Source organism: Isoptericola haloaureus (assembly GCF_036689775.1).
In the GTDB taxonomy this organism is placed as follows: Bacteria; Actinomycetota; Actinomycetes; order Actinomycetales; family Cellulomonadaceae; genus Isoptericola; species Isoptericola haloaureus.
Genome location: NZ_JBAGLP010000118.1, coordinates 965697 through 1079599, shown reverse-complemented (window position 1 = coordinate 1079599; position 113903 = coordinate 965697). Strand labels below are relative to the sequence as shown.

Sequence of the window (113903 nt, the reverse complement as noted above, 5' to 3'; positions counted from 1 at the left end):
TCGTGCAGGAGTTCATAGTGCCCGCGGCTGCCGCTGTCACCCTCGAAGCCAGGCTGAAGATCGTGACCGGCATTGAGCGTGGTGGACGCGAGAACGGTGGATCGAACGTTGGTGTGATCGGCTGGGAAGGACCTGATGGCGAACTTCTTCGGTCGATCAGCCCAGAGGTCGTCAGTGACGGCGAAAGCACGTGGAAGCTCTTCGTCCAGGCTGCGCCGGACATGATGATCGACCTTGACATCCACGCCGTGGGGGTGCGCAGTTGACCCGGATTGCCCTTCCCTACCTGACGCCCGACCCCCAACTGATCGAGGCTTCGGACTGGCTGCTGACACTTCAGGGCGAAGAGGTCCCACTCCCGGAGCACCTGGACGTGTGGGACTACAACCTCGACCTGTGCGTTCGACGCCTCGTCACCGTCGACGCGGACGCGGTGCGCAAGCAGTGTGCCCTCCCGCCTGACGCGCCGCTTGCGATGAGCGTGGTCTGGCACGCCCGTGGATCGGGACTTCGTGCTCGAGCCGCGCTCGTCGAGGTTGGCGAGGCGAAGCCGGAGCTGGAGCTCGCCCTGACGATCCCGGGGTCGAGAGTCAGCGGAACGCTCGCAATCGACACACTCCTGATCCTGCCCCGAGCCGTTGCGCACCTGGACCCGATCGCCCCTCGTCGGGCGGGGTCGGTGCTCTGGAGGAGTCGGTCAACACTCCGATTGCAGGGCGACGGGTCGCAGTTCCCGATCGCCCTCGCGGACTTCACTCAGTCATCTCTACCAAGCGCTGCTGGATGGCACCTCGAGATCGACGGTCCGCTGGACGCCGCGGCGATGGGTTCGATCCTCTTGCTCGTGAACAGCCGGCACAAGGTTGTTGCGAGGGCGTTCGCGAGCGCTGGAAAGCCCCGACCGACTGACAAGCTAGTTCTGTCCGCTGTGTACAGCGACGTGGCCCGCACTCTCGTCGAGCACGCGCTCACCCGAGACGACTTCGTCGACGAAACCGAGTTCGCCGATGAGTCCCTTGGGGCCCTGCTTCGGGACGTGTTCGCTCAGATGTTCAGCGGACGTTCGATCCGTGACGTTCGACTGCGGGCCAAGGACAGCCCGACGTTCGTCGCCACCGAGGTTCAGGCTTCCGCAGGGATCTTCGGAGGAGTGGCGTGAACTACCTCTACCCACGCCTGCTCACGAGCCGCGCGCGCAGGCTTTTCGCGGAACTCCAGTCCGAGAGTGCTTCAGACACGCTCGCCCGGCGCAGCAGCACCAGTGACGAGGGCGCTGTGTACCTTGCCACTGGTGGCGCCCGGGTGCCCAGCGAGCATCTCGTCGCGGTCCAGGCCGCCGTGCGCCAGATCGCAGTCACGCACGGCTTTCCTGACGATCCCAGCGCCGCGCAGAAGACCGCGTTTGACGCCGCCGTCGCTGCGTACCTGCACTCAGCGGCGGGGCTCTCCCCCGCTGAAGCAGGAAGTCGTGAGGTCTGGGCGTTCTTCGCCCTCGTGTTGCTACCTGACATCGCCGCGTGGAGGTTCGACGTAGCGCAGGAGGACCGCTTCGTCGCAACTGACATCACGCGCCATGTGTTCGGGCGTCTCTGGTGGCGTGCCGAGCTGTTGCTCGACAGCAACAGCGTCCAGCCCTATGCCGCGATCAGCGTGCTCGGTGAGGCCGACTTCGACCAGATCTTTGCGAGACGTGAGGTACTCGGGCAGAACCCTGCGACCGTCAGGCAGCTCGTCCTGGTCCTCGCTGAGCTTCGTGAGGATGCAGCCGAAAGTGGCGTCCCCTCTCGCACATTCATCCGTGAGACGCTCAAGGAGCTCATCAAGCTATCCCCCTTCCTTTCGCTTCAGTCACTTGATGAGGTGGAGTTGGGTGCCGAGATTCGCGAGACTGCAAGGGCGGCGATCGAGGTAGCGCGGACGCGACCGGACGCGGGCGACGGAGCTCGTTAGCCGCGCTGCCTACGACGAACGAATGACGGTTGTCGGCCCTCATCCCGGGGCGTCGCGTGCCGCAGTGAATCGATGGATGAGCGCTGCCCGCAGGCGCCACACGAAGTCTGAGCTTGACGTGCGTCAGCGTCTGTACGCGCAGGGAATGCGGTATAGCGTTCAGCTCCCAGTACCCGGGCTAGCCGGGCGAACGGGACTGCTGCACGGATGGAGTCTGACCCGCTTCTCCGGACAGTTTCGGTTGGTTGATCATGCCGTGCCTTGAGCGGCGGTGTGGAGGTGCTCGAACTCGATCGGACTGTTGTAGCCGAGGCCGGAGTGACGGCGGAAGGGTTTTAGAAGCCTTCGATCCACTCGAAGATCGCCGCGGCGAGCTCGGCGCACGTGTGCCATTGCTGGCAGTCGAGGAGCTCGCGCTGCATCGAGGACCAGAACGACTCGATCATCGAGTTATCCACGCTGGATGCCACGCGACCCATCGATCCCAGGAGGCCGGTGGCGCGGAGCCGGTGGCCGAAGATCCAGGACTTGTATTGACTTCCTCGGTCCGCATGCACGATGGTGCCAGGCGCGGGACGGCGACGCCACCGTGCCATCTCCAGGGCGTCCACGACCAGCTCGGAGCGCATGTCGTCCGCGACGGACCAGCCCACGACCTGGCGCGTGAACACGTCCAGCACCGCGCAGCAGTACACGCGACCGTCGCCGGTCGGATGCTCGGTGATGTCCGTGCACCACAGCAGGGCCGGGCCCGCGGCGGTGAAGTCGCGGCGCACCAGGTCCTCGTGCGGTGCCGGCGCCGGGCGGTGGCCGCTACGCTTGCGCCGGTGACACACCCCGACCAGGCCCGCATGCCGCATCAATCGGGCGACTCGCTTGCGTCCGCACCGGAGCCGCAGCACGTACCCCCGCATCCCGGGGCCTCGTCGAGTCAGGTCAGCCTGCGTATGAGCAGGGCGAAGCGCAAGGACACTGCCCCTGAGGTCGCGCTGCGTCGGCTGCTGCACGCTCGGGGGCTGCGCTACCGGGTTGCGTGGCCCGTGCCGGGGCAGAGGCGTCGGACGATCGACATCGCTTTCACCCGTGCCAGGGTCGCAGTCTTCGTCGATGGGTGCTTCTGGCATGGCTGCCCTGACCACGGCACCGAGCCGTCCGCGAACAGCGAGTGGTGGGCAAGCAAGCTCGCGGCCAACCGCACCCGGGACCTAGATACCAACGCGGTGTTGGATGCCGCTGGCTGGGCGGTCATCCGTGTGTGGGAGCACGAGAGTCCTCGAGAGGCGGCGGACCGGGTCGCCGCTACGGTCGCAGAGCGGAGCCACGAGCCCTCCGCACGAAGCTCTAGGGCCCAAGTTGAGAGAGACCGCGCTGCGCGTCGGTCCTAGATCACGACGTCCACCACGACTCGAGGCGGCGCTCGGCCGCCATACCTGGTGGGGGCTGCGCCATCGCCGATCCGAGGGGTGCGTCAAAGATCTATCGTTCGACTCCGTGCGCAATGGCGCCAACGACGACGGGGAGCGCTGGGGCGAGTAGGCGGCTACTGCCGCACAGCGCGCCGCCGCAGCTCGCCGATCAGCCACGGGTACGGATCCACCAATGCCGGCCGTTCTGCCCGGATCTGCCGCCCCAGCTCCTGTAGCTCGCCTGCAGCCGTGTAGTACCGCCCTCGCGTCTGACCGTGCGCCTCGAGGAGCCCGGCACGGACGAGCGCACGCAGGTCGCGGCTCGCCGTCTGCTCCTCGATGCCAGCCTGCTTGACGTAGGTCGGCCGCACGACGCGCAGACCGCGCACAGCATCGAACAGCGCGTCGCCCGTCCGTTCATGGAGGCCGTGCTGGGCGATGAGCTCGTCGAGCTCGACCCAGGTCCGGTCGGCCTCGTCGAATCGGCGGCGCAGCGTCTGCGCCTGCATGTGGTGGGCGCGCAGACTGAACTTGATCCACAGCCCCGCGTCGTTCTCGGGGTGCCAGGAGCCCTCGCCGGTGACCGCGAGGACGCGGTAGTAGTCGTCCGTGTTGTTGCCGAGCCATTCCTCGATGCTGGAGAACGTGGGTTCCAGCACGCGGTCCTGGGCGAGCACGAGGGTCTGCAGAGCGCGGGCCATCCGACCGTTGCCGTCCTTGAACGGATGGATCATCACCAGGTTCAAGTGCGCCATCGCGGCGTCGACCAGCGTATCGGTTCCGTCGGTGCGCAGGGAGCGGACCAGTTCGTCGATCAGCCCGGGGACGTCGTCCGCCGACGGTCCTTCATAGACGGTGGCGTCGGCGGCCTCGTCGCGGACGTAGATCGGGCCGGGGCGAAACCGCCCCGGGTCCACGGAGAGATCGTGCTCGAGCAGCATGAAGTGCAGCGACCGCAACGTCTGTGAGTCCACGGTGAACCCGTCGTCGGGCGCCATGCGCAGGATGTACGTCATCATGCGCCGGTAGCCGAGGATCTCGGACCAGGTGCGCTGATCGGCGCTCATCGGGGGTTCGTCGTCCACGGCAGCGAGCGCGTCCTGGTCCGAGACGGTGTAACCCTCGATAGTGTTCGATCCCTGGATGGCGCGTGCCTGCGTCGTTCTCCGCATGCCGCTGGTCCAGCGCCGCGGCGTCCGCAGCATCATGGCGAGCGAGTCCCGTAGGTCGCGGATCTCGGCGACCACACCCGAGTCCTCGAGATCGGTCTCGGGAGTGCGATAGATCGTCGGCACGCGCGTCTCCTCCCGATGACACTATGACTCAATTATTGTGTCATCGACGCCTCCTGTGACGCAATCATTGAGTCATCGCGTCATCCGACCGACCCCGCGCAAGAACTCACGCACCCGTAACACGCCCTCCCTCCAGCGGAAACGCGCCGTCTTTAGCGTCGACTTAACGCGCGCCGTCCGCGGCGCAACCGCCCGAGGACGAAGGGACCAGCGATGAGCGACGCGACGACCACCACGGAACCAGCAGCTCCGCCCGGCAAGCACCCGGTGGACGAGATCCCTCGCCTCGCACGGCTCTTCCCGCTCGGGCTGCAGCACGTGCTCGCCATGTATGCGGGAGCCGTGGCTGTCCCGCTCATCGTGGGCGGCGCCCTGGGCTACTCGGCCGAGGACCTGGCGTTCCTCATCAGCGCGGACCTGTTCGTCGCGGGCATCGCCTCGATCATCCAGTCCGTCGGTTTCTGGCGGTTCGGTGTCCGGCTGCCGCTGATGCAGGGCGTCACGTTCGCCGCCGTCGGCCCGATGATCAGCATCGGCACCACCTACGACATCACCGCGGTCTTCGGCGCCACCATCGCCTGCGGGTTGTTCATGATCCTCGTCGCGCCGTTCTTCTCGGCGCTGCTCCGGTTCTTCCCGCCGCTGGTCACCGGCACGGTCATCCTCATCATCGGCGTCTCGCTCATGGACGTCGCCGCCGGCTGGATCACGAACCAGAACGAGTCCGCCGCGCCGTCGGACCTGGGCCTCGCCGCTGGCACGTTGCTGTTCATCGTGCTGATCGAGCGGTTCGCGCCGCCCGCCATCGCCCGGGTCTCGGTGCTGATCGGCCTCGTGCTAGGCACCCTCGCCGCGCTGCCGATGGGCAAGGTCGACTGGTCGGGCGTGGGCGAGGCCGGCTGGTTCGCCGTCGTCACCCCGCTGCACTTCGGCGTCCCGACCTTCCCGCCGGCCGCCGTGCTCTCGATGCTGGTCGTGGGCCTCGTCATCATGGTCGAGACCACCGGCGACATGATCGCCGTCGGCGAGATCGTCGACAAGAAGGTCACGAAGAAGCGCCTCGCCGACGGCCTGCGCGCCGACGGCCTGTCCACCGTCCTCGGCGGCTTCTTCAACACCTTCCCCTACACGGCGTTCGCCCAGAACGTCGGCCTGGTCAGCCTCACGGGCGTCGCCTCGCGGTTCGTCGCGACGATGGCCGGCCTCATCCTCATCGTCCTCGGTCTGGTGCCGAAGGTGAGCGCCGTCGTCGAGGGCGTGCCCACCGCCGTGCTCGGCGGCGCCGGGATCGCGCTGTTCGGCATGGTCGCGGCCTCGGGCATCCGGTCGCTGACGCGGGTCCGCTTCAACAACAAGAACATCCTGGTGGTGGCCGTCTCCCTCGGCGTCGCGATGCTCCCGACGGTCACGCCCGAGATCTACGCCGAGTTCCCCACCTGGTTCCAGCTCATCTTCGACTCCGGCATCAGCGCCGGGGCGATCACCGCGATCCTGCTCAACCTGCTCCTCAACGGTGACCAGCTCACCGAGCAGGACAGGCAGGACATGGCGCCGCACGACGCCGTCCGCGGCGTGCAGCCCGCCGTGCTGGGCCACGTCTCGCCCCCGGACCCGGCGCCTGCCGAGTCCGACGGCGAGCCGGAGACCGCCGGCGAGACGAGCGAGCGCTCCTGACCGGACCTCTCGTGCCCGACGGCGGAGACGCCGTCGGGCACGAGAGATCGGCCGCGCCCGGCCGAATCGGGCGCTGTTCAGTAGTCTCATCGTGACTAGGCTCATCGCACCAGGGTTAGCGCGAGCCGCCGCCGTCCTCGGCCAGAACCTCCCCGACCCCGCGCTCCACGAGCGACCCGATCGGCGGGTTCGTCCGCTCCTCCCACAGCGCCACGGCCAGCGCCAGCACCACGATCCCGGCCCCGACCAGCGGCACCGACCGCACGTCGACGAGTGCCACGAGCAGCGCCCCGAGCCCGGACCCGCCGGCGATCCCGAGGTTGAACAGCGACGACGAGATCGCCTGGCCCATGTTCGTCCCGCGCGGCGAGATCAGCAGCACCCGGTGCGACAGCACAGGGGGCACGGTGGAGAACGAGAACCCGAACAGCGCGAGGAACGCCACCGCGGCGACGGGCCACGACCCGAGGGTCCACAGTCCGACGAGCGCCACGACCAGCACGATCATGCCCACCAGGAGCGCGCCCACCGGCCGTCGGTCCAGGAACCGCCCGACCGTCACGGCCCCGACGACACCCGCGCCGCCCTGCAGCAGCAGGAGCACGGGCAGGTCGGACTGGGAGAACCCGGCGACGTCGATGAGGAACTGGGTGACGAACGTGATCATGCCGAACGACCCCGTCACGGCGAGCACGGTGACGACCATGAGCGAGACGTACCGCCTCATCGAGGGGAACGGCGCTTCGCTCGCCCCGCCGGACCGCGGCGACACCGCCGGGAACAGCACGATGACGACGACCATGATGACCGCGGACACGGCGGCGACGGCGGCGAACGACCACCGCCACGACGTCGCCTCGCCGAGCCACGTACCGGCCGGCACGCCGAGCACGGGGCCGAGCGAGTTGCCGATCGCCAGCCGGGCCATCGCCCGGCCGCGGACGCCGGGCGGGAACAGCCCGGCGGTCGCCGGGACGACGGCGACCCAGAACAGCGCCTGCGCCATGGCGGTCACCACGCGCGCCGCCATGAGCTGCTCGTACGACGGCGTCAGCGCGGCCCACAGGGTCGCCACCGCGGCGACGCCCGCACAGGCGGCGAGCACCCAGCGGCGCTGCAGGTGCCGGGTCAGGTGCGCCAGCGGCACCGAGGTCACCAGGACGACGAGCGCGTAGACGGTCACGAGCAGCCCGATGGCGGCCGTGGTGCGGTCGAGGTCGGGCGCCATGAGCGTGAGCAGGCCTGCGGGGAGCTGTTCGACGGTGACGAACAGGAACGTCGACGAGGCCATCGCCAGCAGGATGACGGTGGCGCGGCGGGGGTCGACGGTGGGCCCGGCAGTACTCATCGAATCGATTCTACGAGTCGTCGCGTCACGTCGCTCCGACGAGCCCTCAAGGCACGGTCGGCGAGGAGAGAGGGAGGGTCAGGGGCGCTTCCAGTCGCTGTCGAGCATCCCGTAGACCAGGGTGTCGGTCCACTCGCCCTTGGACCACCAGTCCGCGCGCAGGTAGCCCTCGCGCTGCATCCCGACGCGCTCGCAGAGCTTCGCCGACGCCGTGTTGCGGGCGTCGAGCTGGGCCACCACGCGGTGCATCCGGTACCGGTCGAACGCGATCGCCAGCAGCGACCGCAGCGCCTCGGTCGCGTACCCCTTGCCGGTGTGCTGCGGGTGGAACGCCCAGCCGACCTCGCCGCGCGAGGACGTGTCCCCGGTCGTCCACAGGGCGATGTCGCCGACGACGACCCCCTCGTGCTCCACGACCAGCGCCAGCGCCGACCCCGGCTCGTGGATCCCGTCGCGCAGCATCCGCCGCGCGACGTTGACCTCGGCCTCCTCGCGCGTCCACGGCTCCTCGAGCAGGAACCGGGCGACCTCCGGGTCGCTGTAGTACGCGAGCATCGGCTCGACGTCGCCCTCCCGATAGGTGCGCAGCACCAGGCGGCTCGTCCGCACAGGCAGGACGGCGCGCAGGGGAGCGGTCGGTTCGGTCACGGTTCGGAACCCTAACCCGCCGCGGCGACGCTCACCCGCCACGGGACCCGCCGTCGGAGGCGAAATTCCGTGGCGCCCGCGCCATGCTCCGGTCATCGTGGAGTCATGTCGTGGCACATCGTCGAGGCCCCGCACGCGGACGGCCCCGACCACCCGGACGCGTGGGCCTACCGCGGGATCGCGGAGGTCGAGCGCGCGGTCTCCCTCGCCGACCGCGGCCTCGCCGACGGCGCCCCCACGGCGCGGGAGATCGCGGTCGCCATGGCCGACCAGACCTACCGCCGCCGCCACCGCCTCGTCGCGGTGGACGACGGCGCCACACCGGCCGACGGCGGCACCCCGGCGGGTGGGCCGCGCGTCCTGGGCCACGGGGTCGTCGGCTGCGACCTGCTCGACAACGTCGACGTCGCCGACGTGCATGTCGCCGTCCACCCGGGCCACCGGGGCCGGGGGATCGGTGCGGCGCTGGCGGACGCCGTCGTCGACCGGGCTCGTGCCGAGGGCCGGTCCCGTCTCCTGGCCGAGGTCGAGTTCGCCGCCGAACCGGCCGCCGACGCGCCGGACGCCGTCGTCGCCCCCACCGGCAACGGCCGGATCTCGGCCGGCCTGCCCGGGCTCCGGCTCGCCCGCGCGGCCGGCCTGGACCTGAAGATGATCGCCCGCCGCTCCGTCCTCGACCTGCCCGCCGACGCCGACGTCGTCGCCCGCCTCGAGCAGGAGGCGCGCGCCGCCGCGGGCCCGGACTACCGGCTGCACGTGTGGGAGGACGACCTCCCCGACCGGTGGCTCGACGGGTACGCCGCCCTCGTCGAGCGGCTGACCATCGACGAGCCCAACCCGGGTCTCGACCTCGAGCCCGAGCACTGGGACGCCGCCCGGTTGCGCTACGAGATCGAGCAGGCCCGCGCCGTGGGGAGCCGGTTCGTCACCACCTGCGCCGAGCACGTGCCCACCGGCGAGCTCGTCGCGGCGACGCTGCTCGACCACGACCCGCAGCACCCGTCCTACTCCGACCAGCAGACCACCGTCGTCCTGCCCGAGCACCGGGGCCACCGGCTCGGGATGCTGGTCAAGTGCGCCAACCTGCGCGAGCACGCCCGGCGATGGCCCGCCGTCCAGCGCATCTGGACGTGGAACAACGAGGACAACCCGCACATGCTCGCGATCAACGTCGCGATGGGGTTCCGGCCGGCGGGCGGCTCGGCGGTCCTCGACGCCGCCCTCGCCGACGTGCGCCCGCTGTCACGTTGAGGCGACGGGTCGGAACGGCATCACATCGGCAGTTCGTGGCCGGATCGGCAGTTCAAAGTGCCGACCCGGCCACGAACTGCCGATCCGATGCCGACCTGACGCCGACAAGACGCCCCGTCAGCGCAGAACGGCCCCCACCGTCAGAGCCGGAACTCGGCCACGACGCCTGCGTGGTCCGAGAGCCAGAAGGGCGGCGCCCCCTGGAACGGCTGGTCCCCGACGAGCTCGGCCCGGCTCCCGTCCGACCGCGCGGCCCCTCGGGAGAGGACGAGGTCGATCCGATGGTCCAGCGTCGACACCGGGTTGTTGAGCGCCCCGGGGGCCAGCGGCGGCGTGTTCGACCGCTGGCAGCAGGTGAAGCCCGCGCCCAGCACGTCCTCGTCCCAGGCGTCGCGGAGCTTGCCCGGTGCGGTGAGCTGCGCGTAGCTCGTCGTCGTCGACCCGTCGGCAGCGGAGTTGACGTCGCCCACCACGATGACCGTGCCGCCGCGCGCCGGGCCGGCCAGGAGCTCGGCCGCCTGGGCCTGCTGGATCTCCGGGAAGGCTGCGATCTCGAGGTGGGTCGTGACGAAGCGGAACGGCTGTCCGTCCAGGGTCGCGTCGATGCTGGCCCACCCCCGGTCGAAGGAGATATCACCGGCCGGGGTGTCGAAGGCCCCCTGCGCCGCGTACCGACCGCTGCGGGGGTCGTCCCAGCGCAGACCGGGCGTGTCGTCGTTGACGAGGATGACGTCCCGGTCGTCCAGCTGCACCGTGCACGTGACGAAGGGAGGCGTGGGGACCAGGCAGCCGGGGAGCGCCAACGGGACCGGTCCGATCGAGGCGTTCTCCGACACCGCGGCGACCGAGTAGTCCAGACCGCGCGCGTCGAGCGAGGCCTGGAGGATCGCCAGGAAGTCGTAGCCCGCCGGGGCGCCGGGGCCCGTGGTGGTCCAGCGGGCGACCTCCTGGAGGCCGATCAGGTCCGGGCCGTGCGCCTCGATCTCGTCGGCGACGGCCTCGGCACGGGCCGGGAAGTCGGTGTACTGGACCGTAGCGTACATCTGGGCCACGGCCGTGACGAGCTGGTCCGGCGTCGTCGCCGCCAGGGCGGGGTCCAGGCTGGTCCCCACGTAGAGGTTCTGGGTCATGACCACCAGGTCGTCCCCGCCTGCCGGCGTGGCCTGGGCGGGCGCCGTGGGGACGGCCGCGAGCAGGGCCACGGCCAGGGCGGCCAGCAGCGTGCGGACACGGGTGGGCTGTCGAGTCGGGATGCTCCGTCGCATCACGGCCGCCTTTCGACGAGACCGGCTCCCTGCCGGAGTGGCGGGGGCTCGGCGAGACTCATTCTGCTCCGGCGCTGCCGCGCTCGCAGCGGATCCGCGCAGAGCCCTCGACACCACGCGTTCGGCACGGGCGCGTAGCGTGGGGGGCATGGCCGACCGACTCCGCTCCGCCACGTCCCCCTACCTGAGGCAGCACGCCGACAACCCGGTCGACTGGTGGCCGTGGAGCGAGGCCGCCTTCGCCGAGGCCCGCCGTCGCGACGTGCCCGTCCTGCTCTCCGTCGGCTACGCCGCCTGCCACTGGTGCCACGTCATGGCGCACGAGTCCTTCGAGGACGACGAGGTCGCCGCGGTGATCAACGAGCACTTCGTGCCGATCAAGGTCGACCGTGAGGAGCGCCCCGACGTCGACGCCGTCTACATGGCCGCCACCACGGCCATGACCGGGCAGGGCGGCTGGCCGATGACGGCGTTCCTCACGCCGGACGCCGAGGCCTTCCACTGCGGCACCTACTTCCCGCGCGAGCAGTTCCTCGAGGTGCTCGGCGCCGTCCGGGACGCCTGGGCCGACGCCCGCGACGCCGTCACCCAGCGCGCCGGCGCCGTCACCGAGGCCGTCGCGCAGACCACGGCGGGCATGCCGGCCGCACCCCTGGACGACGCCGAGCTCGCCGCCGCCGTGCAGACCCTGCGCGGCGAGGCGGACACCACGCACGGCGGGTTCGGCGGTGCCCCCAAGTTCCCGCCGTCGATGACCCTCGACCACCTGCTGCGCCACCATGCCCGCACCGGCGACCCCGAGGCGCTGGAGATCGTCGAGCGCACCTGCACCGCGATGGCCCGCGGCGGCATCTACGACCAGCTCGGCGGCGGGTTCGCCCGCTACGCCGTCGACGCCGCCTGGGTCGTGCCGCACTTCGAGAAGATGCTGGCCGACAACGCCCAGCTCCTCGGCGTCTACGCCCGCTGGTGGCGCGCCACGGGCTCGCCGCTCGCCGAGCGCGTCGCCCAGGAGACCGCGAGCTTCATCCTGCGCGACCTGGCGACCTCCACGCGCGGCTTCGCCTCGTCCCTCGACGCCGACACGGTGGTCGACGGTCGCGGCGTCGAGGGCCTCACCTACGTCTGGACGCCCGCCCAGCTGCGCGAGGTCCTCGGGGACGACGACGGCGACCGCGCCGCGCAGGTCCTCGGCGTCACCGAGCAGGGCACCTTCGAGCACGGCACCTCCACGCTGCAGATGCCGACCGACCCCGACCCGGAGTGGTGGGCCGACGTCCGGGCCCGGCTGCGCATCGCCCGCCTGGAGCGCCCGCAGCCGCACCGGGACGACAAGGTCGTCACCGCCTGGAACGGCATCGCGATCGCGACCCTCGCCGACGCCGGCGCCATGATGGACCAGCCGCTGTGGGTGGCCGCCGCCCGCCACTGCGCCTCGTTCCTGCTCGCCGAGCACGTCGTCGAGGGGCGGCTGCGGCGGGCGTCCCGCGGCGGCCTCGTCGGGGACGCGCTGGCTGTCGCCACCGACTACGGCGACCTGGCGCGCGGGCTGCTGTGCCTGCACCAGGCCACCGGCGAGGCGCAGTGGCTCGACTCCGCGGTGCACCTGCTGGACAGCGCGATCGAGCTGTTCGCGGGGGAGAACGGCAGCTTCTACGACGTCGGCTCCGACGCCGAGCGCCTCGTCGTGCGCCCCCGCGACCCCAGCGACGGCCCCGAGCCGTCGGGCCAGTCGGCGATGGCCGAGGCGCTGTTCACCGCCGCCGCGCTCACCGGGTCCGAGCGGTACCGCCGGCTCGCCGAGGACGCCGTGCGGGCCTCCGGCACCCTCGCCCGGCGCGCCCCCCGGTTCGCCGGCGGGGTCCTCGCCGCCGCCGAGGCGCTCGCGGACGGGCCGCGGCAGGTCGCCGTGGTCGGGGCGCGGGCCGGCGGCGACGGCGGTGTGCTCCTGGACGCGAGCCGCGCCGGGATCGGGGTACGCCACGTGGACGACGACGTCGGGTCCGGCCGGGCGGCCGAGCTGCTGCACGCCGCACGTCGTGCGCACACCGCGGGCGCCGTCGTCGTCCCCGGGATGCCGGACATGTCCGGGGTGCCGCTGCTCGCCGACCGGCAGCTCGTGGACGGCGAACCCGCCGCCTACGTGTGCCGCGGGTTCGTGTGCGACCGGCCGGTGACCACCCCCGAGGAGCTCACCGCGGTCCTCGAACGCTGACCCGCGACCGGTCGACAGAGCCGGCGGCCCAGGTCTCGGGACGGCCCGGTCAGGGCAGCGTGAGGGCGTCCAGGTCGCCGAGCGAGCCGTCGAAGACGTTCATGTCGATGTGCTCCTCCTCGCCGACGTACCCGTCCAGGTGGTCCCGGTCGGAGTACTGCCAGAACTCCCAGCGCTCGCGCGGCAGGTCCGGGGTGAGCGCGACCGACCGGATCCACAGGGGGTACCGGTCGTAGTCGTCGCCGAGGTAGGAGCTGCGCAGCTCCTGGGTCGTGTAGATGATCGGCGGCGCGCCGTAGTGCGCCTCGAGGTCGGCCAGCAGGGGGTCGAGGATGCCGCGCAGCTCGTCCCGGCTCGGCGGGTCGGTGAGGAACTCGCCGTAGTACTCCACGTCCACCACGGGCGGCAGCGTGCCGGCGTCGGCCGGCACCTGGGAGACGACGTGCGCCGCCTGGCGCTCCCCGGGGCTCTCGAAGCTGAGGAAGTGGTAGGCGCCGACCACCAGGTCCGTGCTCCGTGCACCGTCCCAGTTGGCCGCGAACCGCTCGTCGACGTGGCTGGAGCCCTCGGTGGCCTTGAGGAACGCGAAGTCGAGGTCCTGGGCGGCCAGCACCGGCCAGTCGATCTCGCCCTGGTAGCTCGAGACGTCGACGCCGCGCACCTCGTAGCCGCCGACCAGGAACCGGTTCGGCCACACCACGCCGTTCCACACCAGCACCGCCAGCACGCCCGTCACCAGCGCGAGCGCGCCGAGCCCCGCCGTCCACCGCAGCCACCGCCGTCGTCCGGCCCTCCGCACGCCCATGCGTCGATCCTCGCAGGTCGTGGCGGCACTCCGGTCCGGGCGGACAGACGACGCCGGGGTCGGCTGCAGAGTGTCCGATAGAGTGGCTGCAAAATGTAGCCTGGAGTGTCTGCAGAATGTCGCGCATCGCGATGCGCCCGATGTCGCTCGCCGAGTCGGGCGAGTCGACGGCGTCGACCTCCCTCGCCGCTCTGCTCGACGGTGAAGCCGTCCCCCCGGGCTCCTCTCAGATCGCCGTCGCGGACCTCGCCCAGCTGATCGTTCGTGGAGGGTGGCCCCTGCACCTGGGGATGGCCGACGACGCGGCGGCGCAGGCCGCCGTGGACTATCTGGCCTCGATCGCGCAGGACGACCTGTCCCGGCTCGACTCCGCACGCCGGGACCCGTCACGAGCCAGCCGGGTGCTGCATGCGCTCGCTCGCCACACCGCCGGTGAGCTCGTCGTGGAAAGGCTGACCCGGGAGATCGACGGCCCCGACGGGCCGCTGGCGCGGACGACCGTCTACGACTACCTGCGCGACCTGCGTCGACTTCTCGTCCTGGAGGATCAGCCGGCGTGGGCTCCGCACCTGCGTTCCCGCGCCCGCTTGCGTTCGAGGTCGCGCGTCCACCTCGTCGACCCGTCGCTGGCCGCTGCCGCGCTCGGTGCTGATGCCGACGGACTCCGCTCCGACCTCAGATCTCTCGGACTGCTCTTCGAGTCCCTGGTGGTCCGCGACCTGCGGTGCTACGCCGACAGCATCGACGCGACCGTGTCGCACTACCGGGACTCCGACGATCTTGAGGTGGATGCCGTCGTGCAGCGCCGCGACGGCGCCTTCGCCGCGTTCGAGGTGAAGCTCGGGCAGAGCCAGGTCGAGGAGGCGGCGACGAACCTCCTGCGTCTGGCGAGGAAACTCGACGTCGAGCGGACCGGACGTCCTGCTGCCCTGGTCGTCGTGACCGGCGCCGGGTACGCCTACCAACGCCCGGACGGTGTGGCCGTCGTGCCGATCGGCACCCTCGGGCCGTGAGGCGCGGCGCCCGGTGTGCGTCGATCCTCGCAGGTCGTGGGGCAGGTCACGGAACCCGCCGTCGCGGCCGTTCGTTGGCCCGGACGACCCCGCCCGTCCACCCCGAAGGACCTCTCACATGCCTGCGCCCGCCACCGCCGTCCCGCCGCTGACCGGCCTCGGCCGCCTCTTCGCCGTCGTCGCCTGGGTCGAGGCCTTCACCTGGGCCGGGCTGCTCGTGGGCATGTACCTCGAGCACGTCGCGGGCGTCACCGACCTCGGCGTCTGGCTGTTCGGGCGGCTGCACGGCGGGGCGTTCGTCGCGTACGGCGTCGTCGCGCTGGTCGTCGCCGTGCGGTACCGGTGGGGGCTGTGGCGCACCCTCGCGGCGCTCGCCGCCGCGGTCCCGCCGCTGACGACGATCCTCGCCGAGGTGTGGCTGCGCCGTACCGGCCACCTGGTCGCCCCGGAGGCGCGCGTCGAGCCGCGTCGGGCGGTCAGGGCACTGTGATCTCCTCGCCGACGGCGGGCCGCACCGTGCGGGTCACGCCCTCGCGCTGCAGCGAGGTCAGCACGCGGTCGGCGATCGACAGGCCCGTGTCGTTGAGCAGCCCGTCGTGCACGCCGACGACGGTGTGCGGCGCGATCTCGCGGACGTACCGGACGAGGTCCACGGCCCGCAACCACGGGGCGTCGACCGGGGTGACCAGCACGGGGACCGGCCCGTCCCAGGGTGTGTGCCGGTCGCCGGTGACGAGGACCGTCCCGGCGACGAAGTAGGAGAGGTTCTCCGGCCCGGCCGTCTCGGGGTGCATCGCGGCGTGCTCCCCGCCTCCGACGACGACGTCGAGCCCGGCGACGGACACCTCGTCGCCGGGGGAGAGGACCTGCCACCGCGCGGCGGTCTCCGCGTCGAGCGCGGCGCGCACCGAGGCCGGTCCGAGGACCGGGATCCCGCGCCCCAGCGCCTCGGTCAGGACCTTGGGATCGGCGTGGTCGGGGTGCTCGTGCGTGACCAGCACGGCGTCGACCCGGTCGAGGTCGGGTGCGGGCCAGAATTCCCCCGGGTCGATCAGGACCCGGCCGCCGTCGGCCACGATCTCGAGGCAGGCGTGGTGGTGCGTGACGATCCGCAACGCTGGCTCGGTCATGCCTCCCGACCCTAGCGCCGGCGCGCTCCGACGCGCGCTCCGATGGCCCTCGGGTTAGCGTGCCAAGAGCAACTGCTGCTCGGGGCGCGCAGGTCAGGCGCTGCGGGCGTCGCCGACGGAGTGGGAGCTGTCATGACGCGTGCTGCTCGGGAGATCCGCCGCCCCGCCCGTCGTGCCACGGCACGCCTGGGAGCCCTGGCCGTCGCTGCGGGGCTCGTGGGCGCCGTGTCCGTCAGCCCGGCCCAGGCCGTCGTCGAGCGGTACGACCCCTTCGCGGTGAACCAGGGCTTCTCCGCCGTGGCCACCGGCGACGCCCGGCTGAACAACGGCGAGTTCGAGGGGTCGGTCGCCGCGTTCGGCAGCCTGTCGACGACCAGCCAGAACTACCCGTTCATCCACCAGGCCGCGGGCAGCCCGGACTACACCGTGCCGAGCGTCGACGGCGACCCGGTGCGGGTGCTCGCGGACCGGTTCACCGGCACCGGGACCGTCGTGGTGACCAACCGCGACGACTCGGGCACGATCGCCCCGGACTCGCCCGAGGCCACCGCGACCGCGAAGCTCGTGGACCTCGCCGGCGTCTCGGCGGCCGAGCGGGGCTCGGGGTACACGCGGCTGACCAACGCCGCCGGCGGTCTCCTCGACCTGGAGTCGCTCCCCTACGACGCGGCCACCTGGCAGGACGCGGTGGCGACCGAGCGCGGGAGCGTCGCCGACTACTTCGGTGACCTGGACGCCCAGGTGGCGCAGACGAACCAGTGCCTGGCCGCCCTGTACCTCGACCCCGAGCTGGGCCACGAGGTCACGGTCACCGGCGACGCGAACCTGACCTACCTCTCCGACGTCAGCGACAGCGTGCCGAACTGGCTCGACTACGAGGACGTCGCCGGCACCGTCGTCAAGCTCGACCAGGTCGGCGGATGGCGCCCGACGGCGCAGGCGCCGCTGGTCGTCCGCGTCTCGGACCCGACCACGACGATCGGCCCGCTGAACATCGAGGGCTGGAACGACCAGGAGCTCTCGCGCTACATCCTGCTCGACCTGTCCGAGGTCACGGGCCCGGTCACGATCGACGGGCTCGAGTACGGCGCGGTGTGGGCCCCGGGGGTGGACGTCGTCTACACCTCGTCCCGGACGACCAACGGGCAGTGGTTCGTCGACGACTTCACCACCGGCGGTGAGAACGGCGGAGGCGGTGGCGAGATGCACCATCTCGCGTTCGCCGGTGAGCTGCTCTGCGACGTCGACGACCCCGCGATCACCTCGCAGGCCGCGGTCGCGGACTCCGCGGACGGCCTGCTCCCCGCGGACGGCGGCACCGTGGTCGACACGGTCTCGTACACGGGCCTGGAGCCCGGCACGGAGTACACCGTGACCGCCACGGTCTGGACGGCCGACGGCACGGACACCGGGATCACCGCGACCACGACGTTCACGCCTGCTGCCCCCAGCGGCAGCGTCGACGTCGAGATCCCGGTGACCGCCGAGCAGGCCGCGCCGTTCGCGGGCCAGGACCTGGTGATCTTCCAGACCGTGACCCTGGGTGGCGACGAGGTGGCGAGCCACGAGGACCTGGACGACCCGGACCAGACGGTCACCGTGGCACCGATCCCCGCGACGGGCGGGTTCGACGTCGTCAAGCTGCTCGCCGGCGACGCGGCCTCGCTGGTGGACCCGTCGGTGACGTTCCTCGTCGCGTGGAGCGTGACCGCGGGACCCTCGATCGGTCGCTCCGGGACGCTCGAGGTGCCGGCCGACGGCACCGTCGTCGCAGGGCCCGACGACCTGCACGCCGGGGACGTGGTGACCTTCGCCGAGCCCGTCGCTCCGGACATCGCGGGGACCGTGCAGACCTCCGCCGTCATCTCCCCCGCGACCCTGACGATCGACGTGTCCGGCCCGACGACGCCGGTCGTGCGGCTGACCAACACCTACGACATGGCCGACGCCACCTTCACGATCCGCAAGGAGGTCACCGGGGACGCCGCCGACCTGGTGCCGCCGGGCACGACCTTCGACGTCGACTGGGAGGTCACCGCCGGTCCGGACGCGGGGGAGTCCGGCACGCTGACCGTGCCCGCGGACGGCACGGTGGTGGACGGACCGACGCTCTCGCACGGGGACTCGGTGACCTTCTCCGAGCCCGACCTGCCGACGGTCGACGGCGTCGTGTGGGGCACGCCGACCGTCGACCCCGACCCGCTGGTGCTGTCCGCGGCAGGTGCCGTCGACGTCACCGTCACGAACGAGGCCGTCCCCGAGCAGGTCGAGGGCGGCTCGATCGAGGTCGCCAAGGAGCTGACCGGTGACGGGGCCGTCGTCGTCTACCCGGACGTCGACTGCGTCCCCGACGGCAACCAGGGCGGCGGCAACGACGGCGAGTGCGAGGACCCGCCCACGTACGAGATCACCTGGACGGTCACCGAGGGGCCCTCGGCCGGCCGCACCGGCACGGTCGCCGTGCCGGGGGACGGCAGCCCGGTGGAGCTCCCCGGCGCGGGCGAGGACCCGTTCGTCGTGGGCGACGTCGTCGAGCTCGGCGAGGTCGTCGGCCCGGACACCGCGGGCGCGGAGCTCACCGGCGTGACCTTCGACCCCAGCACCGTGGTGATCGTGCCCGGTCCGGGCGACACGGCGACGGTCGACGTGACCAACAGCTACGCGCTCGCCGAGGTGCTGTTCCGCGCCCACAAGGTGGTCGACGGCCCGGGGGCGGACCTGGTCCCGGACGACGCGACCTTCCCCCTGCACTTCGAGGTCGTCGACGGCCCCTCGACCGGTGTGAGCGGCACGGTCGCGCTCCCCGGCGACGGCACGGTCGTGGACGGGCCGACCCTGCGGCACGGCGACGTCGTCGAGGTCCGGGAGGGGTCGCTGCCGGTCGTCGACGGGGTGGTCTGGGGCGAGGTGACGGTGGACCCGACCGAGCTCACCCTCGACGCCGCCACCGAGGTCGTCGACGTCACGGTCACCAACACCGCCGACGTCGTGCCGACCCTGTCCTCCGAGGTCTCCGTGACCGACCCGGCGCCGGGGGCCCGCCTCGCGTACTCCGGCGGCTCCGTCGTCGACACCGTCCGCTACACGGGTCTGGAGCCCGGCGTCGAGCACACGGCGGCGGGGCTCCTGGTGACACCGGACGGCACGTCCACGGGGATCACGGCGGGTCCGGTGACCTTCGTGCCGGACGCGGCCGACGGCACCGTCGACATCACCTTCGCGCTCACCCCGCAGCAGGTCGACGAGTACGCGGACCAGCAGCTCGTCGCGCTGCAGGCCGTGCGGCGCGACGGCGAGGTCGTCGCGGTGCACGCCGACCCGACCGACGCGGCGCAGACCTTCGTCGTCGCCCCGGCACCGACCCTCTCCTCGCAGGTGGCCGTGGTCGGTGCGGAGTCCGCGACCCTCGGGCCCGACGGCGGCACGGTGGTCGACACCATCGGCTTCACCGGGCTCACCCCCGGGCTCGAGTACACCGTGGCCGGAGCTCTCGTCACCGAGGACCTGGTCTCCACCGGCGTCGTGGGCGCGACGACCTTCGTGCCCGACACCCCGGACGGGACCGTCGAGGTCGTCTTCGAGGTCACCTCGGCGCAGGCAGCCGCGCTGGCCGGGAGCCCTGTGGTCGCGTTCCAGGGCGTGTTCCTCGACGGCGAGCTCGTCGTGGCCCACACGGACCCGGACGACGCCGCACAGACCCTCGAGGTCGCGAGCCCGACCCCCACGCCCAGCCCGACCCCCACGCCTGGCCCGACCATTACTCCCCAGCCGCCCAGCCCGCAGCCGTTCCCCCTGCCCAGCCCCGACCCGACCACCCCGGCACCGGTGCCCACCGCGCCCGACGGCGGCGGCGACCTCCCGGTCACCGGGCCCGGGGCGGTGGGCGCCCTCCTGGCGGTCGCGGTGCTCAGCCTGCTGGCCGGGCTGGGCCTGCTGCGGTGGCGCCGTCGGACCCTGGGCTGACCTGACCCGGCGGCCCGGGGCTCAGCGCCCGTCGAGCATCGCCGCGAGTACCTGGACGACGCCGTGGTCGGCGTTGCCCGGGGCCGTGTGCGCGGCGCGGGCCAGCACGTCCGGGTGGGCGCCGGCCATCGCGTACGACCAGTCGGCGGCGTCGAGCATCTCGAGGTCGTTGAGGTAGTCCCCGAACGCCACCGTCTGCGCCGGGGTGACCCCGAGCGTCGCCTGCAGCCGACGCAGCGCGACCCCCTTGTTCACGCCCGGGTTCATCACGTCGACCCAGTGCGGGCTCGACACGACCACCTGCAGCGTGCCGGCGAGGTGCTCCAGGGAGGGGTAGGTGCCGGTCGCGGAGTCGACGTCGTCGTACACCGCCACCTTGAGCACCTGGTCGTCGATCGCGAGGAGGTCGTCGACCACCGTGAGGTCGGTGTAGTAGGTGCTCACGTGGTCGACGAACCCCGGGTCGGCCCGCTCGACGTAGGCCGAGCGGCGTCCGGCGACGACGGCGCCGCCGCGGACGGGGTCGATGCCGCGCACGGCACGGACGATCGCGCCGACCGCCTCGGGGGCCAGGTCGTCGGTCGCGACGGCCGCCCCGCCGCGGGTCACGTAGGTGCCGTTCTCCGCGATGATCACGAGCTCCTCGTGCCCGGGGGTCCGCTCGGGCGGGAACGCGGCGGCGATGGTGGCGTGCTGTCGTCCCGAGGCCGGCACGAGGGTGATGCCCGCGTCGTGCATCCGGGCCAGCAGCGGCCACAGGCCGTCGGGCACCCGGCCGTCGGGGTCGAGCAGCGTGCCGTCCATGTCGGTGACGACGAGGCGCACGTCGGCCGGGCGGGGAACCGGGGGGAGAGGCATGGGACCAGGATCCCCGATCTCCGGTGCGCCGTCGTCGTCGACCGCCCCGTGGACATTTACCGACCGAGTGGTAGATATTCGTGCTACCGTCGTCGACGGACACACTGCGAAGGGATACCCATGGCTGTCGACACCACCGCGACGACGCGTCTCGCCGTCGCCGACGTCCCCCGGCTCGTCGCCGAGCTGACCCTGGAGGAGAAGGCCTCCCTCTGCTCCGGGCAGGACTTCTGGAACACCCAGGCGGTCGAGCGCCTCGGGATTCCGGCCGTGATGGTCACGGACGGACCGCACGGGCTGCGCAAGCAGGCCGGCGTCGCCGACCACGTCGGGCTGAACGACTCGGTCCCCGCCACCTGCTTCCCGCCCGCCGTCGGGCTCGCCTCCACCTGGGACCGCTCCGTGGTCCGCCGCGTGGGCGAGGCGCTCGGCGTCGAGACCCGCGCGAACGACGTCGGCGTGCTGCTCGGGCCCGGCGTCAACATGAAGCGCAGCCCCCTGTGCGGCCGCAACTTCGAGTACTTCAGCGAGGACCCGCACCTCGCCGGCGAGCTCGCCGCCGACCTCGTGGACGGCATCCAGTCCCAGGGCGTCGGCACCTCGCTCAAGCACTTCGCGGCGAACAACCAGGAGACCGACCGCATGCGCGTCTCCGCCGAGGTCGACGAGCGCACCCTGCGCGAGATCTACCTGCCCGCGTTCGAGACCGTCGTCACCCGCTCCCAGCCCTGGACGGTGATGTGCGCCTACAACAAGATCAACGGCGTCTACGCCTCCCAGGACCCCTGGCTGCTCACCGAGGTCCTGCGTGACGAGTGGGGCTTCGAGGGCCTCGTCGTCTCCGACTGGGGCGCGGTCGACGACCGCGTCGAGGGCGTCGCCGCCGGTCTCGACCTCGAGATGCCGTCCTCCGCCGGGATCAACGACGCCCGCATCGTCGCCGCCGTGCGCGCCGGCGAGCTCGACGAGGCCGTCGTGGACCAGGCCGCCGCCCGGGTCCTGACGATGGTCGCCCGTGCGCTGGAGGCTGCGGCCGACCCGGGCACGTTCGACGCCGCCACCCATCACGCCCTCGCGCACGAGGTCGCCACCCGCACGGCCGTGCTGCTCAAGAACGACGGCGACGTGCTGCCGCTCGACCCGTCCGCGGCCGCCGACCTCGTCGTCGTCGGCGAGATGGCGCGCACCCCGCGCTACCAGGGCGCCGGGTCCTCGCAGGTCAACCCCACCCGCCTGGTCAGCGCCCTCGACGCGTTCGCCGAGCGCGGCTTCGACGTGCCGTTCCACCCCGGCTACGTGCTGGCCGAGGCCGCCGGGAAGCCGGGGCAGGACCGCACCGACGCCGAGCTCCGGGCCGAGGCCGTCGCGGCCGCGGACGGGCGCACCGCCGTCGTCTTCGCCGGGCTGCCGGGGGTCGACGAGTCCGAGGGCTACGACCGCGAGCACATGGACCTCCCCGCCGCGCACCTCGCCCTGGTCCGCGAGGTCGCCACCGTCGCCGCGCGCACGGTCGTCGTGCTCTCCAACGGCTCGGCCGTGACGGTCTCCGGCTGGGAGGACGCCGCCGACGCGATCCTGGAGACGTGGCTCGGCGGCCAGGCCTCCGGGTCGGCGACCGTCGCGCTGCTGCTCGGCGAGGCCTCGCCGTCCGGCCGCCTGGCCGAGTCCATCCCCGTCGCGCTCACCGACGTGCCCGCCCAGCTCAACTTCCCGGGCGAGAACGGTGCCGTCCGGTACGGCGAGGGGCTGTTCATCGGCTACCGCGGGCTCGACGCCACCGGGGCCGACGTCTCCTACCCGTTCGGCCACGGCCTGACCTACACCTCGTTCGGGTACGGCGACCTGACGGTCGACGCCGACGCGGTGACCCCGGCGACGGCTCCGGACGACGTCGTCGCGCGCGTCGCGTTCAGCGTCACCAACACCGGGTCCCGCGAGGGTGTCGCCGTGCCGCAGCTGTACGTGGGCCGTCCCGGCTCCGCCGTCGCACGCGCCCCGCGCGAGCTGCGGGGCTTCCGGACCGTCGCGCTGCAGCCGGGCGAGACGCAGCGGGTCGAGCTGGCGCTGACCCGCCGCGACCTGTCCCACTGGGACACCGCCACCCACGGCTGGGTCGTCGAGCCCGGCGCGGTCGAGGTGGCCGTCGGCGCCTCGTCCCGCGACCTGCCGCTGACGGCCACGGTCGACCTCGTCGCGCCGACGGCGGAGGTGCCGCTGCGCGCCGACTCCACCATCGACGAGTGGCGGCGCCACCCGGAGGCGTGGGCGGCCCTGTCGGCGGCCATGGGCGACGCCGCGCAGATGTTCGACACCGAGTCCGACCCCGCGATGGCGGCCATGCTGTCCGCGATCCCCGCGGTCAAGGTCACCACGATGGGCTTCGCCGAGGGACTCACCCCCGAGAAGTTCTCGGAGCTGCTCGCGCAGCACGGCCGGGCCTGACCCGGAACCGGGAGCGCCGGCCGGACCGTCAGGGTCCGGCCGGCGCGCCCGGTGCGTCACGCGCTCGCGACGGTGGAGCGTCGCACGACCAGCTCCGGCTGGTAGACGGTCTGGCGCGGGATCGTGTCGGGGTCCTCCGACTCCTCGAGGAGGATCCGCAGCGCCGTGGCGCCGATCGTCGTGCTGGGCTGGCGCATCGAGGACAGCGGCACGGCGGCGGCCGCGGCGAACGAGATGTCGTCGAACCCCATGATCGCGACGTCCTCGGGGACCCGGAGACGGCCGTCGCCCACGATGGCCTGCAGCAGCCCGAGCGCCACCAGGTCGTTCGCCGCGAAGACGGCGTCGGGCCGGTCGGCGGGCTCCCTCGCGAGGAGACGCTCGCCGGCTCCCACGCCGGCGGCGACGCTCGTGGTCCCGGTCGCGACGACCTCGACCGACACGGGCAGGCCGGACTCGTCCGCCGCGACCCGCGCCCCGGCGAGCCGGTCGGTCACCTGACGCAGGGTCAGCGGCCCGCCGACGAAGGCGATCCGACGCCGGCCGGTCGCCAGCAGGTGCTCGACGGCCATGCGCCCGCCGGCCACGTTGTCCACCGAGACCGACGAGACCGGTTCCTCCCCGCTGAACCGGTCGACCAGGACCGTCCGGATCCCGCGTTCCCGCAGCTGGTGGAGGCGTCGGCTCACGTCGCCGACCGGAGCGATGAGCAGCCCGCGGACGCGGTGCTCCTCGAACAGGTCGAGGTACATGCGCTCGCGGGCGGGGTCCTCGGCCGAGCTGCCGTAGAGGAGGGCGATGCCGCGGTCGGCCGCCTCGTCGGCCGCACCGCGTCCGACGTCCTGGAAGAACGGCACCTGGCTGTCGACGACGATCAGCCCGATGCTGGCCGTGACGCCGGACCGGAGGTTCCGCGCGGCCTCGTTGCGCACGTAGCCGAGCTCGCCGATGGAGGCGCGGACGCGTGCCAGCGCGTCCGGGGAGACGCTGTCCGGTCGGTTCAGCGCGTTGGACACCGTGCCGACGGACACGCCGGCGTGCCGCGCGACGTCCCGGACACTCACTTGGCCCACGTTGTCTCCTCCTCAGACATCAAGCAGATCACGATCGAGCGTCGGCCTTGACCACCGTCGGTCGGGTCCGTAGATTAAACCTGAACGACCTTGAAACGTTTCATCGTTCGTTCAGTGACCTCAGGATAGTCCGCCTCGACGAGGAGGTATCGGTGCAGTCGGACACCACGTCGGCGACGCCAGCGTTGGAGCTGTCGCGCGTCGTCAAGTCGTTCGGTGCCGTGGTGGCGCTGCGATCCGGGAGCCTCCGGCTCCACGACGGATCGATCCATGCGCTCATCGGCGAGAACGGGGCCGGGAAGTCGACCCTGGTCAAGATCATCGCGGGGCTCTACCGGCGCGACGGCGGTGAGTTCCGGCTGCGCGGCGAGGAGGTCGACTTCCACAGCACCGCCCAGTCGAAGGCCAACGGCATCGCCGTCATCTACCAGGAGCCCACCCTCTTCCCGGACCTGTCCGTGGTGGAGAACATCTTCATGGGGCGCCAGCCCACCGGCCGGCTCGGCCGGATCGACCGGGCGGCCATGCGCGCCGAGGCGACCGAGATCTTCGACCGCCTGGGCGTGTCGATCGATCCCGACCGTCCCACCGACGGGCTCTCGATCGCGGACCAGCAGATCATCGAGATCGCCAAGGCGATCTCCCTGGACGCGAGCGTCCTGGTGATGGACGAGCCGACGGCGGCGCTGAGCGGCGTCGAGGTCGACCGGCTGTTCTCGGTCGCCCGCAGCCTGCGTGACGAGGGCCGTGCGCTGGTCTTCATCTCGCACCGCTTCGACGAGGTCTTCGACCTGTGCGACACCGTCACGGTGATGCGCGACGGCGCCCACGTGGACACGATGCCGATCGCGGAGACGACCGTCGACGACATGGTGCGCATGATGGTCGGCCGCGACGTGACCGAGATGTTCCCCAAGCTCCCCGCGGAGATCGGCGAGGAGGTGCTCGCCGTCGACGGGCTCACCCAGCCCGGCGTGTTCCACGACGTCTCCTTCACCGTGCACGCCGGCGAGATCGTCGGCCTGGCCGGCCTCGTCGGCGCCGGTCGCAGCGAGGTCGCCCGTGCCGTCTTCGGCGTCGACCCCTACCGCGAGGGCACCGTGCACGTCGGCGGCGCACCCCTGCCCAAGGGGCGTCCGCGGGCCGCGATGGCCCGTGGCCTGGCCCTCGTGCCCGAGGACCGCCGGCGCCAGGGACTGGTGCTCGACCTCCCGGTGACCCGCAACATCACGCTCGCGGTCCGCGACCGGCTCGCCCGGTTCGGGCTCATCTGGGGGAGCCGCGAGAACGAGTCCGCCCGCGTCTGGGCCAGCCGCCTCGAGGTCAAGACGGCGGCGCTCGACACCGAGTCCGGCACCCTCAGCGGCGGCAACCAGCAGAAGGTCGTCCTCGGCAAGTGGCTCGCCACCGACCCGAAGGTCCTCATCGTCGACGAGCCCACCCGCGGCATCGACGTCGGGACCAAGGCCGAGGTCCACCGGCTGCTGTCGCAGCTCGCCCAGCAGGGCATCGCCATCCTGATGATCTCCTCCGAGCTGCCCGAGGTGCTCGGCATGGCCGACCGGGTCCTCGTCATGCGCGAGGGCCGGCTGACCGGCGAGTTCAAGCGGGAGCAGGCGACCCCCGAGGCCGTCATGCTCGCCGCCACCGCAGACGAGGAGCCCGCCCGATGACCACCACGGCCACCACTCCGACGCATCCCGTCCTGGCGGGCCTCGGCCGCCTGATCCGCGCCCGCGAGACCGGGATCGCGATCGCCATCGTCGCCGTCGTCACGCTCGCGACGGTCCTCAACCCGAGCTTCCTGTTCTCGAACGACGGCTTCCGGGACCTCTTGCTGACGCCGTCGCTGCTCATGGTCGTCGCGATCGGGCAGGCGATCGTCATCATCACGCGGAACGTCGACCTGTCGGTCGGTTCCGTCGTGGGCCTGACGGCGTACCTGACCGGCACCCTGTTCGTGCAGGTGCCCGGGCTCCCGATCGTCGTCGTCTTCGTCGCGGGCATCGCGCTCGGCGCCGTGCTCGGCCTGATCAACGGTGCCCTCGTCGCCTTCGCCAAGGTGCCCGCGCTGGTGATCACCCTCGGCACGATGTACATCTACCGCGGCATCAACGTGGCCTGGACCGGGTCCGACCGGATCAACGCATCCGACATGCCGGCGGCCTTCCGGGGGCTCGGCACGGACACGGTGCTCGGGCTGCCCGTCCTGACCCTGCTCGCCGTGGTGGTCCTCGTGTACGCCGCCTGGCACCTGCGCAACCTGCGCAGCGGCCGCGAGCTCTACGCGATCGGGTCCGACCCGGCCGCCGCCCAGCTCTACGGGCTCCGCGTGACCCGTCGCATCCTGGCGGCCTTCGTGGTCAGCGGGTCGGCGGCCGGACTGGCGGGCGTCCTCTACGCCGCCCGGTACGGCACCGTCAGCTCGAACGCCGGGTTCGGCTGGGAGCTCGAGGCCATCGGCGCGGCCGTCATCGGCGGCGTGGCGATCTTCGGCGGTGTCGGCACCGTCTGGGGAGCGGCGCTCGGCGCGTTCCTGCTCCTGACCATCAACCGTGCCCTGCCGATCATCGGCGTGGACGACTTCTGGCAGCGCGCCGTCGTGGGCGTGCTCATCATCGGCGCCATCGTGCTCGACCGCATCGCCGCGCAGCGCCAGCACCGACGACTCGTCGCACAGAGGGAGGAGACCCGATGACCGCCACCACGGAGGCAGCGGCGCCCCGCACGTACGCCGCCCACGCCCAGCCGCTCTGGCGCCGCGTCCTCGTCACGCGGGAGGCGTCCATCATCGGTCTCCTGCTCGCGGTGATCGCCGTCGCGATGGCGACGGTCCCGAACTTCGACAGCCCGCTGACGGTGACCTACCTGCTGCGCGAGACCGCGCCGATCCTGCTCATCGCGCTGCCGATGACCCTGATCATCATCACCGCCGAGATCGACCTCTCGGTGGCCAGCGTGCTCGGGCTGGCCAGCGTCGTCACCGGGCTCGGGGTCCAGGCCGGCTGGCCGCTCCCCGTGGCCATGGTGGTCGCCGTCCTGGTCGGTGCGACGGCGGGGGCGATCAACGGTGCGCTGGTGACCGTCGTCGGGCTGCCGTCCCTCGCGGTGACCATCGGCACGCTCGCGCTGTTCCGCGGCATCGCCGTCGGACTCCTGGGGACGACCGCCATCAGCGACTTCCCCGAGACGTGGACCGACCTGGCCCGCACCAACATCCCCGGGACGCCCGTCCCGGTCGTCATCATCGCGTTCGCCGTGCTGGCGCTCGGGTTCGCGGTGCTGCTGCACTTCACCCCGTTCGGCCGGTCGCTCTACGCGATCGGGCTCAACAAGGAGGCCGCGGCCTTCTCCGGCATCGACGTCGGCCGGTCGAAGTTCTGGCTCTTCGTGATGAGCGGGACGGTGGCCGGGTTCGCCGGCGTCTACTTCACCCTGCTGTACAACAACGCCCGCGGTGACAACGCCATCGGCATGGAGCTGCAGATCATCGCCGCCGTCCTGCTCGGCGGGGTGTCCATCTTCGGCGGCCGCGGCGCCCTGCACGGCGTCATCGCCGGTGTCCTGCTCATCGGGACGCTCGGCAGCGCACTGCGCCTGGCCGGCGTGACCAGCGACATCATCAACGTCCTGACCGGCCTGCTGCTCGTGCTGTCGGTCGTCTCCGCCAGTGCCCTGAGCTGGGTCCACCAGCGACGGGTCGCCGCCCTGGGCCGACGGCGCGGCCGATCGCCCGGGACCTCGTCCTGACCCCGACCCGACACTGACCGCAATCCCCGTACCTGACGAAAGGAACGACGATGTTCTCCTTCCAGCACCGTGCACGCCGCGGTCTCGCGCTGACGGCCTTCGCCGCCGGCACCGCGCTCGCCCTGTCCGCCTGCTCCGGCGGTGACGACGCCGGGTCCGACGGCGGTGACGCCGGCGGCGGCGGCAGCGAGGAGGCCGCCTCGATCACCTTCCTGCCGAAGAGCCTGGGCAACCCGTACTTCGACACGTCGAACGCCGGGGGCGCCGACGCCGTCGAGGAGCTGGGCGGCACCTTCGAAGAGGTCGGTCCCTCCGAGGCGAGCCCGACCTCGCAGGTCAGCTTCATCGAGACCGCCGCCCAGCAGGGAGTCGACGCGCTCGTGGTGTCGGCCAACGACCCGGAGGCGATCTGCGACGCCCTGAACGAGGCGCGGGACGTCGGCGTCGCCGTCGTCACCTTCGACTCCGACACCAACCCGGAGTGCCGCGACCTGTTCGTCAACCAGGCCACGGCCGAGGGCATCGCCCAGGCCCAGGTGGACCTCATCACCGAGCAGATCGACGACTCGGGCCAGATCGCGATCCTGTCGGCCTCGGCGAACGCGACGAACCAGAACGCGTGGATCGAGCTCATGGAGGCCGAGCTCGACGCCAACCACCCGGACGTCGAGCTGGTCGAGGTCGCTTACGGCGACGACGACGACCAGACCTCGTTCGACAAGACGGCCGCGCTGCTGCAGACGTACCCGGAGCTCGAGGGCATCGTCTCGCCGACCACGGTCGGCATCGCGGCCGCCGCGCGCTACCTGTCCACGTCGGAGTACCAGGGCGAGGTCGCGCTGACCGGCCTGGGTACGCCGAACCAGATGCGCGAGTACGTCGAGGACGGCACCGTCGAGGCCTTCGCGCTCTGGAACCCCGCGGACCTCGGCTACCTGTCGGCCTACGCCGCCAACGCCCTGGCGACGGGTGAGATCTCGGGCGAGGCCGGCGACACGTTCGAGGCGGGCGAGCTCGGGTCCTACGAGGTCGACGAGGAGGGCACCGTGCTGCTCGGCGACCCGTTCGTGTTCGACGCCGACAACATCGGAGACTTCGACTTCTGAGAAGTCGAATGGAAGCCGGTGCCCGGGAGATCACCGGGAAGTGAACCGGGCACCGGCTTCGTCAGCACGGCCGTCAGCACGGCCGTCCCGGCCCCCGCTCCACGGAAGGAGGGGTACTTCGATCTTAGGACGCTCGACGACGACGTCGGAAGCGTCCACCCCCGACGGGCTGCGGCCCGTCGCCCCGGCTGATCATCGCCGCTCAACGACGAGTCATGATCTCGAGGAATCGGAGTGTGTTCACCATGATGTCCAGGACCGCGACCGCGACGGACCGTGCCTGCCACGGTGCCCTCGTCGCCCCCACGGGGGTGGCCCTGCCATGAACCGCATCGCACGAACCACCATCGTCACCGCCGCCGCCGCGGCGCTCACCCTGCCCCTCGCCACGGTGCCGGCGTCCGCCGGTCCGGGCGACCACCCCGTGTCCGTCTCCGGACTGAGCGTCGACGGACGCGACGACACCCCGCTCGACGTCGACAGCGACCGTCCGCTGCTCGGCTGGACGATGACGAGCGAGGACACCCCCGGGAACCCCTGCTACGACGCGTCGGCCGCGGGGACCTGCGCGATCGACGAGCAGACGGCCTACGAGATCGAGGCCGCGTCCTCGGTCGCCGACCTGGAGGCCGGCGACCTGCTCTGGGACTCGGGCAAGATCTCCTCCGACCGGCAGGCCAACATCGCCTACGGCGGGGACGACCCGCTGGAGTCCCGCGACAGCGTGGCGTGGCGGGTGCGCGTCTGGGACGCGCTCGGTCACCCCTCGGACTGGAGCGAGCCGTCCACCTTCAAGATCGGGCTGCTCCAGCAGAGCGACTGGGGCGACGCCCGCTGGATCGAGCAGGCGGACCGCGACCCGGCGGACCCGCTGCCGATCTTCGCGCGTCAGTTCGACCTCGACGAGGACAAGGACGTCGCCTCGGCCCACCTCTACGTGTCGGGCGCGGGGCTGCACTACGCCACCGTCAACGGCGAGAAGGTCACCGAGGAGCACCTGGCCCCCGGCAACACCAACTACCAGCTCTCGACCGAGTACCGCACCTACGACGTCTCGTCCGTGCTCGAGCCGGGGGAGAACGCCGTCGGCGTCGAGCTCGGCAACGGCACGGCGTACGTGCGGCGCTCGATCCACAACGAGGAGGTCGGACGCACCTCCCCGTACGCCTGGTGGCAGAGCCAGATCAAGGGCAGCGGCGAGCTCGTCGCACCGGTGGAGGCCGGGGCCACGACCGTGCTCCTGACCAGCACCGAGGACTACCACGTCGGCGGCACGATCAACATCGACACCGGCGACGGCGGTGACCGCCTCGAGTCGCGCGTCATCACCGACATCGGCACCGCGGGCGAGGACGGGACCGGCATCTCCTTCGAGCCGGGCCTGGACGCGGCGCACGCCGTCGGCGCGCACGTGACGGCGTCGGGCAACAACATCGCCGAGACCGACCCCAGCGCCGGCGCCGCGGTGACCCCGCGGATGATCGCGCGTCTCGAGGTGTCCTACGCCGACGGGTCGAGCGACGTCGTCGTGTCGGACCGTGACTGGCGGGCCGCCTCCGGTGCGCTCGTCACCGACGCCTGGTACTCCGGCGAGGACTACGACGCCCGCCGCGAGCAGGTCGGCTGGAACACGCCGGGCGCCGACCTCACGGACGGGGCCGAGCGTCGCGACGGGTCGGCCATGAACTGGGCCGCGGCCGGGATCGCCCCGCCGCCGAACCTCGCCACCGAGCTGGTCGCGCGCCAGGCGGAGGGCATCTACGAGGCCGAGCGGTTCACCCCGCAGAACATCACGAACCCCGCCGAGGGCGTGTGGGTCTTCGACTTCGGCCAGAACTTCGCCGGGTTCGCCCAGCTGGACCTGCCGGAGCTGCCCGAGGGCACCGTCGTCAAGGTCAAGCCGGCGGAGAGCCTCGCCGAGGACGGCACGGTCGACCAGGGCTCGCTCGGGCCCGGGTTCCGCGGGAACGACCTGTTCAACTCGTACACCACCGCCGGTCTCGAGGGCGGCGAGTCGCGCACGCCGATGTTCAACTACTTCGGCATGCAGTGGGTCCAGATCGAGGGTCTGCCCGCGGACTACACCCCGACGGCCGACATCGTCACGGGCCTGCGCCTGCAGGCGGCGACGCCGGAGGTCGGGACGTTCGACTCGTCGAACGACCGGATCAACCGCATCAACAAGATGGCCCGCTACTCCATGGCGTCGCAGATCTTCTCGACGTTCACGGACTGCCCGGGTCGTGAGAAGCAGTCCTACCCGGCGGACTACACCATGCCGATGGACGGCTTCTCGCGGATGTTCGAGTTCGACGCCTACCTGCGCACGACGCAGCGCCACCTGGTGGAGGGGCAGTCGATCGCGGACTCGTACATGTTCGGCAACGTCGCGCTGAAGACGCCGGTCCACGACTGGGGCTACACGCGGCGCTTCGGCGACGAGATCAACTGGGGCAACGGCATCATCCTGGTGCCGGCGTTCCTGTACGAGTACTACGGCGACACCCGGGTCATGACCGAGACCTACGACCGGATGGTCTACTTCGTCGAGTACATCCAGCGCGAGAAGGCGGAGGGCCACATCGTCGACGGCGCTCTCGCCGACTGGGTCTCGGCCGAGCAGACCTCCGGGCGCATCACCGGCACCTGGGGCTACTACGTCATGATGACCAAGATGGCCATGATGGCGGAGCTGACCGGCCACGACGAGGACGCCGCCGAGTTCGCCCAGACGGCGGAGGACATCAAGGCCGCGTTCAACGACGCGTTCCTCAACACCGACCTCGGGTACTACACCGAGGACGGCACCGGCGCCGACGGGGCCACCCAGGCCGCTCAGGCGCTGCCGCTCGACGCGGGCATCGTGCCCGACGAGTACCGCGAGTCGGTGCTCGAGCGGCTCGTGGAGGACGTCCAGGAGTTCGGTCCCGACGACGGCCCGCACTTCAGCGCGGGGACGATCGGGCTGGCCGCCGTCGTGCGGCAGCTGACCGACAACGGTCACGGCGAGGTCCTGTTCGACGCGCTGCAGACGGACACCGAGCCCGGCTACGGCTACTTCATGGAGTCGACGACGGCGAACCCGGACGGGTTCACCACGATCGGCGAGCGGTGGACGCGTGGCAGCTCGAAGAACCACATGATCCTCGCCCAGATCGTGGAGTGGTTCCAGACGGGTCTGGTCGGCATCGACCGGGCGGACGGCTCGGTCGGGTACGACGAGCTCGTCTTCAAGCCGCAGCCCGCCGGCGACCTGACCTGGGTCGAGGGCAGCTTCGACACCCCGCGCGGGGTGGCGAGCAGCCGGTGGGACAAGACCGACGAGCACTTCACCCTCACGATCGAGGTGCCGGCGAACACGACGGCCGAGGTCTGGGTGCCGACCGGTGGCGACCAGGCGGTGCTCACCCCGAACCGTGCGACCTTCGAGCGCGTCGAGGGCGAGTTCGCGGTGTACTCCGTGGGCGCCGGCGAGTTCACCTTCGTCGCCGCGGAGGAGGGCTACGACGACATCGCCGCGGCGGTGGAGTCCTTCGCCGGTGACGGGGCCCTGTCGGAGCAGCTCGCCGACAACCTGAGCAAGTTCATCGACCGGGCCCGCGAGGCCTCGGCCGAGGGCAAGGCCCAGACCGCGGACAGCGCGCTGCGCGCGTTCCGCAACCAGATCGAGAACGCGAACTCCAAGCGCGCCTCCGACGAGGCGGTGGCGGAGCTCGCGGAGATGGCCGCGGACCTGCAGGCCCTGCTGCGCCAGGAGGGAGGCATCCCGGTCGACCGGTGACGGGGTGACCTCGGCGGCGTCGCCGCCGAGGTGACCTGATCGGCCACGCCACGGGGCGGGTGCGCACGCGGGAACGCGGGCGCACCCGCCCCGTGCTCGTCGGCCCCTCGCCGCCGACGATTCCGCGCAGACCGTGATGCGACTGTGATTGACGCGCTTCGTCGAAGCGCCGTACGATCAACGAAAGCCCATCGGTGAATAGTTTTCGCAGAGGCGGACGCACCAGATGGATTCCTACGAGGAGGTAGGCATGTCTGCGCACACACATCGAGCAGGTCCGGTCGCACTGGCCGGGCTGGCGGCCACGGGTCTCGTGCTGGCCGGCTGCGCCGGAGACGGGGACTCGAGCGACGCCGAGGCGTCGGCCGAGGGCCCGGTGACGCTGGAGTGGTTCCAGGGATCGGGCGTCGAGACCAACATCGCGACCGCCGAGGCGCTCGCTGACACGTTCAACGCATCGCAGTCGGACATCGTCGTCGAGGTCGACGCGTCGGGGCCCAGCGACTCCGCCGAGCTGGACAACCTCATGAAGACGCGCCTGGCGACCGGCGAGATGCCCGACATGTTCTGGTACAACAGCGGGTCCCTGCTGCAGGCGCTGAACCCGGACCAGACGATGCTCGACATCTCCGACGAGGGCTTCGTCGGCGACCTGGACGACTCGTGGGTCTCGGCCGTGTCGACGGACGAGGGGATCTTCGGCGTCCCGGTCCAGACGGCGGGCGGCGGCGGGATGTTCTACAGCATCCCGATCTACGAGGAGCTGGGGCTGGAGGTGCCGACCACCTGGGACGAGTTCCTGGAGAACTCCGACGCCATCCGGGACGCCGGCTACACGGCCGTCCAGCAGACGCACGGCGACGCCTGGACCGCCCAGATCATCGTCCTCGCCGACTTCTACAACGTGTGGGCGAACGACAACGACTGGGCGTCGAAGTACACCGCCAACGAGGTGAACTTCGCCGACGACCCGGTCGCGGTCAAGGGCTTCACGAAGCTCCAGGACGTCTACGAGCGCGACTACATGAACGAGGACTACGCGTCGGCCCTGCTGAACGACGGGCTCGAGGCCGTGGCGACCGGCGAGGCCGGGCACTACCCGATGCTCGGGTTCGCGCAGGCGACGATCGCCACCAACTGGCCCGACCAGGCCGAGGACGTCGGGTTCTTCGGCGTCCCGGGCGAGGCCGACACGGAGCCCGGCACGACGATCTGGATGCCGCCCGCGCTCTACGCGCCGGCCGACACCGAGCACCCGGACGCCGTCAAGGAGTTCATGGCCTTCGTCGCCAGCCCGGCGGGTTGCGACGCGGTCACCGAGGCGCTCGGCGCGACCGGTCAGTACCTGGTCGACGGGTGCACCGTGCCGGACGAGGCCCCGCGGATCGTGGCGGACTTCGGTCCGTACTTCGAGTCCGGCAACGTCGCGCCCGCGCTGGAGTTCCTCTCGCCCGTCAAGGGTCCGAACCTCATGCAGATCTCCGTCGAGGTGGGCTCGGGAGTCCGTGACGGCCAGAGCGGCGCCGAGCTGTACGACGCGGACGCCGCCAAGCAGGCGCAGCAGCTCGGCCTGCCGGGCTGGTAAGCCGACGCCTGTCCACCGCGGGGCCGCCGGCGCGCCGGCGGCCCCGCCCCGCCTCACCCCAAGGGCTCACATCATGGCGACACTCGCCCCTCCTGACGCGTCGGACACCGCGGCACGGACGCCCGGACGGCGCTCGTCCTCGCGCAAGTATGCGAACCGCATGTACCCGCACTGGTTCCTGCTGCCCGGAGCCGCGGTCTTCGTCGTGCTGTTCATCGTGCCGACGTTCGCGTCGTTCTACTACGCGTTCACCCGCTGGACGCTGTTCGACGTCGAGTTCATCGGCTTCGACAACTTCGTCACGTTCTTCAGCGACCCGCAGCTCAGCAAGGGTTTCACGAACACCCTGATCTTCGGCGCCCTGACCTCGGGCCTGAAGATCGTGCTCGGGCTGCTCCTCGGCGTCCTGCTCACCTCCAACATCTGGGCGCGCGGGTACCTCCGGGCCGTGGTCTTCTTCCCCGTGCTGGTGAGCGTCGTCGGCGTGGGGATCACCTTCCAGGCGCTGATGGACCCGTACGACGGCGTCATCAACGAGTTCCTGGCGATCTTCGGCATCGACGGTCCGGGATGGCTGACGAACCCGGACCTCGCCCTCTACTCGATCATCCTGGTCGACGTGTGGCGCGGGGTCGGGCTGGCAGCGCTCATCTACATGGCAGGACTCGTCGCGATCCCCCAGGAGTACTACGAGGCGGCGCGGGTGGACGGCGCCACCGGGTGGCACCGGTTCTGGAACGTCACCGTGCCGCTCGTCCGCCCGGCGACGACCACCGTCATCATCCTCTCCCTCATCGGCGGGCTCCGGGAGTTCCAGCTGATCTGGGTCATGACCGGTGGCGGACCCGGGTTCGCCAGCGACGTGCTCGCGTCGGTCATCTACAAGCAGTACGCCTACGGCTTCTTCGGCCTGTCCACCGCGGGCAACGTCGTGCTCTTCGTGGTCGTGAGCGCTGTCATCCTGCCGCTGTTCTGGTGGCTCAACCGAAAGCAGACAGAACTGTGAGCCGCACCGTCTCGCGCCACGTCTACGGCGCCGTCGCCGTGCTGTTGTCGGCGGCCATCTTCCTCGTCCCGTTCGCGTTCATCGTCCTGCAGTCGCTCAAGACGGGTCCGGACTCGGCGGGCCTGCAGTTCTCCTGGCCGGTCGACATCGTCTTCTGGGAGAACGTCGTCGCCGTCTTCCAGGCACGCGACTACATGCTCATCACGGCGTTCATCAACAGCACGATCCTGACGGTGCTGTCGGTGTCGATCATGGTGGTGCTGGCGGCGATGATCGGCTGGGTGCTCGCCCGGCGGCCGTCGCGCTGGAACGGGGTGATCACGTTCTTCGTGCTGGCGGGGCTGATCGTGCCGCCGGCCATCGTCCCCACCGCCCGGCTCATGCAGACCCTCGGCATCTTCAACACGATCGGCGGACTCGTCCTCATCGAGGTCGCCTTCGGCATGTCGTTCTGCGTCCTGCTCTTCCGGGCGTTTGTCTCGAACGTCCCGCGGGAGCTCGACGAGGCGGCGACGATCGACGGCGCCGGCCCGATCCGGCTGTTCTTCAAGATCGGCTTCCCGCTGATGAAGAGCGTGATCGTCACGGCCATCGTCGTGCAGTCGGTGACGGTGTTCAACGACTTCGCGAACCCGTTGTACTTCGCCCCGGGCGAGGAGAACGCGACCGTCCAGCTGACGCTGTTCAACTTCCAGAGCCAGTTCCAGACGACCTGGAACCTGCTGTTCACCGACATCCTGCTCATCACCATCCCGCCGTTGGTGATGTACATCTTCTTCAACCGTCAGATCGTGGCCGGGATGACCTCCGGCGCCGTCAAGGGGTGACCTCGTCCGCATGAAACATCGATATCTCGGCAGCTCCGGACTGAAGATCTCGGAGATCACGCTCGGCAACTGGCTGACGCACGCGTCCCAGGTCGAGGACGACGCGGCGGCCGCGTGCGTGCACGCGGCGCTCGACGCCGGCATCACCACCTTCGACACCGCCGACATGTACGCCGACACCGAGGCCGAGCGGGTTCTCGGCGACGCCCTGCGAGGGCAGCGCCGGGAGTCGCTCGAGATCTTCACCAAGGCCTACTACCCCGTCGGTCCCCAGGGTCCGAACGACGGGGGGCTGTCCCGCAAGCACCTGATGGAGTCCATCGACGGGTCGTTGCGGCGCCTCGGCACCGACTACGTCGACCTCTACCAGGCGCACCGCTGGGACAACGCGACGCCCCTGGAGGAGACGATGGTGGCCTTCGCCGACATCGTCCGGTCGGGCAAGGCGCTCTACATCGGCGTGAGCGAGTGGACCGCCGACCAGCTGCGCGCCGGGGCCGCGCTCGCCCGCGAGCTGCGGATCCCGTTCGTCTCGAACCAGCCGCAGTACTCGGCCCTCTGGCGCATCATCGAGGCGGAGGTCGTCCCCGCCTCGCGCGAGCTCGGCATCTCGCAGATCGTCTGGTCGCCCGTGGCCCAGGGCATCCTCACCGGCAAGTACCGGCCCGGTCACCGGCCGCCGTCGGGCAGCCGCGCCACCGACGGCAACGGCGGTGCCCAGATGATCACCCGCTTCCTGCGGGACGAGGTCCTGGAGCGTGTCGAGAAGCTGCGGCCCGTCGCCGACGAGCTCTCGCTCACCATGGCGCAGCTCGCCGTGGCCTGGGTGCTCCAGAACGACAACGTCTCCGCAGCGCTCATCGGGGCCTCGCGTCCCGAGCAGGTCGCCGAGAACGTCGCGGCGTCCGGCGTCGTCATCCCCGCCGAGCTCATGGCGCGGATCGACGAGGCGCTCGGCGACGTCGTCGAGCGCGACCCGGCGAAGACCGCCGCGGAGTCCCCCGTGCGCTGAGGGCCCCGGAGCACGACCGCGCCCGTCGTCCCCGGCCGGGGACGACGGGCGCGGTCGTGCGTGCTCAGGCCGCGGTCAGGTGATGGGTGCCGCCCACGACCTCCTCGACGCGGCCGTCCGGCAGGACGATCTCGGCGGGGAGCCCGTCGGGCAGCGCGACCTCGAGGGTGAAGCCGTCGTCGTCGCGCCGCCACGCGACCGAGACCCGACCGTGCCGGGTCTCGTACGCGGTCTCGGCCCAGTCGATCCCCGGGCCGGGCACGGGCTCGACCCGGACGCGGTCGTAGCCGGGGGCGGCGGGACGGAGGCCGCCGACGACCTGGTAGATCCAGTCGGCCACGGCACCGAGCGCGTAGTGGTTGAAGCTCGTCATCTCGCCCGGGTTGATCGACCCGTCGGGCAGCATCGAGTCCCAGCGTTCCCACACCGTGGTCGCGCCCATCGTGACCGGGTACAGCCACGACGGGCACGACTTCTCCAGCAGGAGGGCGTACGCGTCGTCGACGTGCCCGGTCTCCGACAGGGCCCACGTGATGAAGGGCGTGCCCGCGAACCCCGTCGTCACCGTGTAGCCGGCCGCCCGCACCAGCTCGGCGAGGCGGTCGCCCGCGACGGCCCGGTCGGCGTCGTCGAGGACGTCGAACGCGATCGCGAGGGCGTACACGGTGGTGCAGTCCGACCGCACGACGCCGTTCTCGACGTAGTGCTCGTTGAACGCCGCGCGCGTGCGGACCGCCAGCCGCGCCCACCGCTCGGCGTCGGCCGTCTCGCCGGCGACGGCGGCCGCCTCGGCGGCGAACCGCGCCGTCCGGACGAGGCACGCCGTGGCCACGACCGACGGGTCGGCCTTGCCGGCGCCCGGGTCCTCCGGCGGGGCGTCGGGGTCCAGCCAGTCGCCGAGCTGGTTGCCCAGGTCCCACAGGCCCGTGGGCGAGATGTAGGGCTCGACGGACTCGAGGTGCATCTTCATGGCCGGGTAGTGCTCGGCCAGGCGTCCGGCGTCGCCGTACGCCGTCCACAGCGCCTGGGGGACCCAGACGGCCGCGTCGCCCCAGATCGCGGTGGCGGCCCACGGGGGCAGGCTGAAGTCCTCGGGCCAGCGCTCGTACTTGAGCACGTCGGGCACGACGAGCGGCACGCCGCGATCGGCCGAGTGCTCGGTCTCGACGCGCAGGTCGGCGAGCCAGTCGTGCAGGAAGTCGGCCGAGTCGAACTGGAAGGCCGCGGACGCCGCGTAGGCGGCGATGTCGCCGGTCCAGCCCAGCCGCTCGTCGCGCTGCGGGCAGTCGGTCGGCACGGAGAGGAAGTTGCCCTTCTGGCCCCACACCGAGTTGTGGACGAGCTGGTTCACGTCGGGGTCGGAGCAGGCGAAGGTCCCGGTGCGGGCCATCTCGGAGTGCACGACGACCGCCTCGAGGCTGTCGGTGGTCAGCTCGCCGGGCCATCCGGTCACCAGGGCGTAGCGGAACCCGTGGAAGGTGAGCGTCGGCTCGAACGTGTCCACGCCGCCCGAGAGGACGAACAGGTCGCGGGCGGCGGCGCCCCGCAGCGGTCGGGTGCCGAGCTCGCCGTGCTCGAGCACCTCGGCGTGGCGGATCTCGATCTCGGTGCCGGCGGGACCCTGCACCGTGCACCGGAGCCAGCCGACGAGGTTCTGGCCGAAGTCCACGAGCGTGCCTCCGCCCGGTGCCGGCCAGATCTCGACCGGACGGAGCGTCTCCTGGCGCCGCACGGGCGGGCCCACCGGGGCGACGAGGGTCGAGCGGTCGACGTCCACCTCGTGCACCGTCAGCGGCGACGGGCGTCCGCGCAGGCGCGCGTCGATCGTCTGGCCGTCGTAGAGGGAGTTGCGCGGGACCTCCGTCGTCTCGGCCGACCAGTCGTCCCCGGTGGCGACACGCTGCGTGGAGCCGTCCCGGTACGTGAGGTCCAGGACGGCCGCGACGGCGATCTCCTCGCCGTAGTTCGCCCGCGCGTCGGCGAAGCCCAGGTCGCCCCGGTACCAGCCGTTGCCCAGCACGAGGTCGAGGCGCAGCGGTCCGTCGCCTCCGGCGACCAGCTCGCGCACGTCGTGCTCCTGGTACGCCAGCCGCCACTCGTACGAGGTCCAGCCCGGGTCCAGCACCGAGTCCGACACGGGCGTGCCGTCGATGCGGGCCTCGTAGACGCCGTGGGCGGTGGCGCGCAGCACCGCGCCGGTGATCTCGGCGCGGGGCCGGTCGAGCTCGCGCTCGACCCAGAAGCGGGCCGCCGCCTCCCGGTCGGCGTCCGAGCCGAGGAAGCGCGCGCCGTCGAGGGGATCGGTCGTCATTGTTCTCTCCCTGGTGGTGGGGCGGTCGTGGGCAGGAACGGTCAGCCGGCGGCTCGCGCCACGGCGACCGCGAGCCGCGCGAGCTCCACCGCGCGGTGGTCGGCGCCGCCGGGATGCTGCATGGGGGAGGGGACGTAGCCGAAGGCGAGTCCAGTGCGGGGGTCGGCGAACGCGAGCGCCCCGCCGGCGCCGTCGTGGCCGAACGCGCCGAGGCCGGCGAACGGCTGCCGCGGCTGCGGCAGCATGAACATCATGCCGAAGCAGTTGGGGACGCCGAGCACGCGGTCGGTGCCCCACGCGTGCTGCTGCGCCATCTCGGCGAAGACCTCGGGGGCGGCGACGTGCACCCCGCCGCCCGGCAGCGCGGCGGCGTAGACCTGCGCGAGGCCCCTCGCCGAGCCGACGCCGCCGATCGCCGCGAAGCCGGCCCGGCGCACCGCGGGGTTGTTCGTGCTGGCGCCCTCCGCCGAGCGGTCGTCGGGCACGGAGAAGTTCGAGAACACCGCCTCGGCGATCGCGTCGGCCGGCGGTCGGGCGGCGACCTCGGCCGCCTGCTCCGCGGTGAGCTCCGGGTCCCGGACCGGGACGTAGCGGCCGTCCCGGTCCTCGGGCAGGCCGAGGTGGAGGTCCGCGTCGAGCGGACCGCGGACCGACGTCTCGTACACCGTCTGCAGGGTGCGTCCCGTGACCCGCCGCACGAGCTCCTCGACGAGGATGCCGATGGTCAGCGCGTGATAGCCGAACGCCGACCCGGGACGCCACAGCGGCCGCTGTGCGGCGAGGACCGCGGCGGCGGCCCGGGAGTCGACGACGTCCGCCACGCCCAGCGGTCGCTCCACGAGCGGGAGTCCCGCCTGGTGCGAGAGCAGCTGCCGGACGGTGACCTGGTCCTTGTCCGCCGCGCCGAACTCGGGCCAGTAGTCCGCGACGACCCGGTCGGGGTCGAGCAGGCCGCGGTCGAGGAGGTGGGCGACGACGAGCGCGGCGACCCCCTTGGTGGCCGAGTAGACCCCCGTGACCGCGTCGACGGTCAGGTGCGGACCGCCGGCGAGGTCGAGGACGGGCTCGCCGCGGACCCGCACGCTCAGCTGGGCGCTGAGGGTCGGGTCCGCCTCGACCAGGGCGGCGAAGCGGTCGGCGACGGACCGGAAGGCCGGGTCGCACCCGCCCTGGAGCACGTCGTGGCTCATCGCGCCGTCTCGACGGACAGGTCGACCTCGGCCGGCAGGTCCTCGACCGAGAACCCGGCGCGCACCACGTAGGTACCGGGCTCGGTGCGCCATCCGTCGTCCCAGTGCTGGAAGGCCCGGGCGGCGACCGGGACGTCGACCACGACGGTCTCGCCCGGACCCGCCGTCGCCGTCGCGAAGCCGCCCAGCCAGCGCACGGGCCGGTCCACCTCGGACGGCGTCGCGCGCTCGAGGTACACCTGCGCCACGGTCTTGCCGGCGCGGTCGCCCTGGTTGGTGAGCCCGACGCGCAGCACGGCGTCGTCGCCGGCCGTCAGCGTGGCGGGTGCGTCGACGTGGTCGATCCTCCAGGAGGTGTAGCCCAGCCCGTGACCGAACGGGTACGCCGGCGCGACGCCGGCCCGCAGCCAGGCGCGGCTGCCCACGTGCACGCCCTCGGCGTACTCGAGGACGCCGTCCACGGGGCGGGTGTCCGACACCGGCACCTCGTCCTCGACGTCCGGCCACGTCACCGGCAGGCGGCCGCCCGGCTCGGCGTCGCCGCCGAGGACCTCCGCCAGGGCGTCGCCGAACGCCTGGCCCGGGAACCAGCTGACCAGGACCGCGGCGACGTCGTCGCGCCAGGGCAGCAGCACGGGCGCTCCGGAGTTCACCACGACGACGGTCCGCGGGTTCGCGGCGGCCACGGCCCGCACGAGGTCGTCCTGCCGTCCGGGGAGGGACAGCGAGGTGCGGTCGAACCCCTCGGACTCGACCTCGCCGGAGGTCGAGACGACGACGACGGCGACCTCGGCGGCGGCTGCGGCGTCCGCCGCCTCGGCGATCAGGGCGTCCGCGTCACGTGTGGTGGGCGGCACGCCGACACCCAGCGTGAGGGCGTCGGGGATGCCTTCGGCGAAGGGTCGGAACGTGACGGTCACCAGCGTGTGCGACGCCGGGGTGGGGATCTCGACCGACTCGCTCGGGGGGTGCAGGACCGTCGCCGCCGGGTCGTCGCCGGGCCGGAGGTGCTGCTCGCCGGTGGCGACCTCGACGCCGTCCGCCGTCACGGTGTAGCCGGCGACGCCCACGATCCCGAGCCGCGTCACGGCGTCGTCCGTGCGCCAGCGGAAGCTCATCTCCACCCGGTCGGCCTGGACCACCGGCGAGTCCCACGCGAAGCCGACCACGCGGGACGCCCGGCGGTCCTCCTCCAGCGTCACCGTGCCGTCGGCGTCGAGGTACCGCACCGTCATGCCCGGGTCCCCGTCGGGGGTCGTGACGTCCTCGTCCGGCAGGTCCGCGACGCCGCGCTGCACGACGGCGCCCAGCGACCAGGTGACGTCGGCGTCCGGCCAGCGCCGCGCGAGGCCGTCGACCGGTGTGCTGACCGACGGCGGGATCACCGTCGCGCTCCCGCCGCCCTGGGTGCGGGCGACGCGCGCGCCCTCGCCGACGAGCGCGATCGAGCGGGGCGACGCCAGGGGCAGGAGCCCGTCGTTGCGCAGCAGGACGGTCCCGGCGACCGAGGCGGCGTGCGCCGTCGCGTGGGCGTCGTCGGCCGCCGGCCGCGTCGGGGCGGGCAGGCTCTCGAGCGCGCCCACCCGGGCGGCGAGGGCCAGCAGCCGGTCGACCTTCCGGTCCACGGCCTCGACCGGGATGCGCCCGTCGTCGACGGCGCGGACCAGCTCCGCACCCCACGGCCCGTCGGGGCCCGGCATGACGAGGTCCTGGGGGTGCCGTGCGCTCTCGAGCGTCCGCACCGCCGTCCAGTCGCTGACCACGACGCCGTCGAACCCCCACTCGTCGTTCAGCGGGGTCGTCAGGAGGTCGTTCTCCGACGCGGTGCGGCCGTTGATCGAGTTGTAGGCGCTCATGACGAGCCGGCAGCCACCGTCCACGACGGGACCCTCGAACGCCGCGAGGTAGACCTCGCGCAGCGTGCGGTCCGCGACGCGGACGTCGACGGTGAACCGCTCCGTCTCGGAGTCGTTGGCCACGTAGTGCTTGACCGTCGCGCCGACGCCGAACGCCTGGATGCCGCGCACGTAGCAGGTCGCCAGCTCGCTGGTCAGCAGCGGGTCCTCGCTGAAGGCCTCGAAGTGGCGGCCGCCGTACGGGGTGCGCTGGATGTTGATCGTCGGTGCGAGCACGACGTCGGCGCCCTTGCGCACCGCCTCCCCGCCGAGCCCGCGGCCGACGCGCTCGACCATGTCCCGGTCCCACGAGGCCGCGACCGCGGTGGGCGACGGGAAGTTGACCGACGGCGAGCGCTCGTCCCACAGCTGCCCGCGGACGCCCGCGGGGCCGTCGGAGAGCACCATGGAGCGCAGTCCGACGGAGGGCAGCGGGGCCGTGGACCAGGAGTCCTGCCCCGTCAGCAGCCGCACCTTCTCGTCCAACGACAACGACTCGCGCAGCTTGCGCAGGTGTGTCCTGGTCTCGTCGTCCATCATCGTCCCCGCTTCGTCGAAGGTCCGGAAAACCGCTCATCGACATGATTTCACACATCCGGCGCGGCTACTATGGCCGCATGGCATCCCGTGGTCCCTACGCGAAGGGTCTCGCCAAGCGCGAGGAGATCCTCGACGTCGCTCTCGACGAGTTCGCGCGCCGCGGGTACGACCGGACCTCGATGCGGGAGATCGCCCGGCAGTCCGGACTGAGCCAGGCGGGCCTGCTGCACTACTTCAGCGCCAAGGAGGAGCTCTTCCTCGCCGTGCTGCGCCGGCGGGACGACCGGACCACCGCACCGGACGAGTACAGCCACTCCCACTCGGTCGGCGAGCTGCTCGGGGCCGTCGAGCGGAACGCCGACGAGCCGGGCCTCGTGCGGCTGTTCGTCTCGATGTCGGCCGAGAGCGCCGTCGGGGACGGCAGCGTCGCCCACGACTTCTTCGTGGAACGGTACCGGTGGCTGACCGAGGAGATCGCGACCGACATCCGGGCCCAGCAGGAGGCCGGCGAGTTCTCCACCGCCGTCGACCCCGAGGACGCGGCGTCGATCCTCGTCGCCGTCGCCGACGGCCTGCAGCTCCAGTGGCTGCTCCGTCCCGAGAGCGTCGACATGGGTGCACGGATCAGCATGTTCTGGTCGCTCCTCAAGGCCGGGGCGTCGGTCCGTCAGGGCGACTTCCTAGACTGACCCCGTGCCGTCACCGTCGCAGAAGCAGCCCGCCCCGCCCGTCGTCGACCCGGTCGTGCTGACCGACCTCGACCCCGGTGAGGCGGCCGAGCTCGCCCCCGGTGCCGACCTCGAGGGCCGCGTCCACACCGGGATCGACGTCGACCGCCTCGAGCTCCGCGGCGCGCAGGCCCACACCTCCCGGCTCGACGGCCTGCGGGCCGGCGAGGCCGACCTGCGTCACCTCACGCTGACCGAGGTCGTCATGACCCAGGTCGACGTCCCGGTCGTCGCGGGCATCCGCGGCCGGTGGCGGGACGTCGAGGTGCGCGACGCCCGGGTCGGGTCCGCCGAGCTGTACGAGTCCTCCTGGCAGTCCGTGCGGTTCGTCGGCTGCAAGCTGGGCTACGTCAACCTGCGCGGCGCCACGCTGGCGGACGTCGTGTTCACCGACTGCCAGATCGACGAGCTCGACCTCGTCCAGGTCCGGGCGACCCGGGTCGCGTTCGAGGGCACGAGCGTGCGCCGGCTCGACGTGCAGGCCTCCACGCTGCACGACGTCGACCTGCGCGGCGCCGACCTCACCGAGCTGGTCGGGACCGACGCGCTGCGCGGCACCACGGTCACGAGCGAGCAGCTCACGCAGATCGCCCCGATGCTCGCGGCCAACCTCGGCATCACCGTGACCGGCTGACCGGGAGCCGAGGATGCCGAAGATCAGCGAGGCCACCGTCGTCGAGCACCGCGAGGCCCGGCGGGCGGCGCTCCTCGACGCGGCGCGGGAGCTGCTCACGGAGCAGCCCGACCAGGTGCCGGGGCTCGGACGGGTCGCCGAGCGCGCGGGGCTGTCCCGGTCGGCGGTCTACCACTACTTCCGGTCGCGCGACGACCTCCTCGACGCGGTGATCGCCGACGCCTTCCCGCGCTGGGAGCAGCGGATCGCCACCGCGATGCACGGGTGCACGGAGCCCCGGGACAAGGTGCTCGCCTTCGTCGCGGTCAACCTCGGGCTGGTCGCCGACGGGGAGCACGCCCTGGCCCAGACCCTCGCCGCGGCGGTGCCGACCGAGGAGATGGCGCGCCGGGCGCGCGCGTTCCACGACAGCCTGCTGCGCCCTGTGCGTGAGGCGCTCGACGACCTCGGCGTCGCCGATGCCGACGCCACGGTCGACCTGGTCAACGCCGTCGTGCTCGCCGCGGCACGCCGCCTCGAGTCGACCGGGGACCTGGAGGCCGCGCGCCGGAGCGTGGTCGACCTGCTCGACCCGTACCTGAGGGAGCAGCGCCCGGTCCAGGACTGAGGCGCCCCGGTGTGCCCCACGTCACCGTCCCGGGCCTGGCGCTCGACATCTTTATCGACGTAGTGTCGACAACATGTCGACGGCACGTCGACATCGTAGCCCTCCGTCGAAGGACCTCCGATGTTCCTCGCCCTGCGCGCCCTGGGCCATCAGCGCGGCCGGTTCCTCCTCATGGGAGCCGTCATCGGCCTGCTCGCCCTGCTGACCGTCATGCTGTCCGGGCTGTCGACCGGTCTCGTCAACGACGGCGTCTCCGGCCTGCAGCACCTGCCGGCGTCCGCGGTCGCCTTCGACGAGGGCACCCGGGAGGACAACGCCTTCTCCCGGTCCGTGGTCGACCCCGAGCAGCGCGACGCCTGGGCCGGGCAGGACGGTGTCGAGGAGGCCGAGCTGTTCGGCGTGTCCCTCGTCAACGGCACGACGGCCGACGGCGACCAGGTGGACCTGACGCTCTTCGGCGTCCCGCCCGCGTCGTTCCTCGCGCCGGATCCGGCCGCGGGCGAGGGGCTGGGGAACCCCGGGGGGATCGTCGTCTCCGACACCGCCCGCGACGAGGGGGTGGAGCTGGGCGACACGGTCGAGCTGGACCGGGTCGGGACCGAGCTGACCGTGGTCGGGTTCACCGGCCGCCAGGACACCTTCGGGCATGTCGACGTCGCCTACCTGCCCCTGGACACGTGGCAGTACCTCGCGACCGGGCGGTCGCAGCCGGGGGCACCGACGGCCGACCTCGTCGCGGCCGACCGCCTCGAGACCGCCAGCGTCGTGGCGCTGCGCACCGTGGACGGTGCGGACCTGGCCGAGGCTGTCGACGTCGCCGCCGGTGACGCGGCGGCCGGGACCAGCGCCCGCACCTTGGACGAGGCGTTCCACGCCTCGCCGGGCTACACCGCGGAGACCACGACGATCGAGATGATCCAGGTCTTCCTCTACGCCATCGCGGCGCTCGTCGTCGGGGCCTTCTTCTCGGTCTGGACCGTGCAGCGTCAGCACGAGCTCGCGGTGCTGCGGGCCGTGGGCGCCCCGACCGGTTTCCTGCTGCGGGACGGTGTCACCCAGGCCGCCGCCATCCTCGCCGTCTTCTCGGCGCTCGGTGTGGGTGCCGGGGTCGGCCTCGGCGCCCTCATGCCCGCCGGCATGCCGTTCGCCCTCGAGGCGGGCCCGATCGCCGTGGCCACGGCGCTGATGGCCGGCCTCGGACTCCTCGGCGCGGCGCTCGCCGTGCTCCGCATCGTCCGCATCGACCCGCTCACGGCTCTCGGAGGTCAGCGATGAACACCCGGACCACCACCACCACGACCCGTCCCGCCGACACCGACGCCGCGTCCGGTCTGCGGCTCCAGGGCGTCACGCTCGACCTGGGCGACGGCGACCGCACGGTGCACGCCCTCGACGACGTCGACCTGGCCGTCCGCGTCGGCGAGCTGGTCGCCGTGGTCGGCCCGTCCGGCGCGGGCAAGTCGAGCCTGCTGGCCGTCGCGGGCGCGCTGACGGACGCCACGTCCGGCACCGTGCGCGTGCACGGCACGAACCTCGCCACGCTCGGTCGGCGACGCCGTGCCCGGTTCCGGCTCGCGGAGATCGGGTTCGTGTTCCAGAGCGGCAACCTGGTGCCGGCCCTGACGGTCGCGGACCAGCTCCGTCTGACCCGCCGCCTGGCCGCCCGCGGTGCCTACGACCCGATGCCGCTCCTCGAGGCGGTCGGGATGTCGCACAAGGCCGACCGGCGTCCCGCCGAGCTCTCGGGGGGGGAGCGGCAGCGGGTGGGCATCGCGCGCGCCCTGGTCAACGACCCGTCCGTGCTGCTCGTCGACGAGCCGACGTCGGCGCTGGACCGGCAGCGCAGCCAGGACGTGGTCGGGCTGCTCGCCGAGCGGACGCACTCCTTCGGCGTGGCGACGGTGATGGTCACGCACGACCATGATGTTCTCGGGCACGCCGACCGCGTGGTCGAGATGGCCGACGGCAGGCTCCGGGACCTGTGACCCGGACCGTGGCGCCGACCGTGGGACCGGAGCGAGGGGAACAGATGACCGACGAGGCGGGACGGACCGGCTGGCTGGCCTGGGTGGTGCGCGCGGTCGCGGCGGCGGGGATCGCCGTCGTCGCCTGGGCCCTCCTGACCGGCTGGGGAGCCGTGGTGCACGGGCATCCCGTCTACGCCGTGCTGCTCGGGGCGACGGTGGTGGGCGGCGCGCTGGTCCTGTGGGCGTCCACGCGCCGTCGGCGGGCGCACTCCGGCCGGCGGCGCGTCCTCGACGTCGTGCTGGTGGTCCTCGCCGTCGGATGGGTCGCGGCGGTCGCCTGGCTGCGACCGTTCGTGGCCGTCGAGCCCGCCCTGGACGCGATGGAGTCCGACGACGTCGTCACGGTGACGCAGACCCCGACCCGGGTCGAGCTCGCGCCGACCGGCGAGCCCAGCGGCACGGCCGTCCTGTTCCAGCCGGGCGCCAAGGTCGAGGCCCGCGCCTACGCCGCCGTGCTGCGCCCGGTGGCGGAGGCCGGCCACACCGTGGTGATCGTCAAGCAGCCCCTGAGCATCGGTTTCCTGGCCACCGGTGCGCTCGACGCCGCACGGGCGGACCTGCCCGACGTCGAGCGCTGGGTCGTGGGTGGGCACTCGCTCGGCGGGGTGGTGGCGGCCATGGAGGCCGACGCGGCCGACACCGACGCCACGGCCCCCGCCGTCGGGCTCCTGCTCTACGCCTCCTACCCGGCCGGCGACGTCAGCGACACCCTGACCGCGGCGGTCGAGTCCGTGTCGGGGTCGCGCGACGGCCTCTCCACACCGGACCGGGTCGAGGCCTCGCGCGCCGATCTCCCGCCGGAGGCGTCGTTCACGGTGGTCGACGGCGCCGTGCACGCCTTCTTCGGCGACTACGGCCCGCAGCCCGGGGACGGGACCCCGACCATCTCCCACGACGACGCGCGGCAGCAGATCGCCGCCGCGAGCAGGGCGTTCGTCGACGGGCTCAGCGGCTGACCCGCCCGGCCACGTGCGCGGGCACTCTGGCGGCGCCGGTACCGGCTCGGCTACGGTCGGTCCGTGCAGCTGTTGGTCGTGGAGGACAACGAGCACGTCGCCGGCGCGCTCGTCTCGGTCCTGGGCAAGCACGGATACGACGTCATCCGTGCCGGGGACGGGTCGACGGCGCTCGACGAGCTGAGCCAGCACACCGACCTGGTGCTGCTGGACCTCGCGCTGCCGGACATGGACGGCTTCGAGGTCTGCCGCCGTATCCGCAAGGTGTCCGACACCCCGATCATCATGGTCACGGCCCGCACGCAGCTCGACGCCCGGATCCGCGGGCTGGAGCTCGGGGCGGACGACTACGTCACCAAGCCCTACGACATCCGCGAGGTGCTGGCCCGTATCGACGCCGTGCTGCGCCGCGGCCGCGCCCGCGAGTGGGACGGCCGCCAGGAGGCCGCTCGGGTCGAGGTCGCCGGCCTGCACATCGACCTCGCGGCCCGCGAGGTGCGTCGTCCGGACGACTCCACGGTCTCGCTCACCCGCAAGGAGTACGACCTGCTCGCCCTGCTCGTGCGGCACCGCGGCACGGCGCTGGCCCGCGAGCGGATCCTGCGGGAGGTCTGGGGGTCGAGCTGGAAGGGGCTCGGGCGCACCCTGGAGGTGCACGTCGCCTCGCTGCGCCGCAAGCTCGGTGACCCGACCGTCGTCGAGACGGTGCGGGGCGTCGGCTACCGCGTCGCCGGGTCCGCGTGAGGGCGCGGCTGACGGCGCTCGTCTACGTGCCGGTCGCCCTGGTGCTGGTCCTCGTCGGCCTGCTGTACGCCGCGAGCGTCACCCGTGCCCAGCAGCAGGACGTCTTCTTCGACCGGGTGCGGGACGCCTCGTACCTGACCATCACCGCCCGCCAGGCGATCCTCGCCGACGACCCCGGGATCGTCGCCGTCGACCTCGAGCGCTACCGGCAGGTGTACGGCATCCGGTCCGCCGTCGTCGACCAGGCCGGGGTGACCCTGGCCGCCGCCGGCCTCGAGGTCGAGGACTACCCGCAGCGGCACACGGCGATCGCCGGACGGCCCAGCGAGATGACGACGAGCTTCTGGCCGTGGGACGTCGACGAGGTCGTCGTGGCCGAACCCGTCCACGACGGCGAGGACGTCGTCGGGGCGCTGGTGACCGTCTCGGACACGCAGGCCCTGGAGCGCAACATCTGGCTGAGCTGGGGGCTGCTCACCGCCGGTGGCGTCGCCGTCGCGCTGCTGGCCGTGCTCATCGCGGACCGCACCGCCGGCTGGGTGCTGCGCCCCGTGCGGGTGGTGGACGCCGCGATGGAGCGGATGGGCTCGGGCCGCCTCGACGAGCGCATCCCGCCGTCGACTGGGCCGCCCGAGCTGCGGGAGGTCGTCACCCGGTTCAACGAGATGGCCGAACGCGTCGAGCAGCTGATGCGGCGCCAGCAGGAGTTCGTCGCCAACGCCTCCCACGAGCTGCGCAACCCGCTCAACGCCCTGATGCTGCGCATCGAGGGACTCGCGCTGACCGTGCCGCCCGACCAGGTCGACGAGGTCGAGCACGTGCGTGCCGAGGCGGAGCGCATGGCGCAGATCCTCGACGCCCTGCTGCTGCTCGCCGACGACGCCGGCATGGGCCCCGCCCAGCCCGTGGACCTGGTCGAGCTCGCGGAGCGGCGCATCGACGGCTGGCGGCTCGTGGAGCGCGGTCGTGAGGTGCGGCTCACCGCCCCCGACCGGCCGGTGTGGGCCGGCGTCGACCCGACCGCGCTCGGCACCGCCCTGGACACCATCGTGGACAACGCCCTGAAGTTCTCCCCGCCCGAGGAGCCGCTGGAGATCGTCGTGCACGACGAGCCCGGGCGGCTCGAGATCGTGGTGCGGGACCACGGCCCCGGCGTCGCCCCGGACCACCTGGCCCGGCTCACCGAACGGTTCTGGCGCAGCCCGGGCCACAGCAACGTGCGCGGGTCCGGCCTCGGGCTCGCGATCGCCTCCGAGCTGCTGTCCTCCGCCGGCGGCAGGCTCCGGCTCGAGCTGCCCGACGACGGCGGGCTGCGGGCCCACCTGCAGGTGCCGGCCTGGGACGACGAGCCCGAGGAGGAGCCCGCATGAGGCGCACGATCGGTGCCGTGACCGCCGCCCTGCTGGCCCTCGGCACGCTGGCCGGGTGCTTCGGCGGCGAGGACAGCTCCTGGTCCGGCCGCCTGCCCGACCGCCTCACGATCGCGACCGGCGGCACCACGGGCATCTACCACGGCTACGGCCAGGCGCTGGCCGACGTGCTGGCCGAGCAGCACGGCGTCGAGGCCGAGGTGCTGTCGACCGGCGGGTCGGTGGAGAACCTCACGCTGCTGGCGGACGGCGAGGCGCAGCTCGCGTTCAGCGCGGCCGACGCCGTGGCCGACGCCGTGCACGGCATGGGGGCCTTCGACGCGCCGGTGGACCTGCGCGCGCTGGGCCGCGTCTACGACGACTTCGCCCACCTGGTGGTCCCTGCCGAGTCGTCGGTCGAGGAGCTGGCGGACCTGCGGGGACGTCGTGTGTCGGTCGGTGCCACCGGGTCGGGCACGTCGCTCATCGCCCGCCGGGTGCTGGCCGCCGGCCGCCTGCCGGAGTCCGACCTGCGGGTGGTCGAGCTGGGCATCACCGAGTCGCTCGACGCGCTGAGCACCGGCCGCATCGACGCGTTCTTCTGGTCCGGCGGTCTGCGGACCCCGGGCCTGGTCGAGCTCGCCGAGGACACCCCGGTCCGGCTGGTCCCCCTCGACGGCGTCGTCGACGAGCTCCGCGACCGGTACGGTCAGGGCTACCGGCACGGCACGGTGCCCGAGGGCACCTACGGGCTCGAGGCCGACGTCGAGACGCTCGCCGTACCGAACATCCTGGTGGTGCCGACCGACCTGCCGGACGACGCCGCCCACGGGCTCGTGGCGACGCTCTTCGGTGCGCGCACCGTTCTCGCCGAGCGGGCTGCCGCCGCCCAGCTGCTCGACCGGACCCGCGTGATCTACACCGAGCCGGCCTCGCTGCACGACGGGGCGCTGCGCTACTTCCGCGAGGTCAAGGACTGACCGACCGCGCGGCGGGCCAGGGACCCGGCGGGCGCGGCCTCGGGCAGCGGGGGCACCGTCCGGAGCCGGTGCCCGACGCCGCCGCGCCAGGGCGTCTCCGGCGTCACCGTGGGCGGGTAGCCGTCCGGGTTCGTGCGCTGCCAGCGCCAGTGGTCCCGGCAGATCTCCTCGAGCCCGCGGCGGGCCCGCCACCCGAGCTCCGTCGCGGCGCGCTCCGGGTCCGCGACCGCCGAGGCCGCCGTCGGGGGCCCGGCGGCGACGACGCGGTACGGCACCGTCCGTCCCGTGACCCGCTCGAACGTGCGGATCACCTCGAGGACGCTCGCGGCGCGTCCGGTCCCGAGGTTCCAGGTGGTCATCGGCCGGGCGGCCGTGTCCAGGCGCTCCAGCGCGGCGACGTGCCCGTCGGCGACGTCGGCGACGTGCACGACGTCGCGCACCGGCGTGCCGTCCGCGGTGGGGTGCCGTCCGCCGAACACCTCGACGGCGTCCCGGCGTCCGGCCGCGACCTGCCCGACACGGGTCAGCAGCCCCGTCGCCGAGGAGGCGCCGTCCTCGCCGAGCCGGCCCGAGGGGTGGGCGCCCGCCGTGGTGAAGCAGCGCAGCACCGCCACCCGCAGCGCCGGGTCCTGGCCGACGAGGTCGGTGAGCAGGTGCTCGTTCGTGGCCAGGCTGCGACCCAGGGGGGAGACCGGCGCGAGGGCTGCCGACTCCGCGAGCCGACCGCCGTCGTCGGACGGGCCGTAGACCGCGGCGGACGAGGACAGCACGAGGCGGTGCACCGCGTACCAGGTCATGCAGCGCAGCAGGGTGAAGAGCGTCGACAGGTTCGTCTCGTAGGTGTCCAGCACACGGCTGTCGCTCAGTCGCGCGGACCGCAGACCCGCCAGGTGCACGACGGCGTCGAAGCGGGCCGTGGCGAAGACGCGCTCCATCGCGTCGATGTCGGCGACGTCGGCGGCGTGCGTCGTCACCTGCCGGCCGGAGACTCCCTCGGCGCGGGTGAGCGCGGCGGGGCTGCCCGCGCTGAAGTCGTCGACGACGTCGACCGCGTGCCCTGCCTGGAGCAGGGCCAGCACGACGTGGGAACCCAGGTAGCCGGCCCCACCTGTGACCAGGACCCGCATCTGACGTGACCCCCTGAACGATTCGACGTGCTCCACATGGTGGTGGTCGGCGCGGGCGCTCCACAGCGGGGTTGAGGGAATCCTGAGCATCTCGCGCGTTTCGGGGTGATCTGTGCCACCCTGCGGGCATGATCCGACTCCTCGCGCGCACCGCCGTCTTCCTCCTCGCCGCGGCGATCGGTGTCGTCCTGACCGACGTCCTCTTCGACGCCTTCGGCTGGGAGACCTTCGACGTCGTCTGGGGCGACCCGCTGGGCTTCGTCCTGGCGGTGGTGATCTTCGCGCTGGCACAGGCGGTGCTGTCGCCGTTCTTCGCCCAGCTCGCCCGCCGCAACGCCCCGACCCTCGTCGGCGCGGTCGGGCTCATCACGACCTACGTCGCGCTGCTGGTGGCCTCCCTGGCCTCCGACGGCCTGACGATCTCCGGGTGGCAGGGCTGGGTGATCGGCCCGATCGTCGTCTGGCTCGTCACGATGCTCGCCACCTTCCTGCTGCCGGCCTTCATCCTCAAGCAGGCCGTCGAGGAGCGCCGCGACCGCGACTGACCGGGGACCCGACGGGGTCGCCGCCGGTCGCCCCAGGAGGTGACACCGTGGGGACGACGCAGGACGGTGCGGTCGGCGTGGTCGGCGGCGGGATCGTCGGGCTCGCCGTCGCGCGCGAGATCGTGCGGCGACGACCGGGGACCCCGGTGACGGTACTCGAGGCGGAGGACCGCCTGGGCGCCCACCAGACCGGGCACAACTCCGGCGTCGTGCACGCGGGGATCTACTACCGGCCCGGCAGCCTCAAGGCGACGCTCTGCACGCGCGGCCGGAGCCTGCTGCAGGAGTACTGCGCCGAGCACGACCTCCCGTTCGACGAGGTGGGCAAGCTCGTGGTCGCGGTCGACGAGTCCGAGCAGGGCCGCTTCGACGCGCTGGAGGCCACGGCCCGCGAGAACGGGGTCCCGGGGCTGCGCCGGCTCGACGCGGGCGCGATCGCCGACGTCGAGCCGCGCGCCGTCGGCCGGGCGGCGCTGCACTCGCCGCGCACCGCGATCACCGACTTCGGTGCGGTCGCGCGACGGCTCGGGGCCGACATCGAGGCCGCCGGCGGTCGAGTCATGCTGAACACCGCCGTCACCGGGATCCGGCAGGGTGCCGGTGACGTCACGGTGTCGACGCGGCACGGGGCCCGGTCCGGCACCTCCGGCGACGGCAGCGCCGAGCGCGGCCGGCACACCGTGAGCAGGCTGGTGGTGTGCGGGGGCCTGCAGTCCGACCGGCTCGCCGGCCTCGTCGGGGGAGGCCGGAACCCCGCCATCGTCCCGTTCCGGGGCGAGTACATGGCGGTGCGGCCCGAGAAGCAGGACCTGGTCCGGGGCATGGTCTACCCGGTGCCGGACCCGCGGTACCCCTTCCTCGGCGTGCACTTCACCCGGACGGTCGACGGCGGGCTGGAGGTCGGGCCCAACGCCGTCCTCGCGCTGCACCGCAGCTCCTACCGGCGTCTCGCCGTCGGGCCCCGCGACCTCGCCGCGACGCTCACCTGGCCCGGTTTCTGGCGGATGGCTGCGGAGCACTGGGTCACGGGCGTCCGGGAGATCTACGGGTCGGCCGTGCCGTCCGCGTTCCTGCGCGCCGCGCAGCGCTACGTCCCGGCGATCGGCGCGACCGACGTCGTGCGCGGGCGCTGCGGACTACGTGCCCAGGCGGTGGCGCGGGACGGGTCCCTCGTCGACGACTTCGTCGTCGAGTCCTCGGACCGCGTCACCGTGGTGCGCAACGCCCCGTCGCCGGCGGCCACTTCCGGGCTGGCGATCGCCGAGCACGTCGTGGACCGTCTCGGGGGATTCGACGCCAACGGGTGAGACGTCCGATGGGGGACCTTCGTCCCGCGCAGGTGGTGACGAAGGGCGGTTCCGTGCCGTGCGCGACCCTCCTACGGTGGAGTGTGCCCGCCGGGTTCCTGCCGACGAGATCCCGGCGGGCACCGGACGGTGACAGCGCCGTCAGGCGGCGGGTGCGTGGGCCCCGCGGTCGGTGAACGCCTCCTTCGGCACGACGAGCAGCAGCACGGCCGCCACGAGGGCGGTCCCGCCGCACACGACCCAGACCGTCATGTAGCCGGTCAGCGTGCCGGCGGTGCCGGTGACCGACTCGGCGGCGTTCGCGCCGGCCGCGCCGAGCAGGGCGATGCCGAACACGCACGAGGCGATCGCCCCGCCGACGGTCTTGACCGAGTTGGTCAGGCCGGTGGCCACGCCCGTCTGCGTCGGTGGCGCCGCGGCCGCGGCCGCGGCGGGCAGCGCGGCCACCAGCGTGCCGGATCCCAGCCCCACGATCACCATGTTGGTGGCCACCTGGACGTACGTGTCGTGCAGCGGCAGGAACAGCCCGAAGCCGACGGCGACGGCCAGGGCGGCCACGAACAGGGTGAGCCGCGGCGAGACCAGCGCGGCCACGCGCGGGAACGACAGCGCCCCGACGATCATGGCGATCAGGTACACCCCGATGAGCAGCGACGTCTGGAACCCGGAGGTGCCCAGCCCGTAGCCGTACACCGCGGGGTCGGTGCGGGCGAACGTGGACAGCGGTGCCTGGGCGCCGAGCACGGAGACGCCGAACAGCCCCGCGGTGAGGAACACCGGGGCCAGGGCGGGGGAGCGGAACATCCGCACGTCGATCAGCGGGTCGTCGTGGCGCAGCTCGGCGCGCACGAAGGGCCAGAGCAGGAGCAGCCCGGCGGCGACGGCGGCCCAGGCGACCGGCGAGGCGACGCCCTCCAGCCGCAGCAGGCTCAGCCCGCCGGTGAAGGCGAGCAGGGCCAGCGAGATCAGCACCAGCCCGCGGGTGTCGAGGCGGCCGCCCACGGGGTCGGGGGTCTCGGCGACGCCCAGCCAGACGACGACGAAGCACGCGCAGACCAGGAGCGCGGGGACGAGGAGCACGACCCACAGGGGGAACGAGTCCACGAGCGCCCCGCCGGCCAGCGCACCGGCGATCGCGCCGGCCTGCAGCGCGGCCACGAGGACCCCGGCGGCCTTGGCGGTGACGGCCGAGCGGTTCGGCAGGTCCCGGGTGCGCAGCCAGACGAGCGCGATCTCCAGCGGCAGCCACACGACGTAGAAGCCCTGCAGCGCCCACGCGACGAGGAAGACGGCGAACGAGTCGGTGAAGGGCAGCACCAGCGAGGCCGCCGCCGTCACGGCGGTGGACCACAGCAGGATGCGCCGGTGGCCGACCATGTCGCCGAGCTTGGCCAGGGCCGGCACCACCAGCGCCGACAGCATGAGCTGGCTGCCCTCGAGCCAGTTGACGTCGGCGTCGTGCACGCCGAGATGGCGGGCGACGTCGGTGAGCAGCGGCGTGTAGAACCCCTGGATCACGCCGCTGGTCAGCTCGACGAAGGCGAGGAAGCCGACGACGACGGTCATCGACGCGCCGGTCGTCGGCCGTCGCGCGGCGGTCCCGGCGCTCATCCGAGCCGCTCCAGCAGCGTGCGGTGGAAGAGCTCGCCGCGCTCCAGCTCGCTGATCTCGACCCGTTCGTCGACGCCGTGGATCGACGCGCGCTGGGCCGTCGACATCGTCAGCGGCGCGAACCGGTAGACGGCCGGCGCGAAGCGGTGGAAGTACCGCGAGTCGGTGGCGGCGAACACGACGTAGGGCACGGTGGCGGCACCGGGGTGGGAGACCGCGACGGCGTCGGCGATCCGGGCGAACCGCTCGTCGTCGGTCGGCGACTCGGGGGACGGCTCGCTGGCCTCGAGCACCTCGACGTCGACCTGGTCGTCGGCGATCCGGCGTCGGATCCGTTCGACGGTGCCGTCGACGGACTCGCCGAGCGCGATGCGCAGGTTGAGCGTCGCGGACGCCTGCGAGGGCAGCACGTTCGCGGCGGTGCCGCCGTCGAGCATGGTCGCCGCCACGGTGGTGCGCACCAGGGCCGCCGTCTCGCCGCCGCGGGCCACGAACGCCTGCGCGGTCGCCCGCGGGGACGCGGCCAGCGCGCGCAGCGCCGTGCGGCTCGCCCCGCTCGCGCGCTCGGCGAACCGCCGCAGCAGCTCGCTGATCGCCCGGGGCGTGCGCGCGGGGAACGTCCGCGGCCCGAGCCGGTCGACGGCCCGGGCGATCCGCCGCACCGCCGTGAGGGTGGGGGGCATGGAGGCGTGGCCGCCGTCGCCGCGCGTGGAGAGCCGGGCGGTGAGCACCCCCTTCTCCCCGACGCCGACCATCGCGGCGGTGCCGGTCACCATGGGCAGCGGGGAGTCGACGACGGCGCCGCCCTCGTCGAGGACCATCCAGGGCACGATCCCGCGGGCCTCGAACGTCGCGGCGATCGTCTCGGCCGACGGGCCGTGGCACTCCTCGTCCCCGCCGAGGGAGAGGTAGACGTCGCGGGCCGGGACGAACCCGGCCGCCAGCAGGTTCTCCACGGCCTCCAGCAGGACGACGAGCGGCCCCTTGTCGTCGAGCGCGCCGCGGCCGTGGACCCAGCCGTCGGCGATCCGGCCGGCGAACGGCGGGTGGGTCCAGCCGTCGGACTCGTCCACGGGCACGACGTCGAAGTGCGCCATGAGCACGAGCGGCCCGTCGTCGGCGTCCCCGCGGCCGCGCCAGCGGAAGAGGAGGCCGAGGTCGCCGAGCCGTTCCCTGCTCAGGTGCTCGTGCACGAGGGGGTACAGCTCGGCCAGGAGGTCGACGAGGCTCTCGAACGGCTCGTGCCCTCGGCTGTCGATCTCGGCGGAGACGGTGGGGATCCGGATCAGGCGCGCCAGGCGCTCGGCGGCGCCCGGGCGCGGTGTGACGGACGCCACCTCAGGTCGGTTCATGCGGGCAACCGTAGCGGTCCGCTGTCACGAACAGGTCACCACGGTGTGACTCGATCTCATTCATTGAGACCCCGTCGCCCCCGCGCGCATCAGGGTGCGCCGGGCCGCGGGCCTCGGCAGGCTGGTCGCCATGGACCCGTCCCGCCGTCGTCTGCTCGTCGCGGCGCTCGCCACCGTCGTCCCGGTCGTGGTGCTCGCGGTCGTCGCCCCCGCGGTGGTCACCCCGTACTTCCTGGGCATGCTGCCGACCGTCGTCGCGGGAGTCGCCTCGCTGCGCCGGGCCTGGTTGCTCGCCGGCCTGACGGGTGCCCTCGCGCTCGTGGCCCCCCTGGCCGGGGCGCAGGTGTGGTCGGCGGTGGTGCTGATGACGCTCGTCGCCGCGGCCCTGGGGCTGGCGGCCGGGCGGGGCTGGAGCTCGGGCGGGGCGCCCGCCGCGGTTACCCTCGCGGCCCTGACCGTCTCGCCCCCGGCGCTGGTCGACGCGGACCCGCGGACCCTGGCCGGTGCCTGGCCCCTCGCCGCCGCCGTGCTGGCCGGCGGCGTGGTGACCGCGCTCGTCCTCACCCTGCTCTCCCGCGGGGTGCCCCGCCCGGTCCACGACCCGCTGACCGGCCCCGAGCTGAGGTTCTACGTGTCCGCCCTGGTCGTGGTCACCGCCGTGGGGACGTGGTGGGCGACGACCTGGTTCCCCGACACGCACTCGTGGTGGCTGCTGCTGACGTTCTACCTGGTGATGGTGCCGCGCACCGGGGACATCACCGCCCGCGCGCTGGCCCGGGCCGGCGGCACGGTCCTGGGCGGGCTGGTCGTCGTCGTCCTCGTCGCGCTCGACGTCGCGCCGCAGGCCATGTCGCTGGTGGTCGCGGTCGGCGTCGTCGGCTCCGTCGTGACGATGCTGACCGCCCCGTACTGGGTCTACACGATCTTCCTCACGCTGACCGTCGTCGGGACCACGACGGGCGACGCCCCTGTCGCCGGCGCCCTCGAGCGGGTGGGGCTCACCCTGCTGGGTGCCGGGTCGGCCGCGGGCATCCTGCTGCTCGCCCGGCTGCTGAGCCACCGCAGCGGGCGCCGTGCCGACCGACCTGCCGGCCGACCTGCCGGCCAGGACGCGGTGCCGGCCGGGTCAGGCGACGCCGGTGGTGCCCAGCAGCGAACCGACCGCGAACGTCGCCCCCAGGGCGAGCGCGCCGCCGACGACGACCCGTAGCACGGCCCGGTCGATCCGGGCGCCGCCGATCCACGCGGCGACGCCGCCGGTCAGGGCCAGCGCGACGAGCACGGCCACGAACGTGGCCGCGATCTTGGCGGGCTCGGGCACCAGGAGCACCGTCGCGAAGGGCAGCAGCCCGCCGATCGAGAACGCGACGAAGGAGGCGAGGGCCGCGTGCCAGGGTGAGACGACGTCGTCCGCGTCGATGTGGAGCTCCGCGGACAGGTGCGCACCCAGGGCGTCGTGCTCGGTCAGCTCCACGGCCACCTGCCGCGCGGTCTCGTCGGAGAGCCCGCGGTCCCGGTAGAAACCGGCGAGCTCCTCGAGCTCCTCCTCGGGCATCGTGGCGAGCTCGTGCTTCTCCTTGGCGATGAGCGCCTTCTCGGTGTCCGACTGCGAGGAGACCGAGACGTACTCGCCCAGCGCCATCGAGATCGCGCCGCCGACGAGGGCCGCCAGACCCGCGGTGATGATCGCGGCGTGCGAGGTCGTCGCCGCGGCCACGCCGACGACGACGGCCGCCACGGAGACGATGCCGTCGTTGGCGCCGAGCACACCCGCGCGCAGCCAGTTCAGCCGCTGGGCGAGCCCGGCCACCGCGTGCGGTTCGTCGGAGTGCGCGGTGCGGACCTCGGGGTCGTCGCTCATGGTTCCAGCGAAGCACTGTCCACGTGCCGCCGCCAGCAAGGGAAGGCTGGCCGAATCCTGCTAGCGTCCGACGCGTGAGCAGCCATGGTTGAGTCGACGGTGACGATCCACGACGTCGCCCGGCACGCCGGTGTCTCGGCGGCGACGGTGTCGAACTACTTCAACTGGCCGGACAAGCTGTCCGACCGGATGAAGAAGCGTGTCGCCACGGCGGTCACCGACCTGGGGTTCGTCCCCAGCATGCCGGCGCGGCAGCTGCGGCGGCAGCGCAGCGGCATCGTCGGGCTCAGCGTGGTCAACGCCTCCAACCCGTTCTTCGGCGGCATCGCGACCGCCGTCGAGCAGGTGGCCGAGGACGCCGGGCTGTCGGTCGTGGTCGGGTCGTCCCACGAGTCGCCCGTCCAGCAGGAGAAGTTCCTGACCCTGTTCGAGCAGCTCCGGTTCGACGGCGTGGTCGTGGCGCCGTCGGACGACCAGCTCGAGCCGCTGCGCAAGCGCCACGACCGCGGGACGCCCGTGGTGCTCGTCGACCACGAGGACCCGGACGGCCGGTTGTCGTCGGTGTCGCTGGACCATCGCGAGGGCGGCCGGATCGCGGCCGGCCACCTGGTGGACTCCGGCCGCCGCCGGCTGCTGTTCGCCGCTGGTCCGGAGGGCGTGCGGCAGGTGGCACGCCGCCTGGAGGGGGCGCGTGAGGCCGTCGCCGAGCGCGACGACGTCCGCCTGGACGTGGTGCGCTCCTCCGACCTCGACATCACCGTCGGGGAGGAGACGGGCCGGTGGATCGCCGCGCTCGACCCTCCCGAGCGCCCCGACGCGGTGTTCGCCGGCAACGACCTGCACGCCATCGGTCTCGTGGACGCCCTGGTCAAGGCGGGGATCCGGGTGCCCGAGGACATCGCCGTGGTCGGGTACGACGACATCCCGTTCGCCCGGCGGGCTGCCGTCCCGCTGACGACCGTGCGCCAGCCCATCGCCGAGATGGGCCGGGCCGCGGCCCGGTTGCTGCTGGACGAGATCGCCGAGCCGGGACGTCCGCCGCGGGACGTCGTCTACCCGCCCGAGCTCGTGGTGCGCGCCTCGGCTCCCTGACCGTCCGGTCAGTCGTGCGTCGGGTGCTCGTGGGCGGGGTGGGTCTCGGGCTCGACCTGGAAGGTCGAGTGCTCGACGCCGAAGTGGTCGCGGACGCACTCCTGCAGCTCGTCGAGGATCTGCCCGGCGTGCCCGTCGCGGAAGCACGCGGCGTCGACGACGACGTGCGCCGAGAGCTGCGGCAGCCCCGTCGCGATGAGCGAGGCGTGCACGTCGTGGATCGCGTGGACGTGCTCGACGCGCAGCAGGTGGGCGCGGACGTCGTCCAGGTCGAGGCCGGGCGGCGTCGACTCGAGGAGCACGGCGGTGGTGTCGCGCAGCAGCACCAGCGCGCGCGGCAGGATCAGCGCACCGATGAGCAGTGCCGCGACCGAGTCGGCCTGCTGCCACCCCGTCGTGGTGATGACGACGGCGGCGACGACGACGGCCAGCGACCCGAGCGCGTCGTTGAGCACCTCGAGGAACGCGGCCCGCAGGTTGAGGCTGGCGCCGCGGCGTCCGGCCAGCACCGCCAGGGCCGCGAGGTTGCCGACCAGACCGACGACGCCGAACACCACGAGCTCGGTCCCCGGGATCTCGGGCGGGTCCTGCAGCCGCTGCACGGCCTCGACCAGCACGAAGACCCCGACGGCGAGCAGCAGCGCGGCCTGGGCCAGCGCGGCGAGCACCTCCGCGCGCCGCAGACCCCACGTGCGCCGCGCCGTCGGCGGGCGCAGCGAGGCGTGCGCCGCGAACAGCGCCATCCCCAGCCCGGCGGCGTCGGTGAGCAGGTGCGCGGTGTCCACGAGCAGGGCGAGGCTGCCGGTCACGACGGCGCCGACCACCTGGGCGACGACGATGCCCACGGTGATGCCGAAGGCCGCGCCCAGCCGTCCGCGGTGGGTCTCGTGCGTGCCGTGGTCGTGCGCCATGACGGCCCTCAGGCGGCGGTGCCGGCGGGGGACGTGGGGGCGACCATGGCTCGACCCTACGGGACGGACTCGGCGAGGCGGGCCGGCAGGTCGGCCGTGACGACGAGCCCGCCGTCCGCGCCGTCGACGACGTCGAGGCGGCCGCCGAGCAGCGTCGCCCGGTCGCGCATCGCGGCCAGGCGCGCGCCGTCGGCCCCGTCCGGCGCGGGGCCGGGCCCGTCGTCGGCCACGACGACCCGCAGGCGTCCTGCGGAGACGCCCAGCTCGACGCGGACGGTCGACGCCGCGGCGTCCGCACCCACGCGCGCCAGGGCGCCCTGGACGATGCGGTAGGCCGCGGCGTCGACCGTCGCGTCCAGCGAACCCCGCGGGACGTCGACCCGGGTGGTCACGCGGATCCCGGCCGCACGCACCGCCTGGACCAGGGCGGCCAGCCCGGCCGGACCGGTCACCGCCGGCAGGTGGTCGCGCGTCCCGGGGACCGCCGCCGAGGCGTCCGTGCTCTGCTCCGTGCCCTGTTCCGCGAGGCGCAGCAGCAGGGCGGTGGCGCGCAGCTCGTGCACGGTGGCCGACGTCGCCTCCCGGACGTGCCGCAGGGCCGTGCGGGCCGCGTCGTCGTCGCGCCCCACGGCGCCCGCGGCCACGTCGGTGTGCAGGGCCACGAGCGAGAGGTGGTGCCCGACGACGTCCTGGAGGTCCAGGGCGACCTGGAGACGCTCGGCCCCCGGGCCGGGCTCGACCGGGCCGGGCTCGACCGGGCCGGGGCGGTCCGGAGGGGCCGGGGCGGACGACGGGGGCCGTGGACCGGGCGCGACACGGTCGGGGCGGTCCTGCCGGCGCGACCGCACCAGGACGCCCACGCAGACGGCCGCGACCACGACGGCCACGTCGCCGAGCAGCAGGGCGACGACGTCCGCGCCGGCGCCCGGACGGGCGGGACGCAGCGCCGCGACCACCAGGACCAGGGCACCCCCGGCCGCCGACGCCCACCCCGGGCGGCCCTGCGCCGCGGCGGCGCACAGCGCCGGCGCCGCCACCAGCGGCGTGCCGAGGACGCCGAGGTCCGCCACCGCGCACACCGCGGCGCCGACCAGGGTGAGCACGAGCATCGGTACGGGTGCCCGGCGGCGCAGCAGCACCAGCGCCCCGAAACCGGCCGCCGCCGCGTACCCGCCCGGCGGCGTCGCGGAGTCCAGGACGAGCAGCCCCGACAACGCGAGCGCCGTCGCGGCCGCGGCCGCGACGTCGACCCACCGGGCGCTGCGTCCCGGGACACGGGTGCGGACGGCGTCGTCGACGTCGGCGACACCGTCGGGGGCCGGCGGGGCGGGCACGTCGACAGCGTAGGTCCGCGTCCCCGACCGTGCAGTCGGGAGGCCGGGAACCGCGCGGCGCGGGACGATGGACGCATGGCGGGGCAGCTCGTGCGCCGCTACCCGTGGGTGGCGTCCTCCCTGGTGGTGCTGGCGCTCGTCCTCGGCCTCCTGGCCGGCGGCGAGCCGACGGTCGCGCGCTGGGTCGGCTCCGGGTGGGCGCTCCTGGTGGGTGCGCGCATCGCCGTGCGCATGGTGCGGGACCTGATCGCGGGTCACTGGGGCGTGGACCTGCTCGCGCTGACCGCGATCGTCGCGACCGTCGTCGTCGGCGAGTACGTCGCGTCGCTGGTCGTGGTGCTCATGCTCACCGGCGGGCAGGCGCTGGAGGACTTCGCCGGGCACCGGGCCCGCCAGGAGCTGCGTGCCCTGCTGGAGCGCGCGCCGACGCGTGCCCACCGCCTGGACCCCGGCGGCGGCGTCGTCGACGTCGACGTGGCGGACGTCCGGCCCGGCGACCTGCTGCTCGTCCGGCCCGCCGAGGTGGTGCCCGTCGACGCCGAGCTCGTGGGCCCGGAGACCGACTTCGACGAGTCGTCGCTGACCGGCGAGAGCCTGCCGGTCACGCGCGGGGTCGGCGACCCGGTGCTGTCCGGGGTGCTGAACACCGAGCAGGCGGTCACCCTGCGCGCCACCGCCGCGGCGGCGGACAGCCAGTACGCGCGGATCGTGGCGATGGTCCGCGAGGCCGCCGAGTCCCGGGCGCCCGTGGTCCGGCTGGCCGACCGCTACGCCGTGCCGTTCACGCTCTTTGCCTTCCTCGTGGCCGGCGCCGCCTTCGCCTACCACCGCGACCCCACGGTCGTGGCCGAGGTGCTCGTCGTGGCCACACCGTGCCCGCTGCTCATCGCCGCCCCCGTGGCGTTCCTCGGCGGCATGAGCCGGGCCGCGCGCCACGGGCTCATCGTCAAGGAGGCCGGCACCCTCGAGCGTCTGGCCGCCGTGCGCACGGCGGCCTTCGACAAGACCGGCACGATCACCGTCGGCCGGCCCGCCCTGCTGGCGGTCCGGGCGCGACCCCCGTGGGGGAGCGACGAGCTCCTGCGGCTCGCGGCGTCCGCCGAGCAGTACTCCTCGCACGTGCTCGCCACCACCATCCAGGAGGCCGCCGTCGAGCGCGGATTGGCGCTCGACAGCGCACAGACCGCCCGGGAGGAGGCGACCCACGGCGTCGCGGCGCGCGTCGGCGGGCACGACGTCGTCGTCGGCAAGCTCCGGCGGGTCGCCCGGTCCGCGCCGGACGCCGTCGAGGAGCCCCTGGAGCAGGGGGAGCTGGCCGTGTACGTCGCGGTCGACGGCCGGTTCGCCGGCACGCTGGTCATGAGCGACCCCGCGCGGCCGGACGCCCGCGAGACGATGGAGGAGCTCGCCCGGCTGGGGATCACCGGGACGCTCATGCTCAGCGGCGACTCCACGGCCACCGCCGAGCACGTCGCCGACGCCGTCGGCATCGCCCGCGTGCACGCCGAGTGCCTGCCCGCCGACAAGGTCCGCCTCGTGCAGGAGCTCCCGGACCGGCCCGTCCTCATGGTCGGGGACGGCGTCAACGACGCGCCCGTCCTGGCCGCCGCCGACGTCGGGGTGGCCATGGGCGCTCGCGGGTCGACGGCGGCGAGCGAGTCCGCCGACGTCGTCATCCTCACCGAGGACCTCCGTCGGACGGTCACGGCGGTGCGCGTCGGACGGCGGACCATGACCGTGGCGCTGCAGAGCATCTGGCTCGGCATCGCACTGTCGGTGGTGCTCATGGGCGTGGCGGCCACCGGCGTGATCCCCGCCGTCGTCGGCGCGCTGAGCCAGGAGGTCGTGGACCTGCTGGCCATCCTCAACGCGCTGCGGGCGCTGCAGGACGACCGGTCCGACCGGGTCGACGTGCCCGGCTCGGCCGCCGAGCGGGCGGAGGGCGCCGCCCGGGCAGGTGGGGTCCTGCGGCCACGGCTACGGTGACGGCATGGACCTCGCCACCCGGCTGCTGCACTCCCGCTGGCTCGTCCGCGCGCCGATCTGGCTGTTCCGGATCGGCGGTGGCGTCCTGTTCGGCGGACGCCTGCTCCTGCTCCAGCACCGGGGCCGCACCACCGGCGCGCGGCGCTTCGCGGTCCTCGAGGTCTCGGGCCGGCCGGACCCGGACCGCCTGGTCGTCGTCGCCGGGCTGAACGCCCGCCCGCAGTGGTACCGCAACGTCCTCGTCGAGCCGCGGGTGCTGGTCTCCGTGGGCCGACGCCGGGACGCCCGTGCCCTCGCCGAGCCGCTGGACCCCGACGCCGCCGCGGCACGCCTGCGTGAGTACGCCGACCAGCACCCGGCGGCCTGGGCGCGGCTGGAGCAGGTCGTGACCGCGTGGGCCGTCCCGCTGGCCGCCGCGCAGGGCGAGCGGGACTGGCGGCGCGTCGTGCCCGTGGTCGAGCTGCGGCTCCTGGACGGCTGAACGCCGCGCGCCCGGCACTACTCGCCCAGCTGACGGCCTACCCCCGCGGCGAGGGTGTAGCCGGTGCCGAACGCGGCGGACATGTCGGCCGACTCCGGACGCAGCCGCGCGACGGCGTCCTCGACCTCGGCGGGGGACCGGCCCGCCGCGGTCAGGTGCTGTCGTCGTTCCCGGACGAACGGCGTCGTGAAGCGCTCGCACAGCACGTCCTCGTCCGCCAGGACCCGCTCGCGCGCCGCGGGCAGGGCGCCGGGCGGCGGCGGCAGCAGACCCCGCATTCCGGTGGTGACCATCGTCGGCGCGAGGCGGGCGGTCGCCGTCAGGGCGTCGAGCCCGAGGGCGACGAACAGGCCGTCCGAGGCGTCCTGCTGTCGCGCGACGGCGATCTCCCGGGAGCGGACCGCACCGACCACCACGCCGGCGTCCCGCACCGCGGCCCGCGCGAGCGCCTCCGCGTCGGCGTCGTCGACGGCGGGGTCGGCCAGGGTGGTGGCGGCCCCGGCCACGTAGTCGTCCACCGCGGACAGCCAGTACCCCGCGGAGGTCTCCGTGGTGGAGGTGGCGGCGACGACGTCCCGCAGGGCGAGGACGTCCAGGTCGGGCTGCACGACGGCGGCGAACCGGCCGGTGCCCTCCGCCAGCTCGGGGCGGTCCCGCACCCCCGGCTCCCGCGGCGGCGGGACACCGGCCTGCCGCTCCGCGGCGTCGCTCGCCGAGACCAGGAAGGGCGCGTAGGCCGCGGCGATGCGCGCCCCGGTCGTGTCGTCCACGGGGTAGCGCCCGGCCAGCAGCCCGCCGGGAGCGACGAGCTGCCCGGTCGCGGCGGACGACAGGAACGCGGCCCGGTGCCGGCCCTCGCGACCCTCGGTGCGGACCCCGGCGGCGACGGCAGCGGCGAGCAGCCCCGCGACGGCGGTTCCGCCGTCCGGCCAGCCGTCGGGCGGGGCGACGCCGAACCAGGCGCGAGCGCGGTGCCCGGCCGTGTCGTCGGTGGCGTCCGGCGGCACCAGGTGGTCCAGGGCCGCCGGCGGGTCGGCGGCCAGGCCCTGGGCGACCGCGACGGTGAGAGCGCCCGTGGCCGTCGTGTCGGCGTGGGAGTCGCGGCTCGTGGTGCGGCGCTCTACCAGGGCCTCCGCGGCCCCGGCGTGCACGGCGGCCGGCAGGGTGGCCGGCAGGGTGGCCGGCAGGGCCGGCGCCAGCAGTCCGGCCGCGAGGTCGGCCCGGCCGCCCAGCTCGACGGCGGCCCGGGGCAGGTCGGCCACGAGGGCGTGGCCGAGGGCGTGCTGCTCGGCCGGGCCGGCGTGCTCGGCCCAGGCAGCCAGCCCGGCGGCCAGGAGCTCGACGACGTCCGGGTCGGTCACGCCCACCCCGAGCGCGGCGTAGAGGTCGGCCGGGGTCGTGCCCTCCCAGAACGCCGTCCACCGCACCGGGTCGTCGCCCGTCGCGCGCAGCGCCGCGACGAGCTCGTCGAGGGCTCCGTCGCGCGCGGTGCCCGACCGGGCCGCGCGGGCTGCGGCGTCCACCCGGGCGGCCAGCTGGGCGCCGTCGGCCCAGCGGTCCCGGAAGCCGGTCAGGCCGACCCCCGCGGACACCGCCCAGCGCACGGCCTCGACGTGCCCGAGCCCGTCCAGCCGTCGGGCGGCCCGGCGCGAACCCGCCTCCTTGGCGTCCCGGGCGCGGTGCCAGCGCGCCTCGGCCTCGGCGACGTCACCCAGTGCGGCGTCCCGGCGGGCGCGGGCCGCGGCGGCGAGCCGCCCCGCCTCGACGTGCTGCGGGTCGACGGGATCGAGGGCCAGCAGCCAGGCGGCGTCCTCGTCGGCCTCGGCCCGGCGCACCCGCTCCGTCGCCGCGGTCCGGCGCTCGATCGCGTCCAGGGCGTCGCGCTGCTCGCCCTCCAGCGCGGCCGCCCGCCCGGTCAGCACCCGCGCGGACTCGCGCAGCACCTGGTAGCACAGGCTCCCGCGGCCGATCAGTGCGGTGACGGCCTCCCGCGCGGCGTCGACCGCTCCGGACCGGTGCCGCATCATCGACCGGTCCAGCACGATCAGGTCGGCGCGCAGCGCCGACAGGGCCGAGGCGGCACGTGCCGCGGCGCCCGCGAGCTCCTCCAGCGACGCCGGCGACCCGGACAGGGGCTCGAACGGCCGGTCGGTCGTCACCCGCCCTCGCCCACCCGTCGCGCGGGGCCGTCCGGCACGAGGCCACCCGGCACGAGGCCACCCGGCACGAGGTCGCCCAGCACCGCCGCGGCCACCCGCCGCGCGACGGCGCCCTCGGCGGTGTCGAACGTCGCCGCGGTGGTCGCGAGCCGGTCGCCCAGCCCGGTCAGCGTCGTGGCGAGCGACCGGGACGTCGGAGCCCAGGCCGCGGCGAGGTCGTCGATCGCGGCCGCCAGCGTTCTCTCGCCGGCCGCCCGGGTGGCGTCGACGGTCCCGGTGAGCCCGGTGTCCGCGGTCGCGTCGAGCAGCTCGGCGGCGGCGTGCGCGTGGCGTGCGGCCGTCGCCAGGTCGTCGGTGTCGAGGTCCAGGTGCGCCATGCGCCGGACGCTAGCGACGGGACGGAGCCGACCACCGCCGTCGTCCACAGCCTGTGGACGGCTCAGTCCCACCACAGCCGGTACCAGTGCTCGCCGGACTCCTGCGGGGACAGGTCGCCGGGTCGTCCCCACCACCGCGTCACCTCGTGCGGCGGCACGTGCGCGTCGTCCACGCCCAGCGCGGCGACGACTCGCTCGAGCTCGTCGCACTGGCAGCCGGGACCGTGGTGGTCCCCGAGGACGAACGCGTCGTCCGTGCGCACCAGCACCCCCTCGACCGTGACGCGTTCGTCGCACCGGCCCGGGCCCACCACGTAGCCGTGCGCGCGCAGCCGGTCCGGGTGCGCCACCACGGCGCGCAGCACCGTGCCCAGGCTCGGACCGTCGTTCTGGCGCTCGGCGGCGAGGTACCTCGGGTCGAGCCGGTCGAGCAGGGCCGTGGCGACCGAGGCGTCGAGGTCGACGAACCGGTAGAACGACGCCGCGCCCCAGGCGTCCGGCATCAGCACCGGGCCCAGCACCTCGTCGAGCCCGCGACGCAGCAGCCAGCCGTGCCGGTCGGCGCACCAGTGGTGCCTCGCGTCCGGGTCGGCGGCGAGCCGCTCCTCGGCCCGCCAGGCAGTCGTCAGGTCGACCAGCTCGGGGTGGGTGAACCGGCGGGCGGGCAGGGTCGGTGTCGGCATCGGTGCTCCTCGCGACGGGTGCGGTACGTCCGGTCACCGTGCCGCCCGCGCGGGGGCCGCCGTCGGCCCCGGCCCGTCCGCGGCGTCGAACCTGTGGACGACGCGGCCGGTGCGTGGCCGCCCCGCGTTGCGCCCGGGGAGAACGGGCGTGACAAGTGGCCGTGGACGGCGCATGCTCTTACCTGATGTCTGACTCCACGACGCGACCCACGCCGCGCACCTACCCGCCGACGCCCACCAGCGAACCGGTCAGCGACGAGCTTCTCGTGGTCCACCTCAAGGGTCGAGACACCGAGTACTTCCGGCGTCCCGAGCTCGTCGAGCACGAGGTCGCGGACGGCGTGCTGACGGTCACCCTCGCCGGCGACGACGAGAGGCCGCGCCGCACCCGCCACTTCCCCCTGGGGGAGGTCGCCGAGTACGTCGTCGAGGCCCCCAGCCCCGCCTACGAGACGGCCTTCGACGCCTGGACGCGGAACGAGTTCGGCGTCGACGCCGAGACGTACCGCTCCATGCGGGACACCTCCCAGGGCGTGGCCATGGCCGAGAAGATGCGGCTGCAGATCGCCCAGGGCCTCGGCGTCGACCCCGACCAGGTCCACTTCGGCGGCTCCTTCACGATCGACGAGGACGACGACTGGGACTCCTCGGCCGACGACGAGTAGAGACCGGGCTCCCGACAGGGTCCCCGACGAGCTCCCCCGGCGGCGATGAGTCCGCGGCCCGGGCGTCGTCGGTACGGGTATGACGACCACCACCCGCACCCTCGACGTGCCCGGCGCCGTGCTGACCTTCGACGTCCACGCACCGCGCCGTGAGGCCGGCTGCCCGCCGCTCCTCGTGATCGGCAACCCGATGGCGGCCGACGGGTTCGCCGAGCTCGTCGCCGAGCTCGGCGACCGCACGGTGATCACGTACGACCCGCGCGGCACGGCCCGTTCCCCGCGCGAGCGGCCGACCGACGAGGTCACGGTCGACGACCACGCCGCCGACCTGCACGCCGTCGCCCGAGCCGTCGACCGGGGCCCGATGGACGTCCTCGGCTCCTCCGGCGGCGGCGTGACGGCGGTGTCCTGGGCGGCCGCGCACCCCGGCGAGGTCCGGCGGCTCGTCGCCCACGAGCCGCCGCTGACGGCGCTGCTGTCCGACCGGGACGTGGCGGTGCGCGCCCAGCAGGACGTCGTCGACACCTACCACCGCTCCGGGACCGGTCCCGCGACCGCCAAGTTCCTGCGCCTGGTGTCCGCCACCCAGCCCCTGACGCCGGACTACCTCGACCAGCCCGACCCGGACCCCGCCGCGTTCGGGCTGCCGACCGAGGACGACGGCCGGCGCGACGACCTGATGCTCGGCACGTCGCTGGCCACGATGCCCCGGTGGCAGCCGCCGCTGGACGACCTGCGCGCGGGCGTCCGCAGCACCGACCTGCGGGTGCTGCCCGCTGTCGGGGCCGCCTCGCCGCCGGGCGGGCTCGCGTACCGCGGCGCGGTTGCCCTGGCCGAGGCGCTCGCGGTGCGTCCCGTCGTCTTCCCCGGGGACCACGGCGGGTTCGCCCGGCACGCGGGGGCCCCGGACAACGATCCGGCTGCGTTCGCGGCCCGGCTGCGTGACCTGTTGGCCTGCTGACGAGCGTCGCGGCAACGCCGGCGTCACAATCGTGCGAGATCATGGACGGCGGACCGCTCGCCGGTCCGTCCGTCCTGCCCACGCACCCTGGAGGCCCGAGTCATGACCTCGATCGTGGTCGTCGGCTCCGTCAACGCCGATCTCGTCGCCCGTGTCCCGAACCTGCCCGTCCCCGGGGAGACGGTGCTCGCCGACTCGATGACGGTGATCCCGGGGGGCAAGGGCGCCAACCAGGCGGTCGTGGCCGCCCGGCTCGGCGGCGAGGTCGCGTTGATCGGCGCCATCGGCTCGGACGCCTTCGCCGACAGCGCGCTCGTCGGCCTGCGTGACGCGGGGGTCCGGCTGGACGGCGTCGAGACCGTCGACGGCCCCACGGGCGTGGCCCAGATCTGGGTCGACGACCAGGGCGAGAACTCGATCGTCGTGGTCCCCGGGGCCAACCGCGCGGTCGACGCCGACGTCGTGGCCCGTCACGTGGACCTGGTCGCCGGGGCCGACCTCGTCGTCCTGCAGGGGGAGATCCCGCTGCGCGGCACCGAGGCCGCCGCGCGCGCCTGCGGGGGACGGATCCTGCTCAACCTCGCCCCGGTCGTGCCGGTCGCTGCCGACGTGCTCGCCCTGGCCGACCCTCTCGTGGTGAACCACGGGGAGGCCGAGCGGCTGCTGGAGGAGTCGGAGCGCCCGGTGCCCGAGTCCCCGTTCGCGGTCATCACCGAGCTGCTCGCGCTCGGACCGCGGTCCGTCGTGCTCACCCTCGGCCCCGCCGGCGCCGTCGTGCTCGAGCCCGCCGCCGGGGACGAGGGACCGGTCGTGGTGCCCACCCCGCACGTCGAGGCGGTCGACACCACCGGTGCCGGCGACGCCTTCGTCGGGGCGCTCGCCTACCGGATCAGCCAGGGCGACACCCTCGTCGACGCCGCCCGCACCGCGGTGCGCGTCGGGGCGTTCTCCGTCGCGACACCGGGTGCCCAGCCGTCCTTCCCCACGGTCGACGACGTGCTGCCCTCCCTGCGGGGCTGAGCCCCGCACCGCCCGCACCGCCCTGCACCACCGCTCGGGGCGTGCGGTCACGGCCGGGCCACGTAGTAGGCGTTGATGAAGTCGTCGGGCAAGGACGCGATCCGCACGTCGGAGAAGCCCGCGGCCGCCAGCATCCGCAGTGCGGTCTGCCGTCCCCACGCCGTGCCGAGACCGTCACCACCCTCGGCGAGGGAGACCGTCATGCAGTGCATCGTCGAGACGGTGTACAGGAACGGGGCCCACGGCAGGTCGACGTTGTCGTCCACGACGCTGGACGCGTCCATGTCCACCATGAGGAACACGCCGTCCGGATCGAGGTGCTCGGCGACCTGCTCGAGCACCCGAGCCGGGTGCGCCTGGTCGTGGACGGCGTCGAACGCGGTGATCGCGCCGAACACGCCGGTCCCCGACAGGTCGGCCACGTCCCGGACGTCGAAGCGCACGTTGCCCAGCGCGAGCTCGTCGGCCTCGCGGCGTGCGACGTCGATCGCATCGGGCTGGAAGTCGAAGCCGTGGAAGTCGCTGTCGGGGTAGGCCTGCGCCAGCAGGTTCAGGGCGTGTCCCTGTCCGCAGCCGATGTCGGCGACCCGGATCCCGGCACGCAGCCGCTCGTCCAGCCCGTCCACGAGGGGGATGATCCGGTCCAGCAGCGCGGCGTCGTTGGTCTGGGCGCTCTGCTCGGCCATGAGCCGGTCGAAACGTTCGAACGCGTGGTACCCGAGTCCGCCGCCGTCGGCGAAGCAGCGCACGATGCCGTCCTCGACCCGGGCGAGCATCGGGATGAACTGCAGCTGGGAGGCCAGGTTGTCGGCCCCCGCGGCCCGGGTCAGGAGCGCCGCGTGCTCGACGGGCAGGTGGTAGGTGTCGCCCGTCGGCTCGTGGAGCACGATGCCCGCGACGGTCATGGCGTCGAGCCACTCGCGCACGTAGCGCTCCTGGAGGCCGGCGGCCGTCGCGACCTCGTCGCTGGTCGACGGCGGCAGTCCGTCCAGGGCGTCGAAGAGCCCCGTACGGTGCCCGACGCTGGTCATGAGCGCTGTGGCCCCGCGTGCAAGCGTCGTGAGCATCTCGCCGGCGAACTCCGCGACCCGGTCCGCGTCGGGTGCCGTCGGCTCGGCCCGCCCGGCGCCGGTCGTCGTGGTGGGTGTCGTGGTGGTGGTCATCGTTCTGCCCTCCGTCCGATCGATCACCTCCGACGGTAGGGACGGCGCCGCGGGCGGCACATCGGCAGGATCATGCAGATCCTCGGCCGATGTGCAGGCTGATGTGCAGGCTGATGTGCAGCGCGGACCGCCCCCGCGACCGTCTCAGAGCAGGGCGTGGTCCCGCGCCCACGCCACCGCCCCCGTCCGGGAGGCCGTGCCGAGCTTGAGGTAGATGTTGGCGAGGTGTCGTGCGACGGTGCGCTCGCTGATGTGCAGCCGTCGCCCCGCGTCCCGGTTCGTCGCGCCGTCGGCGACGGCCGCGAGGACCTCGACCTCCCGCGGGGACAGCTCGTCCGACGCAGCCCGGCGACGCCCGCGTGCTGCCAGTCGTCGCGCCGCGTGGTCCGCCCCGAGCGCCTCGAGGCCCGAGGCTGCGAGGTCGCGTTCGGCGCGTGCGGAGTCGTGGTCACCCAGAGCGTCCAGGACGTCGGCGATCTCGACGCGGACACGCGCCACCTCGTGCGGCGCGTCGATCTGCCGCCACCGGTCCAGCGCCTCGCGCAGCTCCGGGAGCGCCAGCGCGTCGCGACCGTGCGCGGCGTGCAGCGCGCCGCGCCACCGGCAGGCCTCCGCCCGCCAGCACGGGCTGTCGTGCCGGTCGGCGATCTCGCCCAGCTCGTCCACGAGTACGTCCGACGGTTCGGCCACGGGCTCGGCCAGGCCGACCTCCACGCGCGCGGCCAGCAGGGGAGCGCGCGCGAGGGGGTCCGCCGTCGAACGCAGGGCGGCGTCGAGCATCGCGGCCGCACCGGCACGGTGTCCTTGCTCGAGCTCGAGCAGCGCCAGCCCGGGCAACGGGTCCCGCCCCCGTGCGCGCGCCCGGTCGTACGCCTGCCGCGCCGACTCCGGGTCGCCGCGCAGCCGGTGCACCTCACCGGCGCGGTAGTGCGCCTCGGCGGCGGCGGTGACGTCGAGGCCTTCGAGGTCCGCGGCAGCCCGGCCCGCCTCGTCGAGCGCGCGCCGCCACTGGCCGTGCACCTGCATCAGCTGCACGCGGTGCACGCGGCAGATGCCGGAGAACAGCGTGGCCGGAGCCAGACCGCGGCACCACTCCTCGGTGACCCGCGTCCAGTGCTCGGCGCGTGGAAGGTCGCCGAGGTCGTGGCAGACCTGCATCATCCGGCAGTACAGGTCGCCCGCCCACTGCGGCGCCGTCCGGCCGCCCAGCACGGGCACCATCGCCTCGTCGAGGAACGACCGCGCCTGCGGGACCCGGCCGCGGTGCAGAGCGCACCGGCCGCGCAGGAACAGGGCGTGCGCCTGCAACGTCGGTTCGGCGTGCCGGTCCGCGAGGGCGAGGACCCGGGCGGCGAGGTCGTCGGCCGTCGGGGCGTCGTCGGCCTCCAGCGCCGCGTAGGCGTCCAGGACCAGCAGGTACCCGTGCTCGACGGCGTCGGGGACCTCGTGGAGGACCCGACGCGCACGGGCCAGCCAGCCCGCCCCGGCGGTGAGGCGCCCCCGCACGACCTCGGGGACCCCGATCTCGAGCGCCGCCATCCCGGCACCCGGGAGGTCGCCTCCGGCGAGCCGCAGCTCGACGACCCGCGCGGCCGTGGCGACGTACTCGTCGATGTCCCCGAGCCACCAGCAGCAGTCGGCGAGCGCCGCGAGGTCGTCGGCCTCGAGAGGTCGTGCGGCGTGCAGCTCGAGATAGAGGGCACGGGCGGCGGCCCACCGACGGTCCGAACAGGCGCGTCGCGCGGCGTCGAGCCCGTCGTGGTCAGCGGTCATGGCGAGCCTCCGCTCTCCGTCGGCCGGCGCTAGGCGGCCAGCCGCAGCAGGCCCCGCACTCCGGGCTCGGTCGCCGCGCGCAGCCGGTCCTGGACCGCCTGCACCTCCGGGCGCTCGCGGTCCTCGGGCGAGATGCGGCTCGGGTTGAGGGTCGTCCCGTGCGACCAGCGGGCGAGGTCGTGGTCGGCCATGAACGCCGCGGTCGAGAGTGCCCCGGCGGCCTGGCCGGCGACCCACTCGCGCGGTGTGGAGAAGTATCCCGTCGACGGGCACAGCGCGTTGAGCCCGGCGTCCGACCGGTCGCCCCGGGTGGCCTCCACGTGGCCGATCAGCGCGGCGCCGAAGCAGGGGAACCCGGCGCGCACCGGCTGCACCACGATCCGCCCGGGCGACCAGATCGGCACGACGGGCCGGACCCGGAGGCCCTCGGCGGCGCAGTGCACGACGACGGCGTCCCGCGGCACCGCCACGTCCCCCGCGTCCAGGTGGAGCACGCCCGGCGACGCCCGACGCAGGTGACCACGGCGCACGACCTGTTCCACCGAGCGCAGCAGCTCCAGCTCCCAGCGGGCGAGCGTGGGGACCCGGGCCATGGTCGGCCGGACCCCGGGGTCCAGGCGCAGCATCACGCCGACGTCCTCGAGGCGCGTGAAGAACGCGTCCACGGTCGGTGCCTCGGCCGCCGCCTCCAGGAGCTCGGCGACCATGGTCCGGAACACGGCGGCGTCGGGCTGGACGACGGCACGGTCCAGCATCCACGGGTCGCGCGGCCGTACCCAGGTGATCTGGTCCGGGTGGGTGCCGCGCTCGAGCAGCCACACGACGGCGTCCGTGGCCGTCTTGCCGGACCCGACGACGACGAACGACCCGGCGTCGTCGGCCACCGTCGGGAGCTCGCCCACGGGCACGCACCGCACCTGCTCGTCCACGACGAACGGCGGCGGCGTCAGCGCGGGGATCGTCGGTGCGAGGTAGCGCGCGTCGACGACCCGGCGACGGACCCGCACCGGCCGCACGGCGCCCGTGGCGCGCTCGACGAGGGTGCCGTCGTCGGCCGCGTCGTGCCCGCCGAGGAACGTCACCCGTCCGCTCGCCACGAACCGCTCGGTCAGCACCCGGTCGTAGTAGGCGCACACCTCGGCGCCCGTGGCGCGGACGTGCAGCCCGGCCTCGGGGCCGGAGGTCTGCACGCCGCCGTCGAGCGACGTGGAAGCCACCCCGTAGAAGGAGGAGGCCTGGTGCAGCCGCACGAACGGGTAGGCGTCGCGCCAGTGGCCGCCCGGTGCGTCCCGGCGGTCGACGAGCGTGACGTGCACGTCCTCGTGGTCCAGCAGCGCGTCCGCGAACGCCATCCCCGTGGCGCCCGCGCCGACGACGAGATAGTCCGTCTCGAGGGGCTGGCCCATCTCCTCATCATGGCACGGTCGAGCACCTGGTCACGTGCCGGGCATGGCCCCCGGCACGGCGCTAGCGTGAAGAGGACGGGCTCGCACGAAGGAGTGAGTGGCACATGACGTTCGACGGCAAGGTCGCCCTGGTGACCGGGGGCGGCTCGGGACTCGGGGCGGCGATCAGCAAGCAGCTCGCCGCCCGCGGTGCGCGGATCGTGAACACCGACATCAACCTCGAGGCGGCGCAGCGTGTCGTCGACGAGATCACGGCCGACGGGGGCGAGGCGACGGCCGTCCAGCAGGACACGGCGAACGCCGACGACGCGGCCAAGGTCGTCCAGGCCGCCCAGGAGGCCTACGGCGGGCTGCACTACGCCGTGAACAACGCGGGGATCGGCGGCAACCAGGCGCCCGCGGGCGAGCTCGACGTCGAGGACTGGAACCGGGTCATCGACATCAACCTCAACGGCGTGCTCTACGGCATGCGCGCGCAGATCCCGGCGATGCTCGAGCAGGACCCGACCGCCTGCGCCATCGTCAACATGGCGTCCATCCACGGCACGGTGGCGGCGATCGGCAACGGGGCGTACACGGCGGCCAAGCACGGTGTGGTCGGCATCACGAAGAACGCCGCCGCCGAGTACGGGCCCGCGGGGCTCCGCATCAACTGCGTCGGGCCGGGCTACATCCGCACGCCCCTGCTGGAGGGCCTGCTGACCCCGGAGATCGAGGAGGTGCTCGTCTCCAAGCACGTGCTCGGCCGGCTGGGCCGTCCCGACGAGGTCGCCTCCGTGGTCCGCTTCCTGCTGTCCGACGAGGCGTCGTTCGTCACCGGTGCCTACTGGCTCATCGACGGCGGGTACACGACCGTCTGAGCGGTGCCCGGCCACCTGGAGTTCACCTGATCGATCGGTGCTGGTCACCGTGGCGCCGCACGCCTGCCACGGTGCGGGGCCACCATGAGGCGCACCCGGAGCCCCTCGGGTCGCACGATCCCGGGCCCGGGCGACGGAAGACCGCCTCGGGGGAGGGCACATGGCCGCGATCCGGATCGAGAAGCGCAAGCCCTGCGGGACGGTGCGCCGCGTCTGGCGCGCCGAGGTCCTGGGCTTCGACGAGTGGGGCGACTGGTTCTCCGTGCCCGACGGCGCCGGCGTGCTCCTGCTGCCCGTGGCGGACCCGTGGGCCGCGTGGTTCCGCCACGACGGCTCGGTGCGGGTCGACATCGCCACCGAGGTGATCGCCGCCGCGCCGGTGAGCTCGTTCGTCGACCTCGACCTCGACGTCGTGCGGGACGCCGACGGCGCCGTGCGTGCCCTGGACCGCGACGACTTCGTCCACCGCTCGCCGTCGTACCCCTCGGCCTGGGTCGACCTGGCCTGGGAGGCCTGGGAGGACGTCCAGCACGACATCGCCCGCTTCACCGAGCCGTTCGGCACCGCGGCGGACCGCTGGCTCGAGCGTGCGCCGCGCCCCGTGGCGCGACGCCTGTCCGCCTGACCCGAACCGTGGACACCCCGGACGCCCTCGACGTCGTGCTGCGGCTCGCCGTCCTCGTCCTGGTGCTCGGCGGGCTGGTGGTTCACGCCCTGCGGCCGCGCCGGCGGCGGCAGCGTCCCGGCGCCCGGTACGCCACGACGCTCGCGCGGCCGCTCGCCCCGGCCCCGACCGTGGTCCGTGCGCTGCTGGCCTTCGTGGCGCTGGGACTGCTCGGGTACGGGCTGCAGTCCTTCACCGGGTCGGGGGACGGGCTGTGGACCCCGGTGCTGGTGGGAGTCCTCGCGCTCGGGCTGCTGTGGGTCACGGTCGTGCCGCTGCTGCGGGACGTCGCCGACGCCGTCCGGCCCGCCGTCGTGGTCGGGACCGTGACCGACCGGCGCCGGCACGTGTACCGCGCGTTCGGGCACGACGGTCCGTACGAGCTGGCGTCGTTCTTCGTCACGGTCGTCGACGACGCCGGGGCGATCCGGGAGTTCCAGCTCCACCAGCACGCCTACCGGCGGTTCGCCCGCGGCGACCAGGTCCGTCTCGCCGTCGCGGGCACCAGCGGCTACGTGCACTCGATCGTGCCCGCGCCGGTGGGGACGGTCACGACCGGCGGCAGATGACGTCCGTGCACTCGCGCTGCAGCGCGACGTCCTGCCACATCGCGTGGTGCGGCGCGGCGTTGGAGCACACGACCGATCCCCAGGCATCGACGGCGTCGGCCAGCCGGACCGCGTCGCGGCAGATCTGGGCACCGACCGGGCCCTCCTCGAACCGACCGTCGCGCGGGGTGTAGCCGACCCATCCCTCGCCGAGGACGAGCGGGACACCCATCCGGGCCGCGGTGTCCGCCGCGACGCCGATCCACTCGCGCAGCCGGTTCGCCATCGCGATGCGGTGCGCGCCGTAGCGGTCGTACAGCCAGCGGTCCACCGCCTCGGGGTCGCACCAGTCGTGCACATAGATCTCGGCGTGCCCGACGATCGAGGCCCGCCGCTTCCACTCCTCGTCCGCGGGCGGGGCCCACGAGGCCAGCCGAGGCGCGTCGGGGCGCAGCAGCTCGGCGTCGGCCCGCTCCTGGGGGAAGTCGGCGGGGTCGCCGCGCAGGGCGAACTCCTCGACGAGCTGGTCGAGCACGCCGTAGACGTACGGGTGCACGCCCAGCACCTGGGCGTTGCGGGGCACGCCGCGCATGGCCGTGACGGGGACCGCGGCGTAGTTCGGCCCGCACAGCACGTCGGGGTGCCGGGCGGCGAACGCCTCGACGGCGGCCTCGAGGCGGTCGCGCAGCTCGACCACCGGGTCCTCGACGCCGGGCAGGCCGGCGGTGAGGTGACCGGCCTGGACCTCGTTGTGCGGCTCGACCAGCGCCACGGTGTGGTCCAGCCCCTCGGCCACCAGCAGGTCGACCAGGTCGGCGAGCGCCTCGGCGAGCAGCACCGCCCGGTCGGCGGGGGGCACAGCGGTCAGCGCGTCGTACCAGTCCCGCTCGGCGGCGAACGCCGGGCTCTGCTGGTACTCCCAGGAGGAGACGACGACGGCGAACCCGTGCCGGTCGGCGGCACGGAAGAACGCGAGCAGGTGGGCGCGGGCGTCGATCGTCGTCGGCCGGGCGACGTCGTACCACCGCACCCGGGAGGCGTACCCGCCGCCGATCGGTTCGAGCCGCAGCGCCGAGGTGTCCAGCCCGCTGCGGAACAGCAGGAACGGCATGGCGCAGATCCGTACGGCGTTGTAGCCGCGCTCGGCCGCGGCGGTGAAGGCGGCGTCGAGGTCCTCGAACGGCTCGTCGGGGCCGGTGCGCACGTACCAGGAGAAGTCCCACAGGGTGATCGCCAGCCGGTCGGGCAGGTGGTCGGGCACCCGGCCCGCGGACCGGGTGCGGGGGACGTCGTTGCCGGTGACCATCGTGGTCCTCGTCGTGGATGTCATCGGGTCTCCTGCTCGTCGTCGGAGGGTGGGGGCACGGCGAGCCCGACCCGGGCCACGTGCACCACGTCGACCGAGCGGATCCGCGCGCCGTCGGGGACGTCGCGCACCGCGGGGTCGACCCGCACGCCGGTCGCGCGGCGCCAGGGCAGCAGCTCGAGGGTGAGCCCGTCGCGGGCGACCTCGTCGCGCCAGGGGGTCAGGTCGACGTCCCAGTCGCGTCCGTGCCAGAAGTGGTCGCCGATCACGGTGCCGTCGGCGAGCGGGTCGCCGACCACGGCCCGGCCCACGTCGCCGGACCAGGCGACCCGCAGCAGGACCCGGTCACCCGGCGGGGCGTCGAGGAGGTCGGCGGGGACGTCCAGGCGGACCCGGGCCGCCCCGGAGAAGTCGGTCGGTGCCGCGAGCCGGTGCGCGGGGCCTCCGCGCCGCGGGGCCGGCGGTGCCGGGGCGTGCGGCGCCGGGTCGACGGCCAGGCGGTGCCGACCGGCGCGCGGGGCGGCCCCGGTGCGCGACACCCACCCCTGCGCGGGGCGCCAGCACGCGATCCGGACGTCGGGACGTTCGGTCTGCGCCACCAGGTGCCGGGCGTCGGGGGACACCGACAGCGGGACGTCCGACAGCAGCAGCCGCGGGCGGCCGCCGAGCTCGAACCGGTAGACCTGGTCGGCGCTCGCCTCGTCGAGCACGAGCAGGCGGACGCCCGGCAGGTCGACCGTGGTGCCGGGACCGGGTGCCGTGGTGAGCGTGACGACGGTGCCGCCGTCCAGGGTCCCGGCCGCGACCGGTCCGGCGACGGGCACCTCGCCCTCGAGCACGAGCTCGACCGGCACGCCGTCGGTCGCGGTCAGGACGACCAGCGGCGTCCCGTCAGGGCCGCCCTCCTCGAGACGGGTCAGCAGCGCGGCCGTCGCGCTGCGCAGCACGAGGGCCTCCGTCAGGGGGTAGCGCACGGGCCAGACGACGGACACCCCGGCGGGCAGGTCGACCGGCCGCGAGGGCACCGTGACGGGGCCGTCGTCGAGCTCCACCGTGAGCTGCACGTCGCGCTGCGCGGGCAGCGGGGAGTGCGCGGGCTGGTAGGTCGTGGCGAACACGTACCCGCGCCGCCCGTCGGAGCGCACCGCCCAGCGCAGCTCGTCCGGGTCCGCCGAGCCGCCGCCCACGGTGGCCGGCATCGTCGCGAGCGCCGCGCCGTCGGCGGCCAGCCACAGGTGCTGGCGGCGCAGCAGGTGGTGGTGGGCACGGATCTGGCCGTGCTCGCCGACCGGGGCGCCGAAGTCGTAGCTGAGCGTCGGGACGTCGTTCGGGTAGCCGGTGGCCTGGGACTCCTGCTCGGTCCAGTGCGGCCCGGTGCGCTGGGTGCCGCCCGCATAGACGTAGTAGCCCTGCCAGACCGACCCGCTGCCGATCGTGGCCAGCGCCAGGGCGGCCACGTCCCGCGGGGTCACCAGCGGACGGCGGTGGTAGGCGACGTGCATGCCGCCGCCGAGCTCGCAGGTCGCGAACGGGGTGGCGGGCCGTGCGGGCGCGGTCCCCGCGTCCCCGGTCCCTTCCACCGTGCCGTCGTCGGCCAGCGCCGCGCGCACGTCTGCTCCGACCCCGAGGTCGTCGCGCACCGTCGAGTACCGGAAGTGCTGCGCGGCCCAGTCCGGCCAGCCGTCGTCGGACTCGGCCCAGAAGCCGTCCGCGTACCCGCTGTACACGTCGAGCAGGTTCTCGGGGAGCCGGGCGCCGCCCCAGCCGGTCGCCGTCCACACCGGGACGTAGATGCCGGCCTCCTCGGCGACGCGGCGCAGCGTCGCCAGGTGTCCGGGGTCGTCGTAGAGCTCGTTCTCCACCTGCACCCCGACGACGGGGCCGCCGTCGGCATGCAGCAGCCCGCGCAGCTGCGCGGCGATCTCGCCGTACAGCCGCCGCACCAGCGCCAGGTAGCCGGGGTCATCGGTGCGCAGCGCGAGGTCGCGCTGGACCAGCCAGTCGGGAAAGCCGCCGTAGCGGGCCTCGGCGTGCGACCACGGCCCGATCCGCACCACGACCTCCAGCCCGTGCGCGCCGGCGAGCTCGACGAAGGCCCGCAGGTCGAGGTTCCCGTCCCAGCGGAAGTCGCCGGGGGCCGGTTCGTGCGCCTGCCAGAACACGTAGCTCGCCACGGAGTCCAGCCCGCCGGCGCGGGCGTGCCCCAGCACCTCGGACCACCGCTCGCGCGGGACCCGGCCGTAGTGGATCTCCCCGGTGACCGGGAACCAGGGCCGGCCGTCGCGCTCGAGCCAGCGGTCGGTGACGCGGATCGGCGCGCTCATCGCACGGCCTCGGCGTCCTGCTCCGCGTCGAGGGCCGCGAGCCGGTCGCGCAGCACCTCGACGCGGGCGTCGTGCTCGGCCTGGACGTCCTGGTCGAACAGCAGCATCGTCGGCAGGGAGGTGGCGAAGTAGTCGACGGTCGCGGTCCGTCCGGCCTCGGTCCCGACGTACCGGGCCAGCCCGTCGCGCAGCGCGGCGGCCTGCGCGTGCCGCCCGAGCCGGCGCAGCGCCCGCACCGACGCGGCCGTGGCCTCGGAGTGCTCCTGGACCTGCATCACCTGGAAGTCTCCCTGTTGGTCGGCCGCCGTGGTCCACGCCGCGCGCGCGTCCGCGTCCCGGCCGGCCGCCGCACGAGCGTCCCCGAGCAGCAGGTGCAGGTCGGCGGTGTTGGCCAGCGGATGGCGCGCCTCGCCGAGGGACTCCGGCGGGTCCAGCGCGGCCTCGGCGTGCCCGACGGCGGCGGTCGCGTCGCCGTCGGCCAGCGCCGCCCGGCCCAGGGCATGGTGGGCCTCCTCCCAGGCGGCGAGCACCCGGCCCTCGCCGCCCTCCCACGGTTGGAAGGACCGGCCGGCCAGCACCGCGACGGCCTCGGCGGGGCGTCCGACGGCGGTGAGCAGCTCGGCGAGCTGGACCGACAGGTCGTCCCGCGCGTCGACCAGGTCGCGCCGGGCGAGGAGCGTCGCGAGCCGCTCGTCGGCACCGCGGCCACGGCGGCCGGCGAGCTGGTCCGCCTCGTACAGCAGCCGCGCGTCGTCGGGGGCCAGCGCGCGGGCGGCGTCGTAGTGCTCCGCCGCACGGTCGGCGTCGTCGAGGACGTTGACCGCCGCGACGCCGAGGTTGCGCAGCACGACGGGGTCGGTGCCGTCCTCGGCCGCCGCCACCTCCCACGCCGCGACCGCCTCGTGCCGGCGTCCGACGGCGTACAGGGCGTGCCCGGCCAGGGCGGCCAGGAACGGGTCGCGCGGCCACGCCGACCGCAGCCGGGCGAGCACGTCCAGGTCCCCGGCGTCGGGGAAGCACCACCGCCGCTCGAGGCGCGCGGCCGCGTCGACGCCCGCCCGGGCCGCCGCGTCGGCACCGGCGGCGAGGTCGAGGTCTGCCCGGTGCAGCAGGGCCAGCGGGGCGACGTTGCGCCGGCCGGGCAGCGTCCCGGCGCCCGCGACCTCCTCGAGCAGGTCGCGGGCGGCGTCGGTCTCGCCCACCGAGGCCTGCTCCCGGGCGACGTCGAGGGCGATCGTCGGGTCGTCGGTGCGCACGACGTCCTGGCCCAGACGCGCCGCGAGGTCCCGTGCCCAGGCGTCCAGCGGGTTGGTTGCCAGGGTGCCCCGGACCAGGTCGTGGGCCCGGGCGTCGTCGCCGAGCCGCCGCGCGGCGATCGTGGCCAGGTTGCGCGCCGCGGTGTGCTGCGGGCTGCGGGCCAGCAGCCCGCCGAGCGCGGCGTCGGCCTCGTCGTCCCGCCCCGCGGCCAGGTCGATCCGGGCCGTGGCCACGGTGGCGGCGTCGCGCCAGGCCTGGTCCCACAGGGCGGTGCCGAACGCCTCGCGGGCCTCGACGGGGCGTCCCTGCCGCACCAGCACGACGCCGAGCCGGTAGTGGGTCTCGCCGTCGCGCGGGTTGGGGTTGCGGCGCGTCAGCCGGGCCACGGCCCGGCGCAGCAGCTCCTCCGCCTCGTCGAGACGGCCGGCGTGCAGGCGACGTGCCGCCAGCGCCGTGGCGCAGCGGGCGTCACCCGGGTCGCGCCGCAGCGCCTCGAGCCAGTACGGCTCCGGCGAACGGGTGGCGTGCCGGTACTGCTCCAGGTGCAGGCCCGTCAGGTACAGCTCGTCGGTCGCGCCGATCTCCTCCGGCGGCGGGGGCTCGGTCGCCACGAGCCCGTCGACGGCGGCCTCGACGTCCGCCGGGGGCGCGACGGCCCGCGGTCGCCAGCGCACCAGGACCTCCTCGCCGTGGGTGACGGTGAGCTCGTGGGCGGTCGCCGGCACTCCGGGCACGGCCGGCAGCTCGCGCACGAGCGGCGCGCCGGGCGCGACGTCGGCCGTCTCGTCCAGGAGCACCCGGTCCTCGGCGCGCAGCACGATCCGGGCGCCGGGTCGCGGCGCGGTCACCGCGACCCCGACCCGCACCCCGTCCGGACCGTCCGGATCGTCCGGACCGTCGGCGGGCACGGTCAGGCTGACGGCGGCCTCCCGGGTGGCCTGGTGGGCCGGGCCGATGTCCTGGATCGGGTACCAGTACTGGGAGAAGGTCTTGGTCTCCCCGGGCGCCAGGAAGGCGAAGTCCGGCTGGTTGTCGGTGAACACCCCGGCCATCAGCTCGACGTAGGGGCCGTTGGTGTCCGTGAGGTGGCGGTCCCACGCCCAGCCGAACGGGGCGTCGCCCCACGTCCACATCTTCTTGCCCGGTGCCACGCGGTGGTCGGCCCAGTGCACGAACCCGGCCCGCGCACCGTGGTCGTAGCCGCCGAAGAAGTCGTCCTGCGTCCCCAGGCACATGTACGACGTCGGCACCGGGATGTTGCGGTACCGGTCCAGCCGGTCGCCGTCCGGACGCTCCGGCGTGCGCCGTGCCGGGTAGTCGACCCCGTAGTAGCGGCCCGAGGCGGCGGGGAACGTGGTGACCGCGCGCTTGGCGTGGTCGGCCACCACGGTGACGTCGGTGGGGAAGAACGCCTGGTAGTCGTCGCCCGCCGCGGCGGCGACGTTCGCCCACCACAGGAACGTCTGCACGTCGTCGGTGCGGTTCACCAGCCGGCCGCGCAGCTCGATCAGCGCGCTGTCCGGGGCGAGCCGGATGCCGTGCATACCCTGCATGCGGCGCAGCGGGTCGTGGTCGGAGCACCAGACCGTCACCGCGCCGTCGTCGTCGGTCTCGAGGTGCGTCTCGACCGGCAGGGCCGTGGCCGGACGGTGGTGCTGCGGCCAGTTCAGCTCCACGCCGCCGGAGACCCACGGGCCGGTCAGCCCCACCAGGGCGGGTTTGATGACGTCGTTGCGGTAGAAGAAGTCGTAGCCGCGGGTGCGGTCGAGGCCCACGTGGATCCGCCCGCCCAGCTCGGGCAGGATCATCAGCCGTACGTAGGCGTTCTCCAGGTGCACGGCCTGCCAGCGGCGCGGAGCCTTGGTCTCGGCGACCCGGTCCACGAACGGCATCGGGTACACCGCGCCCGAGGACCCCTGGTAGACGCGCTGGTCCAGGTAGGCGGGGAACCGGTCCGGCTCGGCGACGGCGTAGGTGTCGATCGGCACGGCCTCGCGCCAGACGCGGACCGGCCGGTCCGCGAGGTGCTCCGGGGCGGGCGGCAACACGATGCGGGACGGCGGGGCGGTGGGTTCGGACGGCACGGGACGACGCTACGACGACGTTGCGGCCGCACACGATGGGCGATTCCATGGCACGCATGGACGAAACGACGGCATCCGGGGTCGAGGGCCTGCACGAGGGGTTCGCGGGGCAGCGGATGGTCGTCGTCCCCCGGCCCGCCGTGCGTGCGGCTCGCGGACGGCCGGTCACCGACCGCCTCCTCGTCACCGACGCGGGCGTCTTCCCGCACGCGGTTCGGCACGGCCGGCAGCGCGTCCGTGGTGCCGGCGAGCACGTGCTCCTCGTCTGCACCGCCGGCGCCGGATGGTGCCGGACCCCGGATGGACGTTCCGCCGTCGGACGCGGTGACGTCGTGCTGCTGCCCGCGCGGGTGGCGCACGAGTACGGAGCCGCGGTCAACGACCCCTGGTCGCTGTGGTGGTTGCACGTCCTCGGCCCGGACGCCGACGAGCTCGTCGCCGCCGCCCGCGACCTCGCCGGCGGCCCCGTGGTCCACCTGCGCGATCCCGCCCCGGTGGCCAGCCTCGTCGGGCAGGCCGTCGACGCCCTGGACACCGCCACCGCCGGCGGTCTGGTGCAGGCAGCCGGCTGCGCCTGGCACGCCCTGGCCCAGGTGGTCGCCGCCGGTCGGCGCCCGCCCGGACCCGCCCCCGACCCCGTCGAGCGCGCCCTGGCGCACCTGCGAGCCACCACGCCGCGACGCACGTCGGTGGCGGCGCTCGCGGCGCTCGTCGGCCTCAGCACGTCCCAGCTCGGGGCCGCGTTCCGTGCCCGCGTCGGCACCTCGCCGCTGCGCTACCAGACCGACCTGCGCATGGCCCGCGCCCGCGAGCTGCTGGACGCGACCGCTCTGCCCGTCTCCGCCGTCGGGCAGGCCGTGGGGTACGCGGACCCGCTGTACTTCTCGCGGCAGTTCTCCCGGGTGCACGGACAGTCCCCGACGGCGTACCGCGGCCGGGCGCGGTGACGGAAACCCTCGGAACGGCGTGCCAGCGGGTCCGGTGCGACGGTGGATCGATGGACGACTCCTCGCCGCCGCGCACGGTCGCGGCCCTGTGGAACGACCGCCTCGGGCGCCCGGCGGTCCGCGCCGCGCAGGTGCTCCTGCTGCTGGCGCTGGCCGCCTGCGTGGTCTTCGCCCTGACCCGGCTGTCGCTGCTGGTGATCCCTGTGCTCATCGCCATGGTCGTCGCCGCGGCCCTGGCACCGCTGGTCGGCATCCTGCGTCGGCTCGGGTGGCCGGCGCTCCTCGCGACGTGGGCCACGCTCCTGACCGGGCTGCTCCTGCTGGCGCTGGTGGTGTGGTTGGTGACCCTGGCCTTCCAGGACGAGTGGCCGCGCCTCGTCGACGAGGCCGGTCGCGGGATCGAGGAGCTGGAGCGGTTCGTCACCGACGGCCCGCTGGGGATCAGCCCGGACCAGATCGAGTCGGTGCGGCAGTCGGCCATGGACGCGCTGTCCAGCGACCAGGTGCAGTCCGGGGCGATCCGTGGCGCGACCGCCGCCGTGGAGGCGGTCGCCGGACTGCTGCTCGGCGTCGTCGTGCTGTTCTTCCTGCTCAAGGACGGGCGGCGGATGTTCACCTTCCTCATCACGCCGCTGCGCGCGGCGACCCGGCGGCGGGCGCTCCAGGTCGGGGAGCGCTCGGTCGAGGTGCTCGGCGGGTACCTGCGCGGCACGGCGATCGTCGCGGCCGTCGACGCCGTCTTCATCGGGGTCGGCCTGATGATCGTCGGCGTCCCGCTCGCGCTGCCGCTGGCCGCGGTGGTGTTCCTCGGCGCGTTCATCCCCCTCATCGGCGCGGTGCTCGCGGGCGCCCTCGCCGCGCTGGTGGCGCTGGTGACCAACGGTCCGATCGCGGCGCTGATCGTCGTCGCGATCGTCATCGCGGTGAACCAGCTCGAGGGCGACCTGCTGGCGCCCGTGGTCATGGGCAAGGTGCTGTCGCTGCACCCGCTGGTCGTGCTGTCGGCCCTGACGGCGGGCACGGTCCTCGCCGGGATCGTCGGCGCGCTGCTGGCCGTCCCGCTCACCGCCGTCGCCTGGGCGGCCGCCAAGGAGTGGAACGCGACGGCGCCGCCCGGCGAGCGGCTCGTCCCGGAACCGTCGGACGCCGAGTCCGGGTCGTGGTCCGAGCACGAGTCCGGGTCCGGTCCCGAGAGCGACTGAACCCCTTGTGCTTGACGTAGCGTCAACCTCTACCGTCGAGCCCATGAGCCGTTCCATCCAGGACGTCGCCCGCCTCGCGGGTGTCTCGAGCCGCACCCTGCGGCACTACGACCGCATCGGCCTCCTGCCGCCGTCGGGCACGGGGCACGGCGGGCTGCGCCACTACGACGACGGAGCGATCCGCCGGCTGCAGCGCATCCTGCTGCTGCGGGACCTCGGGCTGCCGCTGGCCGAGATCGCCGACGTCCTGGACGCCCAGACCGACGAGACCGCCGCGCTGCGGCGGCATCTCGACGTGCTGCACGACGAGCGCCGCCGGATCGACCGGCAGATCGCCTCGGTGGAACGCACGCTCACCGCGCTGACCGAGAGGAGGCCCATCGTGGCCGAGGAGATGCTGGACGGGTTCGACCACACGCGGTACCGCGACGAGGTGACCGAGCGCTGGGGCGCCGACGCCTACGCCGAGTCCGACGCCTGGTGGCGCGGGCTGGGCGTGGACGGGCAGGCCGACTTCCGCGAGAAGACGGAGGCCCTGGGCCGGGCGTGGACCGACGCGGCCGGGCGCGGCGTCGACCCGACGTCCGACGAGGCGCAGGTGCTCGCCGCGCGGCACGCCGAGTGGCTGGGGTCGATCCCGGGGACACCGGGGTCCGACGTCGGGCGCCCGCCGAAGGAGTACGTCGTCGGGCTGGCCGAGATGTACGTCGCCGACGAGCGGTTCGCCGCGAACTACGGCGGCGTCGAAGGGGCGACGTTCGTGCGCGACGCGCTGCTGGCCTTCGCCGAGCGCGAGCTCTGACGGAGCCGGTCGAGGCTGCGGCGCCGGTCAGGTCTGGCCGGTGGGACACTGGCCGGGTGAGCGACGACTGGGCCCGACAACGCACCGAGGCCGCCCACGAGCACGCGGCGCGGCTGGCCGCCCGGCAGGACGCCGAGCACCGGCAGGCCGAGGAGCTCCTCGCGCGGTTCGTCGAGGCGGCCCGCGCCGCGGACCTGCCGACCGAGGCGCTCCAGGTCAAGGGCTACGGCGGGCGCGGGACTGCCCGGACGCTGCTGCACGGCTGGTACCTGCGCGCCGACCGGACGGCCGCCGTCGCGACCGACGGCGACTTCTACGTGCTCACGGCCCCGCTGACCCTCCTCGACCGGGTCCGCGGCCTGAAGCCGGAGCCGAAGCGCCCACCGCTGGTGCTCGGCGCCGGCGGCAAGGACGGCGACTCCATCGACCTCGTCGACGCCCTGGAGCGGCTGCTGCCCGGCTGGCAGGACCGCACGACGTAGCGGCGGGTCAGGTGTCAGCCGCCGATGCCTGACTCGCCGCGACGTCAGCAGGGGCCCAGCGCCTCGTCGAGCAGCCGGCCGACCTCGACGACGGCCGCGTAGCCCGCCGGTACTCCGTCCAGCACCGTCGCCGCGGCGTGGTGCCCCGGCACCGGGTTGTCCACGTGCGCGTTCTCGATCGCCAACGGCCCGGGCAGCGGGAACCCGTCGGCGTCCAGGTCGCGCAGCGTGAGCAGGTCGCGGGGGTCCCCCAGCGCCACCCAGCGCTGCACGGGTGGCGGCCAGGTCAGGGGAGCGACCGCCTCGACCGCCTCCCGCACCGCGGTGATCGCCAGCGGGGATCCGAGCGTGACCAGCAACGGCACGTCGTCGAGTCCCGGGGTGGTGGACCGCAGCACGTCGTAGGCGACCACCGACCCGAGCGAGTGCGCGACGACGACGGCCGGTCCGTCACCGGCGATCGCCGCGGCCACGCCGGCGTCGATCGTGGTCCGTGCCTCGGCGTCGGTCAGGTAGACGTACACGTCCCGGACGAACAGGAGCAGCACCGCGCTGCTGAGTCCGGGAACCCAGCGGTCGATCGCGGCGAGCGCCGCGGACAGCGCCGCCCACAGCGACCCGCCGCTCAGGGCGGCGGGGGCGAGGGCGGGTGCCGCCGTCACGGTCCCGGTCGTCGCGAGCACCTCCCGCGCCACGCCGAGCGCGAACCGCGCGGCGTCCTCGCTCATCCCCGGCAGGCCGTGGGTGGTGATCGGCGGTGGTTCGTCGCCGCCGACGACGGCGTCGAGCGCGTCGCCGTAGAACACGAACGTGGCGTCGGCGTCGGCGAGGCGCAGTGACGAGTCCGCCTGGGCGAGGCCGGTGTTCAGCGCGGCGAGCCACTCGGCCTCGAGCCGTTCCGGATCCAGGCCGCCGGTGTCCCGGCCGGGCAGGAGGACGAGGCGGGTCACAGGGGCTCCTCGACCAGCACGCGCACCTCGTCGGCGCAGCCCCAGCTCAGCGTGACGCCGGCGCCGCCGTGCCCGTAGCAGTGCACGACCCGGCCCTCGCGTTCGAGCCGCACCTGTGGGCGCGCGGGACGCAGCCCGACCACGTGCCGCAGCACCCGCGCCTCGCGCACCTCGGGTACGAGCAGGGCGGCGCGTTCGAGGATGTCGGCCGCCGTCGCCGCCGAGGGCTTGCGGTCCCACGCGCCGTCGTCGTCGGTGCCGCCGACCACGACCTCACGCAGGCGCGGCACGACGTAGGTCGGCCCGGTGGCGTCGAGCCACCAGCGGTCCAGCCCCCACTGCTCGAGCACCACGACCTGCCCGCGCACGGGGTGCACGGTCTCGTCGCCGATCAGGTCGCGCGCCCCGAGGCCGGTCGTGTTGACCACGACGCCGCTCTCGGGCATCGCGGTCAGGTCCCGCTGGGTGATGGTGCCGCCGAGCGCCGTGACGCGCGCTGCGAGCCACGCCAGGAAGACGGGCATGTCGATCACGGGGGAGGTGAAGGTCCAGCCGTCGGTGTACGACGGCGGCACGTCGGCCGTGCGCGCGAGCTCCGGCACGGCGTCGCGCCACCAGGGGTCGGCCGGTCGCTCGGTGAAGACCTCGGTGCCGGCACGCATCCGGACGCCGGACCCGGGGTTCTCGGCGGCGAGGCCGGCGAAGGTCTCGAACGTCCGGGCGGACCAGGCGGTGACCCGGTCCTGGGCGAGGGCGGCACCGTCCCGCGAGAACGCGAGGTACGGGTACCATAGGGCGGCCGAGACCGCGGAGGTGGTGTCCTGCGGCAGCTCGCGGGCGAGCACCTCGACCCGGTGCCCGGCCTCGAGGAGCCGGACCGCGCAGGTCAGCCCCATGACCCCGGCTCCGACCACCGTCACGTCTGCCATGGGCGCGAGTCTGCCAGAGGAGTCCCCGTCGCCCCGATCGCCGATCTCGGCAATCCGGGCGGCGAGAGGGGGGTCGAGCGGGGGAGCGGCTTAGGTTCGCCAGAGGACGTCGAGCGGAACGGCGGCGAGGCGGTCACCCAGCGGGGCGCTCGTCGGGCCGGTGTGGAGCACGATGCCGGCGACGAATCGCTTCCCCAGGTGATCCCGCAGCCGCGTGAGCCATCGTGAGTCACCACCTGTGACGCGTGCGGTGGCCTTGATCTCGAGCCCGGCGACACGGCCGTCGCCCGTCTCGAGGATGAGGTCGACCTCACCGCCGGCCCGGTCGCGATAGTGGCTGATGCGGAACGACTCGTCCGCCCACCCCTGGTGCCGACGGATCTCGGCCGACACGAACGCTTCGAGGAGATGCCCCGCCACGTTCCCGTGGGCACCCGGCGCGAGGCCGTCCGTCGTGACGTTGATGAGGCGGGCTGCCAGTCCGGAGTCCAGGAGCATCGACTTGGGGCGTGCGACGACGCGTTTGGACAGATTGGTCGACCAGGCAGGTACGCGGTGCACGAGGTACAGGGTCTCGAGCAGGTCGAGCTGGCGGGTCAGGGTCGTGGCCGGGATGTCCACGGCGTTCGCCAGGCCGCTCACGTTGAGCTCTTCGGCGTTGCGTGCCGCCAGGATCCTCAGGACGTCCGGGAGCCGGTCCAGCGTCTGCATCGCGGAGACGTCCCGAGCGTCCCGTTCGACGATGCGAGCCAGGTAGTTGTCCAGCCACTGGTTCCGGCGTCGAGCCGTGGTCCGGGCGAGGGCCTCGGGGTAGGCGCCGGCGACGGCACGGTCCAGGTAGTCGCGACGTTCCAGTGCGCCGCCGTGGTCGAGGAAGAGCTCACCGGACAGGAGTCGGTCGACGAAGCGCTCCCGATGGCCTGTGAGCTCACCCTGGCTGAAGCCGAGGAGCTCGATGCTCTCGGCCCGGCCGGCCAGGCTGTCCTCGGCGGCGGGCAGCCGCAGGAGGTCTGCAGAGCCGGTCAGGAGGAACCTTCCCGGTCGAGGGTCCTCGTCGACGGCGGCCTTGAGGGCGAGAACGAGTTCCGGGGCTCGCTGGACCTCGTCGATCGCGAGGAGGCGGTCCGGGCTCTGCCGCAGGAACGTCGTCGGGTCGGATCGTGCCGCGAGACGCGTGAGCTCATCGTCCAGGGTGACCAGTCGGCCCTCTCTGGCCCGGACGAGGTCCCGGACGAGGGTGGTCTTGCCCACCTGGCGCGCACCCTGGACGACGACGACGCGGGTGTCGTCCAGTGCTTCGAGGGCGCGTCCCCGCACATGGCGTTCGATGGTGCTGGTCACAGCGCCACGGTACGCGCAATCTGGTGGATCCGCACCATCTGCGCGGTGAATTCGCAGTCCGATGCTGGTGGATTCGCAGCATACTGGTGGCTGATCCGCACCGCCCCGACGCCTCAGTCGAGCTGGCCTCGCCTGAGGCTGCGGTTCCGCTGCGGGCGGGTGCCTTGCTCCGCGGCGGCCCCCACCCTGCGCTGCACCTCCGCCTCAGTCGAGCGGATGCAGGATCCGGTGCAGGAACTCCCGGGTCCGGGCTCGGCGCGGCGCCGAGAACATCTGCGCCGGCGCACCCCGCTCGACCACCACGCCGTCGTCGAGGAACAGCACCTCGTCGGCGACGGCTCGGGCGAACTCCAGCTCGTGGGTGACCACGACCATCGTCCAGCCCTCCTCGGCGAGCTCCTTCATCACCGTCAGCACCTCGCCGACGAGCTCCGGGTCCAGCGACGAGGTCGGCTCGTCGAAGAGCAGCAGGTCGGGCTGCAGGGCCAGGGCCCGCACGATGCCGACGCGTTGCTGCTGCCCGCCGGACAGCTCGCGGGGGTAGGCGTCGCGCTTGTCCGCGAGCCCCACCCGGTCCAGCAGGGCCAGCGCCCGGGACTCGGCCTCGGCGCGAGGCACGCCGCGCGTCTGCACCGGTCCCTCGACGACGTTCTGCAGCACCGTCAGGTGCGGGAACAGGTGGTGGTGCTGGAACACCATCGCCGACCGGTCGCGCAGGGACTCCCGCGCGGCCCGGGCCCGGCGTCCGGCACGGCCCCAGGCGCGCCGGGGACTGCCGTCGAAGGTCAGGTCGACCTGCTCGCCGGGTCCGCCGTCGACCACGATGCGCCCGGCGTCGGGCGTGGCCAGGCCGTTGAGCGAGCGCAGCAGCGTGGTCTTGCCGGACCCGGACGGGCCGATGAGCGCGACCACCTCGCCACGGTGCACCGTGAGGTCGATGCCGCGCAGCACGTGGTTCTCGCCGAAGGACAGGTGGAGCCCGGTGGCGGACAGCAGGGGTGCCTCAGACATACTGCTCCAGCTTCCTCTCGAGGCGGGACTGCCCGAACGACAGCACCGTGCAGAAGATCCAGTACACGATCGCCGCCTCGGTGTAGATCAGCAGGAAGTCGTTGGTGAACGCGGCGATCTCCTGGGCCTCGCGGAACAGCTCGGTCACGAGGATCAGCGACGCGAGCGAGGTGTCCTTGACCAGGGAGATGAATGTGTTCGACAGCGGCGGCACGGACACGCGGGCGGCCTGCGGCAGGATGATGCGCCGCAGCGTCCGACGGCGGGACATCCCGACGACGTAGCCGGCCTCCCACTGGCCGGTCGGCACCGACAGGATCGCGGCGCGGATCACCTCGGCGGCGTACCCGCCGACGTTGAGGGAGAACGCGACGACGGCGCTCGGCCACGGGTCGATGGTCAGCCCGAGCGACGGCAGCCCGTAGAAGATGACGAAGAGCTGCACGAGCAGCGGGGTGCCGCGGATCGCCGAGACGTACGCCCGGCCCACCCAGGCGAGCACCGGGTGGGCCGAGAGGCGCAGCATCGCGACGCCGAGGGCGAGGACGAGCCCGATCGCGAACGAGGAGAGCGCGAGCGGGATCGTCCCGGTCAGGCCACCCAGGACGAGCGGCCAGAACGAGTCGGTGAAGAGCTGGACGTCCATCAGCTGGTGACGTCGGCCCCGAAGTACTTCTCCGACAGCTCCGCGAGGGTCCCGTCCTCACGCAGGGTGTCCAGCGCGCCGTCGATCGCCTCGGCCAGCGCCGCCCGCTCCGGGGTGACGACGAACCCCATCTCGGAGGTCTCCTCGGTCTCGGCGGCGATCTGGATCGGCGCGTCCGGGTTCTCGGCCTGGTAGTCGAGCACGGTCAGCGAGTCGTTGATCGTGGCGTCGACGCGGCCGGTGCCGAGCAGCTCGACGGACTGGGCCCAGCCCTCGACGGCCTCGATCTCGGCGCCGGACTCCTCGGCGAGCGCTCGCCAGTTGCTGGTCAGCGACTGCGCGGCGGTCAGGCCGTCCAGGTCGTCGAAGCTCGTGATCGAGGTGTCGCCCTCGGGTACGACGACGGCGCCGCGGGAGACGGTGTACGGCTGGGAGAACGCGTAGTCCTCGAGGCGCTCCGGGGTCATGGACACCTGGTTGGCGATGGTGTCGAACCGGCCGGCGTCCAGCCCGGCGAAGATCGCGTCCCACTGGGTCTCGGCGAACTCGATCTCCAGACCGAGCTCCTCGGCGACGGCCTCGGCCACCTCGACGTCGTACCCGACGAGCTCGCCGGAGGCGTCGTGGAACGTGAACGGCCGGTAGGTGCCCTCGGTGGCGACGGTGAGCGTGCCGTCCGCCACGAGGTTCAGGTCGCCGGAGCCCTCGGCGGCGGTGCTGCCGCCCGACGCGCCGTCGTCGGCCGCGCCGCACGCCGCGAGCGCCAGCGCGGTCAGGGTGGCCGTGGCGGTGGCGATGAGGGCGGACGAGCGTCGCATGGGGGTCTCCCGGAAATGATCGAAGATGTTGATGGATGGCATCGATGGTGGCGATGCGCACCGGACGGAACAGCACGCCGGGACCGCGACATTCCCACTGTGAGCGACGACACGGGCTCGTCGGGGCACACCTGGCCCGCAGGACGTCGCCCGGTGCCCGAGCGGAGGACGTCCTGGGGGAGAGGGGGTTCAGTCCTCGTCGCCCTCGAACCCGATCAGCCAGTGCAGGCCGAACCGGTCGACGACCTGTCCGTCCGAGGCTCCCCACGGGCGGGTCTGCAGGTCCTCGACGACCCGACCTCCCACGGACAGCCCGGCGAACCAGCCCCGCAGCGTGGACGGGGCAGCCGCTCCCAGGAGCGACAGCATCATGCCCTCGCAGTGCAGGGGCGTCTCCCCCTCGGCCGCGTCGGCGGCGAAGAGATCCACCGGCCCGTCCGTGAGGTAGCCGTGGGCGATGGCGTCCGCGGGCCCGTCGGTCCGGCCGAACTCGGCGAAGGTGTGCAGCTGGGCGCTGCCTCCGAAGACCTGTGCGTAGAAGGTCAGCGCCTCCCGGGCGGTGCCGGCGAGAGCGAGGTACGGCGTCGGTGCGCTCATGCCACGACGCTAGCGCCCCGCTCGCCCCGCGTCCGGGCGGGGCACGCCGGGGACCGCACCGATTACGGTGTCCGCGTGACCGTCCTGCACCTCGCGAACGCCCGCCTGGCCGGGCATCCCGACCGCCCCGTGGACGTGCTGCTCACCGACGGGCGTGTCGCCGCCGTCGTGCCCACGGGCGCTCCGCTGCCCGGCGCGCTCGGTCTCCGGCGCGGTGCCGCGGAACGTGTCGACACCGGCGGTCGCACGGTGGTCCCCGGGCTGTGGGACGCCCACACCCACCTGACGCAGTGGGCGATGGTGCGCCGCCGGCTCGACGTCTCGACCGCCACCGGCCCCGCGCACGCCGCCGCCCTGGTCGGCGCCGCGCTCACCGACGCCCGCCGGCACCCGGCGCCCGGCCGCCCCTTCGTCGGCTTCGGGTTCCGCTGGGCCACCTGGGACGACGAACCCACCTCCGACGTCCTGGACGCCGTCGCCGGCGAGATCCCCGTCATCCTGCTCTCCGGCGACCTGCACTCCGCCTGGGCCTCGACCGCCGGGCTGCGCTACCTCGGCATCGCGCACCACCCCACCGGGCTGCTGCGCGAGGAGGAGTGGATGCCGGCGTCGCCGGCGATCGTCACGGTGTCCGACGCCGACGCCGACGAGCTCGTCTCCGACGCGGCGCGCGCCGCCGCCGAGCGCGGGGTCGTGGGGGTGGTCGACTTCGAGGTCGACGACAACCTCACCGCCTGGCGGCGCCGGGCCGCGGCCGGCTGGGACCGGCTGCGGGTGCGTGCCGCCGTGTGGGAGCAGCACCTCGACGCCGTCCTCGAGGCCGGGCTGCGCCACGGCGACGCCCTCGTCCCGGACGGCGGGCCGACGGCGGAGCTCGTCACCCAGGGCCCGCTCAAGGTGATCTCCGACGGGTCGCTCAACACCCTCACCGCCTTCTGCTTCGACGACTACGTCGGGTTCGCCGGGCCCGACGCGCACGGCATCCTCAACGTCGCGACCGACCATCTCGTCCCGCTCATGTCCCGTGCGCACGAGGCCGGGCTGCGCTGCGCGATCCACGCCATCGGCGACCACGCCAACGCCCTGGCGCTGGACGCCTTCGCGGCCTCCGGCGCCCGCGGTTCCGTGGAGCACGCGCAGCTGCTGCACCCCGACGACGTCGCCCGCTTCGCCGCGCTCGGCGTCGTCGCCAGCGTGCAGCCTGAGCACGCCATGGACGACCGCGACGCCTCGGACGAGCTGTGGGCGGGCCGCACCGACCGCGCCTTCCGGCTGGCCGACCTGCACGCGGCCGGGGTGCCGCTCACCCTCGGCTCCGACGCGCCGGTCGCCCCGCTGGACCCGTGGTTCGCCGTCGCCTCGGCCGTCACCCGGTCCCGTGACGGCCGCGACCCGTGGCACCCCGAGCAGCGCATCGACCTGGCCACGGCGCTCGCGGCCTCGACCGACGGCCGCGGGGTGCGGGTCCGGCCGGGAGACCCCGCCGACCTGGCCGTGCTGGAGCTGGACCCGCTCACGCTGTCCGACGACGGCACCCGGACCGGTGTGGTGACGCTCGCCGAGTCGCTGCGCGACCTCCCGGTGGCCGGCACGCTCGTGGCCGGCCGGTGGACCTACCGGGGCTTCTGAGATGTCCGACGGCGGTGGTCCGGACCCGGTCGGGACGTTGCGCGCCCGCCTGGCCGCGGCCGAGGAGCGCATCGGCCGGCAGCGGGCCGTCGTGGACGGCATCGTCGCCTCGGTGCGGGGCGAGAACGTCGACGACGAGCACGACCCGGAGGGCGCCACGCTCGCCTGGGAGCGCCAGCAGGCCGCCGCGCTGCTCGCCGAGGCGGAGCGCGAGCGCGACGCCCTGCGTGCCGCCCTCGGCCGGGTGGAGGCCGGGACCTACGGCGTGTGCGAGGTGTGCGGGCGGGCCATCCCGGCGGGCCGGCTCGAGGCGCGGCCGGCGGCGACGCGGTGCGTGGAGCACGCCCGGTGAGCGCCTGCCGGGAGTGCTACGGGGCGAGCAGCGCCAGCGGGACGACGGCGACGCCGTCCTTGCGGCGGTAGGCAGAGGGTCCCGTGGTCACCACGACACGTTCGAGGACGCGGTCGCCGAGCTGGTCGTGCAACCAGTTCAGGTGGCGGACGTCCTTGTCGCTCACGCTGCCTGCCAGCTTGACCTCGATCGCGACGAGCTTGCGGTCGGGCCGTTCGACGATGATGTCGATCTCGCGGTTGGTGTCCTTGGTGCGCAGGTGTCCGACGGTCGCTCGAGCGCCGTCAGCGTAGACCTTGATGCTCTGGACCACGAGCGACTCGAACAAGGCTCCGAGCCAGGTGCCGGTGTCGGCTCGTGCCGCAACGCGGTCCCCTTCTCCACGCAACAGACCGTCCTGGGTGACGCCCACGAGTCGTGCCGCGAGTGCCGGGTCCACCAGGTGGTGCTTGGGCGTCCTGGTCAGGCGCTTGAGGGGGGCGAACAGAGGGAGCCATGCGGGTACCGGGTCGAGGATGAACAGGCGCGAGAGGTGCTCGCGGTAGATGTCGACCGTCTGGCGAGCGGGTTTGTCGCCGTCGCCGGTGGTGGCCGCGTCGAGAATCGTGCTGTACGAGGCGTCCGTCGCTGTGGCGGCACCGTAGGCGGCGAGCCAGCCGGTCAGCGCCTCGGGGCGGCGGACGTGGATGCCGTTCTCCGGGAGCTCGCGCTCGACGATCCGTGCCAGGTAGCTGTCGAGCTGGACGTGCCGGGCGGGCTCCGGGAGGTGTCGGATCCCGGGGAATCCGGACCGGAGGATCTCGTCGACGTAGTGCGGCAGCCCGACCTCCGACGTCCCGGTGATCTCGGGGCGGTGGCCGTCCAGGAGGGTGCGTAGTGAGACGGTCGGCGTGCTGACGGCTCGTTCGGCGAACGACAGGGGGCGCATCGTGAGGGACACGATGCGCCCGGCGCCGGAGTGGATCCGGGTTCCGGGCGCGACGCCCGCCGAACCCGCCAGGAGGTATCGCCCGCCGGTGAGGTCGTCGTCGACGGCGCGCTTGATCCGGTCCCAGACCGGCGGCTCGAGCTGCCACTCGTCGACGAGGACCGGGGGCGGCACCCGCGTGACCTGGCCGACGTCGGCCGCGACCGTCTGCCGCTGGAGATCGTCCGCGAGGTTGACCACGGTGCTGGCCCGTTGTGTCGCCGTCGCGGTCTTGCCCACGCCTTTGGCGCCCTCGAGCGCGATGGCGGCCAGGTGCGGGAACAGCTCGTCCAGGGCGTCGTCGATGATGCGTCGGCGGTACCGCATGGCGGAAATCTAACAGATGGCCGCCAATCTATCTAACAAATTGCGATGCCCCCATCTGGCAATCAGCCGGGTCTCTGTCCGACAGATGGTCGGGTGGAGGAGCCGGAGCGGGCGGCGAGCAGCGGGGCGCCACCGGGACTGCCGGACCTGGAACGGAAGGCTGGGTGAGCATCTGGTGGCGTGTGTGAGCATGACCGGGTGCGGGTGGAGTCGGTGACCGTCGACGGCGTGGTGAGCCACGTCGTCGACCGGGTGCTGTCCCAGGACGCGGACCGGCCGGTACGGCTCGTCGTCGACGGCCACCCGTCCACCCACCCGGAGAGCCTCGCCGACGCGCTGGTCCCGCCGCTGCAGGTCGCCGGGCGCCCCGTGGCGCGGGTCCGGGTCCGGGACTTCTGGCGCCCCGCCTCCCTGCGGCTCGAGCAGGGCCGGCGGGACCCGGACGCGCTGCTCGACGACTGGATCGACGTCGACGGCCTCAACCGGGAGGTGCTGACCTCCGTCGTGCGGCGCGGCCGCTGGCTGCCGTCCCTGCGCGACCCGGACGTCGACCGCCCGACGCGCGCGGCGTACGTCGAGGCGGCGCCGGGCACGGTGGTCGTGCTCGACGGGTCGCTCGCCCTCGGCCGGGGGCTCGACGTCGACCTCGCCGTCCACCTCGCGCTGCGCCCGGCCACCGAGACGCGTCGCACCCCGCTGGACGAGGCGTGGACGCTCGCCGCGTACACCCGGTACCGGCGCGAGGCGGCGCCCGAGCGGCGGGCCGACGTCGTCGTCCGGTTCGACCACCCGGACCGGCCCGCGCTCCTGGGCCGCTGAGAGGCCGCTGACCTGCCGCGACGCACGACGTTGCCCTGCTCGAAACATGACCGGGGCAGAATGCCTCCATCGACTCGCACGTCGAGGGGAGCTGGACATGATCGTCGCGCCGTTCGGGCGTTTCACCGAGGGTCGGGTCCCCGACCCCGGCATCGCCGCGCTGTTCACCCGGGAGAACCGGTGGCAGGCGCGGCTCGACGTCGAGGCCGCGCTGGCGCTCGCCGAGGCCGACGCCGGCGTCATCCCCAAGGAGTCCGCGCGGGCGATCGCGCTCACCGCCCGCATCGAGAAGCTCGACATCAAGCGCGTCCTCGCCGCGACGGCCGAGGCCAGCCACCCGCTGGTGCCGCTCATCGAGGAGTTCGCCCGCGCCGTCGGCTCCAAGCACGGCGGCTGGGTGCACTGGGGCGCCACCACGCAGAACATCACCCAGACGGCCGACGTGCTGGTGCTGCGCGACGCGCACCGCGTGCTGCTGCGCCAGCTCGGCGGCGTGCTGCGCGCCGCCGCGGCGCTGGCCGAGGGGGCCGCCGACCTGCCCATGGCGGGGCGCACGCACTCCCAGCACGCGGTGCCGGTCACCTTCGGCTTCAAGGTGGCGGTGTGGATCGACCAGCTCGTGTCGCACACCGAACGGCTCGAGCGCCTGGACGACCGGCTGTTCTGCGTGCTCATGGGCGGAGCGGCCGGCACCTTCGCCTCCTTCGGGGACGCCGGGCGCGTCATCGAGGCGGGCGTCGCCCAGCGGCTGACGCTGCACCCGATGCGCGTGCCGTCCCGGTCGGTCAACGACGGCATCGTCGAGCTCGTCCTGGTCCTCGCCCAGCTCGCGGGCACGATCGGCAAGATCGGCAAGGACGTCTACGCCCTGATGCAGCCGGAGTTCGCCGAGGCGTTCGAGCCGGTCCCGGACGGGACCGTCGGGTCCTCGACCATGCCGCACAAGCGCAACCCGCAGCTCGCCCTGGACCTGCTGACGATGTCCGCCGAGCTGCGCGCCCTGGCGGCGCCGGCGCTGGAGTCGATGCTGCACGACCAGGAGGCCAACGGGGCGATGACGGCGCTGCTCGAGGACGTCTCGGCGTCCGCGGCGGTGCTCGCGGGCGACATGCTGGCCCGGCTGCAGGTCATCATGGCCGGTCTCGAGCTCGACCCGGCCCGGATGCGGGCCAACATCAAGCTGTCCGAGGGCATGATCGGCTCCGAGGCGCTGATGCTCGCCCTGGGGGAGAAGATCGGTCGGCAGAAGGCGCACGACGTCGTCTTCGAGGTCGCCCAGGCGGCGGCCACGCAGGACCGCCCGTTCCTGGAGCTGCTGCAGGCGGACCCGCTCGTGGGTGGTGCCTTCGACCCCGACGAGCTGCGCGAGCTCATCGATCCCGCGAGCTACCTGGGGCTGTCCTCGCAGATCGCGGCGGACCTGGCCGAGTGCGCGATCCTCACGGCAGACCGCCTCGACCGGCTGCCCGAGCGCGCCCCGGTGATCACGCGCTGAGCTCCCGACACGCCCGCCGTCCGGGTTGCACAGATCGGTTGCTCCCGGCACAGTGAGTGACGTCACAGCCCTGAGCAGGGCCGATGTGCGACACGCAGGGGGAATGCATGACGCGCGCGGACAGCGTCCCGCAGGCACGGTGCCTGCGCCGCTGGACGCTGCGCGCCCTCGGGGTCGCCGTCGGCGCCGTGACCACCACCCTCTGCCTCACCTCGACGGCCGCTGCCGCCGACGACACCGGGTCCGGCGACGGCTCCGGCGGTCTGCTCGGCGGGGTCGTCTCCACCGTCACGGACACGACCGGGACGATCGTCGACGACGTCGTGGAGCCGGTGACGACCACGCTCGAGAAGACCGTGGAGCAGGCGACCCAGCCGGTCGAGGCTCCCGAACCCGCACCTGAGCCGGAGCCTGCACCCGAGCCCGAGCCCGAGCCGGAGCCGGAGCCCGAGCCCGCACCCGCGCCGGAGGCCGCGCCCGAACCGGCACCTGAGCCCGAGCCGGAGCCCCAGCCGGCCGAGACCTCGGCGCCCGCCGAGCAGGAGCCGGCCGGGACGAGCAGCTCCGGGACCTCCGACGAGCAGCAGAGCGGCTCGTCGACGCAGCCCGCCGCCGCGGAGCAGGACGAGAGCACCCCGGAGGCGGAGTCCTCCACGGCTGGCTCTTCCGAGACCGAGTCCTCCGAGACCGGGTCCTCCGACGCGCTGCCGTCCGAGGACTCCGGCGGAAGCATCCTCGGTGACGTCGTCGGGAGCGTGACCGACCCCGTCGAGGACGTCACCTCGCCGGTGGGCGACCTGGCGGGCGAGGTCGTGACCGGCGTGACCGAGCCGCTCACGGATCCGGTGCTCGACCCCGTCACCGAGACGGTCGCCCCGGTGACCGACACGGTGGGTGGTGTCCTCGCGCCGGTGACCGACGCCGCCGCTCCGGTGCTCGACCCCGTCGGGTCGGTCGTCGGCACCGTCGCGGACACGGCGTCCCCGGTCCTGGAGCCGCTGAGTCCCGTCCTCGACCCGCTCGGCCCCGTGCTGACCGACGTCACCGAGCCCGTCGCCGGTGTCGTGGACCCGGTGCTGGAGCCCGTCCTGGATCCGCTGGACCCGGTGCTGGACCCCGTGCTGGACCCGCTGGACCCGGTCGTCGAGACGCTGGACCCCGTGCTCGACCCCCTCGACCCCGTGGTCGACACCGTGCTGCCCGGCCGGGACGAGGATCCCTCCACGGGCGACGGCTCGGTGCCCGGACCGGTCACCGACGGGCCCGCCGTCGTCGCGCCGACGGACTCTGCGCCGACGGGCCCCGCGCCGGCCGGCCCCGCGTCCGCCGTCGAGGAGGCCCCGGCGGCCGTCGAGGCGGCGGAGCCCGCGCCGGTGGCGGCGGCCGCCGACCGCGCCGCGCAGCAGGTCGAGCCTCGTCCGGAGACCACGCCGGCCTTCGCCGCCGTCGTCCCGGCTCCGGCTGTCACCGTCGAGCACCCCGGCGCGACCGTCCGTTCGACGACCGCCGCCCCGGCGGCCGGCGGACCGGCCGCGTCGGCTCCGCAGCTCAGCACGAGCGCGGCGGGCGGCGCCTCGAGCAGCCTCCGCGGTGCGTCGGGCGCCGGTGACGCCGGGGCCCAGCTGACCGGCCGCCCGCTCGCGGGCGCCACCACCTACCTGGTGCCCGCCGTCGACGCCTTCGTCCACCTCCCCACCCCCCACTCCGAGATTCCTGTCTCTCCTGCCTGACGTGGCCTCGCCGCGCCCGTGAGCGCGGCACGCCGCGGGTGGCTCCCGCCGCCCGCCCACCACGTCAGGAACAGGAGAGACAGTCATGCGTACGAACGCGCGCCGAGTGCTGCAGTCAGCACTCGTCACAGGCGGCCTGCTGGTCGCCGGGGCCTGGACGGCCCACGCTGCCGAGGACGACGTCGTCGACGTCGAGATCGGCGAGGACACCTCGGTCGAGCTCAACCTGGCCGAGGTCACCGAGGAGTCGAACGACGCCTCGCTCGACACCCCGATCGACCTGCCCGAGGTCGACACCGAGCCGGTCGAGGAGCTCGTCGACGACATCGTCGGCGAGGACGGGCCGGTCGACGACGTCCTGGGTGCCGACGAGCCCACCGAGACCACGACGGACGACGTCGTGGACGCCGTCGCCGAGGACGTCAGCCAGACCGTCGAGGACGCCACCGCCGGTGACGTCGAGGCGGTCGTGGAGGACGTCGCCGGTGAGGACGGGATCGTCGACGACGTGATCGAGGACGGCGGGTCCGACTCCGCCGCCGACGGCACGGCCGGGACGGTCACCGAGACGGTGGAGGACGTGGCCGGGACGGTCACCGAGACCGCCGAGGACACCGACGGGTCCACGGGGTCCGACGGGCTGTCCGGGACGGTCGACGCCGTGCTCGGCGAGGACGGCCTCGTCGACGACGTCCTCGGTGCCGACGAGCCCTCCGAGGGTGTGACCGACGAGGTCGTCGAGGAGACGGTCGACAACGTCGAGACCACCGTGGACGACGCCCTGGAGGGCGACGTCGACGCCGTGGTGGACGACGTCGTGGCCGACGACGGCGTCGTCGACGACGCGCTCGAGGACGGCGGCGTGGACGCCGCCCTCGACGAGGTCGACGCCGTGGTCAAGGACGCCGACGGTGCGCTGGGCGCCGACGGGGCCGTCTCGGAGACGGTCGACGGGCTGCTCGGCGAGGACGGGGTCGTCGACGACGTCCTCGGTGCCGACGAGCCCTCCGAGGGCGTGACCGACCAGGTCGTCGAGGAGACCCTCGACAACGTCGACGGCACGCTCGACGAGCTGCTCGAGGGCGACCTCGACGGCGTGGCCCGCGAGGTCCTCGACGAGGACGGTGTCGTGGACGACGCGCTGGAGGACGGCGGCCTCGACACGGTCGTCGCCGACGTCGTGGACTCCACCGGCACGCTCGACGACCTGCTCGGGACGGATGACCTCGTCGAGGGCACCGTGGACGGGATCGCCGGTGAGGACGGCCTGGTCGACGACGTCGTCGGGCCGGACGAGCCCGAGGAGGGCGTCACCGACGGCCTGCTCGACGAGATCCGGAACGACCTCGACGAGACCGTGACGGAGCTGCTCGAGGGTGACCTCGTCGGCGTCGTGGACTCGGTGCTCGACGAGGACGGCCTGGTCGACGACATCCTCGAGAACGGTGCCGGCGACGGTTCCGACGGGAACGACGGTTCCGACGGTGGGGACGACGGTTCCGACGGGAACGACGGTTCGGACGGGAACGACGGTTCGGACGGGAACGACGGCTCGGACGGCTCGGACGGCTCGGACGGCACCGACGGCACCGACGGCACCGACGGCACCGACGGGAACGGCACCGATGGCTCCGGCAATGGTTCCGACTCCGGCACCACGGGCGGCATGACGACCGGCGGATCCGACGGATCCTCGGGCGTGCTGACCTCGTCGTCCGGCGGTTCGGCCTCGACGGTGACGTCCTCCGGCACCGGGATGCTCCCGCAGACGGGTGCCGAGACCGGTCTGCTCGGTCTGGCCGGCCTGCTGGCCGCGCTGGGGATCGCCCTGGTGGCCCAGCGTCGTCGGACGCTCCGCCCGGGCGTCGTGACCGGCTGATGGCCGGCTGACCCGAGGCCACGTGGCCGAGCCGGTGCGGTGCCTGGAGCGTCGCAGGGGGGCGCACCACGCCCGCGCCGGCTCGGCGTGGCCCGACAAGCTCGTGACCGGCCGCCGGTCGGTCACGGAGAGACGGCGTGGGTCCGGTCCGTCGCTGGGGAGCGCGCCGGACCCACGCTGTCGCCCTGTCCGCTCAGAGGGAGCGCAGGTCTTCGGACACCTGGTCGAGGGCGCCGGGCGTGAGCGCGTAGTAGGCCCACCGCCCGCGCTGGCTGCGGGTGAGCAACCCTGCCTCGACGAGCACCTTGAGGTGGTGGCTGACGGTCGGCTGGCTCAGCCCGACCGGTGCGGTGAGGTCGCAGACGCACGCCTCGTGCCCTTCCTGGGCGGCCACGAGGGAGAGCAGCCGGACCCGCGCGGGCTCACCGAGGGCCTTGAAGACCCGGGCGAGCGTCGCGGCGCGGTCGTCGTCGAGCCCGGTCGCGGCCGGTGCGGTGCAGCACGCGGGCGGTGCGGCCTCGGGGGCGGGCGCTCCGGTCGTCGTCATGGCCTCATCTTGCCACGTATCGACAAGTGTGGATATGTTGTCGACCCAACAACGTATAGACACTCATCGATCTGGAGGCGTGGCATGGGGACGACGACGGAGCATCCGGTCGTGGTGATCGGCGCCGGCCCGACCGGCCTCGCCGCCGCGGCGCACCTGCTCGAGCGGGGCCTGGACCCGCTCGTCCTCGAGGCCGGCGATGGTCCCGGGGCCGCGATCGCGCAGTGGGGGCACGTCCGGCTGTTCTCGCCGTGGCGGTACTGCCTGGACACGGCCTCCCGGCCCCTGCTCGACGGCGCCGGCGGGTGGGAGGTGCCGGACCTGGACGCGCTGCCGACCGGCGCCGACCTGGTCCACGACTACCTCGAGCCGCTCGCGGCGACCCCGGCCCTGCGCGACCGGATCCGCTACGGCGTCCGCGTCACCGCCGTCGTCCGCGACGGTGCCGACCGCACGCGCTCGCTCGGGCGCGAGCGGCGCGCCTACCGCGTCCGCACCCGGAGGTCCGACGGCGGCACGCGCGACGTGCTCGCCCGTGCCGTGATCGACGCCTCGGGGACCTGGACGCGTCCCAACCCGGTCGGCGCGCACGGGATCCCCGCCGTGGGTGAGTCCGACGCCGGGGCCTACCTCACCGGGCCGCTGCCCGACGTCCTGGGAGCTGAGCGCGACCGGTTCGCCGGCCGGCACACGCTGGTCGTGGGGATGGGCCACTCCGCCGCCAACACGCTGCTCGCGCTCGTCACCCTCGCCGGCCAGGTGCCCGGCACCCGCGTCACGTGGGCCGTCCGCGGCGGGTCGGCCCGCCGCCTGTTCGGCGGCGGCACCGACGACGCGCTGCCCGCCCGCGGGCTCCTGGGCAGCCGGCTGCGCGAGGCGGTCGACGCGGGGCGCCTCGAGCTGGTCACGCGTGCCGCGGTCGACGAGCTCGTCCCGGACGGCGACGTCGTGCACGTGCGGGGGAGCGGTCGTCGCGACGGCGTCGACGGGCCGCTCGACCTCGCGGTGCACCAGGTCGTCGGCGCCACCGGGTTCCGTCCGGACCTGGACATGCTGCGCGAGGTCCGGCTCGACCTCGACCCCGTCGTCGAGGCGCCCGTCCGGCTGGCCCCCCTGATCGACCCGAACCTGCACTCGTGCGGGACCGTCGAACCGCACGGGGAGTCGGTGCTCCGCCACCCCGATGCCGGCTTCTACCTCGCCGGCATGAAGTCCTACGGCCGGGCGCCCACGTTCCTGCTCGCGACCGGCTACGAGCAGGTCCGTTCGATCGCCGCCGCGCTCGCCGGGGACCGGGCGGCCGCTGACACCGTGCGGCTCGAGCTGCCGGCCACCGGCGTCTGCTCGACCGACCTCGGTGGAGACGGTGGAGGCGGTGGAGGCGGTGGCGACGGTGCCGACGGGGCAGCGTGCTGCGGGACGACGGCGGAACCGGGCCCGCAGCCCGTCGAGCTGACGCTCGCGCCCCGCTAGCCCGCTGCCGGCGCGGTGGTGGCCCGCGCGATGGTGGCCGAACGCCGCGCGGGTGCCCACGCCCGGTGCCACAGTGGTGCCATGACCTCGCGCCCCGCGGTCCGCCGCGCCGCTGCCGCCGTCCTCGCCGTCGTCGTCCTCGCCGTGGTCGCCGCCTGCGCCGCGGGCCCGAACCCCGGCCTCGACACCGCTCCGCCGGGTGCCGAGGACCCGGCGGGGTTCTGGTTCGGCCTCTGGCAGGGCATGATCCTGCCGGTCACCTTCGTCGTGTCGCTGTTCACGGACACCGTGTCGATCTACGAGGTCCACAACAGCGGCAACTGGTACGACTTCGGGTACGTGCTGGGCATCTCGTTCGTCTTCGGCGGACCGTTCGGGGCGAGCCGCGCGCGTCGCTGAGTTCCTCGTCCGGCGCCGAGGTGCGCCGGACGGCGGCCCGTCGACCCGGCCCGCCGACCAGCCCGTCGTGACCACGTCGCGCGGCAGAGGCTTGACGCGGACGCGTGCATGGCGTGCAATATATTGCATGCCGGTTCCTGCCGAGACGCTCCCGCACCGTCCGCTCCTGCGCGACGAGGTCTACGCGCGGCTGCGTGACGCCATCGTCGACGGCACGCTCGCGCCGGACGAGCAGCTGCGGGACGCCGAGCTCGCTGCCTGGCTCGGCGTGAGCCGCACACCGGTGCGCGAGGCGCTCCTCGAGCTCGCCCGGGCGGGGCTGGTGCGTGCCGTGCCCGGCCGGTCGACCGTCGTCGCACCCCTGGACGAGACGAGCGTGCGGGACGCCCAGTCGGTCGTCGCGGCGATGCACCGGGTGGCCGTCGAGCAGGCCGTGCCCCGGATGACCGCCGACGACCTGGACCGCATGCGCGCCGCGAACGCAGCGTTCGCCGCGGCGCAGCGGAGCGGCGACCCGGACGCCGCGATGGTCGCCGACGAGGAGTTCCACGCCGTCGCGCTCGACGTCTGCGGCAACGCCGCCGTCCGGGACGTGATCGCCCGCTACGAACCCGTGCTGCACCGCGCCGAGCGGCTGCGGTTCGCCTCCCACGAGGGCCGCGACTCCGTGGCCCGCCACGACCGGCTCGTCGCCCTGTGCGCCGCGGGCGACACCGCCGGCGCCGCGGCCGTGGCGGAGCAGACCTGGCTCAGCCTCACCGTCCCCGGACGGCCGGAGACCGTACGACCCGACACCGAGGAGACACCGTGACGCTCGACGACTTCCCCCGCTACCCGCTCACCTTCGGCCCGAGCCCCCTGCAGCACCTGAAGCGGCTGTCCCAGCACCTCGGAGGCGCCCAGGTCTGGGCCAAGCGCGAGGACGTCAACAGCGGTCTCGCGTTCGGCGGCAACAAGGTCCGCAAGCTCGAGTACATCGTGCCGGACGTGCTCGCCTCGGGCGCCGACACCCTGGTGTCCATCGGCGGGTACCAGTCCAACCACACCCGCCAGGTCGCCGCCGTCGCCGCCCACCTGGGCCTGAAGGCCCGGCTGGTGCAGGAGAAGTGGGTCCCGTGGGACGACCCGACCAACGACAAGGTCGGCAACATCCTGCTCTCGCGCATGATGGGCGCCGACTCCCGGCTCGACGACGCCGGGTTCGACATCGGCATCCGCGACTCGTGGAAGTCCGCGCTGCGCGAGGTCGAGGAGGCCGGCGGCACCCCGTACCCGATCCCCGCCGGCGCCTCCGAGCACCGTCTCGGCGGTCTCGGCTTCGCGAACTGGGCGTTCGAGGTCGCCCAGCAGGAGAAGGAGCACGGCGTCTTCTTCGACACGATCGTGGTCTGCACCGTGACGGGCTCCACGCACGCGGGCATGATCGCCGGGTTCGCCGCCCTCGAGGAGCTCACCGGCGTGCGCCGCCGCGTGCTCGGGATCGACGCCTCGGCCACCCTCGACAAGACCCGCGACCAGGTCGGCCGGATCGCCCGGCACACCGCCGAGCTCATCGAGCTGGGCCGGGACCTGCGGGACGACGAGGTCCAGGTCCTCGACGGCTGGGCCGGCGACCTCTACGGCATCCCCGTGGAGTCCACCGAGAACGCCATGCGGCTCGGGGCCGAGCTGGAGGCGATGATCACCGACCCCGTCTACGAGGGGAAGTCCCTCGCCGGGCTGATCGACCTCGTCGGCAGCGGCGACGTCCCGCGGGACTCCACGGTCCTCTACGCCCACCTCGGCGGGCAGCCGGCGCTCAACGCCTACCACTCGCTCTGGTCGTAGCGGTCAGCGGTCCGCCGAGCAGCAGTCGTCGCCGCAGCCGCAGGTGCCGCCGTCGGGCCCCTCCGATCTCTCGGCCCCGATCATCGCCGCGACGGGGGTGCAGCAGGCGTCGCCGCGCCAGGCCTCGAGTCCTTCGCGCACCGCGACGGCGGCGATGACGAGCGCCGCGAGCGGGTCGGCCCAGGTCCAGCCGAGCGTCGAGTTGAGCACCAGCCCGACGAGCAGCACGGCGGACAGGTAGGTGCAGATCAGGGTCTGCTTGGAGTCGGAGACCGCCGAGGCGGAGCCGAGCTCCCGGCCGGTGCGGCGCTCGAACCAGGACAGCAGCGGCATCACGGCGAGGCTCACGGCGGCGAGCACGATGCCGACGGTGGAGTGGTCGGGCTCGGCGGCACCGAGCAGGGTGCGCACGGCGTCGACGGTGACGAACGCGGCCAGGCCGAAGAACGAGAAGGCGATGACGCGCAGCGCCACCCGTTCGCGCCGGTGCGGGTCGGGAGCGGCGAACTGCCAGGCCACGGCGGCGGCGGAGAGCACCTCGACGACGGAGTCGAGCCCGAACCCGACCAGGGCCGCGGACGAGGCGAGACGGCCGGCCGTGAGGGCGACCACCGCCTCGACGACGTTGTAGGCGATCGTCGCCGTGACGATCCAGCGCACCCGGCGCTCGAGCACCGCCCGGCGCGCCGTCGTGAGCGAGCGAGGGCCGGAGCCGACGGAGGTCATGGCACCCACGCTATCGGCGTCCGCGCCGGACCAGGCGCACCAGGATCCCGACGGCGAACACGCCGGCTCCGGTGAGCACCGCCGCCACGGGCAGCGTCACGACGAGCACGAGGCACGCCACCAGGCCGAACCCCTGCAGCAGGCGGGGGTACAGCCGGTGCTCGCCGGTCTGGGTCCACGCCGCGGCGTTCGCGACCGCGTAGTAGAGCAGCACGCCGACGCTCGAGAACCCGATGGCACCGCGCAGGTCGACCGTCAGCACGAGCACCACGACGACGGCGGCCAACGTGACCTCCGCACGGTGCGGGACCGCGAACCGCGGGTGCACGGCCGACAGCCATCCCGGCAGGTCGCCCCCGCGCGCCATCGCCAGCGAGGTGCGCCCGATCCCCGCCACCAGCGCGAGCAGCGCCCCGAGCGAGGCCGCGGCCGCGCCCACGCGCACGACGACCCCGGCCCAGGCCGAGTCCTCGACGGCCGCCGCGAGCGGCGCCGTCGTCCCCGCGATCCCCTCGAGGCCCAGCGAACCCAGCAGGGTCACGGCCACGACCGCGTACACGACGACGGCGCCGGCGAGCGCCAGCAGCACCGCCCGGGGGATCGTGCGACGCGGGGCGCGCACCTCCTCGCCCATCGTGGCGATGCGCGCGTACCCGGCGAAGGCGAAGAACAGCAGCCCGGCCGCCTGCAGCACGCCGTACGCCACGGCCCAGCCGCCGTCGGACGCCGCGCCGCCGTCGGACAGCGGCGAACCTGCCGGGCCGGACACCCCGGCCCACACCACCGCCGTCCACGTGGCCAGCACCAGCAGCACCACGGCGACGATCCACCGGGTCAGCCGGGCCGTGCGGGTCACGCCCCGGTAGTTCACCGCCGCCAGCGCGACGACGGCGGCCGCCGCCACCGGGCGCTCCCACCCGGGCGGGGCCGCGTACGCGGCGAAGGTCAGCGCCATCGCCGCGCAGCTCGCCGTCTTGCCGACGACGAACCCCCAGCCGGCGAGGTAGCCCCACCACTCGCCGAGGCGCTCGCGGCCGTAGACGTAGGTGCCGCCGGCCACGGGGTACTGCGCGGCCAGCTGGGCGGAGCTGGTGGCGTTCGCGTAGGCCACCAGGGCCGCCAGCGCCAGCGCCCCGAGCAGGGCCCAGCCCGTCCCCGCCGGCAGCACGGCGCGGGCGGCCGGGGCGAAGGCGGCGAAGACGCCGGCGCCGATCATCGAGCCGAGGCCGATCGCGACGGCGTCCTTCGTGCCGAGGCGGCGGGCGAGCTGGGTCACCGGGTCGGGTCCTTCCGGGGTCGTGGGGGCGTGCGCGCTCATCCTGGCAGGCCGCGGCCCCGGACGTGGCGCTGGTAGGTGGTGTTGCCGCCGGACAGGTTCGCGACGTCGGCGAACCCGAGCCCGCGCAGCACGTTCTGGCCGGCGTTGCCGGTGACGCCCTTGTTGCAGTAGGTCACCGTCGGCAGGGCCGGGTCCAGCTCGCCGGCCCGGCCCCGCAGCTCGGCCAGCGGGATGTGCACCGAGTCGTCGACGGCGGATCTCGCGCGGTCCTTCGCCGAGCGGACGTCGACGACCTGGATCGTCTCGCCGCCACCGCGACGGCGGTCCAGGTCGGCCGACGACACGAGCGCGGCACGGTCCGTCACCGCGCCGTCGAGCGCCATGCCCGTGTAGTGCACCGGGTCCTTGGTGGTGGCGAACGTCGGGGCGTAGGCGAGGTCGAGGTGGAACAGGTCCTCGGCCCGCGCGCCGAAGGTGATCGCGGTGGCGAGCACGTCGACCCGCTTGTCCACACCCGACGGGCCGACGATCTGCGCACCGAGCAGGCGCCCGGTGCCGCGGTCGGCGACGGCCTTGATCAGCATCTCCTGCCCGCCGAGGTAGGCGGGCCGGTCCGGCTTGATGTTGTGCACGACGACGGGGTCGAACCCGGCCGCGCGGGCCCGGTCCTCGGTGAGCCCGGTCTGGGCCACGGCGAGGTCGAACACCCGCACGATCGAGGTGCCCAGGATGCCGCGGTGCTCCAGGTCCCCGCCGGTCAGCGCGTCCCCGGCGATGCGCCCCATCTTGTTGGCGGTCGACCCGAGCGGCACCCAGGTCGGCTCACCGGTGATCAGGTCGAAGCTCTCGGCGACGTCCCCGACGGCCCACACGTGGTCCACCGACGTGCGGCCGACCCGGTCGACGGCGATCGCCCCGGTGTCCCCGACGCGCACGCCGGCGGCGCGGGCGAGGTCCAGGTTCGGCCGGACGCCCACCGCGACCACGACGAGGCCGGCCTCCACGAGGTGCTCGGCGCCGTCGCGCCCGACGACCCGCACGGCGCGTGCCGCGCCGTCGTCGGCCGGCTCGATCGCGGTGACCTCGGCGCCGGTCAGCAGCTCGACGCCGTGCTCGGTCAGCTCGTCGTCGACCCGGTCGGCGACGTCGGCGTCCAGCCGCGGCATGGAGTGCGCCTCCATCTCGACCACGGTGACGTCGAGGCCTCGCCCGACGAGCTGCTCGGCGGTCTCGAGCCCGATGTACCCGGCACCGACGACGACCGCCCGCTCCACGCCGCGCGACTCGATCCACGTGCGGATCGCCCGGGCGTCCGACGGGGTGCGCAGCGTGAAGACGCCGTCGGCGTCCGTCCCGGGCAGCGGCGGCACGACGGGGGAGACGCCGGTGGCGAGCACGAGCTCGTCGTAGTCGTCGGTGGACGTGGTCCCGGTGGCCAGGTCGCGGACGGTGACGGTGCGCGCTGCGGCGTCGACGCCGGTGACCTCGCGGCCGGTGCGCACGTCGATGTCGTAGCGCTGCGCGAACCACGCGGCGTCGCGCGGGGTGAGGTCGTCCATCGACTCGACCTCGCCGCCGAGATAGTACGGCAGCCCGCAGCCGGAGTAGGAGATGTCGGCGTCGCGGTCGTAGACCACGATCTCGGCGTCCTCGGACCCGCGGCGGGCCTTGGCCGCCGCGGAGGTGCCGGCTGCGACCGAGCCGACGACGACGATCTTCGGCGCGGCGCTCATCCGGCGACCCGTACGTCGAGCGAGGCGAGCAGGTCGCGCACGCGCCGCTCGATCTCGTCCCGGATCGGTCGGACGGACTCGATGCCCTGGCCGGCCGGGTCGTCGAGCTCCCAGTCCTCGTAGCGCTTGCCGGGGTAGATCGGGCAGGCGTCGCCGCAACCCATGGTGATGACGACGTCGGAGGCCTGCACGGCGTCGTCGGTGAGCACCTTGGGCTGCTCGGCGCGGATGTCGACGCCCTGCTCGGCCATCGCCTCGACGGCGACGGGGTTGATCGAGTCCTTCGGGGCGGACCCGGCGGACCGGACCTCGACGCCGTCGCCGCCGAGGGCGCGCAGGAACCCGGCGGCCATCTGGGAGCGGCCGGCGTTGTGGACGCAGACGAACAGCACGGAGGGGGTGGTCATGTCGGGTTCCTCTCAGAGAATCTCGTCGAGCAGGCGGTGGACGCGGGCGTCGAGCTCGGCGCGGATGGCCCGGACGCCGGCCGGTGAGGCCAGCGCCGGGTCGCCCACGACCCAGTCCTCGTACCGCGTGCCGGGCAGCACGGGCACGGAGTCCCCGCAGCCCATGGTGACGACGACGTCGGCGGCGCGCACGGCGTCGTCGGTCAGCGGCTTGGGGAAGAAGACGTCGTCCGGAGCGCCGAGCTCCTCGAGGACCGGGCGGACCACGTCGTGCACGTCGCCCGCGGGCGTGGAGCCGGCCGAGCGCACCACGACGCGGTCCCCGGCGCTCCGGGCCAGCAGCGCGGCGGCGAGCTGGGAGCGGCCGGCGTTGCCGACGCAGACGAACAGCACCTGGGGCGGGTGGTCGGCGTCGGACCCGGGAGCCTCGATCGTGCGGTTCTTGGCGGCGTCCGCCAGGCGCTGGCGGGCGAAGTGCTCGGTGAGCGCGACGAGGTGGACGGGGATGCCGCCGCGGCGGGCCAGAGCGGTGTACGACTCGCGCACGACCCGCAGCGCCTCGTCCTGGGTGGTACCCGGGATGCGCTCGGCCAGGGACTCGGCGAGCCGGCCGAGCTCGCGGTCGACGTCGACCAGGCCGTGGAGCTCGGTCCACCGCCCGGCGCCCGGGTCGTCGGCCGTGGCGACCCGTCCGGAGTCCGCGACGGCCGGGGCGAACCGGTCCAGCAGCGTGGTCACGGCCGTGCGGTACACGGGGGCGACCCGGTAGAACACCGAGGTGCCCCGCCGCTCGGCGTGCAGCACGCCGACGTCCCGCAGCACCTTGAGGTGGTGGGAGACCGTGGGCTGGGAGACCTCGGCCAGCTCGGCGAGGTCGCCGACGTGGGCCTCGCCGCCCGGGGCGGTGGCGATCGCGGACAGCATGCGCAGGCGCAGGGGGTCGGCGAGCGCCTTGAGCACCCCGGCGACCGCGACGGCCACGTCGGGGCCGAGGGCGCGGCCGTCGGCGGGGACGGCTGACGGTGCGACGGTCATGAGCGGACCTCCTCGTCCGAGGGCAGGGTGCCGAACCACCGGCGTCCGACCCACAGGGTGACGTACACGAGGCCCACGAGCACGGGGACCTCGATGAGCGGCCCGACGACGCCGGCGAGCGCCTCGCCGGAGGTGACGCCGAAGGTCGCGACGGCGACGGCGATGGCGAGCTCGAAGTTGTTGCCCGCCGCGGTGAACGCGAGCGTGGCCGTGCGGGCGTAGCCCAGGCCGAGTGCCTTGCCGACGACGATGCCGAGGCCCCACATGATCGCGAAGTAGGCGAGCAGCGGCAGGGCGATCCGGGCGACGTCGCCCGGATTCTCGGAGACCTGCTCACCCTGCAGGGCGAACAGCAGCACGATGGTGAACAGCAGGCCGTACAGCGCCCAGGGCCCGATGCGGGGGACGAACCGCTCCTCGTACCAGTCGCGTCCCCGGGTGCGCTCGCCGATCGCCCGGGAGGCGAAGCCGGCGGCGAGCGGGACGCCGAGGAAGACGAGCACGTTGAGGGCGATCTGCCCGACGGAGACGTCCAGGCCCGCGGTGTCGAGGCCGAGCCAGCCGGGCAGGACGGTCAGGTAGAAGTACCCCAGCACCGAGAACATCACGACCTGGAACAGCGAGTTGATCGCCACCAGCACGGCGGCGGCCTCCCGGTCGCCGCAGGCCAGGTCGTTCCAGATGACGACCATGGCGATGCAGCGGGCGAGGCCGACGATGATCAGACCGGTGCGGTACTCGGGCAGGTCGGGCAGGAAGACCCAGGCGAGGGAGAACATCAGGGCCGGCCCGACGAGCCAGTTGAGCACCAGCGAGCTGACGAGGAGCCGCTTGTCGCCGGTGACCGCGGCGACCCGGTCGTAGCGGACCTTGGCGAGCACCGGGTACATCATCACCAGCAGCCCGAGCGCGATCGGCACCGAGATGCCGCCGACCTCCATCGCCTCCAGGGCGTCGCCGAGCACGGGGACGAACCGTCCGAGCAGCAGACCGGCGACCATCGCCAGGCCGATCCACAGCGGCAACCAGCGGTCGAGGGTGGACAGGCGGGCGCGGACGGGCGCCTCGGCGGTGGTGGTCAACGTGCTCTCCCTCGTCGCTGATTCGATCGACATCAATATAGACGATCATCTATCCAAGAGTCCATCGGGGCGCCTCTTGCCCAGGGTTGAACACGTGTTTAGTCTGGTGAGCATGAGTTCGACGACGGCTCCCCACGGATCGACGGACGGTCTGCGCCCGGCGTCGGACGACGCGACCGCCCCGACCCGCGACCGCATCCGCGACGCCGCGGTGCTGCGGTTCGCGCGGTCCGGGTTCACCACCTCCGTGC

The 113903-nt window shown here is 73.8% G+C and carries 98 protein-coding genes (2 of these 98 cut by a window edge); 56 read left to right on the top strand and 42 right to left on the bottom strand.

Annotated elements, in window-relative coordinates; genetic code table 11:
* The 3 genes in view from V5O49_RS15070 to V5O49_RS15060 are tightly spaced (each overlapping or abutting the next) and all read left to right on the top strand, a layout consistent with a single transcriptional unit that may run on beyond the window.
* Positions 1 to 266, top strand: the 3' end of a protein-coding gene (locus V5O49_RS15070) for a hypothetical protein (RefSeq protein ID WP_332902924.1). The gene continues 1612 nt to the left of window position 1, outside the view; only the last 266 of its 1878 coding nucleotides appear in the window; its start codon lies off the left edge, out of view; the stop codon is at positions 264 to 266.
* Complete coding sequence (locus V5O49_RS15065) at positions 263 to 1159, top strand: hypothetical protein (RefSeq protein ID WP_332902923.1); 897 nt, start codon at positions 263 to 265, stop codon at positions 1157 to 1159. The genes V5O49_RS15070 and V5O49_RS15065 overlap by 4 nt, the downstream gene beginning before the upstream one ends.
* Positions 1156 to 1950, top strand: coding sequence for a DUF6339 family protein (locus V5O49_RS15060; protein WP_332902922.1), 795 nt, complete (start codon positions 1156 to 1158; stop codon positions 1948 to 1950). The genes V5O49_RS15065 and V5O49_RS15060 overlap by 4 nt, the downstream gene beginning before the upstream one ends.
* 335 nt (positions 1951 to 2285) lie before the next feature.
* Here the strand turns inward: V5O49_RS15060 and V5O49_RS15055 are convergent, their stop codons facing one another.
* Positions 2286 to 2864 (bottom strand): IS3 family transposase, encoded by a 579-nt coding sequence (locus V5O49_RS15055; RefSeq protein WP_332902921.1) that lies wholly within the window; start codon positions 2862 to 2864, stop codon positions 2286 to 2288.
* Here V5O49_RS15055 and V5O49_RS17020 point away from each other — a divergent pair.
* Positions 2802 to 3335, top strand: coding sequence for a very short patch repair endonuclease (locus tag V5O49_RS17020; RefSeq protein WP_405001189.1), 534 nt, complete (start codon positions 2802 to 2804; stop codon positions 3333 to 3335). The genes V5O49_RS15055 and V5O49_RS17020 overlap by 63 nt on opposite strands.
* Before the next feature lie 155 nt (positions 3336 to 3490).
* Here the strand turns inward: V5O49_RS17020 and V5O49_RS15050 are convergent, their stop codons facing one another.
* A complete protein-coding gene (locus V5O49_RS15050; RefSeq protein ID WP_332902920.1) occupies positions 3491 to 4603 on the bottom strand; it encodes a Fic family protein in 1113 nt (370 codons plus the stop codon).
* Between the two features lie 261 nt (positions 4604 to 4864).
* Here V5O49_RS15050 and V5O49_RS15045 point away from each other — a divergent pair, with 261 nt between their 5' ends.
* A complete protein-coding gene (locus V5O49_RS15045; RefSeq protein WP_332902919.1) occupies positions 4865 to 6325 on the top strand; it encodes a nucleobase:cation symporter-2 family protein in 1461 nt (486 codons plus the stop codon).
* A gap of 115 nt (positions 6326 to 6440) precedes the next feature.
* Here V5O49_RS15045 and V5O49_RS15040 read toward each other — a convergent pair whose 3' ends face one another.
* Positions 6441 to 7673 carry an MFS transporter gene (locus tag V5O49_RS15040; protein ID WP_332902918.1) on the bottom strand — a complete coding sequence of 411 codons (1233 nt, stop codon included), beginning with the start codon at positions 7671 to 7673 and terminating at the stop codon, positions 6441 to 6443.
* A gap of 78 nt (positions 7674 to 7751) precedes the next feature.
* Positions 7752 to 8321: a GNAT family N-acetyltransferase gene (locus V5O49_RS15035; RefSeq protein WP_332902917.1), complete on the bottom strand. Its 570-nt coding sequence runs from the start codon at positions 8319 to 8321 to the stop codon at positions 7752 to 7754.
* Between the two features lie 105 nt (positions 8322 to 8426).
* On the opposite strand from V5O49_RS15035, the gene V5O49_RS15030 reads away from it, so the two are divergent.
* Complete coding sequence (locus V5O49_RS15030) at positions 8427 to 9572, top strand: GNAT family N-acetyltransferase (protein WP_332902916.1); 1146 nt, start codon at positions 8427 to 8429, stop codon at positions 9570 to 9572.
* 140 nt (positions 9573 to 9712) lie between these two features.
* On the opposite strand, the gene V5O49_RS15025 is transcribed toward V5O49_RS15030, so the two are convergent.
* Entirely contained in the window at positions 9713 to 10837 is a 1125-nt protein-coding gene (locus V5O49_RS15025) for an endonuclease/exonuclease/phosphatase family protein (protein WP_332902915.1), read from the bottom strand.
* A gap of 148 nt (positions 10838 to 10985) precedes the next feature.
* Between V5O49_RS15025 and V5O49_RS15020 the strand changes: the two genes are divergently transcribed.
* On the top strand, positions 10986 to 13052 hold the full coding sequence (locus tag V5O49_RS15020; RefSeq protein WP_332902914.1) for a thioredoxin domain-containing protein: 2067 nt from the start codon (positions 10986 to 10988) through the stop codon (positions 13050 to 13052).
* Between the two features lie 49 nt (positions 13053 to 13101).
* On the opposite strand, the gene V5O49_RS15015 is transcribed toward V5O49_RS15020, so the two are convergent.
* The gene (locus V5O49_RS15015) at positions 13102 to 13857 is read right to left on the bottom strand and encodes a GH25 family lysozyme (protein WP_332902913.1); all 756 of its coding nucleotides are present in this window, start codon (positions 13855 to 13857) and stop codon (positions 13102 to 13104) included.
* A 116-nt stretch (positions 13858 to 13973) separates the two neighbouring features.
* On the opposite strand from V5O49_RS15015, the gene V5O49_RS15010 reads away from it, so the two are divergent.
* Positions 13974 to 14870 carry a DUF4143 domain-containing protein gene (locus tag V5O49_RS15010; protein ID WP_332902912.1) on the top strand — a complete coding sequence of 299 codons (897 nt, stop codon included), beginning with the start codon at positions 13974 to 13976 and terminating at the stop codon, positions 14868 to 14870.
* A gap of 118 nt (positions 14871 to 14988) precedes the next feature.
* Positions 14989 to 15360: a DUF3817 domain-containing protein gene (locus V5O49_RS15005; protein ID WP_332902911.1), complete on the top strand. Its 372-nt coding sequence runs from the start codon at positions 14989 to 14991 to the stop codon at positions 15358 to 15360.
* On the opposite strand, the gene V5O49_RS15000 is transcribed toward V5O49_RS15005, so the two are convergent.
* Positions 15347 to 16000 (bottom strand): MBL fold metallo-hydrolase, encoded by a 654-nt coding sequence (locus tag V5O49_RS15000; RefSeq protein ID WP_332902910.1) that lies wholly within the window; start codon positions 15998 to 16000, stop codon positions 15347 to 15349. The two genes, V5O49_RS15005 and V5O49_RS15000, sit on opposite strands and share 14 nt — an antisense overlap.
* A gap of 132 nt (positions 16001 to 16132) precedes the next feature.
* Here V5O49_RS15000 and V5O49_RS14995 point away from each other — a divergent pair, with 132 nt between their 5' ends.
* Complete coding sequence (locus tag V5O49_RS14995) at positions 16133 to 19963, top strand: VaFE repeat-containing surface-anchored protein (protein ID WP_332902909.1); 3831 nt, start codon at positions 16133 to 16135, stop codon at positions 19961 to 19963.
* A gap of 21 nt (positions 19964 to 19984) precedes the next feature.
* Here the strand turns inward: V5O49_RS14995 and V5O49_RS14990 are convergent, their stop codons facing one another.
* The gene (locus V5O49_RS14990) at positions 19985 to 20821 is read right to left on the bottom strand and encodes a Cof-type HAD-IIB family hydrolase (protein ID WP_332902908.1); all 837 of its coding nucleotides are present in this window, start codon (positions 20819 to 20821) and stop codon (positions 19985 to 19987) included.
* 120 nt (positions 20822 to 20941) lie between these two features.
* Between V5O49_RS14990 and V5O49_RS14985 the strand changes: the two genes are divergently transcribed.
* Positions 20942 to 23263, top strand: a complete 2322-nt coding sequence (locus V5O49_RS14985) for a glycoside hydrolase family 3 C-terminal domain-containing protein (protein WP_332902907.1) — start codon at positions 20942 to 20944, stop codon at positions 23261 to 23263.
* 56 nt (positions 23264 to 23319) lie between these two features.
* On the opposite strand, the gene V5O49_RS14980 is transcribed toward V5O49_RS14985, so the two are convergent.
* Positions 23320 to 24327 (bottom strand): LacI family DNA-binding transcriptional regulator, encoded by a 1008-nt coding sequence (locus V5O49_RS14980; RefSeq protein ID WP_332902906.1) that lies wholly within the window; start codon positions 24325 to 24327, stop codon positions 23320 to 23322.
* A gap of 161 nt (positions 24328 to 24488) precedes the next feature.
* Here V5O49_RS14980 and V5O49_RS14975 point away from each other — a divergent pair, with 161 nt between their 5' ends.
* From V5O49_RS14975 to V5O49_RS14935, 9 genes are all read left to right on the top strand, one after another.
* Positions 24489 to 26009 (top strand): sugar ABC transporter ATP-binding protein, encoded by a 1521-nt coding sequence (locus tag V5O49_RS14975; RefSeq protein WP_332902905.1) that lies wholly within the window; start codon positions 24489 to 24491, stop codon positions 26007 to 26009.
* Complete coding sequence (locus V5O49_RS14970; RefSeq protein ID WP_332902904.1) at positions 26006 to 27034, top strand: ABC transporter permease; 1029 nt, start codon at positions 26006 to 26008, stop codon at positions 27032 to 27034. The genes V5O49_RS14975 and V5O49_RS14970 overlap by 4 nt, the downstream gene beginning before the upstream one ends.
* A complete protein-coding gene (locus V5O49_RS14965) occupies positions 27031 to 28086 on the top strand; it encodes an ABC transporter permease (protein ID WP_332902903.1) in 1056 nt (351 codons plus the stop codon). Before V5O49_RS14970 ends, V5O49_RS14965 begins: the two co-directional genes overlap by 4 nt.
* 50 nt (positions 28087 to 28136) lie before the next feature.
* Complete coding sequence (gene rhaS, locus V5O49_RS14960; protein WP_278236085.1) at positions 28137 to 29192, top strand: rhamnose ABC transporter substrate-binding protein; 1056 nt, start codon at positions 28137 to 28139, stop codon at positions 29190 to 29192.
* A 322-nt stretch (positions 29193 to 29514) separates the two neighbouring features.
* Positions 29515 to 32973, top strand: coding sequence for a family 78 glycoside hydrolase catalytic domain (locus tag V5O49_RS14955; protein ID WP_332902902.1), 3459 nt, complete (start codon positions 29515 to 29517; stop codon positions 32971 to 32973).
* Positions 32974 to 33223: 250 nt separating this feature from the next.
* Complete coding sequence (locus V5O49_RS14950; protein ID WP_332902901.1) at positions 33224 to 34558, top strand: ABC transporter substrate-binding protein; 1335 nt, start codon at positions 33224 to 33226, stop codon at positions 34556 to 34558.
* A gap of 73 nt (positions 34559 to 34631) precedes the next feature.
* Positions 34632 to 35564 (top strand): carbohydrate ABC transporter permease, encoded by a 933-nt coding sequence (locus tag V5O49_RS14945; RefSeq protein ID WP_405001188.1) that lies wholly within the window; start codon positions 34632 to 34634, stop codon positions 35562 to 35564.
* Positions 35561 to 36391, top strand: coding sequence for a carbohydrate ABC transporter permease (locus V5O49_RS14940; RefSeq protein ID WP_332902900.1), 831 nt, complete (start codon positions 35561 to 35563; stop codon positions 36389 to 36391). Before V5O49_RS14945 ends, V5O49_RS14940 begins: the two co-directional genes overlap by 4 nt.
* A 10-nt stretch (positions 36392 to 36401) precedes the next feature.
* A complete protein-coding gene (locus V5O49_RS14935) occupies positions 36402 to 37403 on the top strand; it encodes an aldo/keto reductase family protein (RefSeq protein WP_278236089.1) in 1002 nt (333 codons plus the stop codon).
* A 64-nt stretch (positions 37404 to 37467) separates the two neighbouring features.
* Here V5O49_RS14935 and V5O49_RS14930 read toward each other — a convergent pair whose 3' ends face one another.
* The 3 genes from V5O49_RS14930 to V5O49_RS14920 are packed head-to-tail and all read right to left on the bottom strand — an operon-like array spanning position 37468 to position 43339.
* Positions 37468 to 39714: a family 78 glycoside hydrolase catalytic domain gene (locus V5O49_RS14930; protein ID WP_332902899.1), complete on the bottom strand. Its 2247-nt coding sequence runs from the start codon at positions 39712 to 39714 to the stop codon at positions 37468 to 37470.
* A gap of 41 nt (positions 39715 to 39755) precedes the next feature.
* Entirely contained in the window at positions 39756 to 40904 is a 1149-nt protein-coding gene (locus tag V5O49_RS14925) for a serine hydrolase domain-containing protein (RefSeq protein WP_332902898.1), read from the bottom strand.
* Positions 40901 to 43339 carry a beta-glucosidase family protein gene (locus V5O49_RS14920; RefSeq protein WP_332902897.1) on the bottom strand — a complete coding sequence of 813 codons (2439 nt, stop codon included), beginning with the start codon at positions 43337 to 43339 and terminating at the stop codon, positions 40901 to 40903. Before V5O49_RS14920 ends, V5O49_RS14925 begins: the two co-directional genes overlap by 4 nt.
* A gap of 77 nt (positions 43340 to 43416) precedes the next feature.
* On the opposite strand from V5O49_RS14920, the gene V5O49_RS14915 reads away from it, so the two are divergent.
* The 9 genes from V5O49_RS14915 (at position 43417) to V5O49_RS14875 (ending at position 51364) form a co-directional block, all read left to right on the top strand.
* Positions 43417 to 44028 carry a TetR/AcrR family transcriptional regulator gene (locus V5O49_RS14915; protein ID WP_332902896.1) on the top strand — a complete coding sequence of 204 codons (612 nt, stop codon included), beginning with the start codon at positions 43417 to 43419 and terminating at the stop codon, positions 44026 to 44028.
* A 4-nt stretch (positions 44029 to 44032) separates the two neighbouring features.
* Complete coding sequence (locus V5O49_RS14910) at positions 44033 to 44701, top strand: pentapeptide repeat-containing protein (protein WP_332902895.1); 669 nt, start codon at positions 44033 to 44035, stop codon at positions 44699 to 44701.
* Between the two features lie 13 nt (positions 44702 to 44714).
* Positions 44715 to 45308 (top strand): TetR/AcrR family transcriptional regulator, encoded by a 594-nt coding sequence (locus tag V5O49_RS14905; protein WP_332902894.1) that lies wholly within the window; start codon positions 44715 to 44717, stop codon positions 45306 to 45308.
* Positions 45309 to 45428: 120 nt separating this feature from the next.
* Positions 45429 to 46583 carry an ABC transporter permease gene (locus V5O49_RS14900; protein WP_332902893.1) on the top strand — a complete coding sequence of 385 codons (1155 nt, stop codon included), beginning with the start codon at positions 45429 to 45431 and terminating at the stop codon, positions 46581 to 46583.
* On the top strand, positions 46580 to 47293 hold the full coding sequence (locus tag V5O49_RS14895) for an ABC transporter ATP-binding protein (RefSeq protein WP_332902892.1): 714 nt from the start codon (positions 46580 to 46582) through the stop codon (positions 47291 to 47293). Before V5O49_RS14900 ends, V5O49_RS14895 begins: the two co-directional genes overlap by 4 nt.
* A gap of 44 nt (positions 47294 to 47337) precedes the next feature.
* Positions 47338 to 48291 (top strand): alpha/beta hydrolase, encoded by a 954-nt coding sequence (locus V5O49_RS14890; RefSeq protein WP_332902891.1) that lies wholly within the window; start codon positions 47338 to 47340, stop codon positions 48289 to 48291.
* A gap of 63 nt (positions 48292 to 48354) precedes the next feature.
* Entirely contained in the window at positions 48355 to 49035 is a 681-nt protein-coding gene (locus V5O49_RS14885; RefSeq protein WP_278236096.1) for a response regulator transcription factor, read from the top strand.
* Positions 49032 to 50405: a sensor histidine kinase gene (locus V5O49_RS14880; RefSeq protein WP_332902890.1), complete on the top strand. Its 1374-nt coding sequence runs from the start codon at positions 49032 to 49034 to the stop codon at positions 50403 to 50405. Before V5O49_RS14885 ends, V5O49_RS14880 begins: the two co-directional genes overlap by 4 nt.
* Positions 50402 to 51364 (top strand): TAXI family TRAP transporter solute-binding subunit, encoded by a 963-nt coding sequence (locus V5O49_RS14875; RefSeq protein WP_332902889.1) that lies wholly within the window; start codon positions 50402 to 50404, stop codon positions 51362 to 51364. Before V5O49_RS14880 ends, V5O49_RS14875 begins: the two co-directional genes overlap by 4 nt.
* Here V5O49_RS14875 and galE read toward each other — a convergent pair.
* Positions 51340 to 52491, bottom strand: coding sequence for a UDP-glucose 4-epimerase GalE (gene galE, locus V5O49_RS14870; RefSeq protein WP_332902888.1), 1152 nt, complete (start codon positions 52489 to 52491; stop codon positions 51340 to 51342). The two genes, V5O49_RS14875 and galE, sit on opposite strands and share 25 nt — an antisense overlap.
* Before the next feature lie 128 nt (positions 52492 to 52619).
* Between galE and V5O49_RS14865 the strand changes: the two genes are divergently transcribed.
* Positions 52620 to 53036, top strand: coding sequence for a hypothetical protein (locus V5O49_RS14865; protein ID WP_332902887.1), 417 nt, complete (start codon positions 52620 to 52622; stop codon positions 53034 to 53036).
* Positions 53037 to 53083: 47 nt separating this feature from the next.
* The gene (gene lhgO, locus V5O49_RS14860; protein WP_332902886.1) at positions 53084 to 54343 is read left to right on the top strand and encodes an L-2-hydroxyglutarate oxidase; all 1260 of its coding nucleotides are present in this window, start codon (positions 53084 to 53086) and stop codon (positions 54341 to 54343) included.
* A 141-nt stretch (positions 54344 to 54484) separates the two neighbouring features.
* Here lhgO and V5O49_RS14855 read toward each other — a convergent pair whose 3' ends face one another.
* Together V5O49_RS14855 and V5O49_RS14850 are read right to left on the bottom strand one after the other, a co-directional pair.
* The gene (locus V5O49_RS14855; protein WP_332902885.1) at positions 54485 to 55954 is read right to left on the bottom strand and encodes an MFS transporter; all 1470 of its coding nucleotides are present in this window, start codon (positions 55952 to 55954) and stop codon (positions 54485 to 54487) included.
* Entirely contained in the window at positions 55951 to 57306 is a 1356-nt protein-coding gene (locus V5O49_RS14850; RefSeq protein ID WP_332902884.1) for a M20/M25/M40 family metallo-hydrolase, read from the bottom strand. The genes V5O49_RS14855 and V5O49_RS14850 overlap by 4 nt, the downstream gene beginning before the upstream one ends.
* 130 nt (positions 57307 to 57436) lie before the next feature.
* Between V5O49_RS14850 and V5O49_RS14845 the strand changes: the two genes are divergently transcribed.
* Positions 57437 to 58516, top strand: coding sequence for an FUSC family protein (locus V5O49_RS14845; protein WP_332902883.1), 1080 nt, complete (start codon positions 57437 to 57439; stop codon positions 58514 to 58516).
* Here V5O49_RS14845 and V5O49_RS14840 read toward each other — a convergent pair.
* Positions 58433 to 59167, bottom strand: a complete 735-nt coding sequence (locus V5O49_RS14840) for a VIT1/CCC1 transporter family protein (RefSeq protein ID WP_332902882.1) — start codon at positions 59165 to 59167, stop codon at positions 58433 to 58435. The two genes, V5O49_RS14845 and V5O49_RS14840, sit on opposite strands and share 84 nt — an antisense overlap.
* A gap of 84 nt (positions 59168 to 59251) precedes the next feature.
* Between V5O49_RS14840 and V5O49_RS14835 the strand changes: the two genes are divergently transcribed.
* Positions 59252 to 60259 carry a LacI family DNA-binding transcriptional regulator gene (locus V5O49_RS14835; protein WP_332902881.1) on the top strand — a complete coding sequence of 336 codons (1008 nt, stop codon included), beginning with the start codon at positions 59252 to 59254 and terminating at the stop codon, positions 60257 to 60259.
* An 8-nt stretch (positions 60260 to 60267) separates the two neighbouring features.
* Here V5O49_RS14835 and V5O49_RS14830 read toward each other — a convergent pair whose 3' ends face one another.
* On the bottom strand, positions 60268 to 61170 hold the full coding sequence (locus V5O49_RS14830; protein ID WP_332902880.1) for a cation diffusion facilitator family transporter: 903 nt from the start codon (positions 61168 to 61170) through the stop codon (positions 60268 to 60270).
* Positions 61171 to 61226: 56 nt separating this feature from the next.
* Positions 61227 to 62504, bottom strand: a complete 1278-nt coding sequence (locus V5O49_RS14825; RefSeq protein WP_332902879.1) for a sensor histidine kinase — start codon at positions 62502 to 62504, stop codon at positions 61227 to 61229.
* 75 nt (positions 62505 to 62579) lie between these two features.
* Here V5O49_RS14825 and V5O49_RS14820 point away from each other — a divergent pair, with 75 nt between their 5' ends.
* Positions 62580 to 64490, top strand: coding sequence for a heavy metal translocating P-type ATPase (locus V5O49_RS14820; protein ID WP_332902878.1), 1911 nt, complete (start codon positions 62580 to 62582; stop codon positions 64488 to 64490).
* Positions 64491 to 64494: 4 nt separating this feature from the next.
* Positions 64495 to 64971, top strand: a complete 477-nt coding sequence (locus V5O49_RS14815) for a nitroreductase family deazaflavin-dependent oxidoreductase (RefSeq protein ID WP_332902877.1) — start codon at positions 64495 to 64497, stop codon at positions 64969 to 64971.
* 17 nt (positions 64972 to 64988) lie between these two features.
* Here the strand turns inward: V5O49_RS14815 and V5O49_RS14810 are convergent, their stop codons facing one another.
* The 3 genes from V5O49_RS14810 to V5O49_RS14800 all read right to left on the bottom strand — a co-directional run bounded on the left by V5O49_RS14810 (position 64989) and on the right by V5O49_RS14800 (position 68190).
* Positions 64989 to 67130, bottom strand: a complete 2142-nt coding sequence (locus V5O49_RS14810; RefSeq protein WP_332902876.1) for a hypothetical protein — start codon at positions 67128 to 67130, stop codon at positions 64989 to 64991.
* Positions 67127 to 67507 (bottom strand): hypothetical protein, encoded by a 381-nt coding sequence (locus tag V5O49_RS14805; protein WP_332902875.1) that lies wholly within the window; start codon positions 67505 to 67507, stop codon positions 67127 to 67129. Before V5O49_RS14805 ends, V5O49_RS14810 begins: the two co-directional genes overlap by 4 nt.
* 62 nt (positions 67508 to 67569) lie before the next feature.
* Positions 67570 to 68190: a hypothetical protein gene (locus V5O49_RS14800; RefSeq protein ID WP_332902874.1), complete on the bottom strand. Its 621-nt coding sequence runs from the start codon at positions 68188 to 68190 to the stop codon at positions 67570 to 67572.
* Between the two features lie 185 nt (positions 68191 to 68375).
* On the opposite strand from V5O49_RS14800, the gene V5O49_RS14795 reads away from it, so the two are divergent.
* From V5O49_RS14795 to V5O49_RS14785, 3 genes are all read left to right on the top strand, one after another.
* Positions 68376 to 68855, top strand: coding sequence for a hypothetical protein (locus V5O49_RS14795; protein WP_278236113.1), 480 nt, complete (start codon positions 68376 to 68378; stop codon positions 68853 to 68855).
* Between the two features lie 79 nt (positions 68856 to 68934).
* Complete coding sequence (locus V5O49_RS14790) at positions 68935 to 69816, top strand: alpha/beta hydrolase (protein WP_332902873.1); 882 nt, start codon at positions 68935 to 68937, stop codon at positions 69814 to 69816.
* A 102-nt stretch (positions 69817 to 69918) separates the two neighbouring features.
* A complete protein-coding gene (locus V5O49_RS14785) occupies positions 69919 to 70836 on the top strand; it encodes a ribokinase (protein ID WP_278236115.1) in 918 nt (305 codons plus the stop codon).
* Between the two features lie 47 nt (positions 70837 to 70883).
* Here the strand turns inward: V5O49_RS14785 and V5O49_RS14780 are convergent, their stop codons facing one another.
* The 3 genes from V5O49_RS14780 to V5O49_RS14770 form a co-directional block, all read right to left on the bottom strand.
* Entirely contained in the window at positions 70884 to 71999 is a 1116-nt protein-coding gene (locus V5O49_RS14780) for a class I SAM-dependent methyltransferase (protein ID WP_332902872.1), read from the bottom strand.
* A 144-nt stretch (positions 72000 to 72143) separates the two neighbouring features.
* A complete protein-coding gene (locus V5O49_RS14775; RefSeq protein ID WP_332902871.1) occupies positions 72144 to 73772 on the bottom strand; it encodes a LuxR C-terminal-related transcriptional regulator in 1629 nt (542 codons plus the stop codon).
* A 29-nt stretch (positions 73773 to 73801) separates the two neighbouring features.
* A complete protein-coding gene (locus V5O49_RS14770; RefSeq protein WP_332902870.1) occupies positions 73802 to 75178 on the bottom strand; it encodes an NAD(P)-binding protein in 1377 nt (458 codons plus the stop codon).
* A 104-nt stretch (positions 75179 to 75282) separates the two neighbouring features.
* Between V5O49_RS14770 and V5O49_RS14765 the strand changes: the two genes are divergently transcribed.
* The 3 genes from V5O49_RS14765 (at position 75283) to V5O49_RS14755 (ending at position 77271) form a co-directional block, all read left to right on the top strand.
* Positions 75283 to 76038 carry an SDR family NAD(P)-dependent oxidoreductase gene (locus V5O49_RS14765; RefSeq protein ID WP_278236117.1) on the top strand — a complete coding sequence of 252 codons (756 nt, stop codon included), beginning with the start codon at positions 75283 to 75285 and terminating at the stop codon, positions 76036 to 76038.
* Between the two features lie 160 nt (positions 76039 to 76198).
* Positions 76199 to 76663 (top strand): DUF402 domain-containing protein, encoded by a 465-nt coding sequence (locus tag V5O49_RS14760; RefSeq protein ID WP_332902869.1) that lies wholly within the window; start codon positions 76199 to 76201, stop codon positions 76661 to 76663.
* Between the two features lie 8 nt (positions 76664 to 76671).
* A complete protein-coding gene (locus V5O49_RS14755) occupies positions 76672 to 77271 on the top strand; it encodes a hypothetical protein (RefSeq protein ID WP_332902868.1) in 600 nt (199 codons plus the stop codon).
* Here V5O49_RS14755 and V5O49_RS14750 read toward each other — a convergent pair.
* Genes V5O49_RS14750 through V5O49_RS14740 form a run of 3 tightly spaced genes read right to left on the bottom strand, consistent with a single transcriptional unit; the run spans position 77252 to position 84221 of the window.
* Entirely contained in the window at positions 77252 to 78580 is a 1329-nt protein-coding gene (locus V5O49_RS14750; protein WP_332902867.1) for a cellulase-like family protein, read from the bottom strand. The genes V5O49_RS14755 and V5O49_RS14750 overlap by 20 nt on opposite strands.
* Positions 78577 to 80880, bottom strand: a complete 2304-nt coding sequence (locus V5O49_RS14745) for a beta-galactosidase (RefSeq protein WP_332902866.1) — start codon at positions 80878 to 80880, stop codon at positions 78577 to 78579. The genes V5O49_RS14750 and V5O49_RS14745 overlap by 4 nt, the downstream gene beginning before the upstream one ends.
* Positions 80877 to 84221, bottom strand: coding sequence for a DUF5107 domain-containing protein (locus tag V5O49_RS14740; protein ID WP_332902865.1), 3345 nt, complete (start codon positions 84219 to 84221; stop codon positions 80877 to 80879). Before V5O49_RS14740 ends, V5O49_RS14745 begins: the two co-directional genes overlap by 4 nt.
* Before the next feature lie 56 nt (positions 84222 to 84277).
* On the opposite strand from V5O49_RS14740, the gene V5O49_RS14735 reads away from it, so the two are divergent.
* The 4 genes from V5O49_RS14735 to V5O49_RS14720 are packed head-to-tail and all read left to right on the top strand — an operon-like array spanning position 84278 to position 87654.
* On the top strand, positions 84278 to 85168 hold the full coding sequence (locus tag V5O49_RS14735) for an AraC family transcriptional regulator (protein ID WP_332902864.1): 891 nt from the start codon (positions 84278 to 84280) through the stop codon (positions 85166 to 85168).
* A 50-nt stretch (positions 85169 to 85218) separates the two neighbouring features.
* The gene (locus V5O49_RS14730; RefSeq protein ID WP_332902863.1) at positions 85219 to 86370 is read left to right on the top strand and encodes an AI-2E family transporter; all 1152 of its coding nucleotides are present in this window, start codon (positions 85219 to 85221) and stop codon (positions 86368 to 86370) included.
* A 43-nt stretch (positions 86371 to 86413) separates the two neighbouring features.
* A complete protein-coding gene (locus V5O49_RS14725; RefSeq protein ID WP_332902862.1) occupies positions 86414 to 87172 on the top strand; it encodes a MerR family transcriptional regulator in 759 nt (252 codons plus the stop codon).
* 56 nt (positions 87173 to 87228) lie between these two features.
* Positions 87229 to 87654 carry a hypothetical protein gene (locus V5O49_RS14720; RefSeq protein WP_332902861.1) on the top strand — a complete coding sequence of 142 codons (426 nt, stop codon included), beginning with the start codon at positions 87229 to 87231 and terminating at the stop codon, positions 87652 to 87654.
* 44 nt (positions 87655 to 87698) lie between these two features.
* Here the strand turns inward: V5O49_RS14720 and V5O49_RS14715 are convergent, their stop codons facing one another.
* From V5O49_RS14715 to V5O49_RS14685, 7 genes are all read right to left on the bottom strand, one after another.
* Entirely contained in the window at positions 87699 to 88604 is a 906-nt protein-coding gene (locus tag V5O49_RS14715) for a hypothetical protein (protein WP_332902860.1), read from the bottom strand.
* The gene (locus V5O49_RS14710; RefSeq protein ID WP_332902859.1) at positions 88601 to 89533 is read right to left on the bottom strand and encodes an FAD-dependent oxidoreductase; all 933 of its coding nucleotides are present in this window, start codon (positions 89531 to 89533) and stop codon (positions 88601 to 88603) included. Before V5O49_RS14710 ends, V5O49_RS14715 begins: the two co-directional genes overlap by 4 nt.
* A gap of 90 nt (positions 89534 to 89623) precedes the next feature.
* On the bottom strand, positions 89624 to 90874 hold the full coding sequence (locus tag V5O49_RS14705; protein WP_332902858.1) for an ATP-binding protein: 1251 nt from the start codon (positions 90872 to 90874) through the stop codon (positions 89624 to 89626).
* Positions 90875 to 91078: 204 nt separating this feature from the next.
* Positions 91079 to 91885, bottom strand: a complete 807-nt coding sequence (locus tag V5O49_RS14700) for an amino acid ABC transporter ATP-binding protein (protein WP_332902857.1) — start codon at positions 91883 to 91885, stop codon at positions 91079 to 91081.
* A complete protein-coding gene (locus V5O49_RS14695; protein WP_332902856.1) occupies positions 91878 to 92531 on the bottom strand; it encodes an amino acid ABC transporter permease in 654 nt (217 codons plus the stop codon). Before V5O49_RS14695 ends, V5O49_RS14700 begins: the two co-directional genes overlap by 8 nt.
* Positions 92531 to 93349 carry a transporter substrate-binding domain-containing protein gene (locus tag V5O49_RS14690; protein WP_332902855.1) on the bottom strand — a complete coding sequence of 273 codons (819 nt, stop codon included), beginning with the start codon at positions 93347 to 93349 and terminating at the stop codon, positions 92531 to 92533. The genes V5O49_RS14695 and V5O49_RS14690 overlap by 1 nt, the downstream gene beginning before the upstream one ends.
* A 189-nt stretch (positions 93350 to 93538) precedes the next feature.
* The gene (locus tag V5O49_RS14685; protein WP_332902854.1) at positions 93539 to 93946 is read right to left on the bottom strand and encodes a VOC family protein; all 408 of its coding nucleotides are present in this window, start codon (positions 93944 to 93946) and stop codon (positions 93539 to 93541) included.
* A 75-nt stretch (positions 93947 to 94021) separates the two neighbouring features.
* Here V5O49_RS14685 and V5O49_RS14680 point away from each other — a divergent pair, with 75 nt between their 5' ends.
* Positions 94022 to 95575, top strand: coding sequence for an amidohydrolase (locus V5O49_RS14680; RefSeq protein WP_332902853.1), 1554 nt, complete (start codon positions 94022 to 94024; stop codon positions 95573 to 95575).
* A 1-nt stretch (position 95576) separates the two neighbouring features.
* Positions 95577 to 95927 (top strand): TraR/DksA family transcriptional regulator, encoded by a 351-nt coding sequence (locus V5O49_RS14675; RefSeq protein WP_332902852.1) that lies wholly within the window; start codon positions 95577 to 95579, stop codon positions 95925 to 95927.
* 16 nt (positions 95928 to 95943) lie between these two features.
* Here the strand turns inward: V5O49_RS14675 and V5O49_RS14670 are convergent, their stop codons facing one another.
* Positions 95944 to 97221: an ATP-binding protein gene (locus V5O49_RS14670; RefSeq protein WP_332902851.1), complete on the bottom strand. Its 1278-nt coding sequence runs from the start codon at positions 97219 to 97221 to the stop codon at positions 95944 to 95946.
* A 180-nt stretch (positions 97222 to 97401) separates the two neighbouring features.
* Between V5O49_RS14670 and V5O49_RS14665 the strand changes: the two genes are divergently transcribed.
* The 4 genes from V5O49_RS14665 to V5O49_RS14650 all read left to right on the top strand — a co-directional run bounded on the left by V5O49_RS14665 (position 97402) and on the right by V5O49_RS14650 (position 103144).
* A complete protein-coding gene (locus V5O49_RS14665) occupies positions 97402 to 98040 on the top strand; it encodes a nucleoside/nucleotide kinase family protein (RefSeq protein WP_332902850.1) in 639 nt (212 codons plus the stop codon).
* A 97-nt stretch (positions 98041 to 98137) separates the two neighbouring features.
* A complete protein-coding gene (locus tag V5O49_RS14660; RefSeq protein ID WP_332902849.1) occupies positions 98138 to 99535 on the top strand; it encodes a class-II fumarase/aspartase family protein in 1398 nt (465 codons plus the stop codon).
* 107 nt (positions 99536 to 99642) lie between these two features.
* Complete coding sequence (locus V5O49_RS14655; protein ID WP_332902848.1) at positions 99643 to 101265, top strand: hypothetical protein; 1623 nt, start codon at positions 99643 to 99645, stop codon at positions 101263 to 101265.
* A gap of 85 nt (positions 101266 to 101350) precedes the next feature.
* On the top strand, positions 101351 to 103144 hold the full coding sequence (locus V5O49_RS14650; RefSeq protein WP_332902847.1) for an LPXTG cell wall anchor domain-containing protein: 1794 nt from the start codon (positions 101351 to 101353) through the stop codon (positions 103142 to 103144).
* Positions 103145 to 103337: 193 nt separating this feature from the next.
* On the opposite strand, the gene V5O49_RS14645 is transcribed toward V5O49_RS14650, so the two are convergent.
* Positions 103338 to 103691 (bottom strand): ArsR/SmtB family transcription factor, encoded by a 354-nt coding sequence (locus V5O49_RS14645; RefSeq protein WP_332902846.1) that lies wholly within the window; start codon positions 103689 to 103691, stop codon positions 103338 to 103340.
* 84 nt (positions 103692 to 103775) lie between these two features.
* Between V5O49_RS14645 and V5O49_RS14640 the strand changes: the two genes are divergently transcribed.
* From V5O49_RS14640 to V5O49_RS14625, 4 genes are all read left to right on the top strand, one after another.
* A complete protein-coding gene (locus V5O49_RS14640; RefSeq protein WP_332902845.1) occupies positions 103776 to 105164 on the top strand; it encodes an FAD-dependent oxidoreductase in 1389 nt (462 codons plus the stop codon).
* 81 nt (positions 105165 to 105245) lie between these two features.
* Positions 105246 to 105563: a hypothetical protein gene (locus V5O49_RS14635; RefSeq protein WP_332902844.1), complete on the top strand. Its 318-nt coding sequence runs from the start codon at positions 105246 to 105248 to the stop codon at positions 105561 to 105563.
* A gap of 127 nt (positions 105564 to 105690) precedes the next feature.
* Entirely contained in the window at positions 105691 to 106374 is a 684-nt protein-coding gene (locus V5O49_RS14630; RefSeq protein WP_332902843.1) for a GntR family transcriptional regulator, read from the top strand.
* Positions 106371 to 107390, top strand: a complete 1020-nt coding sequence (locus V5O49_RS14625) for a 1-aminocyclopropane-1-carboxylate deaminase (protein ID WP_332902842.1) — start codon at positions 106371 to 106373, stop codon at positions 107388 to 107390. The genes V5O49_RS14630 and V5O49_RS14625 overlap by 4 nt, the downstream gene beginning before the upstream one ends.
* 3 nt (positions 107391 to 107393) lie before the next feature.
* On the opposite strand, the gene V5O49_RS14620 is transcribed toward V5O49_RS14625, so the two are convergent.
* Genes V5O49_RS14620 through arsB form a run of 6 tightly spaced genes read right to left on the bottom strand, consistent with a single transcriptional unit; the run spans position 107394 to position 113685 of the window.
* A complete protein-coding gene (locus V5O49_RS14620) occupies positions 107394 to 108116 on the bottom strand; it encodes a cation efflux transmembrane domain-containing protein (protein ID WP_332902841.1) in 723 nt (240 codons plus the stop codon).
* A 10-nt stretch (positions 108117 to 108126) separates the two neighbouring features.
* On the bottom strand, positions 108127 to 109434 hold the full coding sequence (locus tag V5O49_RS14615; RefSeq protein WP_332902840.1) for an APC family permease: 1308 nt from the start codon (positions 109432 to 109434) through the stop codon (positions 108127 to 108129).
* Complete coding sequence (locus V5O49_RS14610) at positions 109431 to 111128, bottom strand: FAD-dependent oxidoreductase (RefSeq protein ID WP_332902839.1); 1698 nt, start codon at positions 111126 to 111128, stop codon at positions 109431 to 109433. The genes V5O49_RS14615 and V5O49_RS14610 overlap by 4 nt, the downstream gene beginning before the upstream one ends.
* A complete protein-coding gene (locus V5O49_RS14605) occupies positions 111125 to 111535 on the bottom strand; it encodes an arsenate reductase ArsC (protein WP_332902838.1) in 411 nt (136 codons plus the stop codon). Before V5O49_RS14605 ends, V5O49_RS14610 begins: the two co-directional genes overlap by 4 nt.
* Positions 111536 to 111547: 12 nt before the next feature.
* Positions 111548 to 112570: a metalloregulator ArsR/SmtB family transcription factor gene (locus V5O49_RS14600; protein ID WP_332902837.1), complete on the bottom strand. Its 1023-nt coding sequence runs from the start codon at positions 112568 to 112570 to the stop codon at positions 111548 to 111550.
* The gene (gene arsB, locus V5O49_RS14595; protein ID WP_405001187.1) at positions 112567 to 113685 is read right to left on the bottom strand and encodes an ACR3 family arsenite efflux transporter; all 1119 of its coding nucleotides are present in this window, start codon (positions 113683 to 113685) and stop codon (positions 112567 to 112569) included. The genes V5O49_RS14600 and arsB overlap by 4 nt, the downstream gene beginning before the upstream one ends.
* Positions 113686 to 113764: 79 nt before the next feature.
* On the opposite strand from arsB, the gene V5O49_RS14590 reads away from it, so the two are divergent.
* Positions 113765 to 113903 carry the 5' portion of a TetR/AcrR family transcriptional regulator gene (locus tag V5O49_RS14590; RefSeq protein WP_332902835.1) on the top strand. 599 nt of this gene lie beyond the right edge of the window, so the window shows 139 of its 738 coding nt (coding positions 1-139); it begins with the start codon at positions 113765 to 113767; its stop codon lies off the right edge, out of view.

Bases quoted from the DNA above. Each gene is read 5' to 3' on its own strand.
- V5O49_RS17020 (WP_405001189.1), top strand. From the start codon at position 2,802: ATGCCGCATCAATCGGGCGACTCGCTTGCGTCCGCACCGGAGCCGCAG.
- V5O49_RS15055 (WP_332902921.1), bottom strand. From the start codon at position 2,864: ATGCGGGGGTACGTGCTGCGGCTCCGGTGCGGACGCAAGCGAGTCGCC.
- V5O49_RS15045 (WP_332902919.1), top strand. From the start codon at position 4,865: ATGAGCGACGCGACGACCACCACGGAACCAGCAGCTCCGCCCGGCAAG.
- V5O49_RS15040 (WP_332902918.1), bottom strand. From the start codon at position 7,673: ATGAGTACTGCCGGGCCCACCGTCGACCCCCGCCGCGCCACCGTCATC.
- V5O49_RS15030 (WP_332902916.1), top strand. From the start codon at position 8,427: ATGTCGTGGCACATCGTCGAGGCCCCGCACGCGGACGGCCCCGACCAC.
- V5O49_RS15025 (WP_332902915.1), bottom strand. From the start codon at position 10,837: ATGCGACGGAGCATCCCGACTCGACAGCCCACCCGTGTCCGCACGCTG.
- V5O49_RS15020 (WP_332902914.1), top strand. From the start codon at position 10,986: ATGGCCGACCGACTCCGCTCCGCCACGTCCCCCTACCTGAGGCAGCAC.
- V5O49_RS15015 (WP_332902913.1), bottom strand. From the start codon at position 13,857: ATGGGCGTGCGGAGGGCCGGACGACGGCGGTGGCTGCGGTGGACGGCG.
- V5O49_RS15010 (WP_332902912.1), top strand. From the start codon at position 13,974: ATGTCGCGCATCGCGATGCGCCCGATGTCGCTCGCCGAGTCGGGCGAG.
- V5O49_RS15005 (WP_332902911.1), top strand. From the start codon at position 14,989: ATGCCTGCGCCCGCCACCGCCGTCCCGCCGCTGACCGGCCTCGGCCGC.
- V5O49_RS15000 (WP_332902910.1), bottom strand. From the start codon at position 16,000: ATGACCGAGCCAGCGTTGCGGATCGTCACGCACCACCACGCCTGCCTC.
- V5O49_RS14995 (WP_332902909.1), top strand. From the start codon at position 16,133: ATGACGCGTGCTGCTCGGGAGATCCGCCGCCCCGCCCGTCGTGCCACG.
- V5O49_RS14990 (WP_332902908.1), bottom strand. From the start codon at position 20,821: ATGCCTCTCCCCCCGGTTCCCCGCCCGGCCGACGTGCGCCTCGTCGTC.
- V5O49_RS14985 (WP_332902907.1), top strand. From the start codon at position 20,942: ATGGCTGTCGACACCACCGCGACGACGCGTCTCGCCGTCGCCGACGTC.
- V5O49_RS14970 (WP_332902904.1), top strand. From the start codon at position 26,006: ATGACCACCACGGCCACCACTCCGACGCATCCCGTCCTGGCGGGCCTC.
- V5O49_RS14965 (WP_332902903.1), top strand. From the start codon at position 27,031: ATGACCGCCACCACGGAGGCAGCGGCGCCCCGCACGTACGCCGCCCAC.
- rhaS (WP_278236085.1), top strand. From the start codon at position 28,137: ATGTTCTCCTTCCAGCACCGTGCACGCCGCGGTCTCGCGCTGACGGCC.
- V5O49_RS14955 (WP_332902902.1), top strand. From the start codon at position 29,515: ATGAACCGCATCGCACGAACCACCATCGTCACCGCCGCCGCCGCGGCG.
- V5O49_RS14950 (WP_332902901.1), top strand. From the start codon at position 33,224: ATGTCTGCGCACACACATCGAGCAGGTCCGGTCGCACTGGCCGGGCTG.
- V5O49_RS14945 (WP_405001188.1), top strand. From the start codon at position 34,632: ATGGCGACACTCGCCCCTCCTGACGCGTCGGACACCGCGGCACGGACG.
- V5O49_RS14935 (WP_278236089.1), top strand. From the start codon at position 36,402: ATGAAACATCGATATCTCGGCAGCTCCGGACTGAAGATCTCGGAGATC.
- V5O49_RS14930 (WP_332902899.1), bottom strand. From the start codon at position 39,714: ATGACGACCGATCCCCTCGACGGCGCGCGCTTCCTCGGCTCGGACGCC.
- V5O49_RS14925 (WP_332902898.1), bottom strand. From the start codon at position 40,904: ATGAGCCACGACGTGCTCCAGGGCGGGTGCGACCCGGCCTTCCGGTCC.
- V5O49_RS14920 (WP_332902897.1), bottom strand. From the start codon at position 43,339: ATGATGGACGACGAGACCAGGACACACCTGCGCAAGCTGCGCGAGTCG.
- V5O49_RS14915 (WP_332902896.1), top strand. From the start codon at position 43,417: ATGGCATCCCGTGGTCCCTACGCGAAGGGTCTCGCCAAGCGCGAGGAG.
- V5O49_RS14905 (WP_332902894.1), top strand. From the start codon at position 44,715: ATGCCGAAGATCAGCGAGGCCACCGTCGTCGAGCACCGCGAGGCCCGG.
- V5O49_RS14900 (WP_332902893.1), top strand. From the start codon at position 45,429: ATGTTCCTCGCCCTGCGCGCCCTGGGCCATCAGCGCGGCCGGTTCCTC.
- V5O49_RS14895 (WP_332902892.1), top strand. From the start codon at position 46,580: ATGAACACCCGGACCACCACCACCACGACCCGTCCCGCCGACACCGAC.
- V5O49_RS14890 (WP_332902891.1), top strand. From the start codon at position 47,338: ATGACCGACGAGGCGGGACGGACCGGCTGGCTGGCCTGGGTGGTGCGC.
- V5O49_RS14875 (WP_332902889.1), top strand. From the start codon at position 50,402: ATGAGGCGCACGATCGGTGCCGTGACCGCCGCCCTGCTGGCCCTCGGC.
- galE (WP_332902888.1), bottom strand. From the start codon at position 52,491: ATGCGGGTCCTGGTCACAGGTGGGGCCGGCTACCTGGGTTCCCACGTC.
- V5O49_RS14865 (WP_332902887.1), top strand. From the start codon at position 52,620: ATGATCCGACTCCTCGCGCGCACCGCCGTCTTCCTCCTCGCCGCGGCG.
- V5O49_RS14855 (WP_332902885.1), bottom strand. From the start codon at position 55,954: ATGAGCGCCGGGACCGCCGCGCGACGGCCGACGACCGGCGCGTCGATG.
- V5O49_RS14850 (WP_332902884.1), bottom strand. From the start codon at position 57,306: ATGAACCGACCTGAGGTGGCGTCCGTCACACCGCGCCCGGGCGCCGCC.
- V5O49_RS14845 (WP_332902883.1), top strand. From the start codon at position 57,437: ATGGACCCGTCCCGCCGTCGTCTGCTCGTCGCGGCGCTCGCCACCGTC.
- V5O49_RS14840 (WP_332902882.1), bottom strand. From the start codon at position 59,167: ATGAGCGACGACCCCGAGGTCCGCACCGCGCACTCCGACGAACCGCAC.
- V5O49_RS14835 (WP_332902881.1), top strand. From the start codon at position 59,252: ATGGTTGAGTCGACGGTGACGATCCACGACGTCGCCCGGCACGCCGGT.
- V5O49_RS14830 (WP_332902880.1), bottom strand. From the start codon at position 61,170: ATGGCGCACGACCACGGCACGCACGAGACCCACCGCGGACGGCTGGGC.
- V5O49_RS14820 (WP_332902878.1), top strand. From the start codon at position 62,580: ATGGCGGGGCAGCTCGTGCGCCGCTACCCGTGGGTGGCGTCCTCCCTG.
- V5O49_RS14815 (WP_332902877.1), top strand. From the start codon at position 64,495: ATGGACCTCGCCACCCGGCTGCTGCACTCCCGCTGGCTCGTCCGCGCG.
- V5O49_RS14805 (WP_332902875.1), bottom strand. From the start codon at position 67,507: ATGGCGCACCTGGACCTCGACACCGACGACCTGGCGACGGCCGCACGC.
- V5O49_RS14800 (WP_332902874.1), bottom strand. From the start codon at position 68,190: ATGCCGACACCGACCCTGCCCGCCCGCCGGTTCACCCACCCCGAGCTG.
- V5O49_RS14795 (WP_278236113.1), top strand. From the start codon at position 68,376: ATGTCTGACTCCACGACGCGACCCACGCCGCGCACCTACCCGCCGACG.
- V5O49_RS14790 (WP_332902873.1), top strand. From the start codon at position 68,935: ATGACGACCACCACCCGCACCCTCGACGTGCCCGGCGCCGTGCTGACC.
- V5O49_RS14785 (WP_278236115.1), top strand. From the start codon at position 69,919: ATGACCTCGATCGTGGTCGTCGGCTCCGTCAACGCCGATCTCGTCGCC.
- V5O49_RS14780 (WP_332902872.1), bottom strand. From the start codon at position 71,999: ATGACCACCACCACGACACCCACCACGACGACCGGCGCCGGGCGGGCC.
- V5O49_RS14775 (WP_332902871.1), bottom strand. From the start codon at position 73,772: ATGACCGCTGACCACGACGGGCTCGACGCCGCGCGACGCGCCTGTTCG.
- V5O49_RS14770 (WP_332902870.1), bottom strand. From the start codon at position 75,178: ATGGGCCAGCCCCTCGAGACGGACTATCTCGTCGTCGGCGCGGGCGCC.
- V5O49_RS14765 (WP_278236117.1), top strand. From the start codon at position 75,283: ATGACGTTCGACGGCAAGGTCGCCCTGGTGACCGGGGGCGGCTCGGGA.
- V5O49_RS14760 (WP_332902869.1), top strand. From the start codon at position 76,199: ATGGCCGCGATCCGGATCGAGAAGCGCAAGCCCTGCGGGACGGTGCGC.
- V5O49_RS14750 (WP_332902867.1), bottom strand. From the start codon at position 78,580: ATGACATCCACGACGAGGACCACGATGGTCACCGGCAACGACGTCCCC.
- V5O49_RS14745 (WP_332902866.1), bottom strand. From the start codon at position 80,880: ATGAGCGCGCCGATCCGCGTCACCGACCGCTGGCTCGAGCGCGACGGC.
- V5O49_RS14735 (WP_332902864.1), top strand. From the start codon at position 84,278: ATGGACGAAACGACGGCATCCGGGGTCGAGGGCCTGCACGAGGGGTTC.
- V5O49_RS14730 (WP_332902863.1), top strand. From the start codon at position 85,219: ATGGACGACTCCTCGCCGCCGCGCACGGTCGCGGCCCTGTGGAACGAC.
- V5O49_RS14725 (WP_332902862.1), top strand. From the start codon at position 86,414: ATGAGCCGTTCCATCCAGGACGTCGCCCGCCTCGCGGGTGTCTCGAGC.
- V5O49_RS14710 (WP_332902859.1), bottom strand. From the start codon at position 89,533: ATGGCAGACGTGACGGTGGTCGGAGCCGGGGTCATGGGGCTGACCTGC.
- V5O49_RS14700 (WP_332902857.1), bottom strand. From the start codon at position 91,885: ATGTCTGAGGCACCCCTGCTGTCCGCCACCGGGCTCCACCTGTCCTTC.
- V5O49_RS14695 (WP_332902856.1), bottom strand. From the start codon at position 92,531: ATGGACGTCCAGCTCTTCACCGACTCGTTCTGGCCGCTCGTCCTGGGT.
- V5O49_RS14690 (WP_332902855.1), bottom strand. From the start codon at position 93,349: ATGCGACGCTCGTCCGCCCTCATCGCCACCGCCACGGCCACCCTGACC.
- V5O49_RS14685 (WP_332902854.1), bottom strand. From the start codon at position 93,946: ATGAGCGCACCGACGCCGTACCTCGCTCTCGCCGGCACCGCCCGGGAG.
- V5O49_RS14675 (WP_332902852.1), top strand. From the start codon at position 95,577: ATGTCCGACGGCGGTGGTCCGGACCCGGTCGGGACGTTGCGCGCCCGC.
- V5O49_RS14670 (WP_332902851.1), bottom strand. From the start codon at position 97,221: ATGCGGTACCGCCGACGCATCATCGACGACGCCCTGGACGAGCTGTTC.
- V5O49_RS14660 (WP_332902849.1), top strand. From the start codon at position 98,138: ATGATCGTCGCGCCGTTCGGGCGTTTCACCGAGGGTCGGGTCCCCGAC.
- V5O49_RS14655 (WP_332902848.1), top strand. From the start codon at position 99,643: ATGACGCGCGCGGACAGCGTCCCGCAGGCACGGTGCCTGCGCCGCTGG.
- V5O49_RS14650 (WP_332902847.1), top strand. From the start codon at position 101,351: ATGCGTACGAACGCGCGCCGAGTGCTGCAGTCAGCACTCGTCACAGGC.
- V5O49_RS14645 (WP_332902846.1), bottom strand. From the start codon at position 103,691: ATGACGACGACCGGAGCGCCCGCCCCCGAGGCCGCACCGCCCGCGTGC.
- V5O49_RS14640 (WP_332902845.1), top strand. From the start codon at position 103,776: ATGGGGACGACGACGGAGCATCCGGTCGTGGTGATCGGCGCCGGCCCG.
- V5O49_RS14635 (WP_332902844.1), top strand. From the start codon at position 105,246: ATGACCTCGCGCCCCGCGGTCCGCCGCGCCGCTGCCGCCGTCCTCGCC.
- V5O49_RS14630 (WP_332902843.1), top strand. From the start codon at position 105,691: ATGCCGGTTCCTGCCGAGACGCTCCCGCACCGTCCGCTCCTGCGCGAC.
- V5O49_RS14620 (WP_332902841.1), bottom strand. From the start codon at position 108,116: ATGACCTCCGTCGGCTCCGGCCCTCGCTCGCTCACGACGGCGCGCCGG.
- V5O49_RS14615 (WP_332902840.1), bottom strand. From the start codon at position 109,434: ATGAGCGCGCACGCCCCCACGACCCCGGAAGGACCCGACCCGGTGACC.
- V5O49_RS14610 (WP_332902839.1), bottom strand. From the start codon at position 111,128: ATGAGCGCCGCGCCGAAGATCGTCGTCGTCGGCTCGGTCGCAGCCGGC.
- V5O49_RS14605 (WP_332902838.1), bottom strand. From the start codon at position 111,535: ATGACCACCCCCTCCGTGCTGTTCGTCTGCGTCCACAACGCCGGCCGC.
- V5O49_RS14600 (WP_332902837.1), bottom strand. From the start codon at position 112,570: ATGACCGTCGCACCGTCAGCCGTCCCCGCCGACGGCCGCGCCCTCGGC.
- arsB (WP_405001187.1), bottom strand. From the start codon at position 113,685: ATGTCGATCGAATCAGCGACGAGGGAGAGCACGTTGACCACCACCGCC.